Origin of the sequence: Pseudomonas koreensis, assembly GCF_024169245.1 — a bacterium.
Lineage (GTDB): Bacteria > Pseudomonadota > Gammaproteobacteria > Pseudomonadales > Pseudomonadaceae > Aquipseudomonas > Aquipseudomonas koreensis_F.
The window spans coordinates 1944043-2059385 of record NZ_JALJWP010000001.1 but is presented as its reverse complement, the minus strand read 5'-3'; the positions used below and the strand labels follow the sequence as shown (position 1 = coordinate 2059385).

Annotated in this window: 94 protein-coding genes (2 of these 94 only partly in view); 55 read left to right on the top strand and 39 right to left on the bottom strand. The window is 61.2% G+C overall.

Features of this window, described 5'->3' with window-relative positions; genetic code table 11:
• The 8 genes in view from cpaB to J2Y90_RS09215 are tightly spaced (at most 23 nt apart) and all read left to right on the top strand, a layout consistent with a single transcriptional unit that may run on beyond the window.
• A protein-coding gene (cpaB, locus tag J2Y90_RS09250) for a Flp pilus assembly protein CpaB (protein ID WP_253498772.1) crosses the window boundary here: on the top strand, positions 1–822 show its 3' portion. The gene continues 120 nt to the left of window position 1, outside the view; the window shows 822 of its 942 coding nt (coding positions 121–942); its start codon lies off the left edge, out of view; the stop codon is at positions 820–822.
• Positions 823–842: 20 nt separating this feature from the next.
• Entirely contained in the window at positions 843–2060 is a 1218-nt protein-coding gene (locus J2Y90_RS09245) for a type II and III secretion system protein family protein (RefSeq protein WP_253498770.1), read from the top strand.
• Entirely contained in the window at positions 2057–3247 is a 1191-nt protein-coding gene (locus J2Y90_RS09240; RefSeq protein ID WP_253498768.1) for a pilus assembly protein, read from the top strand. Before J2Y90_RS09245 ends, J2Y90_RS09240 begins: the two co-directional genes overlap by 4 nt.
• A complete protein-coding gene (locus J2Y90_RS09235; protein ID WP_253498766.1) occupies positions 3244–4512 on the top strand; it encodes a CpaF family protein in 1269 nt (422 codons plus the stop codon). Before J2Y90_RS09240 ends, J2Y90_RS09235 begins: the two co-directional genes overlap by 4 nt.
• 17 nt (positions 4513–4529) lie before the next feature.
• A complete protein-coding gene (locus J2Y90_RS09230; RefSeq protein WP_253498764.1) occupies positions 4530–5414 on the top strand; it encodes a type II secretion system F family protein in 885 nt (294 codons plus the stop codon).
• Position 5415: 1 nt separating this feature from the next.
• A complete protein-coding gene (locus J2Y90_RS09225; RefSeq protein WP_253498762.1) occupies positions 5416–6300 on the top strand; it encodes a type II secretion system F family protein in 885 nt (294 codons plus the stop codon).
• Positions 6301–6323: 23 nt separating this feature from the next.
• Positions 6324–7046 carry a tetratricopeptide repeat protein gene (locus tag J2Y90_RS09220; protein ID WP_253498760.1) on the top strand — a complete coding sequence of 241 codons (723 nt, stop codon included), beginning with the start codon at positions 6324–6326 and terminating at the stop codon, positions 7044–7046.
• A gap of 10 nt (positions 7047–7056) precedes the next feature.
• A complete protein-coding gene (locus J2Y90_RS09215; RefSeq protein ID WP_253498758.1) occupies positions 7057–7329 on the top strand; it encodes a DUF3613 domain-containing protein in 273 nt (90 codons plus the stop codon).
• A gap of 105 nt (positions 7330–7434) precedes the next feature.
• Here J2Y90_RS09215 and J2Y90_RS09210 read toward each other — a convergent pair whose 3' ends face one another.
• From J2Y90_RS09210 to J2Y90_RS09200, 3 genes are all read right to left on the bottom strand, one after another.
• Positions 7435–7797: a DUF6124 family protein gene (locus tag J2Y90_RS09210; RefSeq protein ID WP_076565574.1), complete on the bottom strand. Its 363-nt coding sequence runs from the start codon at positions 7795–7797 to the stop codon at positions 7435–7437.
• 891 nt (positions 7798–8688) lie between these two features.
• Entirely contained in the window at positions 8689–9468 is a 780-nt protein-coding gene (locus tag J2Y90_RS09205) for a response regulator transcription factor (protein WP_301291757.1), read from the bottom strand.
• Between the two features lie 106 nt (positions 9469–9574).
• On the bottom strand, positions 9575–10045 hold the full coding sequence (locus J2Y90_RS09200) for an A24 family peptidase (protein ID WP_253498755.1): 471 nt from the start codon (positions 10043–10045) through the stop codon (positions 9575–9577).
• A gap of 75 nt (positions 10046–10120) precedes the next feature.
• Here J2Y90_RS09200 and J2Y90_RS09195 point away from each other — a divergent pair, with 75 nt between their 5' ends.
• Both J2Y90_RS09195 and J2Y90_RS09190 read left to right on the top strand, forming a co-directional pair.
• Positions 10121–10567 carry a TadE/TadG family type IV pilus assembly protein gene (locus J2Y90_RS09195; RefSeq protein WP_253498753.1) on the top strand — a complete coding sequence of 149 codons (447 nt, stop codon included), beginning with the start codon at positions 10121–10123 and terminating at the stop codon, positions 10565–10567.
• On the top strand, positions 10564–13326 hold the full coding sequence (locus J2Y90_RS09190) for a PAS domain-containing sensor histidine kinase (protein ID WP_253498751.1): 2763 nt from the start codon (positions 10564–10566) through the stop codon (positions 13324–13326). Before J2Y90_RS09195 ends, J2Y90_RS09190 begins: the two co-directional genes overlap by 4 nt.
• Here J2Y90_RS09190 and J2Y90_RS09185 read toward each other — a convergent pair.
• From J2Y90_RS09185 to J2Y90_RS09165, 5 genes are all read right to left on the bottom strand, one after another.
• The gene (locus J2Y90_RS09185; protein WP_253498749.1) at positions 13311–15314 is read right to left on the bottom strand and encodes a pilus assembly protein TadG-related protein; all 2004 of its coding nucleotides are present in this window, start codon (positions 15312–15314) and stop codon (positions 13311–13313) included. The genes J2Y90_RS09190 and J2Y90_RS09185 overlap by 16 nt on opposite strands.
• A gap of 212 nt (positions 15315–15526) precedes the next feature.
• Positions 15527–16084, bottom strand: coding sequence for a DUF4136 domain-containing protein (locus J2Y90_RS09180; RefSeq protein ID WP_042608892.1), 558 nt, complete (start codon positions 16082–16084; stop codon positions 15527–15529).
• 41 nt (positions 16085–16125) lie between these two features.
• The gene (locus J2Y90_RS09175) at positions 16126–16737 is read right to left on the bottom strand and encodes a DUF4136 domain-containing protein (protein ID WP_253498746.1); all 612 of its coding nucleotides are present in this window, start codon (positions 16735–16737) and stop codon (positions 16126–16128) included.
• Between the two features lie 12 nt (positions 16738–16749).
• Positions 16750–17499: a methyltransferase gene (locus tag J2Y90_RS09170; RefSeq protein ID WP_253498743.1), complete on the bottom strand. Its 750-nt coding sequence runs from the start codon at positions 17497–17499 to the stop codon at positions 16750–16752.
• On the bottom strand, positions 17499–17801 hold the full coding sequence (locus J2Y90_RS09165) for a MazG-like family protein (RefSeq protein ID WP_016771852.1): 303 nt from the start codon (positions 17799–17801) through the stop codon (positions 17499–17501). Before J2Y90_RS09165 ends, J2Y90_RS09170 begins: the two co-directional genes overlap by 1 nt.
• 245 nt (positions 17802–18046) lie before the next feature.
• Between J2Y90_RS09165 and J2Y90_RS09160 the strand changes: the two genes are divergently transcribed.
• Entirely contained in the window at positions 18047–18340 is a 294-nt protein-coding gene (locus J2Y90_RS09160; RefSeq protein ID WP_253498740.1) for a hypothetical protein, read from the top strand.
• A 148-nt stretch (positions 18341–18488) separates the two neighbouring features.
• Complete coding sequence (locus tag J2Y90_RS09155) at positions 18489–19838, top strand: MATE family efflux transporter (RefSeq protein ID WP_253498737.1); 1350 nt, start codon at positions 18489–18491, stop codon at positions 19836–19838.
• A 9-nt stretch (positions 19839–19847) separates the two neighbouring features.
• Here the strand turns inward: J2Y90_RS09155 and J2Y90_RS09150 are convergent, their stop codons facing one another.
• The 10 genes from J2Y90_RS09150 to J2Y90_RS09105 form a co-directional block, all read right to left on the bottom strand.
• Positions 19848–20639: a DUF4123 domain-containing protein gene (locus J2Y90_RS09150; RefSeq protein WP_253498734.1), complete on the bottom strand. Its 792-nt coding sequence runs from the start codon at positions 20637–20639 to the stop codon at positions 19848–19850.
• Positions 20636–21982 (bottom strand): type VI secretion system Vgr family protein, encoded by a 1347-nt coding sequence (locus J2Y90_RS09145; RefSeq protein WP_253498731.1) that lies wholly within the window; start codon positions 21980–21982, stop codon positions 20636–20638. Before J2Y90_RS09145 ends, J2Y90_RS09150 begins: the two co-directional genes overlap by 4 nt.
• 234 nt (positions 21983–22216) lie before the next feature.
• Positions 22217–24130: an arginine decarboxylase gene (gene speA / locus J2Y90_RS09140; protein WP_016771856.1), complete on the bottom strand. Its 1914-nt coding sequence runs from the start codon at positions 24128–24130 to the stop codon at positions 22217–22219.
• Between the two features lie 220 nt (positions 24131–24350).
• Positions 24351–24722, bottom strand: coding sequence for a translation initiation factor Sui1 (locus J2Y90_RS09135; RefSeq protein WP_007914613.1), 372 nt, complete (start codon positions 24720–24722; stop codon positions 24351–24353).
• A 315-nt stretch (positions 24723–25037) separates the two neighbouring features.
• Positions 25038–25595, bottom strand: a complete 558-nt coding sequence (locus J2Y90_RS09130; RefSeq protein ID WP_253498728.1) for an NUDIX hydrolase — start codon at positions 25593–25595, stop codon at positions 25038–25040.
• Positions 25596–25598: 3 nt separating this feature from the next.
• Complete coding sequence (locus J2Y90_RS09125) at positions 25599–26666, bottom strand: DUF2333 family protein (protein WP_253498726.1); 1068 nt, start codon at positions 26664–26666, stop codon at positions 25599–25601.
• A gap of 138 nt (positions 26667–26804) precedes the next feature.
• A complete protein-coding gene (locus J2Y90_RS09120; protein WP_253498722.1) occupies positions 26805–27224 on the bottom strand; it encodes a hypothetical protein in 420 nt (139 codons plus the stop codon).
• A gap of 53 nt (positions 27225–27277) precedes the next feature.
• Positions 27278–27784 carry an Hcp family type VI secretion system effector gene (locus J2Y90_RS09115; RefSeq protein ID WP_150638191.1) on the bottom strand — a complete coding sequence of 169 codons (507 nt, stop codon included), beginning with the start codon at positions 27782–27784 and terminating at the stop codon, positions 27278–27280.
• Complete coding sequence (locus J2Y90_RS09110; protein ID WP_253498719.1) at positions 27763–28485, bottom strand: hypothetical protein; 723 nt, start codon at positions 28483–28485, stop codon at positions 27763–27765. Before J2Y90_RS09110 ends, J2Y90_RS09115 begins: the two co-directional genes overlap by 22 nt.
• The gene (locus J2Y90_RS09105; RefSeq protein WP_253498717.1) at positions 28485–29633 is read right to left on the bottom strand and encodes a DUF2515 family protein; all 1149 of its coding nucleotides are present in this window, start codon (positions 29631–29633) and stop codon (positions 28485–28487) included. The genes J2Y90_RS09110 and J2Y90_RS09105 overlap by 1 nt, the downstream gene beginning before the upstream one ends.
• A 324-nt stretch (positions 29634–29957) precedes the next feature.
• On the opposite strand from J2Y90_RS09105, the gene gcbA reads away from it, so the two are divergent.
• From gcbA to accC, 5 genes are all read left to right on the top strand, one after another.
• On the top strand, positions 29958–31628 hold the full coding sequence (gcbA, locus tag J2Y90_RS09100; protein WP_253498714.1) for a diguanylate cyclase GcbA: 1671 nt from the start codon (positions 29958–29960) through the stop codon (positions 31626–31628).
• A 51-nt stretch (positions 31629–31679) separates the two neighbouring features.
• On the top strand, positions 31680–33626 hold the full coding sequence (locus J2Y90_RS09095) for a methyl-accepting chemotaxis protein (protein WP_253498711.1): 1947 nt from the start codon (positions 31680–31682) through the stop codon (positions 33624–33626).
• A 242-nt stretch (positions 33627–33868) separates the two neighbouring features.
• Positions 33869–34324 carry a type II 3-dehydroquinate dehydratase gene (gene aroQ, locus J2Y90_RS09090; protein WP_042608903.1) on the top strand — a complete coding sequence of 152 codons (456 nt, stop codon included), beginning with the start codon at positions 33869–33871 and terminating at the stop codon, positions 34322–34324.
• A 24-nt stretch (positions 34325–34348) separates the two neighbouring features.
• Positions 34349–34807: an acetyl-CoA carboxylase biotin carboxyl carrier protein gene (gene accB / locus J2Y90_RS09085; RefSeq protein WP_016771862.1), complete on the top strand. Its 459-nt coding sequence runs from the start codon at positions 34349–34351 to the stop codon at positions 34805–34807.
• 17 nt (positions 34808–34824) lie between these two features.
• Positions 34825–36180 carry an acetyl-CoA carboxylase biotin carboxylase subunit gene (gene accC / locus J2Y90_RS09080; protein ID WP_253498708.1) on the top strand — a complete coding sequence of 452 codons (1356 nt, stop codon included), beginning with the start codon at positions 34825–34827 and terminating at the stop codon, positions 36178–36180.
• Between the two features lie 69 nt (positions 36181–36249).
• Here the strand turns inward: accC and J2Y90_RS09075 are convergent, their stop codons facing one another.
• The gene (locus tag J2Y90_RS09075; protein ID WP_253498705.1) at positions 36250–40209 is read right to left on the bottom strand and encodes a type III effector 1; all 3960 of its coding nucleotides are present in this window, start codon (positions 40207–40209) and stop codon (positions 36250–36252) included.
• Between the two features lie 194 nt (positions 40210–40403).
• Between J2Y90_RS09075 and prmA the strand changes: the two genes are divergently transcribed.
• The 7 genes from prmA to J2Y90_RS09040 all read left to right on the top strand — a co-directional run bounded on the left by prmA (position 40404) and on the right by J2Y90_RS09040 (position 50118).
• Positions 40404–41282 carry a 50S ribosomal protein L11 methyltransferase gene (prmA, locus tag J2Y90_RS09070; protein WP_253498702.1) on the top strand — a complete coding sequence of 293 codons (879 nt, stop codon included), beginning with the start codon at positions 40404–40406 and terminating at the stop codon, positions 41280–41282.
• A 30-nt stretch (positions 41283–41312) separates the two neighbouring features.
• Positions 41313–42572 (top strand): DUF3426 domain-containing protein, encoded by a 1260-nt coding sequence (locus J2Y90_RS09065; RefSeq protein ID WP_253498699.1) that lies wholly within the window; start codon positions 41313–41315, stop codon positions 42570–42572.
• A 185-nt stretch (positions 42573–42757) separates the two neighbouring features.
• The gene (gene dusB, locus J2Y90_RS09060) at positions 42758–43768 is read left to right on the top strand and encodes a tRNA dihydrouridine synthase DusB (RefSeq protein ID WP_253498696.1); all 1011 of its coding nucleotides are present in this window, start codon (positions 42758–42760) and stop codon (positions 43766–43768) included.
• Positions 43765–44085, top strand: a complete 321-nt coding sequence (fis, locus tag J2Y90_RS09055; protein ID WP_002555375.1) for a DNA-binding transcriptional regulator Fis — start codon at positions 43765–43767, stop codon at positions 44083–44085. The genes dusB and fis overlap by 4 nt, the downstream gene beginning before the upstream one ends.
• 83 nt (positions 44086–44168) lie before the next feature.
• Complete coding sequence (gene purH / locus J2Y90_RS09050) at positions 44169–45776, top strand: bifunctional phosphoribosylaminoimidazolecarboxamide formyltransferase/IMP cyclohydrolase (protein ID WP_253498693.1); 1608 nt, start codon at positions 44169–44171, stop codon at positions 45774–45776.
• 172 nt (positions 45777–45948) lie between these two features.
• Complete coding sequence (purD, locus tag J2Y90_RS09045) at positions 45949–47244, top strand: phosphoribosylamine--glycine ligase (protein ID WP_253498690.1); 1296 nt, start codon at positions 45949–45951, stop codon at positions 47242–47244.
• 99 nt (positions 47245–47343) lie between these two features.
• Entirely contained in the window at positions 47344–50118 is a 2775-nt protein-coding gene (locus tag J2Y90_RS09040) for a hybrid sensor histidine kinase/response regulator (protein ID WP_253498687.1), read from the top strand.
• 23 nt (positions 50119–50141) lie between these two features.
• Here the strand turns inward: J2Y90_RS09040 and J2Y90_RS09035 are convergent, their stop codons facing one another.
• Genes J2Y90_RS09035 through J2Y90_RS09025 form a run of 3 tightly spaced genes read right to left on the bottom strand, consistent with a single transcriptional unit; the run spans position 50142 to position 52339 of the window.
• Positions 50142–50783, bottom strand: a complete 642-nt coding sequence (locus J2Y90_RS09035) for a hypothetical protein (protein ID WP_253498684.1) — start codon at positions 50781–50783, stop codon at positions 50142–50144.
• Entirely contained in the window at positions 50780–51481 is a 702-nt protein-coding gene (locus J2Y90_RS09030) for a hypothetical protein (protein WP_253498681.1), read from the bottom strand. The genes J2Y90_RS09035 and J2Y90_RS09030 overlap by 4 nt, the downstream gene beginning before the upstream one ends.
• Before the next feature lie 57 nt (positions 51482–51538).
• Positions 51539–52339, bottom strand: a complete 801-nt coding sequence (locus J2Y90_RS09025) for a hypothetical protein (protein ID WP_253498678.1) — start codon at positions 52337–52339, stop codon at positions 51539–51541.
• 233 nt (positions 52340–52572) lie between these two features.
• Here J2Y90_RS09025 and J2Y90_RS09020 point away from each other — a divergent pair, with 233 nt between their 5' ends.
• Positions 52573–53169 carry a MarC family protein gene (locus J2Y90_RS09020; RefSeq protein ID WP_253498676.1) on the top strand — a complete coding sequence of 199 codons (597 nt, stop codon included), beginning with the start codon at positions 52573–52575 and terminating at the stop codon, positions 53167–53169.
• A 76-nt stretch (positions 53170–53245) separates the two neighbouring features.
• Here the strand turns inward: J2Y90_RS09020 and J2Y90_RS09015 are convergent, their stop codons facing one another.
• The 6 genes from J2Y90_RS09015 to cobG form a co-directional block, all read right to left on the bottom strand.
• Positions 53246–60313, bottom strand: coding sequence for a TcdA/TcdB pore-forming domain-containing protein (locus J2Y90_RS09015; protein WP_429460197.1), 7068 nt, complete (start codon positions 60311–60313; stop codon positions 53246–53248).
• Positions 60314–60587: 274 nt separating this feature from the next.
• Complete coding sequence (locus J2Y90_RS09010) at positions 60588–67685, bottom strand: TcdA/TcdB pore-forming domain-containing protein (protein WP_253498670.1); 7098 nt, start codon at positions 67683–67685, stop codon at positions 60588–60590.
• A 303-nt stretch (positions 67686–67988) separates the two neighbouring features.
• Positions 67989–69689: a precorrin-3B C(17)-methyltransferase gene (gene cobJ / locus J2Y90_RS09005; RefSeq protein WP_253498667.1), complete on the bottom strand. Its 1701-nt coding sequence runs from the start codon at positions 69687–69689 to the stop codon at positions 67989–67991.
• On the bottom strand, positions 69689–70423 hold the full coding sequence (locus J2Y90_RS09000; protein WP_429460201.1) for a precorrin-2 C(20)-methyltransferase: 735 nt from the start codon (positions 70421–70423) through the stop codon (positions 69689–69691). Before J2Y90_RS09000 ends, cobJ begins: the two co-directional genes overlap by 1 nt.
• Positions 70420–71046, bottom strand: coding sequence for a precorrin-8X methylmutase (locus J2Y90_RS08995; protein ID WP_253498664.1), 627 nt, complete (start codon positions 71044–71046; stop codon positions 70420–70422). Before J2Y90_RS08995 ends, J2Y90_RS09000 begins: the two co-directional genes overlap by 4 nt.
• A complete protein-coding gene (gene cobG / locus J2Y90_RS08990) occupies positions 71039–72337 on the bottom strand; it encodes a precorrin-3B synthase (protein ID WP_301291631.1) in 1299 nt (432 codons plus the stop codon). Before cobG ends, J2Y90_RS08995 begins: the two co-directional genes overlap by 8 nt.
• A gap of 132 nt (positions 72338–72469) precedes the next feature.
• On the opposite strand from cobG, the gene cbiE reads away from it, so the two are divergent.
• From cbiE to J2Y90_RS08950, 8 genes are all read left to right on the top strand, one after another.
• Positions 72470–73681 carry a precorrin-6y C5,15-methyltransferase (decarboxylating) subunit CbiE gene (gene cbiE / locus J2Y90_RS08985; protein ID WP_253498658.1) on the top strand — a complete coding sequence of 404 codons (1212 nt, stop codon included), beginning with the start codon at positions 72470–72472 and terminating at the stop codon, positions 73679–73681.
• Positions 73674–74771 carry a cobalt-precorrin-5B (C(1))-methyltransferase gene (locus J2Y90_RS08980; RefSeq protein ID WP_253498655.1) on the top strand — a complete coding sequence of 366 codons (1098 nt, stop codon included), beginning with the start codon at positions 73674–73676 and terminating at the stop codon, positions 74769–74771. Before cbiE ends, J2Y90_RS08980 begins: the two co-directional genes overlap by 8 nt.
• Entirely contained in the window at positions 74768–75484 is a 717-nt protein-coding gene (locus J2Y90_RS08975) for a cobalt-precorrin-6A reductase (RefSeq protein WP_253498652.1), read from the top strand. Before J2Y90_RS08980 ends, J2Y90_RS08975 begins: the two co-directional genes overlap by 4 nt.
• A 317-nt stretch (positions 75485–75801) precedes the next feature.
• On the top strand, positions 75802–76200 hold the full coding sequence (locus tag J2Y90_RS08970) for a DUF2946 domain-containing protein (protein ID WP_253498649.1): 399 nt from the start codon (positions 75802–75804) through the stop codon (positions 76198–76200).
• A 47-nt stretch (positions 76201–76247) separates the two neighbouring features.
• The gene (locus J2Y90_RS08965) at positions 76248–76727 is read left to right on the top strand and encodes a copper chaperone PCu(A)C (RefSeq protein ID WP_253498646.1); all 480 of its coding nucleotides are present in this window, start codon (positions 76248–76250) and stop codon (positions 76725–76727) included.
• Positions 76728–76748: 21 nt separating this feature from the next.
• Positions 76749–77195 (top strand): DUF2946 domain-containing protein, encoded by a 447-nt coding sequence (locus J2Y90_RS08960; protein WP_253498643.1) that lies wholly within the window; start codon positions 76749–76751, stop codon positions 77193–77195.
• 84 nt (positions 77196–77279) lie between these two features.
• Complete coding sequence (locus J2Y90_RS08955; RefSeq protein WP_253498638.1) at positions 77280–79400, top strand: TonB-dependent copper receptor; 2121 nt, start codon at positions 77280–77282, stop codon at positions 79398–79400.
• Between the two features lie 151 nt (positions 79401–79551).
• A complete protein-coding gene (locus J2Y90_RS08950; RefSeq protein ID WP_253498635.1) occupies positions 79552–80925 on the top strand; it encodes a PepSY-associated TM helix domain-containing protein in 1374 nt (457 codons plus the stop codon).
• Between the two features lie 49 nt (positions 80926–80974).
• On the opposite strand, the gene J2Y90_RS08945 is transcribed toward J2Y90_RS08950, so the two are convergent.
• The gene (locus J2Y90_RS08945) at positions 80975–85807 is read right to left on the bottom strand and encodes a DUF4329 domain-containing protein (protein ID WP_253498633.1); all 4833 of its coding nucleotides are present in this window, start codon (positions 85805–85807) and stop codon (positions 80975–80977) included.
• A 309-nt stretch (positions 85808–86116) separates the two neighbouring features.
• Here J2Y90_RS08945 and urtA point away from each other — a divergent pair, with 309 nt between their 5' ends.
• The 11 genes from urtA to ureC all read left to right on the top strand — a co-directional run bounded on the left by urtA (position 86117) and on the right by ureC (position 96494).
• Positions 86117–87382, top strand: coding sequence for an urea ABC transporter substrate-binding protein (urtA, locus tag J2Y90_RS08940; protein WP_056787644.1), 1266 nt, complete (start codon positions 86117–86119; stop codon positions 87380–87382).
• A 161-nt stretch (positions 87383–87543) separates the two neighbouring features.
• Positions 87544–89046: an urea ABC transporter permease subunit UrtB gene (urtB, locus tag J2Y90_RS08935; RefSeq protein WP_253498630.1), complete on the top strand. Its 1503-nt coding sequence runs from the start codon at positions 87544–87546 to the stop codon at positions 89044–89046.
• On the top strand, positions 89046–90125 hold the full coding sequence (urtC, locus tag J2Y90_RS08930) for an urea ABC transporter permease subunit UrtC (RefSeq protein ID WP_064363024.1): 1080 nt from the start codon (positions 89046–89048) through the stop codon (positions 90123–90125). The genes urtB and urtC overlap by 1 nt, the downstream gene beginning before the upstream one ends.
• Positions 90122–90991 (top strand): urea ABC transporter ATP-binding protein UrtD, encoded by an 870-nt coding sequence (urtD, locus tag J2Y90_RS08925; protein WP_370695112.1) that lies wholly within the window; start codon positions 90122–90124, stop codon positions 90989–90991. Before urtC ends, urtD begins: the two co-directional genes overlap by 4 nt.
• Positions 90992–91131: 140 nt before the next feature.
• Positions 91132–91830 (top strand): urea ABC transporter ATP-binding subunit UrtE, encoded by a 699-nt coding sequence (gene urtE / locus J2Y90_RS08920; protein WP_253498626.1) that lies wholly within the window; start codon positions 91132–91134, stop codon positions 91828–91830.
• A gap of 43 nt (positions 91831–91873) precedes the next feature.
• The gene (locus tag J2Y90_RS08915) at positions 91874–92713 is read left to right on the top strand and encodes an urease accessory protein UreD (protein WP_253498623.1); all 840 of its coding nucleotides are present in this window, start codon (positions 91874–91876) and stop codon (positions 92711–92713) included.
• A 228-nt stretch (positions 92714–92941) separates the two neighbouring features.
• Complete coding sequence (gene ureA / locus J2Y90_RS08910; RefSeq protein ID WP_042608931.1) at positions 92942–93244, top strand: urease subunit gamma; 303 nt, start codon at positions 92942–92944, stop codon at positions 93242–93244.
• A 9-nt stretch (positions 93245–93253) separates the two neighbouring features.
• Positions 93254–93787 carry a GNAT family N-acetyltransferase gene (locus tag J2Y90_RS08905; RefSeq protein WP_253498620.1) on the top strand — a complete coding sequence of 178 codons (534 nt, stop codon included), beginning with the start codon at positions 93254–93256 and terminating at the stop codon, positions 93785–93787.
• Between the two features lie 5 nt (positions 93788–93792).
• Complete coding sequence (locus J2Y90_RS08900; protein ID WP_253498617.1) at positions 93793–94329, top strand: GNAT family N-acetyltransferase; 537 nt, start codon at positions 93793–93795, stop codon at positions 94327–94329.
• Complete coding sequence (locus J2Y90_RS08895) at positions 94326–94634, top strand: urease subunit beta (protein WP_016771893.1); 309 nt, start codon at positions 94326–94328, stop codon at positions 94632–94634. The genes J2Y90_RS08900 and J2Y90_RS08895 overlap by 4 nt, the downstream gene beginning before the upstream one ends.
• 159 nt (positions 94635–94793) lie before the next feature.
• Positions 94794–96494 (top strand): urease subunit alpha, encoded by a 1701-nt coding sequence (ureC, locus tag J2Y90_RS08890; protein ID WP_071174262.1) that lies wholly within the window; start codon positions 94794–94796, stop codon positions 96492–96494.
• A 160-nt stretch (positions 96495–96654) separates the two neighbouring features.
• Here the strand turns inward: ureC and J2Y90_RS08885 are convergent, their stop codons facing one another.
• Both J2Y90_RS08885 and J2Y90_RS08880 read right to left on the bottom strand, forming a co-directional pair.
• Positions 96655–96960 (bottom strand): chaperone modulator CbpM, encoded by a 306-nt coding sequence (locus J2Y90_RS08885; RefSeq protein WP_016771896.1) that lies wholly within the window; start codon positions 96958–96960, stop codon positions 96655–96657.
• 23 nt (positions 96961–96983) lie between these two features.
• Complete coding sequence (locus J2Y90_RS08880) at positions 96984–97928, bottom strand: DnaJ C-terminal domain-containing protein (RefSeq protein ID WP_253498615.1); 945 nt, start codon at positions 97926–97928, stop codon at positions 96984–96986.
• Positions 97929–98219: 291 nt separating this feature from the next.
• On the opposite strand from J2Y90_RS08880, the gene J2Y90_RS08875 reads away from it, so the two are divergent.
• Entirely contained in the window at positions 98220–99494 is a 1275-nt protein-coding gene (locus J2Y90_RS08875; RefSeq protein ID WP_253498613.1) for an Hsp70 family protein, read from the top strand.
• A gap of 135 nt (positions 99495–99629) precedes the next feature.
• On the opposite strand, the gene J2Y90_RS08870 is transcribed toward J2Y90_RS08875, so the two are convergent.
• The 3 genes from J2Y90_RS08870 to J2Y90_RS08860 all read right to left on the bottom strand — a co-directional run bounded on the left by J2Y90_RS08870 (position 99630) and on the right by J2Y90_RS08860 (position 102011).
• Positions 99630–100643 carry an AI-2E family transporter gene (locus J2Y90_RS08870; RefSeq protein WP_101158351.1) on the bottom strand — a complete coding sequence of 338 codons (1014 nt, stop codon included), beginning with the start codon at positions 100641–100643 and terminating at the stop codon, positions 99630–99632.
• A 204-nt stretch (positions 100644–100847) separates the two neighbouring features.
• A complete protein-coding gene (locus J2Y90_RS08865; protein WP_253498611.1) occupies positions 100848–101153 on the bottom strand; it encodes a PsiF family protein in 306 nt (101 codons plus the stop codon).
• Positions 101154–101216: 63 nt separating this feature from the next.
• Complete coding sequence (locus J2Y90_RS08860; RefSeq protein WP_253498609.1) at positions 101217–102011, bottom strand: AraC family transcriptional regulator; 795 nt, start codon at positions 102009–102011, stop codon at positions 101217–101219.
• Positions 102012–102108: 97 nt separating this feature from the next.
• On the opposite strand from J2Y90_RS08860, the gene J2Y90_RS08855 reads away from it, so the two are divergent.
• Positions 102109–102996 carry a DMT family transporter gene (locus tag J2Y90_RS08855; protein WP_253498607.1) on the top strand — a complete coding sequence of 296 codons (888 nt, stop codon included), beginning with the start codon at positions 102109–102111 and terminating at the stop codon, positions 102994–102996.
• An 88-nt stretch (positions 102997–103084) separates the two neighbouring features.
• Here the strand turns inward: J2Y90_RS08855 and J2Y90_RS08850 are convergent, their stop codons facing one another.
• The 3 genes from J2Y90_RS08850 to J2Y90_RS08840 all read right to left on the bottom strand — a co-directional run bounded on the left by J2Y90_RS08850 (position 103085) and on the right by J2Y90_RS08840 (position 104997).
• Entirely contained in the window at positions 103085–103963 is an 879-nt protein-coding gene (locus J2Y90_RS08850; RefSeq protein WP_253498605.1) for an esterase/lipase family protein, read from the bottom strand.
• A gap of 89 nt (positions 103964–104052) precedes the next feature.
• Positions 104053–104358 carry a DMT family transporter gene (locus J2Y90_RS08845; protein ID WP_253498602.1) on the bottom strand — a complete coding sequence of 102 codons (306 nt, stop codon included), beginning with the start codon at positions 104356–104358 and terminating at the stop codon, positions 104053–104055.
• Positions 104359–104997: an FMN-dependent NADH-azoreductase gene (locus J2Y90_RS08840; protein WP_253498599.1), complete on the bottom strand. Its 639-nt coding sequence runs from the start codon at positions 104995–104997 to the stop codon at positions 104359–104361.
• A gap of 108 nt (positions 104998–105105) precedes the next feature.
• On the opposite strand from J2Y90_RS08840, the gene J2Y90_RS08835 reads away from it, so the two are divergent.
• Together J2Y90_RS08835 and J2Y90_RS08830 are read left to right on the top strand one after the other, a co-directional pair.
• Positions 105106–106056 (top strand): LysR substrate-binding domain-containing protein, encoded by a 951-nt coding sequence (locus J2Y90_RS08835; RefSeq protein WP_253498596.1) that lies wholly within the window; start codon positions 105106–105108, stop codon positions 106054–106056.
• Positions 106057–106155: 99 nt separating this feature from the next.
• Positions 106156–106686, top strand: a complete 531-nt coding sequence (locus tag J2Y90_RS08830) for a ferritin-like domain-containing protein (RefSeq protein WP_042608942.1) — start codon at positions 106156–106158, stop codon at positions 106684–106686.
• Between the two features lie 101 nt (positions 106687–106787).
• Here J2Y90_RS08830 and J2Y90_RS08825 read toward each other — a convergent pair whose 3' ends face one another.
• Complete coding sequence (locus J2Y90_RS08825) at positions 106788–108863, bottom strand: AsmA family protein (RefSeq protein WP_253498593.1); 2076 nt, start codon at positions 108861–108863, stop codon at positions 106788–106790.
• Between the two features lie 383 nt (positions 108864–109246).
• Between J2Y90_RS08825 and J2Y90_RS08820 the strand changes: the two genes are divergently transcribed.
• From J2Y90_RS08820 to J2Y90_RS08790, 7 genes are all read left to right on the top strand, one after another.
• Complete coding sequence (locus J2Y90_RS08820; RefSeq protein ID WP_253498590.1) at positions 109247–109753, top strand: hypothetical protein; 507 nt, start codon at positions 109247–109249, stop codon at positions 109751–109753.
• A gap of 154 nt (positions 109754–109907) precedes the next feature.
• Positions 109908–110540 (top strand): TetR family transcriptional regulator, encoded by a 633-nt coding sequence (locus J2Y90_RS08815; protein ID WP_039756961.1) that lies wholly within the window; start codon positions 109908–109910, stop codon positions 110538–110540.
• Positions 110541–110841: 301 nt separating this feature from the next.
• A complete protein-coding gene (ureE, locus tag J2Y90_RS08810) occupies positions 110842–111342 on the top strand; it encodes an urease accessory protein UreE (RefSeq protein ID WP_253498587.1) in 501 nt (166 codons plus the stop codon).
• Positions 111339–112013 (top strand): urease accessory protein UreF, encoded by a 675-nt coding sequence (locus J2Y90_RS08805; RefSeq protein WP_253498585.1) that lies wholly within the window; start codon positions 111339–111341, stop codon positions 112011–112013. Before ureE ends, J2Y90_RS08805 begins: the two co-directional genes overlap by 4 nt.
• A 23-nt stretch (positions 112014–112036) precedes the next feature.
• A complete protein-coding gene (gene ureG / locus J2Y90_RS08800) occupies positions 112037–112651 on the top strand; it encodes an urease accessory protein UreG (protein WP_064363057.1) in 615 nt (204 codons plus the stop codon).
• A gap of 27 nt (positions 112652–112678) precedes the next feature.
• On the top strand, positions 112679–113251 hold the full coding sequence (locus J2Y90_RS08795; protein WP_123443929.1) for a HupE/UreJ family protein: 573 nt from the start codon (positions 112679–112681) through the stop codon (positions 113249–113251).
• Positions 113252–113435: 184 nt separating this feature from the next.
• Positions 113436–114569: an AGE family epimerase/isomerase gene (locus tag J2Y90_RS08790; protein ID WP_253498582.1), complete on the top strand. Its 1134-nt coding sequence runs from the start codon at positions 113436–113438 to the stop codon at positions 114567–114569.
• A gap of 96 nt (positions 114570–114665) precedes the next feature.
• Here J2Y90_RS08790 and J2Y90_RS08785 read toward each other — a convergent pair whose 3' ends face one another.
• Positions 114666–115343, bottom strand: the 3' portion of a protein-coding gene (locus J2Y90_RS08785; protein ID WP_253498579.1) for a cation diffusion facilitator family transporter. It continues 228 nt past the right edge of the window; 678 of the gene's 906 nt are visible here — the last part of the coding sequence; its start codon lies beyond the right edge, outside the window — the gene reads right to left on this strand; its stop codon occupies positions 114666–114668.

Genomic DNA, 115343 nt, shown 5'->3' with positions numbered 1-115343 from the left:
CCAACGGTCAGTGTTGAACAGACTGTCGCGATTGCCGAAGACCAGACCCGCCAACCGGTGGTGGTGCTGCTTCACGATGTGCCGCCGTTCACGCCGTTGACCGCCGCCGATGTCACCGTGGAAAAGTTGCGCAGCGCACCGGCCGGCAGCCTCAGCAGCGTCGAACAAGTTGTGGGCCGTACGCCATGGCGACACCTCGGCGCCGGCACCTGGCTCAACGACGAAAGCTTCCAGGCCGGCGGCGCGCTGGCGCGGATGATTCGGCGCGACGAACGCGCACTGACCGTAGCCGTCGATGAAGTGATCGGTGGCGCCGGACAATTGCTGCCGGGGGATTACGTCGATGTGCTGCTGTACCTGCGTGAGGACGCGAGCAACCTGCAGCAGTCGGCGCAGATCGCCGTCCCGGCCTTGCGCGTGCTCGGGATCGGCGATCACTACGGCCTGACCAACGACGGCCAACCGGCATCGCCCAACCTCAGCGCCGAAGAAAAAATCAAGCAGGATCAACGCCGGCTGGCCGCACGCACCGTGGTGCTGGCGGTGCCGGAACAACTGCTCAGTCGCCTGATGCTCGCCACTCAAGTCGGCACTTTGCGTCTCGCGGTGCGCAGCAGCGAAGAACAACGGCTGGCGAAATACTGGGCCGGCGAAACGCAATCGCCCGCGCATCTGGATCGCGCCAACAGCCAGCTTTTCCAGTTCACCCAACTCGCCCTGGGCAGCGCCCAACGAGCACCTGCCAGCGCCAGTGCCGGCGCGGCGCCCAGGCCTGCGGTGGAAATCATTCGCGGCAACCAGATCAGCCAACAAACCCCATGACTGCGCAAGGATTCAGGTGCATGCAGAGTCGACTCAGACCGACATTGAAACCGGCGCTCCGGGCCTTGCTGTTGTTGGGATTGTCGATGGACAGCGCCCTCGCGGCGGTCGGCAATTGTTCGGCACTGCCACGCCTGCCCTCGGTGATCGAGATCGGTGAAGGCTTCCAGCAGGACATGCAGTCACCGGTGGCGATCACGCGGCTGGCGGTCGGCGATCCGAAAATTGCCGACGTGCATGCCAATGGCGGTTCGTCCTTTCTGCTCACTGGCGTCGGCCCCGGCGCGACCAGCCTTATGGTCTGGACCGCCTGCTCGGCGCAGCCACAGCAAGCCATGGTCTTCGTCCAGGGCGCGGCGACCACGGCGCTGACCAGCAGCGTGCCGTCCGACGATCCGACTTTGCCGTCGCAGGTGCAGACCGACATTCGTTTCGTCGAAGTCAGCCGCACCAAACTCAAGGAAGCCACCGCCTCGCTGATCGGCACCCGCGGCAATTTCCTGTTCGGCTCGCCCGGCACGCTGCCACCGATCGATGGCGTGCCGCAGCCTCGGCTGCCGGTGGATAACTCGCTGTTCAATTTTTCCTGGGTCGGCGGCAAGACCATGGCGATCATCAACGCCCTGGAAACCAGCGGTTTCGCCTACACCCTGGCGCGACCAAGTCTGGTGGCGTTGAACGGGCAGAGTGCGAGCTTCCTTGCCGGTGGTGAAATCCCGATCCCGGTACCCAGTTCCGGCAGTGACAGCGTGTCGATCGAGTACAAGGAGTTCGGCATCCGCCTGACCCTGACACCGACCATCATCGGCCGCGACCGCATCGCTTTGAAGGTCGCCCCGGAGGTCAGCGAACTGGATTTTGCCAACGCGGTGAACATCGCCGGCACCACTGTTCCGGCGCTGACCATTCGCCGTACCGACACCAGTGTGTCGCTGGGCGATGGTGAAAGTTTTGTCATCAGCGGTTTGATCAGCACCAGCAACAGTTCGCAGGTAAACAAGTTTCCCGGCCTTGGCGACATCCCCATATTGGGCGCATTTTTCAAAGGCTCGCAGATCAAACGCGAAGAGCGCGAGCTGCTGATGATCGTCACCCCGCATCTGGTCCAGCCACTGGCGGCGGACGCGCGCCTGCCGTCGTTGCCGGGCGAGAAACTGCGCAACTACGACCCCAACTTCTATCGCATGTTCTTCCTCGAGAACGGTAACTTCGACAAGCGCAGCGGGTTGTCGCAATGAACCAGAACCTCAGTCAGACCTTCCTCGCCATCACCCGCAACAGCACCGATCTGGAATGGCTGCAAAGCGCCCTCGCGCCATTGGGCCAGGTGGTCAGCGCCGGTGCCGGCAGCCTCGACGAACTGCTCGCGCTGGTCGATGTGACGTTCGCCAATCTGGTGTTCGTCGGCCTCGATCGCGAGCACGTCGTGGCGCAAAGTGCGCTGATCGAAGGTGCGCTGGAAGCCAAGCCGATGCTGGCGATCGTCGCCCTCGGCGACGGCATGGACAATCAACTGGTGCTCAATGCGATGCGCGCCGGCGCGCGGGATTTCGTCGCCTATGGCTCACGCTCCAGCGAAGTCGCCGGTCTGGTACGGCGCCTGAGCAAACGCCTGCCGGCCGTCGCGCCCAACACGCAGCTCGGCGGGCTTACCGTGATGTATGGCGTGCAGAGCAGTTCCGACGGTGCCTTGCTCGCCAATCACATGGCCATGGTGGTGCAGAAGAGCGGCCAGCAAACCCTGCTGCTCGACCTCGGCCTGCCCCGTGGCGACAGCCTCGCATTATTGGGGCTGGAGAGTTCGTTTCACTTCGGCGATGCCCTGCGCCACCTACGCCGCCTCGACGCCACGCTGATCGACAGCGCCTTCACCAGCGCCGACCACGGCCTGCGCATTCTTGCCTATGCCAGCACTGACGAACCGCTGGAAACCACCAGCGCTGCCGAGCTGTACATGCTGCTCAGCGCTTTGCGTCAGCACTTCCAGCACATCGTCGTCAATCTCACCGGACAGGCCGACAGTGAGGCGTTGCGCACCTTCGTCAGCCATTGCGACAAGCTGCTGTGGTACACCGACCAGAACGTGCTCAATTGCCGACGCAACCTCGCCGTGCTCAACCAGTGGCGCGAGAAAGGCATGAAGCTCGAGCACGGGCGCTTGCTGATTGATCGTTACCTGAGCAATGTCGCACCCGACTCCGAGACCTTGGGCAAGACCTTCAATCTGCAAGTCATCGCCGTGCTGGCGTTCAGTCCCGACGTGCGCCTGAACGCGAAAAACCAGGGCGTGAGTCTGTTCGAACTGGCGCCGCGGGAGAAACTTACCCAGAGCCTGCGCGCCCTCGGCGAACGTCTGGCCAAGCGTTCCGAAGGCCTGAGCAAACCGAAAGTCACCTGGTTCGATCGTCTGCGAGGTAACTCATGAGCGCAGAAAAACTCTTTGGCGCTACGCCACGCGGAGCGATCGGCAACAGCGATCACGAAGGCCTGAAACTGGTCCTGCACCGCTACATCATCGACGCCATCGAGGAGTCGGGGAAAAACCTGCTGGAAGGTTCGCGCCAGCAACTGGCGCAGTTCGTCACCGACAAGGTCGCCGAATACATCGCCCGTTTGCATCTGGCAATCTCGCGCTACGAGATGGAGCGCCTCGGCGAAGAAATCGTCGACGAGCTCACCGGTTTCGGCCCGCTGGAAGTCCTGCTGCGCGACCCGTCGGTGACGGAAATCCTGGTCAACGGCCCGCACCGGGTGTTCATCGAGCGCGACGGCGTTTTGCATCAGAGCGATCTGCGTTTTATCGATGCGCATCACGTCGAGCGGGTCATGCAACGCATCCTTGCGCCGCTCGGCCGCCGCCTCGATGAGTCCTCACCGATGGTCGATGCACGCCTGCCGGATGGCAGCCGGGTCAATGCGATCATTCCGCCGATTGCCCTCGACGGCCCGTGCCTGTCGATCCGCAAGTTTCGCAAGGACATGCTCAACAGCACCGACCTGATGGCGATGCAGACCATCGATCTGGCGATTTTCGAATTCCTGCAGAACGCCGTGGGCAAGCGCTGCAACATCCTCATCAGCGGCGGCACCGGCACTGGCAAGACCACGCTGCTGAACATTCTCAGCCAACTGATCAACCCGCACGAACGGCTGGTGACCATCGAAGACGTCGCCGAACTGCAACTCGGCCATCCGCACGTGGTACGTCTGGAAACCCGCCCGCCCAATGCCGAGGGCCACGGCGAGGTCAAGGCCAGCGACCTGATTCGCAACGCCCTGCGCATGCGGCCCGACCGGATCATTCTCGGTGAGATCCGCGGCGTCGAAGTGGTCGACGTGCTCACCGCAATGAACACCGGCCACGACGGTTCGATGAGCACCGTGCACGCCAACAATGCCCAGGACGCGCTGCTGCGACTGGAGACGCTGGTCGGACTGACCGGGCGTTCGATTGCCGAACGCACATTGCGCCAGATGATCTGCGCCGCTCTTGACGTAATCATTCAACTGACACGCATGCCCGATGGCCGACGCTGCGTCAGCGAAGTGGTGGAAGTGGTCGGCATTCGGGAGGACGTCTACGTCACCAACACCCTGTTCCGCCTGGACCGCCGTACCGGTTTCGGATTCCTGCGCGAAGCGGTCAACCCGGCCGGCGACAAGCTGCGCCACGACGCTCACCTGGGCTGACGGCGAGGAGCACGCAGATGCTGGGACCGATCATTCTTATCGCCATCTGCCTGACGCTGCTCGGGCTGTCGATCTATCTGTTCCTGCAAGGACTGCGCAAGACCGCGACGGAAAAAGTCCTCAACCGCCTCGCCGCCGGGCAACCGCAACAGACCGTCGAACACACCAGGTGGGTGGGGCTGGAACGCATGTTTCTGCGTGCCGGACTGGGTCGGCCGAGCGAGCGTCTCGGCCTCTGGCTGAGCCTGTGGGGGGCGGCGTTGGGTTTGGGATTTCTGCTCGCCAGTTGGGTCGGTTTGCTGATCATGTTGATCGTGCCACCGGTGGCGTTGCGGCTGTACATCGCGATTCGCTACCGGCGGCGCATCCGCCGCATGATCGAGCAATTGCCGCAATTGCTCGACCATACGGTGCGCAGCCTGAAGTCCGGGCGCACCCTCAGCGATGCGGTGCTGGGCGGTATCGAAGCCAGCGAGGATCCGCTGAAAACCGCCATGGGCCGGGTGCAGCGCAACGTGAAATTGGGGGTGAATCTGCCTGATGCAGTCAGCGATTTTGCCGAACTCTACGAGCAGGACGAATTGCGCATGTTCGCCCTCGGCCTGAAGGTCAATCATCGCTACGGCGGCAACGCCAGTGAGCTGCTGGAGAACCTGATCAAACTGATCCGCGAGCGTGACCAGGGCGCTCGGCAGTTGCGCGCGCTCACAGGGGAAACACGTATGACCGCCTGGGTTTTGGGTTTGCTGCCGCTGATTCTGGTGAGCTATTTCATGCTGGCCAACCCCGGCTACATGCTCGGCATGTGGCACGACGAAAGCGGCCAGACCATGCTGCTCAGCGCCGCCGCGTTGCAGGTGCTGGGCAGTCTGGCGCTGTGGCGCATGTTGCGGAGCGTTTGAGATGGTCTGGCTCGCCGCGTTGCTGTTGCTGCTCGGTTCGCTGTTATTGGTGGGCAATCACCTGCTCACCGAGCGCCGCCGCGTGCGTCAGGTGCATCAGCGCTTGCAGGGCCAATTGGTCCGGGAGAACCGCTTCGGCCACTGGCTGCGCGCACTGGGCAACAGCCGTTTCGGCCGGCGTTCGGTGAGCATCGACAGCGAAACCCAGACCCTGCTCGGCCGCCTCGGCTGGCGTCGTGCCAATGAACGCGCGCTCTTCGCCGCTTGCCAGATCGGCACGCCGCTGCTCGCTCTGGGGCTGGCGATCTTTCTGCAGGAAGTGTTTTTCCCGCAGACCAGCCACCGCTGGATGGCGCCGATGTTCGCTGCTGGCGGCGGCTATCTATTGCCCAAACGCCTGCTCGCCTACGCCGCCGCGCGCCGGCAGAAAACCATCGCCGTGGAAATCTCTACGTTCATTCCGCTGCTGCGCATCCTCTTCGAATCCGGCATGGCGGTGGAACAAGCCCTGCGCGTGCTCAGCGTCGAGGCGCAAAAACTGCTGCCGGAGCTGACCAGCGAACTGCGCCAGATCCTCAGCCGCGTCGACTCCGGTCTGGAGCTGGGTCAGGAGCTGAACAAGACCGCGGTGATGCTCGCGGTGGACGAATTCACCGACACCTGCGTGATCCTTCAGCAACTGATCCACCAGGGCGGCGGCGCGATGAAATCGCTGCTGGCGCTCAAGCAATTACTGGATGACCGACGCCTGACCCGGCTGCAGGAATACATCTCGAAAATGTCCGCGAAGATGTCGGTGGTGATGATGCTGTTTCTCTTTCCGGCCCTGCTCATCGTACTGGCCGGCCCGGGCTTCACCGCCATTGCCCGCGCCTTCGCAAACTGACCTTGGCTCATGGAGAGCGTTTGATGAAAGTACTGATAGTCATGGCAAGCCTGTTGCTGCTCAGCGGTTGCGCCACGGACGGCCAGGCGCCATGGACCTCGCTGCTGTCGCCGTCCAGCTGCAGCAAACTTACGTCGGAGCAGGAACTGTCACTGAACCTCGCCGATGATCTGGCCAGCGACGGCAAGCTCCACGCCAGCCTGGCCAACCTGCAAAGCCTGCCGGACAACCTCAGCGAAGTGCGCCTGCGCAAGGCCAAGGTCTATCGCCTGCTCGGTCGCAGCGAGGCAGAACCGCTCTACCGCAGCCTGCTCGGCGGCTGCCTCACCGCCCAGGCCGAACACGGCCTCGGCCAGGTCTACGCCGCCCGTGGCGACAACGGCCAGGCCCAGGCCCACCTGCAACGCGCTGCGCGTCTGGCACCCACCGACGAAAAAATCCGCAATGACCTTGGCGTGGTCTACCTCAACCAACTGCGTCTCAACGAAGCTAAATTCGAATTCCTCACCGCGATCGAACTGAGCCAGAACAATCAACTGGCGACCCTGAACATGGTCACCCTGCTGCTCTACCAGAACGACTGGCCACAAGCCGCCGAAATTGTAAGCCGCTCGAAACTGACCCCGGAGCAATTCACCGAAGCGCAGCAACGCGCGGAAAAACTCAAAGCGCCAACCCACGCCAAAGCCACACCCGGCGACCGCGTCGCCGCCGTCATCGACCCGCTACCGCCGACGCTCAAGTAAGGAGACAGCCATGAACATCCGCAAAGGCCTGTGCTACCTGACCCTGCTCACCCTGCCCCTCAGCGCCCACGCCATCGACGCAGGCCCCGCTTCAGCGCAGCAGCAGGAAACCGAAGGCTGGCTGGTCCTGCAAAGCCGCAACAAAGCCGCCTCGGCAAAACCCCAAAGCGCCACCGCCACCGAACGCGAACTGGCGATGCAGCGCTGGCTGAAGAAATACCAGTACGAGATTCCGGATTTCTATGATCCGGATGCGGGCGGGAAGATCGAGAGCAAGAATTAGTTTGGTGGTGACCTTGAGGGCCCCTTCGCGAGCAGGCTCGCTCCCACAGTCGACCGTGTGCTTGCTGTGGGAGCGAGCCTGCTCGCGAAGAACGATAACGCGGTTTCAAGTCTGCGGATCAACCCGATCCAGCGCCCGATTCACGGCCAGCTCGGCCAGCATGACAATCTGCTGAATCGCCAACGCCGTGCTGCGCTGGAATCCGCTCAACTCGCCAGCGAAATTACTGGCCATGGCACTCGCTGACGCCAGCGACTCACAGGCATGCGCCAACAGGCTTTCGGTATCGACATTGGGCACCACCATGAACAGCGTGCTGGGCGGGTGCGGCTTTGCGGGTTCGGGGCAGAGATAGAAATCCAGCGCGCGTTTTATCGCTTCGCGGTTTTTCACAAGATCGTCGGCGCGCATGGCGTCTTCGAGCGGGGTGGTGGGGGATGGGGGTGGGTCTGGGATCAGTTTGTCCATGAGAACTCCTACTTGGCTGTGACGCCCTCTTCTGTCGTTTCCACACGACAAAAGGTGGCAGCTGTACGCAGGGTGGAAAACCGATAAGTAGGCAACCGGCCAGACCGAAGTCTGCCCACGCACAGCCGCCGCGACACAGTTTGCAGACGAACGAACACGCCGACAATGTTTACGGTAGCGATGCAAAGCAACTACTTGAATTTCAGGTTTCCACACCTGGCCGCTGAGTTGTCAGCGACAGCCAGAGACTAGTGACCCGACGTCCGACGGACAACCTGAAAACCTTGTGGGAAGGTTCTGGCAAATCAGACACAGATTTACACAATCAAAATCAAAAGCACCCTCACCCTAGCCCTCTCCCAGAGGGAGAGGGGACTGACCGGGTTGTTTGGATGAGGTATGCCAACCTGAGATACCGAGTCGAATGCAGATTTTGAACAACCCGCAAATCGGCTCCCTCTCCCTCGGGAGAGGGCTGGGGTGAGGGGAAAATCCACCACAAAACCAAAGCCAGACACCGCATGCTTTTCACCACTCAAAACAATGAGCGCAAGCTCGAGTAGCTTTTGATCTTGATCTGGGAGCCCGTCGGCAGGCTGAGCGGAGGGATTGATCCGGGCGTGGGAGCGCAGCGACCGTCTGGCGCAGCCAGACACAGCGGAAGGAGGTGCAGCGAAGCAAACCGGAGCCGCTGCGCCAGGATCGATCCCGCAGCGAAGGAACCCCGAGCCCCAGCGAGGGGCCGAACGTCAGGGCGAAGACCTTTTGGTTACTTTTGGGGCGTTTGCCAAAAGTGACCCGCCGTAAGGGCGGAACCGCCAGCCGCAACACCCAAAAAAACGGATATTCACCCCAACCACCCAAAGCATGGTCGGCCCAAAGGCCGCCAAGTCAATGCGCCGTAACCCGCTGCCGCCCCGCCGAACTACCAGGAGAAAGCGCCAAAGCCAACTGCGTCCGATTATGCATATGCGTCAACCGCAAAACCTGCGACACATACAACTTCACCGTGTTCTCGGTAATCCCCAACTCACAGGCAATCTGATAATTGGTCTGCCCCTTGCCCACCAACCGCGCCACATCCAACTGCCGCGGCGACAACTGACTGAACACCGCCGGCATCTCGGCAGACTCAGGCTCACCCTCACTCACCACCGGCGCGGGCGAGCGCCGCACCTTGTCCAGATCCTGATAAAGGTCATCAATCGACTCGGACAAAAACTGCAACTTCTGATTCAGATGCCCCAGATGCAGATTCTTCTGCCGCTCCTGCAAAGCCAGGTCCTGACGCTGTACGCCTTCGAGCAACTCAGCCAGATCAATCGGCTTCTGATAGTAATCGGCAATCCCCGCACGCAACGCCTTGATCACATCCTGCTTGTCGGCGCGCCCGGTGAGCATGATCGCCTCGAACACCCGCTGCTTGCCGGCCAGCCGCTGCAACGCCTGGATCAACTCGATGCCATCCATGTCCGGCATGTGCAAATCGCTCAGCACCAGACCGATGTCCGGGTCCGCCCTGAACAGCTCGATGGCTTCCAGACTCGAGTCGCACGGCACGCAGCGGTAGCCACTGCTCTCCAGAAACTCACACAGCTCTTCGACGATCAGCGGCTGATCATCGACCACGAGGATTTTTACCGCATTAGGCTTGTTCACGAACCACTCCATTGCTCGGGCCAACGCTGACGATTCCTGCACTTTGGTGGCGTATTCGCCTGAATTGAAAGTAGACCCACTTTCCGACTATGTACATAGGACTAGTGGCACCGCGCGACTAGCCAATCCAGTACAGCGAAAACACCACACCGATCAGCACGAACGGTGCAAATGGCAGCTTTTTTGACTTGTCAGGGGCCAGATGGCGCAAAGGCTCCGTAAGCCCTTGACCCATATGAGGCCAGACTTTTGGCGCGAGCAGCAGCCACAACACGCTGGCCACGCCCGCGCCGATAAACGCGCCGAGAACAAAGATGCCGTTCGTCGCAAGACCCAGGGCTGTCATTAATTTCACATCGCCGGCGCCCATGCGGCCGAGGAAATAACCGGGTAATGTCAGCAGCAAAGCGATCAGACACGCCCATCCACCCTGCCCCGCGTCAGCGCCCAGCCAGGTGCTGCCGGTCGCCAGCAACCAGACCAGCGCCAGCGCGCCCACGCCTAACGTCAATGCGTTGGAAATGCGCCGCTGCCGGGCATCTTGCGCAGCACAGATCGCCAGCCAGATCAGAACAAGAGAAATCTGCATCCGCTAAAAGCCGTCCGTTTTGGCTGAATGATTCTATGCTGATACTACGCAGTGACTGTCAGGGTAGACGCACGCATGAAAAACGGCTTCCGCAGGTCGCAAAAAGGTGCGGTGGCGATCGAATTCGCCTTGGTGTTCATCATCTTTTTCGCGGTGTTTTACGGGCTGGTCAGCTACGGCCTGCCCTTCGTGATGATGCAATCGTTCAACCAGGCCACCGCCGAAGCGGTACGTCGCAGTGTCGCGGTGGACCCGACCACGCCGAACTATTCGACGGTGGTGGTCAACACTGCCAATGCCGCGCTGAGCCAACAACTGCAATGGCTGCCCTCGGCCCTGAATCTGGTGGTCGGGGTCGACACCAGCTCAGCATACGACACGGGTACCGGCACCCTGACCGTCAGCGTCAATTACCCGGTGAGCAAGCTCAATCAGATCATGCCGTTTCTGGTGCTGCCGGGCATTGGCACAGTGCCCAATCTGCCCACGCACCTGACTGCCCGCTCGAGCCTGCAATTTTGACCGCCGGCGATAAGCTCTTCGGGCGTTTGCTCAAGCGTGCGCCCAGCGCGGTCCTGGAGCTGCCGGACCGCCTCGGCGCGCCGCCCACCGGACTGCATCTGTATCTGAATGGCGACGGCGAGGTGTTGCAGATCGCCGGCCCGCTGCGGCATTTGCTCGCCCAGCACAAACTCAACGACCAACCGTTGCCGCTCAGCGCCTATCTGCTGCCCCATAGCCTGCTGACCATCGAAGGTCAGCCGCGGGACTGGCACGGGCAATTGCTCGATCTCGACTTCCCCGGCCTGAATGATCAGCCGCTGCACTTGCGCGGGTGGGTGCAACCACTGGGTGACGGCTGGCTGCTGCAGCTGCTCGACATCGCCGACCTGCTGCTTGAACGTCAGCAATCGCGTGATCGCGACGCCTGCCAGACCCTCGCCGCGCAGGTCAGCGATCATCTGCGCACATGCAGTCTGACGCGTCTGCCGACGGTGCTCGGCGAACAATTGCAGGCCATCGCCCAGCGCTGGCATATCCCCTGCCTGGCCGTGGCGCTGCTCGATGAACAGGCACAGGGCTGGCAGATTCATCAACAGTTTCGTGGCCATGACGCTCCACAATTGTGGGAGGACGGTCAGCCATTGGGCACGCCGCTGGACAGCCTCAACGGGAGCGCGCCGCAACGCCTCGCCGGCCAGCAGGGCCGTTATGAACACTCGCGATTGCAGGCCACGTTCGGCAATGCCAACGGTTTCGCCGTGCCTTACAGCAATGATCAAGGCGTGGTTGCGTGGCTGCTCTGTGGGTTTTACACGGTCGACAACGTGGCGCCATGGCTGACCGATCGCGACTGGCTGACCCTGGCCGGCGCACTGGCCGGGCCGTTGCTCAGCCGCTTGCGCGAGCAGCGCCATGTGCAATCGATGGAGCGTCTCGATTCCCTGCAACACCTGCTCGGTACCGGCTGGTGGGAAATCAGTGCCGACGGGCAGATTGCACTGGCGCCGTCACTGGCCTCGGCACTGGACCTCAGCGACCGCACGCTGGCGGTGGAGGACTGGCTGATGCTGTTCCATCCCGCCGACCGCGACGAGTTGCGCAGCCGTTTGCGGGCCCTGCAACTGCAAGGAGAAGCGCTGACCCTGAGCGTACGCCTGCACCGTGCGGATGTCGGCGCAACCGCGACGTGGTACCGGATTCAGGGCCAGGTCAGCGGCACGGGTGAGCATCGGCGTCTGGTCGGGTTCATGCTCGACATCAGCGATATCCAGAATCAACAACAACGGGCCGCCGCTGCTCATGCGCGGCTGGACAATCTGATCGCCAGTTCGCCGGCGGTGATCTACGTGCAGCGTTATCAGGAAGGCGCGCTGATCCCGGCGTTTTTCAGCGCCAGCCTGCAACCCCTGCTCGGCTGGACGCTGGAAGACTGCGACGCGGCAGCGCTGGTCGAGCGCGTGCATCCCGACGACCGCGAACTGTATTTCCAGCGCAACCGCGAGTTGCTGCGCGAGGGTTCGGTGCGTACGCGTTATCGCTTGCGTGACAGCCGTGGCGACTATCACTGGCTGCTCGATGAAGCAAAATTGCTGCGCAACGATCTCGGTCTGCCGGTGGAGGCAGTGGGCCTATGGCTGGATGTTACCGACGCCACCCTCGCCGCCGAGCAGGTCCGCCAGAGCGAAGAGCGCTACCGGATTCTGGTCGAGGACTCGCCAGCGATGATCTGCCGCTATCGCCCGGACCTGACGCTGATCTTTGGCAACCGACCCTTGGCGACTTATCTGGAATGCTGCCCGGAACAACTGCCCGGGGTAGATCTGGGCGGCTGGATGTCCGAGGAACAGCGCGGCGCTTTTGTGCAGCGCCTGAGCCAACTGACCCCGGAACAACCGGTGAGCACTGCGGAAATCAACCTGCAACTGCCCGGACGCGAACACGCCTGGTGGGTGTGGTCGGATCGCGGCGTGTTCGATGAGCGCGGCCAGTTGATCGAGGTGCAAGCCGTGGGCCGCGACAACACCGAAGTGCGCCGCTCGCAACAGCAACTTACGCAAAGCGCGAAAATGGCCACCCTCGGCGAAATGGCCACCGGCCTCGCCCACGAGATCAATCAGCCTTTGAATGTGATGCGCATGGCCATCGTCAACGTGCTCAAGCGCCTGGGCAACGGTGATGTGCAGGTCGATTATCTGACCGACAAACTCAAGCGCATCGATGCCCAGGTGCAACGCGCAGCGAAAGTGGTCGACCACATGCGCGTCTTCGGTCGGCGCTCGGAAATCGAACAACAACTGTTCAACCCGGCCCAGGCTATCGAAGGCACTTTGTCGCTGCTGGCCGAGGGCATGCGCGGTAAAGGTGTCGACCTGCGCATCAGCGAGACCGGTTTCGAGGCGCAAGTGCGCGGCTACGTCGATCAGCTGGAACAGGTGCTGATCAACCTGATGGTCAACGCCCGCGACGCGCTGCTCGGCAAACGCGACAGCGACTCAGCGTTCAAGCCATGGATTTCGATCTACGCCGAGCGTGACGAAGAAAGCGTGCGCTTGTGGGTCGAGGACAACGGCGGCGGCATCGATCCGCGTTTGCTCGAGCGGATCTTCGAGCCGTTTTTCACCACCAAACCGATCGGCGTTGGCACCGGCCTGGGCTTGTCGGTGAGCTACGGCATCATCGCCAACATGGGCGGCCAGTTGAGCGTGCGCAACTCGGCAGAAGGCGCGCGGTTCTGCATCGAACTGCCGATCGCCAGCGACGATCAGATCACCAGATAAGCCTTGCCGGTCTGCCCGCAGGTCATGTTGGCGCCCACCTCGGTGTTCATCAGATTGATGCCCAGGCCTTGGAGCAGATTGTTCAGCAGCGGGTCGAGCAAGGGGCTGATCAACCCGGTGACCACCGGCAACAGCCGGTTGGTGACATCGCTGATCAAAGAGGCGACGCCCGTGACGATGGCGCCCAGCGGATTGCTGCCGACGGGTTTGTAAACGATCAGGTTGATGCCGGACAGGGTGTTCGCCAGACTGCCGACGATGTTGCTGGTCGGCGCGGCGGGCAGCAGACTCGGCGGCAGTTTTAGATTGGCCGGGGTGGCGAAGGGCGTGGTACTGGAGAACAGCAGGTTCTGCGTGGTTTGCGCGACGCTGGTGTCGAGTTTTAGGGCGATGCCGCCAGCGCCGTACTGGACGCGGGAGGCGGCATCGCAACTGCCGATGCCGATGCCGAGGATCCTGTGGCAGGTGATGATGCCGAGATCGACCAGCGGCAACGGCGCCACCGTTGGTTCGGCGACTGAAGAGAACGCCGCGACGGGATCGATCCTGCCGAGTTTGAGATCAGCCAGAGAAGTCGTGGTGGCGGCAGTCAGGCTTTTGCTGTCGGTATCGCCGGTCGGGCAGCGGTAATCGGTGACATAGCTTTTCGCCCCGCCGGCATCCAGGGCGATATCGATTTGCGGCGACGGCAGCAGTTTCGGATCGAGCTGTTCGCAACCGGCACCCAACAGGCAGAGCACTGAGTTGAGCGTGTCCACCAGGTTCAGGCTCAGCAATGCATTGAGTGTCGGCGTCAACGTACCGACCAGGCCGAGGACTGCATTGGTCAACCCGGTCACCCCGTTCAGCACCGGCAAATTCACCGACAACAGCGTGCGCACCTGCGCAGTGCGTACATAAATCCGATCGGATCCCAATGGATCGGCCTTGGCCCGCGCCGGGTCGCCAATCGCCGAGAACTGCGGCGGCTCGATCACCTTCACCCGCACCGTGACACCGGCCAGCCCCAGCACATTGACCGGCAGGGTCGCCGCCACCGCGCTCTTGCTGTTGGCCAGTTGCACCACGCCTTGCACCAGTTGCAGCAATTGCAGATTGGCATCCAGTCCCGCCGCCGTTGTGCCGGTTTGCAATTGCAGGATCTCGCCCAGTCTGACCGGCGCCGCGTTGATCGCGGCGACCTGCAACTGCCCCAGCGCGGTGATCACTTGCGCGGTCGCGCCGTTGAGTTGCACCACCGTCGCCGCTGCCTGAATCAGTTGCGTCACTGTTGCCTGGGTGTTGAGCAACTGCGTGTAGTTGCCGGCGCCGACGTTGAGGTTGATCGCCAGTTGATCGAGGTATCTGAGCAGGTTGATGTCGGTATGCAGCAAACCGTCCCAGCCCAACGCCGTGAGGTTGACGTTGCCGCCGAGCAGCCCGGAAAACAGCGGATTGAGGATGTTCGACTGCGCCGTGTCGATGCTGGCGAGGGTGCTGCGAATATTCAGTTGGGCGACGGTCGGCTGCGGTTTGGCGGCAACTGCCGAAGCATTGAGTGTGGTGTTGAGGCTGACCGGCGTGGCGCTGAACAGCGCCTGCACACCGCCGGCAAAACTGGTGGTGACCGTGCGGCTGGCGGTGACTTTCACCGCAGCCGCTTGTGTGGCATCGACGGTGAAACTGCGCAAACCGCTGGCAGCGGTGGCCAGCGTGCCGCAGGTGGTCGCGAGTGTATTGGCGGCGTCCACCACGTAACCATTGCGCAGCGCACTTTGCCCGGCATAACTGGCGGCGGTCAGCCCGGGCAGGCAATTGCCGCCGCGACTGACCGCTTCGAGGGCGGCGGTATCAACCACCCGCTGCAATTTGCGCTGTTCCATGTACAGGCGACCGCTGTCGACCACCAGCAACATCATCACCAGCGCCAGACTCAGAGTGGCAGCCGCCATCAAGCCGATCGCCCCGCGTTGCCGGGCCGGGCCGTTGCATTGCGATCCTCGCGACATGGCGCACTCCTGTGCCGGCGCAGTGCCGAGCTACCTGCGTTGGTGACAGTGAGTGTAGACGCGGCTGCTGGCAATGCGCTCCTGCATGGCAAATCACCGTAGGAGCTGCCGAAGGCTGCGATCTTTTGATTTTCAGAGGCAAGATCAAAGGATCGCGGCCTTCGGCAGCTCCTACAGGGAATTTGCGTCTGGGCGGGAAAAGGGCCGTTCATTCAACGCGGTGGATAGTTCGCCAGAATCCGCGCCACGGTCTCGCGAATGGCATTGCTGCGATCCGCCGGATTCGGGCGGCTGCTGAGCATCTGTTCATCGCTGCCGCGCCAGACCAGTTTGCCGTCCTTGCCGTCGAGCAGGTCGATCTGAATGGTCGCGACCTTGTAGGTGATGTTGCGCGTTTCGTTGTACATCGGCGCGCCCCAGTAGCCGTTCCACGGTCCGCCCCAACCGCCGCCGTAATTGGTCGTCACCTGCTGCTGCCGATCCTCGACGATCAGGTAGGTCTGCACATTCAGATCACCCTTGCCGCCGCCAGCCGCCGGGCGCAAACCGCGCTGATCGAGTTGATCGGACACCGCCTGGCGGATGCGCTGTTCGGTCAGGTCACTCTTGATGCGCGGATCATCGGGGCGGTATTGCAGGGCCGGATCTTTCCAGCTCCAGCTGCGATAAGCGGCAAAGTCGCGGCTGGCGTCGAAGTCGTGATTGACCTGGTTGGCAGCGCAGGCACTGAGCAGCGCGGCAAAAGCGAGTAGAGCGAGACGGCGGAACATGGTTTTTCTCCGGGTGAAGACATGAACCTGCTGACACCAAGTCAGCTGGGAGGATACGCCGCCATGGCTTTTTCCACAGCCTCGCGAATCGCATCGGCGCGTTCGCTCTGATTGCCCTGGGTGCCGGTTTCGGCGCTGGCGCTCCACACCGGCTGACCGTTGCCGGCATCGAACAGATCGACCCGCACCACCACGACCTGCTCCTGATAAGTGCGCACGATCGGAACGGAGTTGTACATGCCGTAACCGCGACCATAACGATCATAGCCGCCGTATCCGCCGTAGTAGCCGTAATCGTCGCGGACCTGGCGCAAGCGGGTTTCCAGATGCAGATCGGCGCTGACCAGCAGGTCGGCCGGGCGGTTGTCGCGCATCGGCCGCAAGCCGCGCTGGTCGAGGGCGTTGCTGACCGCCTCGGCCACTTGCGCCGAATCGGCCCACGCCGTGCCCGGCGGCAACTGCCCGTTGCGCCAGGCCCAGTTGCGGTAGCGCCCGTAATCACGCGGCGGCGCCGGGTAGGCGCTGCGGTCGAAGGTGGTGGCAGCTTGCGGCGGTGCCGGCGGCAAGGGCCGCGACTGCGCCACGTAGGGGTTGCTGCCCTGACAGGCGGCCAACCCCAGACACATCAGCAATAACCCGCATTGAGCTTTCATGTCGCGCTCCGCTCAGATCGGCCGGCAGATCCAGTGCAAGTAACGCCCAAGCCCGGCGAAGCCTGGGTGACGACGGTGCGCGAGTTCCATTTCCAGCAAGTCCGCCAGTTCGGCGCGGGCCTGGAATTCCACCGGCATGTAATCGTGAAATACCCGTACGCCGCTCTGACTTTCGACCTGCCACATTCCGGCGAGTTGCGTCGCCAATTCCCGTGGATCGAGAGGCTGTTGCGGAGTCAGGCTCTGCTTTTCGCCAGCCATGACGTTCTTGCGCATTTTCTTGAAATGGCCTTTGAGCAGATTGCGATAAATCAGCGCATCACGGTTGTAGAACGCCAGCGACAGCCAGCCGCCGGGCGCGGTCAACTGATGCAGCACCGGCAGGATCGCGTGGGGCTCGGCGAGCCATTCCAGCACGGCGTGGCAGATCACCAGATCGTAGGGCTCGGTGAGCTGACCGGGCAGTTCCTGCCATGGCGCCTGAATGAACGTCGCGCTTTGTCCGGCCTCGGCAAAACGCTGACGCGCACCTTCGAGCATCGGCTCGGCGGGCTCGGTGAAGGTGACGTCATGACCGCGCTCGGCCAGCCACAGAGACATGTGCCCCAGGCCCCCGCCGATATCCAGCACGCGCAGCGGCCGATCCGGCAAGGCCTCGGTCAGATCGGCCTGTAATACCGCGAGGCGAATCGCGCCTTTGGCGCCGCCGTAGATTTTTTCGGCGAAGCGCGTGGCCAACTGGTCGAAATGACGGTCGCTCATCAGCTGAACCGCCGTTCGCTGTCGGCGAGCTTGGCGCGCACCACTTCATTCATGTCCAGACCCAACTCGCTGCACAGCAGCAACAGATACAGGACGATATCGCCGACTTCCTGCCCGGCATGGGCGAGTTTGTCCGCCGGCAACTGGCGCGACTGGTCTTCCGTCAGCCACTGGAAGATTTCCACCAGCTCGGCCATTTCCACGCTGGCGGCCATGGCGAGGTTTTTCGGGCTGTGAAATTGCCGCCAGTCATTGCGGTCGCGAATGGCGTGCAGGCGTTCGGTCAGTTCAACAAGGTTCATCGGGCTCTCCTGAAGACGCATAGCTTCGGGGGGATGGGTGCTGAAGGCAAGCAGCGCAGATGATCAATTGTGGGAGCGAGCCTGCTCGCGAAGGCGGTGGATCATCCAGACCGGATTTGCCTGACACGCCCCCTTCGCGAGCAGGCTCGCTCCCACACATGATCCGGGCAAACCTTCTATCATGCAGGGAACTCGGACGCCCTCCTCGTGGCCCAAGGCTCAGCTCTTTCATCAGGGATGCACACATGCGTGTAGAAAGCTTTTTCGAATGGCTCGGCCAGGCACTCGGTTCGGTCATCCGCTTCATCGTCGATGGCCTCAGCGGTCTGTTCAGCATGCTCAGCAACGCTGGCGGCAATTTTGTCGACGGCCTGGCGCAGACGCTGGGGATGGACACCTCGATCATCAGCATCATCGCGCTGATCGTTGGCCTGATGCTGTTGTGGTCGGCGATCCGGGCGTTCATGAATGCGTCGATCATTGCCGGGATCATCTGGTTGCTGCTGGGGTTGTGGTTGTTGAGCTGGATCATCCATTAACCCACCGCCCCCTGTAGGAGTGAGCCTGCTCGCGATCGCGGTATGTCATTCGAAGCTTGTGTGACTGAACGGGCGCTATCGCGAGCAGGCTCACTCCTACAGTAAATTGCGTTAATCGCTACAATCCCCGCTCCCCCAAGGAGCCTGCATGTCCTCTCTGCTTACCGACTGGCGCGACCGCCCGACTCACCGCAAGGTATGGGCGCTTGCCGCGCCGATGATCCTGTCCAATATTTCCGTGCCGCTGGTGGCGCTGGTCGACAGCACCGTCATCGGTCACCTGCCGCACGCCCATCAACTCGGCGCGGTAGCGGTCGGCGCCAGTCTGTACACGTTCCTGGCCTGGGCGATGGGTTTTCTGCGCATGGGCACCACCGGTTTTGCCGCGCAAGCTGCCGGGCGCAGCGATGGCGCGGCGTTGCGCCAGATTCTGTTGCAGGGCCTGTTGCTGGCGATGGGGCTGGCGGTCGTGCTCGGCTGTCTCGGTGTGCCGCTCAGCGGTGTGGCGCTGCACTTCATGCAGCCGTCAGCGGAACTGGAGCAACTGACCCGGGAGTTTTTCCACACGCGCCTGTTCGGCCTGCCCGCAGCGCTGGCGACGTACGCGCTGGTCGGCTGGTTCCTCGGCACGCAGAACGCGCGGGCGCCGCTGGCGATTCTGCTGAGCACCAACCTGATCAACATCGTCCTCAATCTGTGGTTTGTCATCGGCCTGGACTGGGGCGTGGTCGGCTCCGCCCGCGCTTCGGTGATCGCCGAATGGAGCGGCGCCCTGCTCGGCCTGTGGCTGACGCGCACGGCGTTGCGCGCCTATCCGGGGCAGATCATCTGGTCGGCGCTGAAAGTCTGGCAGAGCTGGCGCCCGCTGCTGGCGGTCAACCGTGACATCTTCATCCGCAGCCTCGCCCTGCAATCGGTATTTTTCCTGATCACCGTGCAAGGTGCCCGGCTGGGCGATGCGACCGTGGCGGCCAACGCGCTGCTGCTTAACGGCCTGCTACTGACGGCCCACGCACTCGATGGACTGGCCCACGCTGTTGAAGCCTTGTGCGGGCATGCCATCGGCGCGGGGGATCGCCTGGCACTGCGTCGGTCACTGGTGGTGGCCGGCGGCTGGTCGCTGATTGCCAGCCTCGGCTTCGCCGTGCTGTTTCTGCTGGCCGGACACTTGTTCATCGAGATGCAGACCGACATCCAGAGTGTGCGCGACACGGCGTTCGTCTACCTGCCTTATCTCGCCGTGCTGCCGCTGATTGCGGTGTGGAGTTACCTGCTCGACGGCCTGTTCATCGGCGCCACCCGCGCCCGGGAAATGCGCAACGGCATGCTGCTGACGGTGCTGCTGTTGCTGCCGTTCGCCTGGCTATTGCAGGACCTGGGCAATCACGGCCTGTGGATATCTTTCCTGCTGTTCATGGTCTTGCGCAGCGTGACCCTTGGCGCGCAAGCCCTGTGGCTGAAACGCAACGATGGCTGGTTCAGCGGCAAGGCTCACTGACGGAAACGGTCAGTCCGCCGCGCCCCACTGCCGACGTAGATGGTCGAGCCGTTCCTGCTGGGTCAGACCGGCCGGCGGCGCAACCAGCACGGCGCGCGGGTGCAGCAGGCGCAGCCACAGCCAGCCATCGAGCACAACGCGATCGCTGAAACCCAGCGCCAGACCTTGTTGCACATGCACAGAGATCGTCTGGTAATCGGTGCTCAGAGACTGGCACCAGCGCCAGATGTGTTGCTCCAGCAGGCAGCTTTGCAGGCGTTCGCGCTGGCGTCGGGTCAGGCTTTCTTCAACGCCCAGCGGCTCGACGAGCAAGCCGGGATTACGCAGTTGTTGCCAGCCCTGACTGCCAATGGCGCGGTCGGCCCAGGTGCCGCCAAACCAGCGCAACTGGCGAATCGGCCCGAGCCAGCGACTCAGTTGCTCGGCGTCGCAAGCGTCGAAGAAGTAGCTGGCGGTCTGGCGGTTGTAATAGCTGAGCAAGGCTCGGTGATTCAAACCGAAGGAGACGGTGAGCATGCGCTGCAAGTGGCTGATCAACTGCTGCGCCGGTATCTCGCAGCTCAGCAACAGGCCGCGCCAGGTGTCCGGGTCGCGCAGGCACAAGGCGGTCAATGCCGGACTTTCGCGCAAGTCAACGAGGACCGGGCCGTGCTCGCTGACCGGTTGAAATTCGGTGCCGTCGAACAACCGGTGACGCTGCACATCGGCGAACCCCTGGCGCAAGGTCTGCAGGGCGCGTGCCGCGTCCGGGGTATCGAGCAACAGCCATTGCGCCATGGGTTCAAGCGCCGCGCCGCTCATCGTGCGCTGCTCTGATCGAGCGCGGTGAGCAGCCGGCAACTGCACACGGACTCGGCGCAATGATTGAAGCTGCCTCCGCCCGGCATCAGGCACAGCAACAGCAGCGGCTCACCCGACTGCAACAGTTGCTGCAACCCGTCACTGACCAGCAGCTCCGGCAGCGCTGACGGCGCATCGTCCCCGACCGCATCCTCTGGCAACACCGAGGGCTGGAGAACGCCACTGACCACCGGTTGATCAGGATCGCCTTCAAGAAAACTCACCACGACCTCCACGCCTTCGGCCAGCGCCGCCGAAGGCAAATCGCTCAGGGTTGGCGCGAGCGGCAGCCAGCAATGGCTCGGCGCTGCGCCCTCGCCCTGATAGAGCCAGTCGAATTGCACCGCGACCGGCCGCGAGCAATCAGGTTGCGCTTCATCGACAGAGACCACCCAGGCACGCTGCAGGCTGTGCATGCGTTGCTTGGGTTGCGTAGCGGCGGGTGCACAGACTGGCACCCGCGCGGCCGCGAACAACCGATTGCCATAGGGCGGTTCGAGAGACTGATCGGCACGGTGTTCGATGCGGGTCAGCAACCATGGGCGGTTGCACTCGATGAACGGATGGCCGTCCAGCGGCAACCACTGACCGCTGCGCAGCGCTGGCAAATCGCTGTGCCCTTCGGCATTCGGTCCGCGCTGGCTGGCCTGTGAGTCTTCGTGCAGCTGCCATTGGCGCACGGCTGGAGCGACGCAATGGTGCTCATGCTCGCCCTGATAGTGCGCGACGTCTGCACGGGGCATCCGCGTCGGATCGTCGCCGAATACCAGGCAATGCCGGTCACGGTGATGCTCGAAGTAATAGTGAATGCGCGCCTCTGCGCACAGGCGCTGGAGCAGTTGCAGATCGGATTCGTGATACTGCGTGCAGAAGGTACGGGCCGGGTAGTCGCGGTGCAGGTCGAAGCGTCGTTGCAGGCCGACGACGCCGTGCTCGCGCAGGACCTGCTCGATGATCTGCGGAACAGAGCGGCCGCTGAAAATGCGCTGACTGACGCGCAATTCGAGGCAGCCAAGCTTCGGCCCGAGACGCACTCGGCTCAAGCGCAGACCATGGCCGTGTTCATGCTGGACAAGGCTGTGCAATTGCCCGTGCACACCCTGCCCGGGCGGGCCGAAGCACAGGAACGCGGAACGATGCAGCAGACCGGCGAGATCAAGGTGCGGATCGTCGATCACCACATCGATCTCGAAGACAAAGGGTTCGCTGAGCGCCTCCCTTCCGGTAAAGGCCAGAACTTCGAAGGGGTCGGACAGGCCCGCTACATCGAGACGAAACGACGGCTCGTTGACTGGATCGAACATGGGCGGATCTCTACAGGAGGGGCGGCCGGGGATTCTCGCCGAGAGGCATGGCCGAGTAGAGAGGCGAAGTACAACTTAGGAAATGACCTACGCGAAAAGCAGACCAGATGAGTTTGCTGACTTTGATAGCAAAGGTTTTCGTGAAAAAATCAGGAGATGTCCCACCGGGTCGTCCGAATTTTCCACAGCTTGCGGAAAAAAAATCGGACAACCCGAGCGGAACGCTATCAGGTCTCAGGAAGACAGATAGGAAGAGCGGGTCAGGCCCAGACGCAAGGCATCGAGGAACTGCGTGCGCTCGCTGGCACTGATGCGGGCACTGGCGCACTTGTCGCGGTAGTGGGTCATCAGTTCTTCCGGCGACAAGTGCACGTAACGCAGCATGTCTTCGATGGTGTCATGGGTTTCGATACCGGCGTGGTACACGCTGCCGTCGGCGTTCTGGTAGATGTTCACCGAGTCGGTGTCACCGAACAGGTTGTGCATGTCGCCGAGAATTTCCTGATAGGCGCCGACCAGGAACACGCCCAGCAGGTAGTCCTCGCCTTCGTTCAACGCGTGCACCGGCAGGCTGGTTTCGATGCTCTGCTCGTCGACGTACTGGTTGATCTTGCCGTCGGAGTCGCAGGTCAGATCCTGCAGCACCGCGCGGCGCAGCGGCTCTTCGTCGAGGCGGTGCAGCGGGATGATCGGCAACACCTGATCGATCGCCCAGGTGTCCGGCAGGCTCTGGAATACCGAGAAGTTGCAGATGTACTTGTCGGCCAGCTTGTCGTTGAGTTCGTCGAGCACCTGGCGGTGCGAACGCTGGCGGGCTTTCAGCGAGTTGTGCAGGCGCCGGCATACGGCGAAATAGCATTGTTCCGCCAGGGCCTTTTCCGCCAGGGTCAGCTTGCCATCGGCATATTGCGCCGCGACGTCACTCATGTAGTGAGTGGCACGCCAGTAGGTTTCGGTGACCATTTCAATGTCGGTCGGGCCGAGCAGGTCCACCAGCCATTGCACGGTTTCAGGCAGGCTCTCTTTGTTTTCGATCAGCGGGATTTCGTCGTTGTGTTTCTCGACGTCGGTGACCTGCACCACCAGCATCGCGTGGTGCGCGGTCAGCGAACGGCCGCTTTCGGAGAAAATGTGCGGATGCGGCAGGCTCTGCGCATCGCAGAACTCCTTGAGCATGCCGACCACGACACCGGCGTAATCGTCCATGTCGTAGTTGATCGAACTGGCGTTGCGCGAGTGGGTACCGTCGTAGTCGACACCGAGGCCGCCGCCGACGTCGATGTGATCCACCGGCAGACCGAGGTTGCGCAATTCGCCGTAGTAACGGATCGCTTCCTTGAAGCCGTGCTGGTAGTCAGCGAGGTTGGCGATCTGCGAACCCATGTGGAAGTGCAGCAGGCGAATGCCCTGATCCAGACCGGCGCCACGGAAGCGCTCGACCACCGACAGCAGTTGCGCCGCCGACAGACCGAATTTGGATTTCTCGCCACCGGTGTCCGCCCATTTCGACGAGGCCAGTGACGACAGGCGCACGCGCAGCCCCACCTGCGGCTTGACCTTCAGCGAGGCGGCTTCTTCGATCACCAGGCCGACTTCGGATTCTTTCTCGATGACGATGAACACGTTGTGGCCGAGCTTCTGGCCCATCAGCGCCAGACGGATGAATTCGCGGTCCTTGTAACCGTTGCAGACGATGGTGCCGCCCTTCGGCGCCAGCGCCAGCACGGCCAGCAGCTCAGGCTTGGAGCCGGCTTCCAGACCGATGGAGACGTTCTGGGTGGCGATGATGTTCTCGATCACCGCTTCTTGCTGGTTGACCTTGATCGGGTACAGCGCAGTGTATTTGCTCTGGTATTCCAGGCGTTCGATGTTCGAATCGAAGGCCCCGGTCAATTGACGGACACGGTCTTGCAGGATGTCGGGGAAACGTACCAGCAACGGCAAGGACAAACCGCTCTTGCGCAGTTGGTCGACTTGCTCGAACAGGTCGATGGGCGAGCTGCTCGGGCCGTTCGGACGTACTTCGACGCGACCGGCTTCATTGATCGCGAAATACCCGGCCCCCCAATGGCGAATCCCGTAAACGCTGCGGCTGTCCGCAACTGTCCATTGGCTGCCATCGTCTTTACGTGTGCGTCGTACGGACATCGAAGTCCCCTATAAAGAAGTCAGAGTGCGTCGCCTGACGTTCAGGCCGGCGCAGTCTAAAGAATGAAAATGACGGTTCGTCAGTGCGGCGGTAGACCGCACTGACTGCGTGGAGTTTAGAAACCGGTCATGAACAGGCTCTGTGAAAACCATGGCGACGACGCCGGATCCGAGAACACTCGAAGCCGGATCAAGCCGCCGGAGGGTTTCACAGAGGCTGCTAGCCGCCGGATTTCTTCGCTTTGAAACCGTGCTTGATCAGCTCTGCCAAGAGTAGCTCGACGTGATCGCCCTGGATTTCGATGATGCCGTCCTTCAACGCCCCGCCGGTGCCACAACGTTTTTTCAACGTCGTCGCCAGCTCCTTGAGCGCGTCTTCGGCCAGAGGCACGCCGGTGATGGTGGTCACCGTCTTGCCGCCACGCCCTTTGCTTTCGCGACGCACGCGGGCAATGCCGTCACCGGCCGGGATCACGGTTTGTTTGCAGATACAGGCGTCCACCGGCTTGCTGCATTCCGGGCAATGACGACCTGCGTCGGTAGAAAATACCAGGCCGCCCAAGGCGGCGAAGGATGCGGCTTTCTTGGCCACCGGCAATCCTCTCGGGAGGACAAAGACTGATCGCAACCTTGGGCAAGGTCAGCGACCGCGAAGCCCCACTCAGGCAGGGGCAGCGCTACTGCATCGGAAAACTTTGAACGCTGGACTGAATCTGTAGGAGCTGACGAGTGCAACGAGGCTGCGATCTTTTGATCCTGATCTTTAAAAGCAAGATCAAAAGATCGCAGCCTTCGGCAGCTCCTACAATAAATCTGCAGGCCAACCTCAAACTATCCGGTGCAGCTTGAAAAGGTCGCGCAGTGTAACGGCAAAAATCGCGATTGCTAAGTGCCAATCGGCGCCAATTCATGTGTTCTTTGCGACGTCGCTTTGCTGCGCCTTGAGATAGCGCTTCAACGCGGCCAGAGAGTCCGGGCAATAAGGCTTTTCGCTGATTTCCCGCATGACCTGTTCGACGGGGATGAATCGCGCTTCGAGGACTTCTTCCGGCTGCAGTTTCAGCGGACCGTCCCATACAGCGGAAAACGCCGAGCACCACAGACGGTTGCCGGTGTCTTCGAAGTAGAAGTGATCGTGCGCGGTGAGCTCGACGCCGCTGACGCCCAGCTCTTCCTCCAGCTCACGGGCCGCCGACTCGGCGTAGCTTTCGTCAGCCTGAACCATGCCCCCCGCAGCAACATCCCAGTAACCGGGATAAATCGCCTTGCTCAACGTGCGCCGGTGCACGCACAGCTCACCGGCAGAATTGAACAGCATGATGTAGGTGCCACGGCCGATCAGCCCGCGTTCACGCAAATCGGAACGCACCAGGGCGCCGAGCAGGTTGTCCTGTTCGTCGACCCAGGCGATCTGTTCGGCGTCCGAGGCGGCGCGATGGGCCGCCTCTCTGGTTGATTGACTCACGTATCAGCCCTGATTGAGCAGTTGGCGCAAATCGATCACTGCGGCATTGGCCCGGGAAATATAGTTGGCCATGACCAGCGAGTGGTTGGCCAACACACCGAAACCGCTGCCGTTGAGAATCATCGGGCTCCACACCGGCTCTTGCGAAGCCTCCAGTTCGCGGATGATCTGACGCACGCTGACGGTGGCATTCTTCTTCGCCAGCACATCGGCGAAATCGACTTCGATGGCGCGCAGCAGATGCGACAGTGCCCAGGCCTGGCCCCGTGCTTCGTAGAACACGTTATCGATCTGCATCCATGGGGTTTCCACGACTTCTTCGTCAACCTGCGGTACTTCGCCGACCGCCGGGATTTCGGTCTTCAGCGCAGTGTTGAGCTTGACCCGACCAACACTGGCCGACAGGCGTTGCGACAGCGAACCGAGACGGGTACCGACATCGCCCAGCCAGTTGTTGAGGTTGTCGGCGCGGGCATAGAACAGCGCGTTTTTTTGATTCGGATCGGACAGGCGCGCCTGATAACGGCTCAGGGAGTTGATGCCTTCCTGATACTCCGACTCACTGGACGGCAGTACCCAGCTCTTGTTGTCGAAGTTGAAACGCGGTTCGGCCTTGGCCAGATCGGCGTCTTCGGCCGACTGCGATTGCGAACGGGCGAAATCCTTGCGCAGGGCACGGGTCAGGTCACGCACCTGCACCAGCACGCCGTATTCCCAGCTCGGCGTATTGTCCATCCACAGACCCGGCGGGAAACGATCGTTGGAAATGTAACCGCCCGGCTTGTTGAGCAAGGTGCCGGCGACGGTTTTCAGGGTTTCGACCGTGGTGTAGCCGACCACCATTTGCTTGCCTTCTTTCTCGGCAGCGACCTGGGCATTTTGCGCCACTGGAAACAGCTCCGGTTCCTGGCTCCAGTACCAGCCCAGCGCGATGGTCACCAGCAAGTAGAGACCAATCACTGTGGCCAGCGCCCGGCTGAAAAATAGCCCGCCGACATAACTGCGGGTGGCCGACTTGGGCTCGGCGGCACGTTCAGGCGCGCTGCCCGCGCGGTTTTTCCAGTCCAGCATGGCGATATCCTTTCAATCACTTGGGTTCAACGGTTCGACCACAACCATACAACAACGTGCCAAGGCCGGGCACCCGCTATCGCGGTACTGGCGCAAAACAAGCGAAGGGTGTCGCGAACGAAAGGATAGACGCAGGTTTCAGACGTTGAAGATGCGCAGCGAAAGCTGCCGAACTTGATCGTCGGTAAACAGGTGTGCAATGCCTTGGGCGTCGGTTCGACGCTGATTGGGTATTCCATCGATCGTGGCGATGTAGGCCTGCACAGGCAAAGGCTCACCGGTCACACTGTCGACCAGACGAAAGATTCGCGCGGTGCGGGTGGGCTGCTCGGGAGGGTTGTTCATCAGCTCGAGCACGGCCTGTTGGAACACCGCTTCGGCGCCCTGCCAGTAGCCATAGTCGGCTTCGGCTTTGATCAGGCACCATTCACCCTGTTGGATCTGCGCCAAAACTTCGCTGTCCAGATTGATCATCAAGCCCGCGCGTAGCTGGTCCAGCCCTTCGAGCGATTGCCGCATGTCCAAAAGATTTGCTACCTGCTCCAGCGCCTCGTCCACGGGACAGACATGCTTGCGCTCGTTACCCGTCAGGCTCAATTCACGGACCAGCCTCATCGAAGTCCCTCGCCTTGCCACTCGTCCGAGCCCATCGTCCGGCTGATTTCGTGGCGCCAATAGATGCGGCGGTAGCTGAAGTGGACTTTCTCCAGTTGCGTAAGATGCGACGTGCCACTGTCGAGACAGTGCGGCATCAATAGTTCGCTGCCGACGACCAACGCATCCTCCAGTTCCACCGTGTAGAAGTGCTCCTGCACGCCGCTGGCCGAAGTGCGATAAAACTCAACCCGGCATTCGCTCAGCAACTCTCCGCTGGACAGCGCCATATTCAGCAAGGGCGAAGCCTTGTCGAGGGTTTTGGTGATGATCAATGGCCTGTGCATCCGCCGCCCGGCGCCCTGATCCTTGGGGATGTACATGCCATGGCTGAGGGCCTGCACCATGATCTTGTCTTCGCGCCCGCTCTGGTAGGTATTGCCCACCGAGGCTTCAGTGAAAGCGCCGGCGGTGATCAGTCCCTGGCGGCTGCCGTGGATGGTCATGAAGGCGGGGATGGGCATGGGATGGCTCCTTTTTCGGGTAGGGGTGGGAGGAAGTGATGGGATTCGAGGCGGCGATCTTCGATTTCGTCGAAAGGAATCCAGGGTTTCGCCACGGCGAGAGTGATGAGGTAGCGCTCCTGATCGAGATGTCTGGAATCTCTGAAGCGTCCTAGAATCAGCATTGCCTGGTATTTGTCGCCGGCCTGCCAAAATGACCGCCCAGAAAGCACTCCTTGTCTGACGTATGCGCGCCATTCGGGGGTGTCCGTAATTGTCGGGTCGCCCTGCGTACCCATAGGTTTCCAGCCTTTTGCGCACCATTGGCTCTGCAGATCGGTAACAACCTTCATGGCGTCGTCGATCAGCAGAGGTTCGATTTGCGGAGACATGCGGATGCTCACGGTCAGATTATTGACGAACGTCACGGTGAAAAACCGAGCCAGCGGCGTCTCGAACCCGTACTGCGGATCAACGAAGCGCAAACGCGCATCCGTCTTCGGAATGCCACCGGAAACAGTCTTGCTACCGCGACCCCACACACTGAACGGAGCGGTCGAATGCGCCTCCATGTACTCGTAGGTTTCGCCGATCCTCAAAGTAATGACCGGATCGCTCCATAGCGGCTGCATCAGTTGCCGTAAAGCGGGCAGTGCAACAGCCACACAAACAATCATCCACACCCAGCGACGTCGACTGATTTGCCGAAGGCGCAAGCTCATCAGCCCTCCTCCCTGAGCGCAATCTCGCGGATTGACTGCGCCAACAACGCCTTGTTGCTGTCGTTGAGCAACAGATCAAAACGACTCGCCGCCCGCAGCACAAACTTCATTCGCTGGTCGATATCGGACAAATCCGCCAGCGGGCTGCTATCAAAATCAATGGTGCGGCCATCATCGACACGCTGGCATTGGCTGGTCAGCGTCAGCTCGATGGCCTGAGCGACGCCGGAAGGGAAGTTGGTGACATAAGAAAAATGATTGCCGCGCAAAAGCGCAACCAGGTGGCTGTTTTCGTAAATGGTCGGCTGGAGAATATTTTGCTGCTCGTGCCACGCCAAATGCTTCACGCTTTCGGCGATTTTCCCGGCCTCTATTGCTTCAAAGGCCACCTCTATCTCGGGATATACATCCCCGAACCTGAGGGTGTCTTGCCCGACCGGCCAAAGCACCGGCCACTTCGCATGCCCTTGAATCTTCTCCCGGTCGCGAAGACATTTCTTAAGCTCCGCCAATCCCCGCACCGCATAAAACTGATGCAACGGATAAACATCCAGAAACAGCGTGGTATTGCCCATCGCCATCATCTCGTATACATGCCGGAACTGTTGCTCGGCCACCGACAGCTCTTCGCCCGGCACCCGGGCATCCACGACAGACAGCGGATTACGCGCCTGAGCCTGTTGATATTCACGCAGGTTTTCGGCCTGCCCCGGCATTTTTTCCGGCGTGAGCAATCCGGATTCGCGTCGGCTGTCTCGCAGCCGCTGCCGCGCTTCGTATTCCTCGCGGATGCGTTCGATACTCTGTGCCGCATGCAGCAAGCCACAGCCGACCTGCTTGGAGGCAAACGCCGCCAGGCCCGCCCATTGAAAACGTGAGTCGTGCAACCACAACCGGGCATAGGCCGCATTGATCGCCCGATTGCGCGCGACCGGATCGGCAATCAGCACGCCGTTCGGGGCGACGATTGCTTCGGCGGCGCGCTGATAGCGCCGCCAGAGGCATTGGCAGGTCAGCACCGGCACCTCTGTCACCTGCACCCGCTCGCCATACAACAACTCTTCGCCGCAAGCGCAGTCGTCGACGGGCGTGATGTTGTGATTGAGGCGCTGGGCATCACTGGCGAGTTCGGTGAAACATTGGCTCATGGCGGATCGACGGCAGCTAGGGGAATCCCTGAACCGTAACAGCCAACCGGGCCGGTGAAAGCACGTAGAAGAAAAATCAGAAAGTGCTGTCAGACGCCGCCTATCAAGGCCGATGAAATGTCGACAGCGCTGGCAGGATTGTTCGCAAAACCCCAGCATGCGGGCACTTGATCAAAATCAGAGGTAAAAACAAAACCACCCGGTCAGAAACTGAATCGTGTCGTCCAGCAGATTATTGACGTACGACACTCGTCTAAGGGAAAAGAGGTGCTAGCATAGAGCCACCAGTCGATCTCAGCATGCACCCTAACTAGTAGTCAGGATATGACCGAGCCAGAAGACCCCAGCCGTGAGCGTCTCAAGCACCACTTTGCCCAGCGGGTAATTCATCAGGCACGTCAGATTCTTGAGATATGGCAGCGCCTGCAACGCAGTGAGTGGTCCACTGTCGACCTCGCCGAACTGAGCGAGGCAAATCTGCGCCTGCTGCGTTTTGCCGAGCGTTTCGAACAGCCGGAACACACTCAGTTGGCCCATCACATCAGCCAGTCGCTGCAAGCGGTGGATGCCAACCGTGGCCGTCTCAGCAGCGGCCTGATCACCGATCTCAATCGCTTGATGCAGCGCCTGTCGCGCACCGGCCTGCGCCATGGCGACCAGCTCGACCAGACCTTTCTGCCGCCGCTGCGCAAGCCGATCTATGTGATGTTGCAGGACCACGACCGCGCCGAGCGGCTGGCCAAGCAGCTGGAGTTTTTCGGTTTGAGCGCGCAGGCGCTGGACAGCGTGGCGGCGTTTCGTTCGTCGATGGTCGAGCGTTTGCCCGCGGCGATTGTCATGGACGTCGATTTCAGTGGCCCCGGCATCGGCCTGAAACTCGCCGCCGAAGCGCAGGTCGGCCTCGAAGAACAGCTGCCGTTGCTGTTTTTCAGCCTGCACGAAACCGATACCCCGACCCGTCTCGCCGCCGTGCGCGCCGGCGGGCAGGAATTTCTCACCGGCACCCTCGAAGCCTCGAGCCTGCTGGAAAAAATCGAAGTGCTGACCTGCACCGCCCAGTACGAACCTTATAAAGTGCTGATCATCGACGACTCGCGCGCGCAGGCCCTGCACACCGAGCGCCTGCTCAACAGCGCGGGGATTGTCACCCGCACCTTGATCGAGCCGATTCAGGCGATGGCTGAACTGGCGGATTTCCAGCCGGACCTGATCATCCTCGACATGTACATGCCAGCCTGCACCGGCACCGAACTGGCCAAAGTGATCCGCCACAACGACCGCTACGTCAGCGTGCCGATCATTTACCTGTCGGCCGAGGACGATCTGGACAAGCAGCTCGACGCCATGAGCGAGGGCGGCGATGACTTTCTGACCAAGCCGATCAAGCCGCGGCACCTGATCACCACGGTGCGCAACCGCGCCGCCCGCGCGCGCAATCTCAAAGCGCGGATGGTCCGCGACAGCCTTACCGGTCTGTACAACCACACCCACATCCTGCAATTGCTCGAAGACTGCTCGTTCCGCGCCCGCCGCGAGAACAAGCCGCTGAGCTTTGCCATGCTCGACATCGATCACTTCAAACGGGTCAACGACAGCCACGGCCACCCGATGGGCGACCGTGTGATCAAGAGCCTGGCGCTGTTCCTCAAGCAGCGTTTGCGCAAGACCGATTTCATCGGCCGTTACGGCGGTGAAGAGTTCGCCATCGTCATGCCTGACACCGATATCGACGCGGCGCATAGAGTCCTCGACGAGATTCGTCAGCGTTTCGCCGAGATCCATTACCCGGCGCAGCCGCAGGACTTGTGGTGCACCTTCAGCGCCGGCGTGGTGGAAATGTGCGATGACTCCGACAGCCTGATGATGGCCAGCCAGGCCGACGAGGCGCTGTACCGCGCCAAAGGCGCCGGGCGCAATCGAGTGCAAACCGCAAGGCAGTCAAAGCAAAGTGCCACTTTTTCATCGGAATCCACTGATTCGGTCATAACCCTGTAATGGAATCGCAATAAATTCAGGCGCTTACCATTTCTGCCGTTGGTAGCCGTCATGCGCCTGAAGTTGCTCACCAATCTCAACACTCTGCTGTTGGTCGCCGTCTGCGTGGCCCTTGGCGCCACGCTGTGGTGGTCGCAAAAAGCCCTTGAACGCCCCTATTTGTTGATGGAGCGCTACCTGGGGCTGTCGCAACAATTTCAGAATGAAGTGGCGCGCAACGTCGAAGACTATCTCGCCAGCGGTGACGCGCTGCGCTTGAGCGCTGCTGCTCAGGCCATCGACAGCGTACAGAAGCAACTGAGCGAACTGCCCCCGGCGCTGGCCGACACCGTGCGGCCAAGTCTGTCGGGCCTTGATGAGTTCAGCAAAACCGACCTGCTCGCCGCCGGCAAACTGGCCGGCGATCCGCAAGCCTTGCTGTTGCAGGCCGAGCGCGAACTCAGCGCCAGCCTCGACCAGCTCAACACCTACGCCAATGGCAATGCCGCCTACTTCGCTCCACTGCTCGCCGCGTCGCAGCATCTGGGCAAGTTGTCGCTGGCGCGAGACAAACTGGTCAGCAGCGGGCGCAGTGAACTGGCCGCCGATGTCGAGCGCGAAGTGAGCAACATGCGCGCCCAGGCCGAGGCAATCGATGCCCTGCCCTTGCTCGGTGTGGTCGCCAGCAACGAATCGAGCAGTGACGATTTCGCCGCGCTGATGGGCATCGAGAACACTGATAAAGCCGCCGCCGAAGATGCCGGTGTCGCCCTCAAACGCGAACTGAACAGTTTGCTCGGCCGCTACCCGGCGGAACTGACGCGCACCCGCGAGCAGATTCAGAAACGCGCAGCCCTCAGCGCTGCCACCAACGAAAAAATTGCCAGCGTGCAAAACGCCATCGCCGGCCTCGAACCGGTGGTGCGCGCACAACACGGGCAGATCCAGGGCGAAGTGCGGCTGATGCAAGGCGTGATGATCGGCCTGATTCTGCTGATCGCCCTGCTGATCGATACGTTGCAGCGGCGCCTCGCCCGCACCCTGACCAACCTTGCCCCAGCGCTATCGACCTGGGCCGAAGGCGATTTCAGTCGCGACATTCAACTGGGCAAGACCAACCGCGAACTGCATGACATCGAAGCCTCGCTCAACCGCTTGCGCGCCTATCTGGTGGATCTGGTCGGCACGATTCGCGGCAACGCCGAGCAAGTCGCGGGCAGCAGCCGCACCCTCGCCGAACTGAGCAATGACCTGCACAGCGGCGCCGAGCATCAGGCCGGCGATACCGCGCTGATCCGCGATTCGCTGGGCGAACTTGAGGCGACCATTCAGCAAGTGGCCGGCGATGCTCGTCAGGCCGCCGATGCCAGCCGTCATGCCGGTCTGGCCGTCGAGCATGGCCAGACTGTGATCGGCCAGAGCCTGACCGGACTGCATGCGCTGGTCGGTGAAGTTCAGAGCAACGCACAGATGATCGAACACCTGGCGGAGGAGTCGGCAACCATCGGCGGCGTGCTGACGGTGATTCGTTCGATTGCGGATCAGACCAACCTGCTCGCGCTGAACGCCGCGATCGAAGCGGCCCGCGCCGGGGAAATGGGCCGTGGTTTTGCCGTGGTCGCCGAAGAAGTGCGCTCGCTGGCACAACGCACCGCCGGAGCGACGGCGGAAATCCAGACACTGATCGCCGGCCTGCAGACCGCCGCGCGGCAATCGGTCGAAGGCATGCGCGCGCAGGTCGAGCACGCCGAAGCCACCGCCAGTCAGGCGCAAGCGGCGGACGGTGCATTGGACAAAATCGTCGGCGCGATACAGACCATCGCCGACACCGCTGTGCGCATCGCCGATGTCACCGCACAGCAAAGTGGCGCGGTCAGCGAGATCCGCGATCACAGCGAGCGCATTCATCAATTGGGTGGGGATAATCTGCTGCGCATCGGTCAAGGGCGCGAACAGGGCGAGAATCTGCTGGTGCTGGGTGGGCGATTGCATACGGCCGTTCAGGCCTTCCGCGTCTGACCGCAACCCCCTGTAGGAGCTGCCGAAGGCTGCGATCTTTTGATTTTGCCTCTCAAGATCAAAAGATCGCAGCCTTCGGCAGCTCCTACAAGGACAGTGACTGAATCCGGTGACGCAGTCACAAATTTCGCGCAAACATCGCCCATCGTGCCGCCTATTGCATGGAACTGGACAGTCACAAAGGCTTTGCGGCATAGTCGCCGGGTTCTGACGACTGCTCATTGATAACAAGGACAACGCAGATGGCGACGCTACTGGTGCTGCACGGCCCCAACCTGAACCTGCTCGGCACCCGGGAACCGGGGACCTATGGGTCGACGACCCTGGCGCAGATCAATCAGGATCTGGAGCGGCGCGCCCGTGAAGCCGGCCATCATCTGCTGCATCTGCAAAGCAACGCCGAGTACGAATTGATCGATCGCATCCACGCTGCGCGCGATGAAGGCGTGGATTTCATTCTGATCAATCCGGCGGCTTTTACGCACACAAGTGTCGCATTACGTGACGCGCTGCTGGGAGTGAGCATCCCATTCATCGAAGTGCACTTGTCCAACGTGCACAAGCGCGAACCTTTCCGCCATCACTCCTACTTCTCCGATGTAGCGGTAGGAGTGATCTGCGGCCTTGGCGCCAGCGGTTACCGACTGGCCCTGGAGGCCGCACTAGAGCAGCTTGAACACCAAGCTATACGCCCCTGACCGACCCTTGGGAGTTGATGATTCATGGATATCCGTAAAGTTAAGAAACTGATCGAATTGCTGGAAGAGTCCGGCATCGACGAGCTCGAGATCAAGGAAGGCGAAGAGTCCGTACGCATCAGCCGTCACAGCAAGACCCCGGCGCAGCAGTACTACGCGCCGGCCCCGATGCAGGCTCCGGCTGCTGCCCCTGCTGCCGCGCCAGTCGCTGCCGCTGCTCCGGCCGCCGCTGCTGCACCCGCGCTGAACGGCACCGTGGCCCGTTCGCCGATGGTCGGCACCTTCTACCGTAAATCTTCGCCAACCTCGCCTGCCTTCGTTGAAGTCGGCCAGACCGTGAAGAAAGGCGACACCCTGTGCATCGTCGAAGCCATGAAGATGATGAACCACATCGAAGCTGAAACCAGCGGTGTGATCGAATCCATCCTCGTCGAAGACGGCCAGCCGGTTGAGTACGACCAACCGCTGTTCACCATCGTTTGAACCGCGGAGAGCCTTTGATGACTGCGAAGTTGGAAAAAGTTCTGATCGCTAACCGCGGTGAGATCGCCCTGCGGATTCTGCGTGCCTGCAAAGAGATGGGCATCAAGACCGTCGCCGTTTACTCCAAGGCCGACAAAGAGCTGATGCACCTGGGTCTGGCAGACGAATCCGTCTGCATCGGTCCGGCGTCCGCCGCTCAGTCTTACCTGCACATTCCGGCCATCATCGCTGCCGCTGAAGTGACCGGCGCTACCGCCATTCACCCAGGCTACGGTTTCCTCGCGGAAAATGCCGATTTTGCCGAGCAGGTCGAGAACTCCGGCTTCGCCTTCATCGGCCCGAAAGCCGACACCATCCGCCTGATGGGCGACAAGGTATCGGCCAAGCACGCGATGATCGAAGCAGGCGTACCCACTGTTCCAGGTTCCGACGGCCCACTGCCGGAAGACGAAGAAACGGCGCTGCGCATCGGTCGTGAAGTCGGCTACCCGGTGATCATCAAGGCCGCCGGTGGCGGTGGTGGTCGCGGCATGCGTGTGGTGCACAAGGAAGAAGACCTGATCGCCTCGGCAAAACTGACCCGCTCCGAAGCAGGCGCGGCGTTCGGCAACCCGATGGTGTATCTGGAAAAATTCCTCACCAATCCACGTCACGTCGAAGTGCAGGTGTTGTCCGACGGCCAGGGCCACGCCATCCATCTGGGCGACCGCGACTGCTCGCTGCAGCGTCGTCACCAGAAGGTTCTCGAAGAAGCGCCGGCACCGGGCATCGACGAGAAGGCGCGCCAGGAAGTCCTGGCTCGCTGCGTCAAGGCGTGCATCGACATCGGCTACCGTGGCGCCGGCACCTTCGAGTTCCTCTACGAGAACGGTCGTTTCTACTTCATCGAAATGAACACCCGTGTTCAGGTGGAGCACCCGGTTTCGGAGATGGTCACCGGTATCGACATCGTCAAGGAGATGCTCAGCATCGCCGCTGGCAACAAGCTGTCGTTCACTCAGGAGGACGTGGTCATCCGCGGTCACTCGCTGGAGTGCCGGATCAACGCTGAAGATCCGAAGACCTTCATGCCGAGCCCGGGCACGGTCAAGCATTTCCACGCCCCAGGCGGCAACGGCGTTCGCGTCGATTCGCACCTGTACAGCGGTTATGCCGTGCCACCGAACTACGACTCGCTGATCGGCAAACTGATCACTTACGGCGCAACCCGCGACGAAGCCATGGCCCGCATGCGCAATGCCCTGGACGAAATCGTGGTCGACGGGATCAAGACCAACATCCCGCTGCACCGTGATCTGGTTCGTGACGAAGGCTTCTGCAAAGGCGGTGTGAACATTCACTACCTCGAGCACAAGCTGGCCAAACAGTCGTAAGGCTGAAGCGGTGTGAACAAGAAACCCGATCCCTGCGGATCGGGTTTTTTTATGCGTGCAACAAACGTATCAGTTGATCAACACCATCGAAAAGGCCTGCTCTTGAACCATCTCGGTGGTGGCCCGACGGCCAGTCTGGTCAACCACAATGCCTGCTGAATTTTCATACAACGGTTTGCTGCGCACACGCTGCATGAAGCTTGAAGCGCGCTTCGATACCGCGTCGGTGGCATGACTCGCTCGCTGCAATACCGGTGTGTACAAGCGTTCGACTTGACTGGAGGAGGTCTTGAACACCGTCGAAACACCATTCTTGAGATTCAACGTCACGGCGTAGTTATTTCCCAGACAGGAAGAATACGACCAGTAATCCCATGTCGGCCGCAGGCCCTGCTGGCGCAACACACTCCTGACCGGCCCGCCGATATCGGCCCCCGTCAGCCAGTCACCCCCCACCAAAGTGGCACGAATTTCCTTGGCAGAGCCGCCCAGGCGCGCGATCACATCCTTGACTGTGCGCTCGACCAACGAACGGATGTTGTGATCGAAATGGATGATTGCGCCGACCTTCGTCAGCGGGTTGTACATCGACGCAATCACGCAGGTCTGCGCGTTCAGCGAAAAAAGATAATTGTCCCTCGACCCGGCAACAAACTTTGCCACCACCGCTTCGCCCTGCATCGCGCCACGGTTGAGCACCGGCTCGACACGACCGGGAAACGCGCTGCGCAGATTGCTCACCTGACCAAGATTGCGCACCTGGTCATTTCCACCTCGCAATCCAACGCGGTCATGCGTCCACTTGCCGCTCGCGGTCAACCGTATGGGCCGCTGATAAATGGCCGCCGGGCGCCGAGCGTCAATCAGACAAAGCCCACCGAAATGCAGACTTTCCCTGACCTGGTAATACCTGCCCTTGCTGCGGATGAAATAGGCCGGTTGAGGCTGCACAGCACTGGCCGGACTGCGCCATGTGCCAAAAAAGACGCCCTCTTCGGTTACTTTCTGCAAATTCTCCGGCGTCTTGCCAACTGCCTGCCTCGCGTGAAAACGCACTTCGCGAATCGCCGGCAGCGTTTCCTTGCGCATCGGCGCCACGGTTTTGAGGGGTTCAGCCAACAATGAAACCGGCCTGGTCGTGTGCTTCAGACTTCTGATCGTGCTCCCGAGCAATTTGAGCGTACTTCGAGCGCCGACCACGGCAAACAGCGCGCCCCATGCGGCCTCCAGCCAGTGGCCGAGCGCGCCATCGACATCGCCTTCCAGGTGCGCCTCGATAGCCTGGCCGGCGCTGACGGCGATGAACACGACATCCAGCAGTAAGGCAAAGGGCGGAAACACCATACAAAACGGCGCAGCCCCGAACGTCAGCCCCTTGACCACCTGGCGCTCGATCATCTCCGCGCGGCTGGTGGTGATGTCCTCCACATCCGTGACAGTGCGTTCGATGTAGGCGTTGAACTCGCTGCGCGCGTCGCTCACTCGCTGCGCTTCGTACAGCGTATCGACGCGTTGATTCCTTGCCGCTATCGCATGCAAGGAGCGCGAAACGGTTTTGCGCGCAGCAACTGCGGTCCGTGCCATAAGGTAGTCATGCAGCGTGCCGGCGATCTCGCCGAACAGTGTCTGATACGGGCGCAATGTCAGGTTGTCGGGAGCATCCGGCGTGTACAGCCACCAAGAGAGCTCGGGGTCAGAACAAACAAATACGTACACCCCGAGCACGACATGACCACGCACGGTTAACCTGAACACGCCATCGCTGGCAACAACACTGGCCCCCGGCAAACGCGCGCCCGGCATTGGCAATTGGCTCAACAGCGAAACCTGCCGGACCAGGGAAAAATACACCGGGTCACTTAACCGCGCCTGACTTCTGGCAACGCGCAAATCACGATCCATTTTCGATAACAGTACGTTTCGATAGGCGAATCGACGCGGCTCGTAGGCAGGGTCGCGGGAATCGAGATACCTGCCGCGGATCTCGCTGGCATACTTTTCGCCCAGCCATGCCCGGCGCAGATACAGGGCCAGATCGGCACTGCGCACCTGGCTCAAATCCTGGCCAACTGACGAGCGCACGCCTTTTTCCGGATGGTCGATTCCGGCGCTGTCGTCGTAGCCGTAGATCGCCAGGTCAAGCAGGCTGGCTACCGACTGTTGCTTGCGATCGGCAATGCCTGGGTTGTAGTCGATCAGCACGGTGGCAGGATCTACCGCCTCCTGCACATTCTTGCTGCGCATATAGGGTGCGATCGCTGCGGCAACTGTGCGTCTGGCGAAGTCAACGAAGACTTCGAACCCGCCCAACAGCTCATTCAAGACCTGCTGATGCACCAACAGCTCCTGATTCAGACTGCTGACGCGCCGGCGTTCATCCGGGGCCAGCGTTGCGTACCAGCGCAGCGAGTTATCCTCCTCCAGCTGCTGCAGATGTTTCGCCAGGCCCATTTTTACAGCCGCGGCGACGCATTCATCGAAGGGCTTGGCAGCACGCCGAAGGTCACTGTCCATGCCCCAGAGGGCGGGGCTGGCGGCCACGGCGAAAAGGTATTCCCGCGCTGTGCGATGGGCGCTCGGCGCAAGTTGCTGCAAAAGATATTCGCGACCCGATTCGCTCTGCGTCCAGCCCCACACCTCTCCGGTCAACGCGGCCAGCGAAGGCAATCGCACCCACTCCTGGCCGTCTGGCTTATTGGGCGCGTACAGGACGAGGTCATCCACCGCTTGCGAAGTTCTCTCACGGTAAAACACCATGAGATCCGCGCACTGCATGCCATTGGGCAGCGCCAGCGCAGCGACCCGCAAGGTGTTCTCAAGAAGATCTCCCCCCCACGTCCGTTCGAGACGATTATGGTCATCCACCGCTAAATGCCCCGCGCAACGCGCAACAAATGCACTTTGCCTGAGCCGCACGATGAACCAGTCGATCGACGCCTTCTGCACCTCATCGCGCTGATACAGCCTGCCGAGGACTTGCAGGTAATCGGCCGGATAGTCCTGCTGCGCCAGCATGTCGGCAATGAATGCCGGCTCCAGAGGCTGGTTACGCAGCGAAGGACCACTGGTGACTTCCAGCACGACAGCAAAATCCTGACCGATCGGCCCTGCCGCCAGCAATTCGCTCAGACTGCGGTTCTGCGTCGGCTCGCCCACCGCCGAATGCCATCTCAAGCGTACGTCGATCCGGTCCGGCTCTACCTCCATGTCGAGCTTGAGCTGGATGTATTCGATGGCTTGTTGACGGACATAGGCGCGCAACGAACCGTAGCCTTGCAGCAGATCATCGAGCGCCGCCTGGGCCAGTGACGTCTGTTGCTGATAATCGCGCAGCATCGCGCGATCGCTCTGGTCAAGCACCCGCAGCCAATGCGGCAATCGTGCGAATGACTGCGCCTGGAGAATTTTCTTTTCCGTGCCGGTTGCCAGCGCGGTCAACCGATAACGGCGAGCGCCTCGGTCCTGGATCTTTTCGATTTGCCCGCGCAATCGATCCAGCGTCAGCCCCGCGAGCCGGTCCGCCTGGAACAGCGCGTCGATGTCGTCGATGTAGCGCTGCAGCTTGCGCACGACCAAACGATCGAACGCAGCCTCCTCGCCCTTTGTGGACCAATGCTCGCGCAGATACTTCTTGTACTGATCAAGGAAGTGCGCTGAAACGGTATCCACCGTCTGGATCACAGCTTCGCGGCGGCTGACCGGCACCCCCGGATCGCCGCCCCCCGGCCAGCGGTATGGAGCGTCCTGAATGGCCAGATACATGAGCGCCTTGCCATCGATGAGCTTCTGCAAAATGGCATTGAGCAAGGCCAGCACAAACCCCGGATCGATATTGCCGACAGGGTAATGACTGCGCAGCTCGGTCAACGCGAAGTCTTCCATGGCCTCCAGCAAAGACATCTGGCTGCTCAGGCGTTTGTCGATCAACACCTGCCAACGCGTGATCCGCAGCAGAATGGCCTGCGTCGTGCCTGTAGAGTCAGCGGCTACCGGTGGTATTTCTTCTACAATCCCTTGTTGATCCGCCATATCGTCCAGCCCGTTGTCGCATAGAAATGAGCTTTCACTCTATTTGTCGTCAAACGCACGCTGGCCATACATATATATCTCGCAGGTGCGAATGTGTAACAGCAACCCGGCTTGTCCACTTTGTCGGCGACCTGGCGTAAACTGCGCGCTTTTGCAGCTTCGGGCTGCTCCACAGATTTTCAAAGGTGCCCGCCATGCCCTGGCTGCAAGTCCGTCTCGCCATCACCCCGGAACAAGCCGAAACCTACGAGGACGCATTCCTCGAAGTCGGCGCTGTGTCGGTGACTTTCATGGACGCCGAAGACCAGCCGATCTTCGAACCGGAGCTCAACACCACGCCTTTGTGGTCGCACACCCATTTGCTGGCGCTGTTCGAGGGCGGTACCGAACCGGAACCGGTGCTGGCCCATCTGGAACTGCTGACCGGTAGCCCGCTGCCTGAGCACCACAGCGAAGTCATCGAAGACCAGGACTGGGAACGCAGCTGGATGGATGGCTTCGAGCCGATGCGGTTTGGCCAGCGCCTGTGGATCGTGCCGAGCTGGCACGCCGCGCCTGAGCCTGACGCGGTCAATCTGCTGCTGGACCCGGGCCTGGCGTTCGGCACCGGCACCCACCCGACCACCGCCCTGTGTCTGGAATGGCTCGACGGTCAGGATCTGAAAGACTGCAACGTGCTCGACTTCGGCTGTGGCTCGGGGATTCTGGCGATTGCCGCTCTGTTGCTCGGCGCCAGGGAAGCCGTGGGCACCGACATCGACGTGCAGGCGCTGGAAGCCTCGCGCGACAACGCCGGGCGCAACAACATTGCCGATGCGCTGTTCCCCCTGTACCTGCCGGAGGATCTGCCGCAGGTTCAGGCCGACGTGCTGGTGGCCAACATTCTCGCCGGCCCACTGGTATCTCTGGCGCCGCAACTGTCCAGCCTGGTCAAGACCGGCGGGCGCCTGGCACTGTCGGGCATCCTCGCCGAACAGGGCGAGGAAGTCGCCGCCGCTTATGCGCAGGACTTCAAGCTCGACCCGATCGCCAATCGCGATGGTTGGGTGCGCATCACCGGGCTTCGGCGCTAAAATGACCGCTTGCCTGAACCGGATCGCCGCATGACCGACAGTTTCGTCACCCAGTGCCCGCATTGCCAGACCAGCTTCCGCGTCAACCATGCGCAATTGAGCGTGGCGCGCGGCGTGGTTCGTTGCGGCTCCTGCCTGCAAGTGTTCAACGCCGCCAAGCAGCTGCTCGAACAACATGCCGGCAAGGACACGGTGACGCCGCTCGCGGCGCCGACGCCTGACGCGCCAATGCCCGTCAGCGTTGCACCGGCCGTCACGGAAACGCCCGCACCACGCGCCATCAGCCAAAAGCAGTGGAACGCGTCGGAGCTGGATCTGGACAGCCTCGATCTGGACGAAGAACTCGCCCGCCTCGAACAGCGCGAAATCCAGCCGGTTGCCGAGTTCGGCCGGGGCCGCGAAGAATCCTTGAGCGCACGACGCGACAGCCCGGAACCTGACGAGGGCACATGGCCCGACAGCCTGTTCAGCGAACCCGCCGATAAGCGCAGCGCCGCGCCGGATGTCGAGCCGGATATCGACGACATTGAAACCCTCGAGCCCGAGCGCACCGAACCGTCGTTGTCACTGGAACCGGTGGATCTGGACGACGAGCCGCCGATCCCGCAACTGCGTCTGCATGATCCGATCGATCCCAGCGCCCGTCGTGAACGCTTGTCGGCCAGTGATGACAGCGATGACGACGATCTGCCGCTGATCACCTCGCCGCGCAAAAAACGCGAACGGGCCGAGCCCGGCGTGCGCGCCGAAGTCCTGCAGGACCTGACCGACGACCCGCTGCAACTGGACTGGCAGCAACGCCGCTCGCCGTGGGGCCGGCGCCTGCTCTGGCTGCTGCTGGTGATGTTGGCGGCCGGCGGTCTGGCCGCCCAGTACATCGCCTATCACTTCGAGGAACTGGCGCGGCAGGACCAATACCGGCCGTGGTTTCAGCAAGTTTGCCCGCAGATCGGCTGCACCGTCCCGTCGAAAGTCGATATCGGCAAAATCAAGAGCAGCAACCTGGTGGTGCGTAGCCATCCGGAATTCAGCGGAGCGCTGGTGGTCGACGCGATCATTTACAATCGCGCGACGTTTTCCCAGCCGTTTCCGCTGCTCGAGTTGCGTTTTGCCGACCTCAATGGTCACCTGATCGCCAGTCGTCGCTTCAAACCCGGCGAGTACCTGAGCGGCGATCTCGAAGGTCTCGCGGAAATGCCGCCGCAAACCCCGATCCACATCGCCCTGGATATTCTCGACCCGGGGCCGAAAGCGGTGAATTACAGCCTCAACTTCCATTCGCCGGAATGAACCGCTTCAGCGTTTCCCGATTGACGGCATTTTTCTGACTGGATCGCAGCCAACCAAACCGTTGGCGATAACAGAATAACTGTTCAGATTTTGTTCAATTCAGCCTTTAACCAGTCATCGAGAGCGGGTATCATGCCCACCCTTTTTCGAACTCTCATGATCCGGCCCCACTTCAGGGAAGTCCTATGTCGGCGGTACGCATCGGCCCATATACATTGCAGAACGGTTTGATTCTCGCCCCGATGGCGGGCGTCACCGACCAGCCCTTTCGTCAGCTGTGCAAGCGTCTGGGCGCAGGGCTTGTAGTCTCGGAAATGGTCACCAGTGACATGAGCCTGTGGAATACCCGCAAGTCGCGCATGCGCATGATCCACGAAGGCGATCCCGAGCCGCGCTCGGTGCAGATCGCCGGTGGCGATGCGCAGATGCTGGCCGATGCGGCACGGGCCAACGTCGAACTGGGCGCGCAGATTATCGATATCAACATGGGTTGTCCGGCGAAGAAGGTCTGCAACAAGGCCGCCGGCTCCGCGTTGCTGAAAGACGAAGCACTGGTGACCGAGATCCTGCAGGCCGTAGTGGCTGCGGTTGATGTGCCGGTCACCCTGAAGATCCGCACCGGCTGGGATCGCGAAAACAAGAATGGCCTGAACGTGGCGAAGATCGCCGAACAGGCCGGGATCACCGCGCTGGCCGTGCATGGCCGCACCCGCGCCGATCTTTACACAGGGGAAGCCGAGTACGACACGATTGCCGCGATCAAGCAGGCCGTGTCGATCCCGGTGTTTGCCAATGGCGATATCGATTCGCCGGAAAAGGCCCGATACGTGCTTGACGCGACCGGTGCCGATGGCCTGCTGATAGGCCGCGCCGCCCAAGGGCGGCCATGGATTTTTCGCGAGATCGACCACTTCCTGCGCACCGGCGAGAAATTGCCCGCGCCGGAACTGGGCGAAGTGGAACGCATCCTGCTGGAGCATCTGGCTGCCCTTCACGCCTTCTATGGCGACGTGATGGGCGTGCGCATTGCCCGCAAGCATGTGGGCTGGTATCTCGCAACCTTGCCGGGCGCCAGGGAGTTTCGCGCCCGTTTCAATCGTTTGGATGGTACGGAAACACAATGCGCCGACGTTCGGGAGTTCTTCGCCGAGCGTTACAAGAGCCTGACAGGGGACGAAGAAGGGGTGGCCGCATGACGATGATGACCGAGACTTTAGTGAGTGGAACAACACCCGTGAGCGACAACGTGAATTTGAAACAGCACCTCAACACGCCGAGCGAAGAAGGCCAGACCCTTCGCGGGAGTGTCGAGAAGGCGCTGCACAATTATTTCGCCCACCTTGAGGGCGCGTCCGTCACGGATGTGTACAACCTGGTGCTGTCCGAAGTCGAGGCGCCCCTGCTCGAAAGCGTGATGAACTACGTCAAGGGCAACCAGACCAAGGCCAGTGAGCTGCTGGGACTGAACCGCGGCACGCTGCGCAAGAAACTCAAGCAGTACGATCTGCTGTAAGCATTCAATCAAACCAGAAAGGCGCCCGCGTAAAAAACGGTCGCCTTTTTTGCTGACTTCCTTTGCTTTTGATGGAAATTGAGATGACCGACCAGACTACCCGCCTGCCGATCCGCCGCGCCTTGATCAGCGTTTCCGACAAGACCGGGATCCTCGAATTCGCCAAGGAGCTTGAAGCTCTGGGCGTCGAGATCCTCTCCACCGGCGGAACGTTCAAGCTGCTGCGTGACAACGGTGTTGCCGCAGTGGAAGTCGCGGATTACACCGGTTTCGCCGAGATGATGGACGGTCGGGTGAAAACCCTGCACCCGAAAATCCACGGCGGCATCCTCGGTCGTCGCGGTACTGACGATGCGATCATGAACGAGCACGGCATCAAGCCGATCGATCTGGTCGCGGTCAACCTGTACCCGTTCGAAGCCACCATCAACAAGCCAGGCTGCGACCTGCCGACCGCCATCGAGAACATCGACATCGGCGGGCCTACCATGGTCCGTTCGGCAGCGAAAAATCATAAAGACGTGGCGATCGTGGTGAATGCCAGCGATTACGCCAACGTTCTGGAAAATCTCAAGGCCGGCGGCCTGACCTACGCACAGCGTTTCGACCTGATGCTCAAGGCCTTCGAACACACCGCCGCCTATGACGGCATGATCGCCAACTACATGGGCACCGTGAACCAGGCCGCTGAAACTTTGAGCACTGAAGGTCGCAGCGAATTCCCGCGCACCTTCAACAGCCAGTTCATCAAGGCGCAGGAAATGCGCTACGGCGAGAACCCGCACCAGAGCGCGGCGTTCTACGTTGAAGCCAGGCCTGCCGAAGTCGGCATCGCCACCGCGACCCAGTTGCAGGGCAAAGAGCTGTCGTACAACAACGTGGCCGACACCGACGCCGCGCTGGAATGCGTGAAGAGCTTCGTCAAGCCAGCCTGCGTGATCGTCAAGCACGCCAACCCGTGCGGCGTGGCAGTCAGCCCGGACGCTGAAGGCGGCATCCGTCAGGCTTACGAATTGGCGTACGCCACCGACACCGAATCGGCGTTCGGCGGCATCATCGCTTTCAACCGTGAACTGGATGCCGAGACCGCCAAGGCGATCGTCGAGCGTCAGTTCGTTGAAGTGATCATCGCGCCGTCGGTTAGCGAAGAAGCCCGTGCCATCGTTGCCGCCAAAGCCAACGTACGTCTGCTGGCCTGTGGCGAGTGGTCGGCTGAGCGCGCCGCTGCCTGGGATTACAAGCGCGTCAACGGTGGCCTGCTGGTGCAGAGCCGCGATATCGGCATGATCAGCGCCGATGACCTGAAAGTGGTGACCAAGCGCGCGCCGACCGAACAGGAAATCCACGACCTGATCTTCGCCTGGAAAGTCGCCAAATACGTCAAGTCCAACGCCATCGTCTACGCCAAGAACCGCCAGACCATCGGCGTCGGCGCCGGCCAGATGAGCCGCGTCAACTCGGCACGTATCGCCGCGATCAAGGCTGAACACGCCGGTTTGCAGGTCGCCGGTTCGGTCATGGCATCGGACGCGTTCTTCCCGTTCCGCGACGGCCTCGACAACGCGGCCAAGGTTGGTATCACTGCGGTGATCCAGCCGGGCGGCTCGATGCGTGATGCTGAAGTGATTGCCGCTGCCGATGAGGCAGGTATCGCCATGGTATTCACCGGCATGCGCCACTTCCGTCACTGATTCCGCGCCCTCTGGATGCAGGCTCTGTGTAGGAGCTGACGAGTGAAACGAGGCTGCGATCTTTTGATCCTGTTTTTATATAGCAAGATCAAAAGATCGCAGCCTTCGGCAGCTCCTACAGGGTCCGAGCACAGAGGTTTGGCAGCGCCCCACAGAATTTGAGGTTTTTGAAATGAATGTTTTGATCATTGGCAGCGGTGGCCGTGAACACGCCTTGGCCTGGAAAGTGGCTCAGGATCCGCGTGTGCAGAAGGTTTTCGTTGCACCGGGCAATGCTGGCACCGCCATTGAAGCCAAGTGCGAAAACGTCGCCATCGACGTCTTGGCCCTCGAGCAACTGGCCGACTTCGCCGAGAAAAACGTTGCCCTGACCATCGTCGGCCCGGAAGTGCCGCTGGTGGCTGGCGTGGTCGATCTGTTCCGCTCCCGTGGCCTGGACTGCTTTGGTCCGACCGCCGGTGCTGCGCAACTGGAAGGTTCGAAAGCCTTCACCAAGGATTTCCTCGCCCGCCACAAGATTCCGACCGCCGATTACCAGAATTTCACCGAGATCGAGCCGGCCCTGGCTTATCTGCGTGAAAAAGGTGCGCCGATCGTGATCAAGGCCGATGGCCTCGCTGCCGGCAAAGGCGTGATCGTCGCCATGACCCTGGCCGAAGCCGAAGACGCGGTGCGTGACATGCTCGCCGGTAACTCGTTTGGCGACGCCGGTTCGCGCGTGGTGATCGAAGAGTTCCTCGACGGCGAAGAAGCCTCGTTCATCGTCATGGTCGACGGCAAGAACGTCCTGCCGATGGCCACCAGCCAGGACCACAAACGCGTCGGCGACGGCGACAGCGGCCCGAACACCGGCGGCATGGGTGCCTACTCCCCTGCCCCGGTGGTCACCGCCGACGTGCATCAGCGCGTGATGGACCAGGTGATCTGGCCGACCGTGCGCGGCATGGCCGACGAAGGTAACGTCTACACTGGTTTCCTCTATGCCGGTCTGATGATCGACAAGGCCGGTAATCCGAAGGTCATCGAGTTTAACTGCCGCTTCGGCGATCCGGAAACCCAACCGGTGATGCTGCGCTTGCAATCGAGCCTGGTGCTGCTGGTCGAAGCCGCGCTGGCGCAAGCGCTGGACAAGGTTGAAGCGCAGTGGGATCCGCGCCCGAGCGTCGGCATCGTGCTGGCCGCTGGCGGTTACCCGGGCGACTACGCCAAGGGCGCAGCGATCAACGGTCTGGACGCCGCAGCAGGTCTGGAAGGCAAAGTCTTCCACGCCGGCACCGCGCTGAAGGACGGTCAGGTGGTCACCGCCGGTGGTCGCGTGCTCTGCGCCACGGCCATGGGCGCAACCGTAGGTGAAGCTCAGCAGCAAGCCTACCAGCTTGCTGCGGCCATCGACTGGGAAGGCTGCTTCTACCGCAAGGACATTGGCTACCGCGCCATTGCCCGTGAACGCGGCGAAACCCAGGAGTAAGCGATCCATCAGGGCCGGCGCGGGATGTGATTCCTCGCCGGGCTGTTCGGTCGTCGCGCATCGTTATATTCTGGCATCAACCTACGAAGGGATTTCGCCGTGCGCTGGCTCAGGATTGCCATAAGCTTCACCGTCACGCTGCTGACCGTGCTCTGCATGCTCCCGGCCCAGGCCACGCAAGGCAGTGGCTGGTCGGTATTGCTTGACGATCAGGGCATCCTGCAGCTGAGCGACATCCGCTCCGCTCGCTTTACCAACCAATTCAGCCCCATCGAACTTGACCGCCTGACCGCAGCCGAGCGCGAGGGTGCCTTGTGGCTGCGCTTCAAACTGGCGCCGGGCAAGCACGAACAAGTGCTGCGCATCTTTGCCCCCGATCTGTCCCAGCTCAATCTCTACGTGCTCGACGGCGACCGGCTGATCGAGCAACGCAATAGCGGCAACGAACGGCCCCAGGCCGAGCGACCACTGCCGAGCAGCGATTTCATGCTGCCGCTGCCCCAGGCCGACAGGCCGCTCGACGTCTACGTGCGCATGGTGTCCGACCATCAGTTACGCCCGCATATCACCCTGGAAGCGGCGGTGGAAGGCGCAGCCAGTCAGACCCAGACGCTGGTTTTCGGCCTGCTGTTCGGCTGCCTCGGCATGCTGTTGCTGCACAATCTGGTGCGCTATGCCTACTCGCGCTCGCGCAGCAGTCTGTGGCTGGCGATCTGTGAAGGCCTGCTGGGACTGAGCCTGCTGTTGCTGCTCAATCTTGCCGGCCCCTGGTTGCCGAACTGGCATGCAGTCCAGACGCCCGGCGCCTATCTGGCTTTGCTGCTGACCGCCCCCGCCGGATTGATGTTCGCCCTGCGCTTCTTCGCGCCACTGGGTCAGCATGCGCTGAACAAACTGCTGTGGGCCGACATTTGGCTGATCGTGAGCTGCAGCCTGTTACTGCTGTTCGTCGACACCTTGCCGCTGAACATCATCACCTATGCGCTGGTGGCACTGGCCGGCCTGAGCATGTTGCTGGTGGGCTTCTATCACTGGCAGAAGGGCTATCGCCCGGCGCGCCTGTTCGTTGCTGCCATGGTGGTATTCAACATTGGCACGCTGATCATTCTGCCGGCGCTGCTGGGGCTGACGCTGGTTGCACCGCAAGGGCTGATCATGACGCTGATGATGTTCATCTGCATCAGTGGCCTGCTGATGAGCATTGCGCTGGGCGAGCGCCAGCGCAGCATCACCGAAAGCCGTTTCAGCATCAGCCGTGATCTGGCGGCGAGTAATGCCGAGATCAACGCCAAGGCTGAATTCCTCGCCAAGATCAGCCACGAGATTCGCACGCCAATGAACGGCGTACTGGGCATGACCGAGTTGCTGCTGGGCACACCGCTGTCGGTCAAGCAGCGCGATTACGTGCAGACCATCCACAGCGCCGGCAACGAGCTGCTGACCCTGATCAACGAAATCCTCGACATCTCCAAACTCGAATCCGGGCAGATCGAACTCGATGATGTGCAGTTCGACCTCAATGCGCTGATCGACGATTGCCTGAGCATCTACCGGGCCAAGGCCGAGCAACAGAATGTCGAACTGATCAGCTTCATCCAGCCGCAAGTGCCACGGGTGATCAGCGGCGACCCGACGCGCCTGCGCCAGACCTTGCTGAGCCTGCTGGAAAATGCCCTGAAGAAAACCGAGGAAGGCGAAGTACTGGTCGTCGTCGCCCTCGACGAGCGTAGCAGCAAGCCGCGCCTGCGCATCGCCGTGCAGGACAGCGGGGTGCCGATGGATCCGGATGAGCGCGAAGCGCTGATGCATGCCGAGCTGCACAGCAAACATTTCCTGTCTGCCAATCGCCTGGGCGGCAATCTCGGGCTGGTGATCGCACGGCAACTGATCCGTCTGATGCAGGGCGAATTCGGCATCAAGAGCGGCGCCACCCAGGGCAGTACCTTGTGGCTCACCCTGCCGCTGGACCCCGATCGCCTCGAGCATCCGACCTCCGATCTGGATGGTCCGCTGCAAGGCGCGCGGGTGCTGGTGGTTGACGACAATGACACCTGCCGCAAAGTGCTGGTGCAGCAATGCAGCGCCTGGGGCCTGAATGTCAGTGCGGTGCCATCGGGCAAGGAAGCGCTGGCGCTGCTGCGCACCAAGGCGCACCTGCGTGATTACTTCGACGTGGTGCTGCTCGATCAGAACATGCCCGGCATGACCGGCATGCAGTTGGCGGCCAAGATCAAGGAAGACCCGAGCCTGAACCACGACATTCTGCTGATCATGCTCACCGGTATCAGTAACGCGCCGAGCAAGATCATTGCGCGTAATTCAGGCATCAAACGGATTCTGGCCAAACCGGTGGCCGGTTATACGCTCAAGACCACGCTGGCGGACGAACTCAATCAACGCAACAAGGGCCAGGTTGTTTTCCAGCCGCAGGTCGTGACTGCCGCCACCGCCGCCAAGGTGCCGAGCGATTTCCGCATCCTCGTCGCCGAAGACAACACCATTTCGACCAAAGTGATTCGCGGCATGCTCGGCAAGCTCAACCTGCAACCCGACACCGCGAGCAATGGCGAAGAAGCACTGCAAGCCATGAAGGCCCAGCGTTACGACCTGGTATTGATGGACTGTGAAATGCCGATCCTCGATGGCTTCTCCGCCACCCAGCAGCTGCGCGCCTGGGAAGTCAGTAACCAGCGTATCCGCACGCCGATCGTGGCGTTGACGGCGCACATTCTTGCCGAACACAAGGAGCGTGCGCGTCAGGCCGGGATGGACGGGCACATGTCCAAGCCAGTCGAGCTGTCACAGTTGCGCGAACTGATCGAACACTGGGTCGCCCAGCGGGACCAGCAGAACCGGACGGCGTCGACGTTCTGAGATCTCCCGGGTCGCCGATTCGATCAAATTTCCAGACTGCTCAAGTACTTGAGTGAGCCCGTGATTACCGAATTCTTGACCTTTTCTCGAAACTGCGTGTAATGAAGGGTATTGAAGGTGATGGCGGCGAACTGCTCAACGCTGTTGTGGATCAGCGTTTCATCTTCGCTGAACAGAAATCCCCGCACCGCTCGCTCGACCTGAAACTGGCGATGATAGACGCCCATTTCCACCTTGTTCGGGCCGTTCAAGACGCAGGGAATCATCTGGAAAAAACCGACGTTAGCGCGCAGGCTCGCGGACTCGAACAGGTTGAGCGCCAGTGCGTTTCGCTCCATCGCTACCAGAGCACGGCGTATTGGCTCGCTGAATGCTTCGCCGAGGTTGCTAGAGATACGCTGTGTGGCCTGCGTGGCCATCCGGCGGTTATTCAATGGCGCCAGTGTTTGCGGTTTCGGCATATCCCAGCCGACAAACCTGAGCACGTTGCAGTAATACTCGAACCAGTCACCCGACAGTCCGTCATTGAATGCAGCGCGCGTCGCCCGTTGTGCATAGGCGGTGCTCATATAGATGTCTTCACGATGTGACGCCGGCAGACCACCCGCAAATGCCACAATACTGCCGCCCACGACCGCTGCCTGCGGTGTATTCAGATCTGTCACGATTCGATCTCCTCTGGCAGAGTCAATCTTGCGACACTGCTGGCACGCCGGTCCCTGACTTTCAAGGCAATTGCCTTGCGCGCAGAACGATAGAGGGTTTCGGAAAGAGTGGCCCGTGCGTGATTCGCCTGGACCACGCCTCGCACATCATCGGGTTGATACACCTGTTGCAACGGATTGGACGTCAGCGCTTCGCGGGTCTTGAACTGGACATGCGAGGTTGTGATCGAGGACGGAGAATTCGCGCAGGTGACCAGCAAGCGCACATCCATCGACGATGCCGGTGCTGTGATCGCTTGCCCCGTCTCGGCGATTGTCATGCAATTGCGCAACAACTGGATCGCAGGCTCTTCGCCCGCCATCTTTGCCATTCGAGCAAGCACGTTGGTCATTGTGCGGGTATGCCCCAAGGCGCCTCGGGTTAGCGCAGTGGTAAAAAAATCAAGGGAAGTTTCCTCCGTTTCATTGCTGACCGTCCAGGTCTGACTGGACTTTTGCTGGCGCAACCAGAAGTCATCAAGAACCCCTACATAGGCGTCGTACCAGTTCAGGCCCGGAGACTTTTCGACTTTTTTGTTGGCCACCAGTTGCGCCAATAAAGTTGAGTCAACCAGATCATCATAAACTTCCAACTCGTCCGTTTCAGGCAAAACCAGAATGGAAGCTCCGACGACCAATATCAACCAATTATCAGCCATATTATTTTCTCCCATACAAAAAAGGGCGGCCGACTTTCGGCCACCCTTCAAATTCAATTAAATATCATATTCTTCGATTTTCGAAACAGCATTCAGACCCAGTCGGCTTCGGATAGTAGCGCGAGTGGCCTCTGCGACTTCTGTGTTCTTGGCAAACATCGACTCACCGCGGTACATCTTCACATTGCGGACATCCACATCTACAAACATGACTTTGGTTGAAGTGTTCCGGCGCAGAAAACGTACCGCGCCGACCGCCATGATGGCTTCACCGTGAACTTCGGTGCAGGCGGCAGCCGTAACACCACCAACGCCCTGGTTCAGCAGATTGCGCTCGTAAAGCGTCAAGGCGGTTTCACGTGTCTTCAGCGCAGCAATGGCGTCTCCCGCAACCTTCAGCATCAACGCGGCGGTGGGGCCAGGGACGGTGACACCAGCAACGACCGAGCTGAGAATTTCCAGCACCAGTTTATCCATCCGGACACTGGTGCCAGCGACTTCCAGGTCACTGTAGAATTTGCTGATCGGTGCCCAGCCCGCGTTGGTCATGACCTCGCGGAACAACAGATACCATTCCTGGCCTTGATGTTCCAGCGGATACTTTTTGTTTGCTACCAGACTTGCGAAAAGAAAGGCGTTTTGCGCATCGGATCGATTCTGATCGCTGAGCCCACCCGAGAAGGACAGGATACCTTCACCAACAACAGCGGCTTTATCGGGAGCCTCGATCACGTCGCCCGAGTTGATACCCAGAGCAAAACTGCGACTTTTAATAGCGGCAGGCTGATCAATTTGATATTCCTGCAAACTGCCAATGCAGTTGGAAATATAGGCTTTTTGAATGTACTGGTTATTCATCATGGATTCCTTATCCTTATTAAAACAAGCCCTCATGAACTTGTGAAAACAACCATAACCAAACCATTAACCAACAACAAACCAAAACATGTAACATCAATTACCAACCAAACTAAAAGCCAACTAACAACCTATAACGCAACAACATCAAAAGACTTTGAATTCATGACACCCACAAGTCATTGACCGACTGATAGACTCCTTCCCACACTTTCCTGCTGCGAGCCGAAACCATGCTCCACGTGTTATTCAGCGTTTACCTGAAGATGCTGGTGCTCTACAGCCCGTTCTTCGTGTTGTCCTGCTTCATCAGCCTGACCCGTGGTTATTCGCGCAAGGAACAACGGCGCCTGGCCTGGAAAGTGGCGATCGCCACGCTGATCTCCAGCGTCTTGCTGTACCTGTTCGGGCGGGTGATTTTCGATGTGTTCGGCATCACCGTGGATGCCTTCCGGATCGGCGCCGGCAGTGTGCTGTTCATCTCGGCGTTGGGCATGGCACAAGGCAAGTCCGTGGTGCAAAGCGACAATGTGCAGCAAGACGTGACCATCGTGCCGCTAACCATTCCGCTGACCGTCGGCCCCGGCACCATCGGCGCCTTGTTGGTGATGGGCGTCAGTCAGCCGCATTGGGACGACAAGCTCACCGCGATCATGAGTATCGCGCTGGCCAGTTTCACCGTCGGCGTGGTGCTGTATCTGTCGAACCGCATCGAGCGGATTCTCGGCGATCAGGGTTTGCAGATCGTCAGCCGTTTGATGGGGCTGTTTGTTTGCGCTCTGGCAGCGCAGATCATCTTCACCGGGGTCAAGGGCTATCTGGTGCCATGAATCAGGGCCGGAAACCGTAGTCGACAGAAAAACGCCGCGAACAGCATGGTTCGCGGCGTTTTGCCTTGAGGCGAGCTTAGCCGGCGATGGCCGCCTCAGCGGTCATCGCCCCGAATGTCACGCTGCCAGCGCGCCCTTTCATGGCCTGCAGTTGCCGCACCAACGCAGAGACCGGCAGGGATTGCCGGGCTTTGAAGGCGAGGAACACTTCCCCGCGCAACAACGGATCGGATGAGCACACATCACGCAATATCAGCGTGTGCTCATTGGCTGGATCCACGATGAGCAGATGCTCCTGAACGATCTCGAACAGCAGGTTGTCCGGCGTGTCGAAGTCCCAGATCAACTTGCCCGGGATCGGAGTTGCCTGCCCCGGCGCATGGCGACAGTCAACGATGACCGAGTCCAGTCGCGACCAGGCGGCCTTCGACAGATAACAGGTAATCCCCCCCTGCCCCAATCGCACGACGAGCGTGCTGACGTCATCGGCAATAAGCGGTAGCAGATCATTTATTTTGTCGTGGCCTTCAAGGGTCATGACCTGTGCATCGCGCTGAAGGTAGTCGAACGGTCCGAAGATGTGCATGTCCGGATACACCTGCACCGTGCCCTTCCCGCGCTCGTGCAGCAAGACACTGGTCTGATTGCGGGTGCCCAGCATGACCACGTCCCCGGGCATGTCGTCGATGGCAACGCTCACCAGACGAGCGCTGTGCACGTCGTACCACTGCAAATGGCCAGGCGCGGCTTCCACTGACACAAAAGCCTCGTGGTCGACCCTGGCCAACAATGCTTGCATGTGCTCGATCAGACGCTCGCCCTGTGCCGCCACCCAACGACGGTCGACAGCGGTAACCCGGGCTGTCTGCTGATGGCCCAGTTGCAGCGATACGCCGTCGGCGGTGGTACCGCGCAAGCCGGAGCCTTCGACCCTGACGTCGGTAAACCGCCAGTCGCGCCACGCCCGCACAGGAATTGGCAGAACGTCACTGTGCAACAGTCGCAGCCCCTCACCAAACGCCCGCACAAGCTGCTGTGGTTCAACGAACCCCTGGGTCCAGATTTCACCCGTGGACATATTGAACAGCCAGGCCGCCCGATTATCGGAGGCCATGCCCAGCAAGCGCACTGCAACGTCGCGACCCGGATCGCACAGGAGCAGGCGGCCGTTCACACACCAGGCACTCAGGTTGCCGTCACCGGCCAGATTGCGTAAACCAACGATCGCAAAACTGTCCACCGGATAGCGTTTGGCGAGTAGCTCCAGCGTCAGCCACCAGTGCTTGTGATTTTTCAGCCACTGCTCGCCGACGGCATAGAGAGGCCACTCGCCTTGCGCAGTCAGATTAAAGAGTCGTCCCTCGTCATCGAGTATCAGATAGCCGCTCTCGACTGCCATGACTTGTTTGAGCCCTGGCGGCTGCACCCAGCGATCCGACCACTGCTCGACGCCCTGCGCGACAACCCGCTGTCGGCGACATAGGGTCTGGTCCAGACGGTTGTAAATGAAAAAGACATGTTCTTGCTCTGTCATTGGCAGCAACACCAGATCCGTCAGATTCTTGATCGAATCCGGCCAGCCACGGGCGTGATGGGCCGAGGGCAGCGGATGAATCAACAAGCGGTCGGAACTGCGGATCCAGACGATATCGCGCTTGTCCGTGGCGAATGTCCAGCTGACGGAAACGTACGTCGCCGGTTGCCAGTCGACGGTCGTTTCACCGTCCCGCTCAGCAACGTGACGAAGCGCTGCGTACTTGCCCAGCACCGATGACCAGTCGGCCAGGATCGCGCTGGCGAACAGGGTCGCCTGCAGCTCAGGCGCCGTCTCGTGGGTGACGGAACTCAACAGCAATTGCTGCCGATGGATCAGATAATTGAACCGACGGGGTCTGCCATGGGCATCGATGACAGTCTGCACGACATGAATCACGCCATGGGCATCCATCTCGACAGGACCAATCACGCTTTCGCCCTCAGCCAGGATCAACCGATAGCGATACCTGAGCAATCCGCTGACGGCATCGACCTGCCAGATGTCATAGCTGTCCGCCAGATAGAAATACGCATACCCATCAGCCACCAGGGCCAGTTGCGCATCTTCGGTATCGGCGATTTCTTCGTTGCGAATATAGAGGAAGCGGTCTTCCCGAGCGTCATACCAGGCCGTGGTGGAGCGCGGCGCCTGCGGCGATTCGAACGGAATCATCCAGTCATGCACCGGCGTATACGGCAGCACCAGACGATGCTCCTGGGCCAGCGCTCGGAAATGCGTCAGCAACGCTTGCTCATCCAGCCCCTCCGGTGCGCTTTGCTGGATGACATCCAACTGACGCTTGCCACGGTCAACGCTGAACGTTTGTTGATCGCCCGTGCGAATCAGCAGCGAGTGACGTCCATGGCCAGTTACTTTCACGTGCACATTACCGATGTACAGATCGCCCAGGCGTTCAATCCGGATATCACCTTCGCGTGCCCAGGCGGCCTCCAGCATCCATCTGGAAAAGTGCTGGCTCGACGACACGAGTTCGATGTGAGCGTCTGGATTGAGCGCCAACGTGCAATGTGCGCCACTGCCGAAAATTTTGTACGACACGTGATTTTTCCAGGCACGCGGTAGCGACGGGACCACCAGAGTGCGTTCAGCCGGGTCCAGAACAACCTCGATAACGGTGTCGCGATACTGGGGAAGCAGACGGTTGACGATGTAGTGCGAAGGAAATGAGTAGAACGAAAACAGAAACAGCCAGTCGCCGTTGGCTTGCCTTTTTTCCAGGCGGCGGGCGATGTCGAAACCACGGTCGTGCCGCGAAGAAGCAAACGGCAACGCCTTGTATTCATAGCCATAACAAGTCTCTGGGGTGCACGGCAGGACGATGGCTTGCCCCTTGGCCGGTGCAAACGAGAGCTGACCGGGCAAGTCCAGGTGCTGGCGCACATTGATCGCCCGAGAGTAATCGGCGGCGAAATCCGGCACACCGAAGTGGTCGCGTAACGGGTAAAGCCTGGGGCTGTCGAGTATCAGCGCAGTGGCGAGCAGATCAATTCTTTTGACCACCAGCGCCGGCGCCACCACCCACGCTCGCAGGTCGTCATCGAAGCGATAACCGACGCCGTGATGAGCTTCTTGCAGGTCCGCGAAAAACGCCCCGACTTCCTGGGCGTTGCGTGCGATGGCGGCAAACCCTTGCGCGAGCGCCGCCACTCCCACAGCCAACCCGCCCAGGATCACCCCGGCGCCACCCAGCACCGCGGCGGCAGTCGACGCGCCAGCCACCGCCGCTCCGACCCCACCGGCCGTCAATGCCAGGCTGGCGGAGTCGAACGCCAGCTGCGTACCGTATTGCGCTTTTTCAACATCATTTGCGGCGGTCACCAACTGATAGATGTCAAAACCGACATTGGCCAGTCCCAGCACAGCCCCGACCCCTTCATTGGCGGCATGCCCCAATGCTTCCGAGACAACCGATGCACAAGTGCGGGCAATGATCTTTTCTTCGCCCAGCGCGGTTTTGACCAGCTGCACCAGCCCGACCACATCCACGACGTTGCCATGCAGCAACTGCGCGTAGTTGAGGTAAGCGTGCAGACGTACAGCGGTGGTCAGCGTGCGTCCCTCGCCTTCACGTCCGCGCAAGGCGTTCATCAGTGCCTGGATCGCGAAACCGGCATTGAGGGTATGGACACTGCCGACCTCCGTCGGATCGAGCACCGCACCGGTTGCGGGCGGTTTGCGCGCCAGCGTTGAAAACTGCTCGGACAACCAGTTTTTGATCCGTAGCAGTCGGTGGTCGTCGCTGACAACCTGCACTACCCGTTCCGGCTGCGCCGGGTCGATCAGACTCACTCGATACTGGCCCTCGGGGGTGACCTCCAGGGTTTCGAACAACGGCACCAATGGGGTGACCGAAGCATGAAGGTCTTGCAGCGTCGCCGTCGCGCTGGCGATCTGCTCGCCCCACCAATGACTGTCCAACCCGAGCAGGCTGGCGCCCAGGCGGGAATTGTCGACCAGTGATCGACCATGGGCGCTGTTCATACGCTGGCGCAGCTTGCCCGCTGGCTGCCCGGGCAATGGCTCGCCCTTGAGCATCTTCGCCACCTCGAAACCGGCGGACAATGACAACGCCGCCACTTGCTCGCCCTGCAACTCGATCAAGTCAAACGTCGGCCGGATTTCACCACCATAGGCCGCGTAATATTTGGCCATGCCCATCTTCAGGAAAAAGTGCTCAAGCGCTCGCTTGAGCATGGCAGCACTCTCGAACTCGAACACCCCGAAATTGGGGTCGTAAAAATGATAGAGAACCTTTTCACCCACCACGGTTTTCGCCAACAGCATCGAGTGATTGTCCGAGTTGAGCATCAGCGTCCGGGTGCCCGCATGACGCTCCAGTGCGGCGGTGACCTGGCTCAGATCGGCACGCGACAGCGTCTTGCCCACCTCACTCAACTGGGTCCCGCGCAGTTCCTCCAGCGCTTGCACAAAAACAATCGAATCATTCTGCTGCGGCTCAAGGACGGCCAGATAAAAACGTTGGCGCAGGTGATGGAAAGCCGTTCCGCCCGTCGCAAAAGCCGCGGCCATCATCAAGGCCAGAGGGTAACAACGCCCGCCGATGGACTCGCCAACGCCATCAAGCAACAGATCCTGCGGCACCGGTTGCACGCCGCTGACGTCGAGTTGACTGAAGACCTCATCCATCTGCCGGGCAATCTGCAAACGATGTTCCAGCACGGCCACTTGTTGGATCTGCGCCACGTAACGCCCCCACTGTTGCAGGGTCTGCGCTTTCATCAGCGCCGCTTTTTTCAGGTCCAGCGCGCTGACCGACGCTGCCGGTTCCACGATATCGCTGACCAGCCCGTTCAGGAACGCTGCGTCTTTGCGGGTATACAGGTGTCGTTCAATGACGGCGTAGCGACTCGAAGTACCCAGATCACGGACACTGTTGGCCAGGTTATCGAGTTCACCGCTGTGGGCTTCGAAGCGTTGGCCGTGCAGCGAATCGATTCCCAGCAACATGCCCAGCGCCAGGCGTTGCAGTGGCGATGTCTTGGCCAGTGTCAACTCACCATGGGCCATCGCGCTCAGCACTTCATCCAGTCCCAGACTCAGGAATCGGCGGTCATGCGGAAAAGCCCCCGGTCGCGCACCGACCGGCTGATTCCTGATGCGCTGGCGATCGGCAAAACTCAGGGGCAGCGGATCATCGAACGTAATCGTCACGTCGAGGCCCTGACGCATGGCCTCGACGAAGCGATCATCCAAGCCGTCGACCAGGCGTTGCAAGATATCGGTCAGCACCACCGCCCGCCCTTCAATCATTGGCCAGCCCTGTTCGAATTCAATGGTCGAACCCGTGAGCAATTGACCAACATCGCCTTTGTAGCGAGTGGGATAAAGGCCTTGCTTCCAGCGCGTCTGCTCATCCTCGACCCATTTCACCGGATCGGTCGCGTTGTCCTTCCAGGAGTGATCCAGTTCTTCCTCGGTGGCGCGATTGACCGAGGCATAGCGCGCAATGGCCGCCTCGGTGCGGATCGCCTCGGCCTGCGCCGGGGTGAAATGCAATCTGGCGTAATCGGCCATGGCGTCGCGTATCGCGCCCGGGCCGGTCAGGTAGATGGTGCCTTCGCTCTGGCGCCGGATGCCATCACTGAAATAGCTCGCAGCCGCATTGGCGAGATAACCTGCGAGGATTTCTTCCTGGTTCGGCAGTTCGGGGAGCGGACCGTAGGTCTGCTCCAGAGTCGTCTGTGCCAGCGGCAATACACCTTCAAAGTCAGTCAGTGCGACACCGCGCTGCGCAGCCAGACGCAGGGTGTCATCGACCAGCTGATAGTTGAAGCGGATACGGTCGATCACCGCTTGCAGTGTCGCCGATCCGGCATGGGCCATCAGGAATGCATTGGTCATCGAACTGCCTTCGGCGACCGCTCGCAACATGAAGGGGCGAGCCAGCAGATCGGTCGGTGCCTGGAAAACCTGGCTCAATACCGGACGGCTCTTGGCGAAAGCCTCAAACGCCGCATAGTGCTCTGCCGGAATGCTCTTGGCATAGCTGTTGGAGGGCTGACGGCCCGGCATCCAATCGGGATTGTGGTTGAGCAGCAATTGCACAATACCCAGGCGAGCGTCGACGTGCAGAACCTCAAGATCCACCCCCGCCATCTTCGCTACCAGAGGCGGCAAGTTATCGACGTCGGCATAGCAGCCGCTCTCGCGATACAGCACTTCGACCCGCACGATATCCGACGCTGCCGCCAGATTGCCGCGCAAACGCATTTCCTGCTCATAGTGGCTCTGAAGCTGCAAGGGCGCAGGCGCAGCGTCGAGGTCGCGCAACTGCAGATCGCCTCCGGCCATGCCTTGCAGGGTGCGACGGTTCTGCTCGCGCAGTGCCTGCAACGACGCCGCGTCCTGGCCATAGGCGCGAACCAGAAGGTCGATCCGTGCGTCATCGGCCGATAGCCCTTTGGCTACAGCCTCATTGAGGTGTGCCTGCATCTGCCGCTTGAGAACAATGGCCCGCTCTTCGTAAAGGTCAGCCAGCGTATTTTCATCGACCGGTTTATCGCCGACCCCGGCCAGGGCATCGGCCTTGGCAGCCTCGACCATCAATTTGTTGGTCTGGTAGGCCAGCAGCGCATCGCTGTCGTACCAGAGGTTGAGCGTGTAACCCTGCCCGGCGAGTACTTGTTTCCAGACATTGAGGTAATCACGCTGGATATCGCCAAGTCCGCCCCCGAGCCAGACGAAGTGCAGCGTTTTTGCAACTTCTGTCGGCATGGTTTTCAGCAGTTCGATTCCTGCATGAACACGCGACTCGAAGGTTTCGACCCGCTCATAAATGCGTGTCAGATCCGGGCCGGTCCTTTGATCGGTGGCACCCGCAGATTCCATCTCGCGCCTCACCCGGCCCGGCCCCTGCAATGGCTCCAGCGTCTGACGTAACAGCCGCAAGGGCTCAAGCAACTGTTTCGAATCCTTGGCAGCAACACAAGCAGCGTAATATCGCAGCAGCGCATCGTAGTGCCTGGTGTTTTTGTGCAGCAATAACGCTTGTTCAAAATCACTACGCGTAAAGAGCTCTGCAAAGTTGACAAAGGTTTTATCAGCTGACACTTCAATATTTCGCATAACGCCCTCGGAGTCCTTCGATTGAATTGTACCGAGCGCCACGCTAATCATTAAAATGGCCAAACACAAAAAAGAAACAACTCAATTATTTTCAGAAATCATGCGCAACTTAAAACCCTGCCTTAAACCAGATCATTCGCTTTCCATATATTTCAGCGAGCCACTCAATATCTTTAGCATGCAAATAATTGCAATCAAACAAACCCATTAAATAAAAAATGGTCGCAAACTTCCGCTCACGACCATTTTCAACTTTTCAGTTTCGACTTATATCTCAGGAAAGTTGCTTGATGAGTCTCTCAAGTGTTGCCACCTCTTGATCGGGATGTACTTGTGACAGCGCGTCGAGCCACTCTTCGACACCTCGCTGGTAATCCACCCCGCCAAGCCTGACGTTTATCTGCATCGGCCGGCCCGACTCGTCGTTGCCGGGTGTGACGTTACGCACGATCAGACTGTGGGCCGTGTCCGGATCCGAGAACACCAGTTGCCCGTCGACCAGCGACACCAACAAATGCTCGGCAGCAACCATGTCCAGCACCAGAGTGCAGACACGCATGTCGGCAGCGCCTTGCGGGACCTGGCGATCAACCACGATGCAGTCCAGCCGTTGCCAGGCTTGTTCCGAAATCCGATAGCTCAATGCCTTGGCACCAAAAGTGAGAATCAGTTTTTCGACTCCGTCAGGCAGCATTGCCATAAGATCGGTGACCTCACCACTCACATCGAGCGCCAGGATCTCGCCTTCGCGCCGGGCGTAACTGTCTTTTACCCAGATACCGTTCACCGCTCCGCGACTGTAGATCAGACTGTCAATCGGGTCGAACAGCATCGCCACCGACGTATTGCGCGCGCCAAGAAACTCCGACCACTGACCATCGGCCCGGCCCGAAACATCGAAGAGTCGATCCAGTTCCGGCACGAAGTACTTGTAGCGACCCATAGAGTCTTCGACCTGCAAAACCGCTGCATGGGCTTGTCCGCTCAATAACGCCTTCAAGCGGGCCTGTAATTGCTCGGCGGTCTGCCCGGCGATAAACGACCACTGTTTTTCGACGCCGACGATCCGGGCCGGCTGTTGATCGAGCAGCTCCAGGTTCACGCCCTGGCGGGTGCGGCCGAGCAATCCTTGTCCCTGCGTCACCACCTCGGCGAATGACCATTGCCCCCAGACTTTTTCCGCCATTGGCAATAACGTGCGGTCCAGTAACCGCTGCCCGTTGGCAAACGCTGCGCGCAGCGCCTGGATCTGCACCAGCGTCTGGCGATAGAGCTGCCCGGCCGAGACATCCAGCAACCAGGCGGCCTGGTTGTCCGGTGTCAGCCCGAGCAATGCCAGCTCTTTACCTTCACCGACATCGGCGAGCAGCACTTTTGCGCCGATACACCACGCCGCCACTGAGTGCAGGCCGGAAACATTGCTCAGTCCGATGATCGCAAACGGCGCATCTCGATGGGCATCGGCCAGCGCCGGTAACGCAGCGAGCCAGTCGGTATTGCTGCGCAACCAGTGCAGGCCGACGCCAACAAATTGCAGCTCGCCTCGCTTGTCGACCTCAAACAGCCGACCGTCTTTCCGGGTGGCGATATAACGTTCAGCGAATGAGCTGACATCGATGACATCTTCGGCGATGACTTGCCCATCCGCCGATTCAGCCCCACGGCGCAGCAATCGGGCCTGTATGCTGTAGAACAGCGGTTGATCACCCAAACCGTCATTCCAGCTCAGCAGAACCGTGTCCAGCTTCAGCCCGGTGCTGTGGGCCAACTGGAAATACAGCTGGTCAGCCAGGCGGATCCAGCCCAGATCCCGCAGCGTTTGCTGCTCATGGCTGCGGATCTGCACGAACCCGGCGCAGCCCCATGCGCTCAGACTCGACGCCATGCCAGACGTGCCATCGGCATAGGCCCGCGGCGTCTTGAAGCGATCCACCAGGGAACGCCAGTAAGCCGCCGTACGCCTCGGTGTGTAATCGCTCCAGGCGGCTGAGGTATGGATGCCGGTAAGGACTACAGAATATTCAGACAGCTGGTACTCGAACGTGGTCTCTACCCCACCGTTGACCTCAAGCATCTTTTGCCGGACGCGCAGGCCGTCGGCCGTCTGCTCACAACCGATGATTCTTGCACCACTGGCAGGGTTCATCAGTCGGTAGCGATGGTTGACCGTGCCGGTGATCGCATCGACCCGCCAGACCGTCGCATGCTCGGGATGGTAAAACCATGCCTGCCCCGCGTTGGCCGCAGCCAATGCAACGCCGTCACTGACATTTTCGGGCAGGTTGCGCGCATACAGCAGCCGCGCATGCGCCACGTCATAAAAGGCGGTGACCAGCAGGGAGCGAGGGGCGAAGCTCATCGGCACGCGAAATTTGTATAACGGCACGTAAGCCGCCGAAACGCGTCGCTCGGCCACCCGCTTTCCAATCCGTGCCAACAGCGCAGCCTGCGAATCCTGTTGCTCCTGGGTGACCGACACCAGCAGCAGCCGCTGTTCTTTCCAGTCGAGATTGAACATCTCGCCATTGTTCAGCTGGATGAAGTCCACCTGACCTTCAATCCGTATTCCATCGACACTGAGGAACGATTCTGCAAATCGCACTCTGTTTTCGCTGACCCACGGCGCATGAAGCACCCACTGGGTCGCCGCATAATTACGCAGGGAAACGGCCACCAGGCCGGGGGTCAACCAGAGCTGGCGAGCCCCCGGGGAGCGGGTGAAGATCTCGTAGGAAATGCAGCCTTTCCACTCCGCCGGCAAGGTTGGCACCAGCAACTGGCGCACCTGCTCGTCCAGCGTCACGACAATTCGGGTGGGTTTATTGAACGGGTATAGCTTGTAGAGAATGTGCGGGATCGGCGTGTTGGCGAAGAAATAGAAACGCTGGTTGCCATGCTCGTCGTATTCCAGTTTGTTGACGGTGCGGTTGCGCAGGCTCGGATACCAGGTTTGCATGAATGGCTCGCTGAGCTCGTCAGCCAACCCGCCAAATGGCAAAAAGGCGTTGAGCAGACCCGATGAGGCCTTTTCGCTTGCTTGCCGGGGCTCACGCTCCAACTCGCCAGGCTGTGGCTCATAGGCATAACCGGACGTGCCGACCTGGTACTCATAACCGAAGTAACACTGCGGTGTGCACGGTAGCACCACCGTCTGTACATCACCGGGCGCCGGCCGGATCAGACTGACCACTTGCGGCAATCCGAGCGTCTGGCGGATATCGATCGCCTGGTGCAGTCGCGTCGGGTGATTGTTGAACTGCGGCAGCTCAAGCCCGCCGCGATCCATGGGGTAGAACTTCTGACTGTCGAAGCGGATCCGGTTGTTTTGCAAGTCCAGTTCGGTGATGACCGCTTCGGGCTCAAAACTCAGCGCACCGTCCTTGCGTGTGTAAACACCGGGGCCGTAGGCGTCCTGGATCTTGCGCAAGTGTGCGCCCACGCCTTTGGCCTTGTCGCTTATCTGTCCCAGGTTGCTGGCGATCGCCGCCACGCCGATGCCGACGCCGAGCAGCGGTACCGACAGAATCGCTGCGGCACCGCCTACCGCTCCGCCAACCGCCAATGCGGTGATGTCCAGCGCCAGGGCCGCGACATTGAACACCAGTTGCGTGGCCAACCGTGAACGCTGTTCCTGATTGGTTGCCACTGCCAGGCCGTAGAGGTCAAAACCTATGTTGACGACGGAGAAGACAATCCCGGCCGCGACCGAGGCCCGGCCCAGCAACCGCCCGGCCAGCGATGACTGGCGCAGCGCCAGGGCCTGCTCACTGGCAGCCACCTGACGGACGAGACTGACGATCTGTACCGCATCGTTCAGTACGCCATAACCTAACTGGGCGTAACTGACATAGACCTGCACCTGCAGCGCAATCGACAACGCCGGCACCTGCTCTGCCCCAGCCTGGTATTCACGATGGCGCATCTCGGTAATCAGCGTCTGGATCGCGAAGGCAAAGCTCAACCGACTGCCGCCGTCGGCCTCGCCCGCTGTCGCAGGTTTGCCGGCAAGGGTCTTCACCAGACGCTGGATATGCTGTTGGATTTTGCCAAAGCGCGCGTCGGTGGTGGTGACGACCCGGGCGTTTTGCGGATCGCGCGCATCCACCAGCGTCACGCTATAACCCGCGTCAGGATTCTTCTGCAGCGTTTCCAGCAGCGGCAGATACTCAGCGCCCAACTTGTTTTCGGCACGTAGCTGACCGGTAGCCTGTTCGAACGTCTGAGCCCAGTAACGTGCATCCTGTTGCGCGAGGCTGGCGCCCATCCGGGCGTTTTCACTCAGCGATCGCTGGCGTGCAACGGCTTGTTTTTCCCAGACCGAAGCACCCCGGGGATCGACAATCGGCGCGTTGTGCAAAAAGCTGTCCAGCCGCGTATTCGTCAACAGCGTTTTGTCCGCGATCACTGTGGTATCGAGCTCGACCACATTGAACCGCGCACGGTCGCCCTCCGCGAGACCATATAACCGCGCCATTGCTCCCTCATCTCTGCTCAGGTAACGCTGCATGCCCTCTTTAAGCTGCTCTACCCGTGCAAATCCGTAGATCGCGAAATTCGGCTCGTAAAACCGGTAGACCGTCTGGCTGCCTGCCACTATTTTTGCCATCAGCAGCGCGTGATTGCCGGTGTCGAGCAGCATGACGGTCGAAGCGCTTTTCGCCTCGAGCGCTTGTACGATGGTGTCCAGGCTCTGATGGCCCTGGAGCTTGCCGACAGCTGTCAGCGGCACCGTCTGCAATTCGTCCAGCGCCGCCAGCAAAGCCCGCGAGTCGGCGTCCTCTGCAGCGTGACTGACATTCGCCACCCGGCCGATCAGGGCTCGCTCGGCCGCTTCCCCACCGACCAGCGCCGCCGCCATCATCAGTGCCAGCGGATAGCAGCGACGACCTGGATCGCCCGGCGTGGTCATGAGCAGATCCTGCGGCACCTTCCTCGCGGAAATGGCGCCAGCGTCAAACAGTTCGGTACGAACCGCCTCACCGCTGCGCAGAATCTGCCCGTGATATTCACGGCGCGCCGTACTGTTGATCCGGGCGATACGCTCGCCCCACTGACGCACCGTCAATGGATCGCTCAAGGCGCGCACCTTGAGTTCGCGGGCCGTGTACGTGGTGGACGGTTCAGCGCTTGCCAGGCCAGCCTTGAAGGCCGGTGACGCGGACTGGCGCAAGGCATTTTCGATAGCGTTGTAGCGGGCAAACAGCCCATCGTCGGCGGTTCGCGCGGCGAGGTTCGACAGCTTTTTCCATGCACCGGCAAAGCCATCGATATCCAGACTCGCCGCGCCGAACATCCCGCCCAGCATTACGCGCAGCAACGGGCTGAGTTGTTCGACAACAAGCGAGCCGCGGGCCACCCGCACCAACAGTTCGTTCAGGTTACTGGTGGACTCGGCACCGAGAGACGGCGGCAATTCAAAAGCAGGCTGGGCCAGAATCTGCTGGCGGGTATCGAAACCGATGGAAAACGCTTCGGTAAAAGTGATGTCGCCGCTCAACTTGTCTTTCATTGCGCGAATGAACGGTTCGCCCAAGTCATCCATCAGCTGTTGCAGCACCGAGGTCAACAGCACTGGTTTGCCTTCGATCACCGGCCAGCCTTGTTTGAAGGTCAGCGTCTGCGGCCTCAGCAGATCCGCCAACTGCCCGACGTAACGTGACTTGAGTTTGCCGCTGCGCCATTTTTCCTGCTCGTTCTCAAGCCACTTGTTTTCATCGCCACCCACTGTCCAGCCGGAGATCCGCTCCTCCTCTGTATAAACGTTATAGCCCTCAAGCAATTTCAGGCGATCACGAACCTTATCAATCTGATCGGCTGGCACACGCTGTTCGATGTATCTGACATGTCCTGCCGCCCCAGCACCCGGCCCGGTAAGCGTAATGGTGCCCACGGCATTGACTCGAATACCGTCCCGATAATAAGTGCAGATCGCCTCGGTCAACTTCCCTGAAGCATAGTAAATACTGGATTTCGGAAACTTGCCCGCCGACGCCGCTTCATTGACCACATTTTGAATGACTGGCAACGCCCGTGCCTGGTCCGCGATATCGATGCCGGCCGCGAGCAAGCGGCGCTCCGCCTCTAGAAGGCAGTCATAATTGACCCGGATCATCTGCATGTAAGCCAGGGTCATCGCGCTGCCCGGATGAGCGATGAAATGCGCATTCATTTCTCCGCGATCGGCACGGCCCTCGGCGGTTCCCAGGCGAAGGGCATCGTGCGGCACAAGGTTGTCCTGTGGTGCGACGAAAATCTGATGAATCCCGGGTTTACCGCGCGCAAAAGTAGTGAGCGCCTCTTCATGCCGAGCGGGAACTTTCCCGGTAATCGCCGTATAACGGTTCCGATCCCGCCCGGGCATCAGCGCTTGATCGTGATCCAGCAACAGTTTCAAGAGCCAAAGTCGCTGCTTGTCATCAAAACCGCTGATATCCACGCCGCCCAACGTCTTGGCCAGCGGCGGCAAGTAATCCATGTCGCTGTAACGCCCTCCCTCCAGATACTCGGCCTGCAGCCGTACGACATCGCTCGCGGCGGCAAAATTGCCGCGCAGGGACACTTCGCGTTGATAGACATCCTGTAAAAAGTGCCCGGCGAACTCGTGGCGAACGTCACGCAGCTGCAAGTCCGTGCCGGCCATGGCCTGATGCGTTTCCAGGCACCGCTGCCGGAACGCCTCAAGCGTCGCGTGATCCTTGCCGTAAGCGCGAACCATCAGCTCGATACGCGCCTCGTCCGCCCGACCAGCCCATTGCGGCTGGTTCAGGAAGTCGAACATCTGATGTTTCAATGCCCGCGCGCGGTCTTCAATCATCTGTGACAACTGGTCGGGCGAGGTGACCTGGTCGCCTCCCGTCGCCATCGCATCCGTTCTTGCGCTGTCGAGAATCACCCTGTTCATCTCAAAAGCAAGCAGTGCATCACTGTCGTACCAGAGATTGAACCGATACCCCTGCGGCTCCAGCACCTGGCGCCAGATGTTCATGTAATCGCGCTGATTGGCGCCGACCTCACTGCCGCCGACCCAAACGAAATGCATGATGTTTGGCACGGGCCGGGCGACGCCGTTGAGCATGTCCACCGTTGCTGCCAATCTCGCCACATAGCGATTCAACCGGGTTCGTATTCCGTGGATGCCCACGGGCAGCGGCGTAGACTTGCGATCCAGCAAGGTTTCGAGTCGCTCCTGAAACAGTTTCACCGGCAACAGTTTTTCAACCACCGCGGCGGTGTTGCTGGCAACTTCATGAGACTGGGCCAGCGCCGCATATTCGCCTGACCCGGCAAACTCGCTCAATACATCCTTGAGGGTTGAATATTCTGCAGCCGAGGTGAATGTAAGTTCGTCGGTTTGGTTTCCCGTAGTACTCATCCGCATTCTTCCTTGATTCAATAGTCCTGAGTCGCAACAAACTAGTGAGGAAGTACGGAGCACTCAAACTTGAAGAAGCTCAAATAATGTCGAATGAAACATCGATCAACATTCCAATGCGACAGCCGCATGATTCAGCAACAACTTCGCCCGTTTTTTCCTCTGCCATAAATGACAAAAAGCCACGCCCCCGTAAAGAGCATGGCCTTGTATTAAAGTAGAGGCTCAACTTCGCAAGTGTTGACCTGATGTCACGACGAGAGAAGTTATTTACAACTTCCCTCTGCTACAACACCGGCAATGTCAGGACATCGGCTTTTCACCGTACCAACGTGGCGTGTACACCCAATGCCCACCACTCGCGCGGGTGAACGTGCACGTGGTCGAAGAGCCGATCAATACCATCGTGCGCATGTCCACCTGATCTGCGGTCAATGCGCCCAACGTCGTGGTGCGCAATGTCTGCCCCGGTCGCCCGATGTCACGCCCCAGGACAACCGGGGTTTGCGGCGTGCGGTGCCGGGCAACAATTTCCAGTGCCCGACCCAGTTGCCACGGACGGGCGCGGGAGATCGGGTTGTAGAACGCCAGCGCCAGATCCGCTTCGGCGGCCAGATCCAGACGTTTCTCGATGATCGCCCACGGCTTGAGGTTGTCCGACAGCGACATCACGCAGAAGTCATGCCCCAGCGGCGCACCGGCCTGAGCGGCGGTGGCCAGTGACGCGGAGACACCCGGCAGGATTTCCAGATCGACGCTGTGCCACGCCGGGTCATCCGATTCGTGCAGAGCTTCGAGCACCGCAGCGGCCATGGCGAATACGCCCGGGTCGCCGGAAGACACTACGATCACCGAACGTCCTTCGGCGGCGAGGCGGAAGGCGTGGCGGGCGCGCTGCATTTCTTCGCGGTTGTCGGTGCAGTGCTGCACCTGATCGTCGCGGAAGGGGCCGGCCATGCGCACGTAGGTTTCATAGCCGAGCACATCGGTGGCGCGGGCCAGTTCGGCCTTTACCGCGGGCACCATCAAATCGGCGGCGCCGGGGCCCAGGCCGATGACCGCGAGACGACCGCGCGGGCGGCCGATCTGCGACACGTCCAGCGGTTGCTCGGCAATCGCGACCGCGAGATTTTCAACGCTGATCACATCCGCCGCTGGCACTGCAACGCGGGCCAAGGTTTGCAGATCGCTTTGCGCGGCGACGAAGCGCAGGGGCACGCCCAATTCGAGCGCAGCTTCACGCAGATTCGTCGAAGCCATGTCAGTGTCGGCTGCCACCAGACAGGCCAACGCCGGCACGGCGACGGTGGCTGCATGCAGCGCATTGCGCACGACATTGGCCAGATCCGCCACGTCAGCACTCACCGCCACCGCCACACTGCGCGGGTAAATCAGCAATTCATCGGCGCTGGCCACACGCTGCGCACTGCTCACATGAATCGACCGCTGCGCCTGCGGATCCTGCGGCAACTGCGCCTGATCCAGCCACGGCGCCGCGCCTTCGATACGCACGCTGTGCCCGGCCAGCAGGTCGGAAACGAAACGTTTGCCCGACTCCAGATCCGCCAGCGCATAACCACTGGGCGGATTGAGCAGGCAAGTGCCAAAGCGCAATTCACCGCTGGTGGTGATTGCCGGCGCCACTTGCAGCGCCGCCGCGATCTCCCGGGCCATGACGTTTACCCCGCCGAGGCCGCCGAGCAATGGCACTACCGCGCTGCCATCTTCGGCCACCGCCAGCACCGCCGGCTCGGCGCCTTTCTCCAGCAACAACGGCGCCAAGGTGCGGATGACAATCCCGGCTGCACACAGCGCAATGATTGGCGTGTCCTGTTGATACAACGCGCGCAGTGTCGCACCAAATTCCTGATACACGCAGTCGGCGCCTACGACGCGTCCGGCAAGGCCATGGATCTGCGCCGCCGGGTAGATCTGCTGAATCCGCCGCGCCGTCGCGAGGCTGCCTTGGCCGAGAATGACGATGGCGGGAGTCGATTGGCTCATCAACCTTGCCACCGTTCGCCCGGGACGATGATCAGCGAGAAGTACGGCGAGGACATCGGCTCGACCTGATCCATCGGCACGATCTTCTGATTGGCCATGGTCGCACGCTCGACATACAACGCACGGTCGGCGAGGCCAAGTTCTTCAAGCACCTGACGCACCTTGGGAAAATTGCGCCCCAGTTTCATGATCACCGCCGCATCGGCATCGGCCAGACGTCGTTTCAATTCGTCATGGGGCAGCACACCGGAAAGTACCGACAGGCTCTGATTTCGATACACCAGCGGCGCGCCGAGCACCGAAGCGCCGCCAAGCATCGAGCACACGCCGGGCACCACTTCGGCTTCATAGAGACTGGCGAGGCGGTCATGCAAATACATGTAGGAGCCGTAGAAGAACGGGTCACCTTCGCAGATCACCGCCACGTCGCGGCCGGCGTCCAGATGCTCGGCCACCGCCACGGCGGCTTCGTCGTAGAAATCGCTGATGACCTGCTCATACAACAGCGGCGCCGGCAACGCCTCGGTGGTCACCGGGTACACCAGCGGCAGCAGATTCTGCGCCTCGACCAAGTGCGCCTCGATGATCCCGAACGCATTGCCCTTCTTGCCCTTGGCCACGAAGTACGCGACCACCGGTGATTCGCGCAGCAGGCGCAAGGCTTTGACGGTAATCAGTTCCGGATCACCGGGGCCGACACCGAGGCCGATCAGACGTCCTTTGGCCTGCATCATTCGATCTCCGTGGCGAGAGCATTGACGGCGGCGGCGGCCATGGCGCTGCCGCCGAGGCGGCCCTGCATGATCACGAACGGCACGCCACGACTGTCGGCGGCCAGTGCGGCTTTCGATTCGGCAGCGCCGACGAAGCCCACCGGGAAACCGAGAATCAGCGCCGGTTTCGGCGCGCCGGCATCGAGCATTTCCAGCAGATAGAACAGCGCGGTCGGCGCATTTCCGATCACCACCACACTGCCTGCAAGGTGCGGGCGCCACAGCTCCAGCGCGGCAGCCGAGCGGGTGTTGCCCAGCTCGCGAGCAAGCTCCGGCACGCTGTCGTCGCGCAAGGTGCAGATCACTTGATTGTTGGCCGGCAGACGGGGGCGGGTCACGCCTTCGGAGACCATCCGCGCGTCGCAGAGAATCGGCGCGCCGGCCGCCAGCGCATCGCGCCCGGCCTTGCCCGCGCCTTCGGAAAACTGCAGACCGTCGACGGCCTCGACCATGCCGCACGCGTGGATCACCCGCACTGCGAGTTTTTCCAGATCGGCGGGGATGCGCGCCAGATTGGCCTCGCGGCGAATGATCGCGAAGGAGTTGCGATAGATCTCCTGACCGTCGCGGATGTAATCAAGCATCAAGGGGGCTCCGGGAGCGGGCGTCGAGCAGGGTCGCGGCCGCTTCAATAGTAAGGTTGCAGGCGTGCAGCGAGCCGAAACCGGGCTGTGCTGCATCGCGAAAGTAGAGGTCGTAATGACCGGGGGCAACGGCCAGCAGCGTGGCCGGGGCGCAGTGAGCGGCGGCGCAGGAGCGCGAACAACCCGACAGGTGCACGCTGAGTCCCGGCGGCAGCAGAGGTGCCAGTTGCCGGGCGTCCTGTTTGGTGTCGGCCAGGCCTTTGCCGCAGCCATCGGCACCGGTGCAGGCGATCAGGCGGGTCAGCGGTTCGGCTGCGGTCGCCAACAGGCCCAACGCCCGAAACTGCTCAAGCACTGCGTCGGTATCAGTGGCCTTCACGTTCGGCAGCAGCAGGCTTTGCCACGGGGTGAAACGCAGGCTGCCATCGCCAAATTGGCGCGCCAGTTGCGCCGCGCCGCGCAGCATCGGCGGATCGAGTCGACCCAGCGGCGGCACCGCGCCGATGTAAAAACGATCCGTCGTGTTTTGCTGCCGGGCGCCAATGTGCAGCGCGTCTGCCGACGTCGGGCGCTGCCAATTGCTGATCGCCTTGACCAATACACGCTCGCGCAACGATTCAAGGAAGGCGAGCCTTGGCAACTCGTCGAGCAGATGGCGCATCCGTGTTTGCTCTGGCCGGGCCAGGTCGAGAAACAACTCCAGCACCGCGACCACCAGCGCGTGGGCGTTGTCCAGGGTCACAGCGCCGAGCGGCCGATCGGTCGGGCAACCGGCCAGACCGAATGCCCAGAGGATGTCGCCATCACGCTCGAACGCCGACAGCCAGAGGTCATGGGGATGCTCGAGCATCGCCAGCGCTTCACCGCCATCGAGCTGCACTGCGAACTTGGCGCTCAGCTCGTGGAAGCGCGGATGGCTTTGCAAGGTGTCGAGGATCTGTTCGGCGAGCGGACGCGTGTCAATCAGCATCTGCCAATCGATTCCGGCGGTCGGACTGAGCATCAGATTACGCACATCGTCGCCGGCGGCGGTTTTTGGCCCAAGGCCAACGGCGAGCAAGCGCTCGATCAGCGCCGCCGATTGCGCACCGATCCCGCGAATCTGCAGATTGCCGCGATTGGTTGCCTCGATCGCGCCACTGGCGAACTGCTCGGCGGCAGTGGCCACCGCATCGGCCTGATCAGCGCTGATCGAACCGCCGTCGAGCTTGATCCGACAGATACCGCCGTCCAGTGCCTGGACGATACGCAGCAACCCCGGGCAGGCCGAGGGGCGTAAGGCGGTGGACATCGGGCGTTCGTTCAAGGGGCTGACCGGTTGCGTGGCAGAAGCGCTTCGCGGGCGAAGGCGCGGTATTATGCCTGCTTTGTCCGGCGGCATGAAAAGTCTGCCCGTCGGAACGGCACGTTTAGAGGAATATAGATGTCACCCTGGCTGACGATCGTGGGAATTGGTGAGGACGGCTTCAAGGGCCTGGGCAAGAACGCCCGGCGTGCCCTGATGAGCGCTTCGCGGATCGTCGGCGGCCAGCGGCAACTGGATTTGCTGCCGCCGTGCATTGGCGGCGAGCGGCAATTGTGGCCGAGCCCGTTTTCTCTCGCGCCGGTGCTCGAATCGCGTGGCGAGCCGGTTTGCGTGCTGGCCAGCGGCGATCCGATGTTCTACGGCGTCGGAGCCAGTCTGGCGCGTCAGGTACCAAGCGCCGAGATGTCGATCATTCCCGCGCCTTCGTCGTGTGCATTGGCGGCGGCGCGGCTGGGCTGGCCGTTGCAGGAGGTGACGATTGTGTCGCTGGTGGCGCGCCCGCTGGCGGCGCTTAATGCGCAGTTGTTCAGCGGTGTGCGTCTGTTGCTGCTGAGCAATGACGGCAGCAGCCCGGCAGCCGTTGCGCAGCTGCTGTGCGAGCGTGGTTTCGGCGCAAGTCGCATGACTGTTCTGGAGCATCTGGGTGGCGACGCCGAGCGGCGCATTGACCGCGCCGCCAATGAATGGGACGACGCGCCCGTTGCTGACCTTAACGTCATCGCTATCGAATGTCTGGCCGAACCGGGAGTCGTCGGCCAGTCGCGCCTCGCCGGTTTGCCCGATTCGGCATTCCGTCACGACGGTCAGTTGACCAAGCGCGACGTGCGCGCGATTACCCTCGCTCGCCTGGCGCCGACGCCCGGAGAGCTGCTCTGGGATGTCGGCGCCGGCAGCGGCTCGATCGGCATCGAGTGGATGCGCGCCCATCCGAGTTGCCGCGCCATTGCGGTTGAGGCCGACGAGGGTCGTCAGCAATTGATCGAACACAACCGCGATGCGCTGGGCGTGCCCGGCCTGCAACTGATTCGCGGCAAGGCGCCGCACGCGCTGCCTGGCCTCGAACGTCCAGACGCTGTTTTTATCGGCGGCGGTGTCACCCGCGAGGGCGTCTTCGAGACTTGCTGGGAACAGCTCAAACCCGGCGGCCGTCTGGTCGCCAACGCGGTGACTTTGCAAAGCGAAGTCACCCTGCTGCACTGGCGTGAACAATACGGCGGTGAACTGACGCGCATTCATGTCGCCCAGGCGCAGCCGCTCGGCGAGTTCGACACTTGGCGCCAGGCATTGCCGATCACCTTGCTCGAACTGGTCAAACCCCTCGATGCGTGACGAAACCGCCGAGCAACCCGCGCCCCTGCGCAGCGGCCTGACCACCGGCAGCTGCGCCACCGCCACCAGCCTCGCCGCGGCGCGCCTGTTGCTCACCGGCGTCGGCGCTGACGCGGTGTACATCACGCTGCCCAAGGGCAAACAGGTGCAGATGCGCCTGGAGTTCTGTCGCCTGAGCGAGGGCGGCGCCGAGGCCGGCACGATCAAGGATGCCGGCGATGATCCTGACGTCACCCATGGCGCACTGCTTTATTCACAGGTGCGACTGTCCGCCGAACCGGGGATTCGCTTCAACGCCGGTGTCGGCGTCGGCACGGTGACCCGCCCAGGGCTGGTACTGGCCGTCGGCGAACCGGCGATCAATCCGGTGCCGCGCAAAATGATCAGCGATCACCTGACCCTGCTCGCCGCCGAAACCGGCTATGGCGGCGGCTTCGAGGTCACAGTCAATGTAGAAGGCGGCGAGGCGCTGGCGCTGAAAACCATGAATCCACGGCTGGGCATTCTTGGCGGCCTGTCGATCCTCGGCACCAGCGGCATCGTCCGGCCATTTTCCTGCGCCGCCTACATCGCCTCGATTCATCAGGGCATCGACGTGGCGAAAACCAACGGTTATCTGCACATCGCCGCGTGCACCGGCAATGCCAGCGAAGACACCATGCGCCGGGTCTACAACCTGCCGGAAATCGCCTTGATCGAAATGGGCGACTTCGTCGGCGCGGTGCTCAAGCATCTGCGCAAGGTACCCGTGGATAAACTCAGCCTGTGTGGCGGCTTCGGCAAAATCAGCAAACTCGCTGCCGGACATATGGATCTGCACTCACGGCATTCGAGCATCGACTTGCCGCAACTGGCTGAGTGGGCAGCAGCGATTGGCGCGGACGCGGCATTGCAACAAGGCATTCGTGCGGCCAACACCAGTCAACAAGCCTTGGCCATGGCCAGTGCGGCGGGGATCGCTTTGGGTGATGAGGTGTGTCGCCATGCATTGATTTTCGCCCGCAGCGTGGTACCGGCACTGGTGCAGGTCGAGGTGTTTGCCATTGATCGTCAGGGCGGGATTGTCGGCCACGCCGGAGGTTTTGCATGAAACGGATCCTGCTGCTCGGCGGAGTCACTGAAGCGCTGGCGATTGCACGCACATTGGGGCCGCACCATATTTACAGCCTCGCCGGCGTTGGCCGGGTGCCGAGCGACTTGAGCTGTCAGGTTCGCGTCGGCGGTTATGGCGGCGCTGAGGGCCTGGCGCAGTTCATCGCTGATGAAGGCGTCGATCTGCTGCTCGACGCTACGCACCCGTATGCGGCGCAAATCAGCGCCAACGCCGCCCGCGCGGCACAGCTCGCCGGCATTCCCTGCTGGGCCTTGCGCCGCCCTGCTTGGCAGCCGCAAGCAGGCGATGACTGGCGCGAGGTCAGTGACTGGGCCGAACTGATCACCGCGCTGGAACCGTTCCACCGCCCGCTGTTCACCCTCGGCCGCGAACCGCTGCAACACCTCGACGAAATCCCCGCCCACCAGTTCTGGACCCTGCGCGCCCTCGACGTCTATCCCGGCAACCCGCGCTGCGAAGTGATCGGCGCACGCGGGCCGTTTCTCCTCGACGACGAGCGAGCCCTGTTCGAGCGCCGGCAGATCGATGTGCTGATCAGCAAAAACAGCGGCAGCAGCGCGACTGAGCCGAAGCTCGAAGTGGCGCGAGAGCGGGGAGTGCCGGTGCTGGTGTTGAAGCGCCCGGGGTTGCCGGGGGTTGATCGGGAGTTTGAATCAGTCGCTGAAGTCCTCGCTGCCCTTTCCCACTGAATCGGCACGGCCCTTTGTGGGAGCGAGCCTGCTCGCGAAGACTTCCGCACCGGCAGCCCATCAGAGCCTGACAAATCGCTTTCGCGAGCAGGCTCGCTCCCACGGGAACCGTGAATGTTGCTGATATCTGTACACACTCACAAAACATGTGGGAGCGGGCTTGCCCGCGAAGGCGTCCGGTCTGGCACTGCCAATCCAAGTGGCTACACTCTTTTCAACAGCGCACTGCGACACCAGACCGCACGACGCTTTTTTACTTATCGGCCCTGATCAGGCTAAATAGCCGCGCCTGATCGCCCACCCAACGGACCCGTCCCATGAACCGACGCCGGTTAGCATTTGCCTGGATCGCCTGCTTTGCAGTGCTGTTCAACATGCTCGCCATGCCGCTGAGCGGGGCGATGGCGCAGGCGGGCGGCGCACCGGCCGAGCAGATCCTCTGGAGCAGTTTCTGCACCGGCAGCGGCATGAAAATGGTGGCGATCGACATCGGCGCCACGGATCAAAAGGCCCCGCAGAACGACAGCCATTCAAACATGCAGCACTGCTGGTGTTGCTCAGGCGGAGCGCCATTGCTGGCGCTGCCGGGGCATACGCCGCAGCTGTATTTCGCGCAATTTGAAAGCAACCGCAGCGTTGCGCCCGTCTCCCTGCAAACCCCGACGCCGCGCCAGCAATGGCCGAGCCTCAATCCCCGTGCATCCCCTCTGGTCTGATTTGTTCGCGCAATAACCCGCGTTTCAAATCGTTCTGGAGACCTGCCATGTTGAAGAAACTTTTCGTCCTCGCTGCGCTGTTGTTGCCGGCGTGCTTTGCCCATGCCCACGAATACAAGGTCGGTGCGCTGGAAATCGCCCACCCGTGGTCACAGGAACTGCCGCCGAATGCGCCGACCGTTGCCGCCTATTTCATCATTCACAACACCGGCAAAAGCGCCGATCGCCTGCTCAGCGTCGACTCGCCCATCGCGCCTGAAGCGCAACTGCACGAACACGTGATGCAGGGCGATCTGATGAAAATGCAGCAAGTGCCAAGCGTGGAAATCCCCGCCGGCGGTACCGTGACGTTTGCGCCGATGGCTTACCACGTGATGCTGCTCAACCCGAGTGATCGCCGCCTGCTCAGCGATGGCAAGCGTTTCCCGATGACCCTGCATTTCGAAAAGGCAGGTGACGTCAGCGTTGAAGTTGCCGTGCAGAAGAAAGCGCCGGAATCCGCCCAGGCCCACGTGCACGCTCAGTAACCGACCCGGCTGACTCCGCCCATGCGCCCGTTGCGCGCCAGGCCCGTCCCGCATCACCGTCAGGCTCAAACGCTGACGCGTGGCAGCTGGATCGCCCTGTTTGCCATGTTGATGATCTTCATCGGCCCACTGATTTCTCAGTCGATGCCGATGGATCAGCACGCCTCGAAATCGATGCCAATGAGCATGGACATGTCGATGGACATGCCCGGCATGGACCACGGCAGCCATGAAGCCCAGCCCGCAGCCGAGCACTGCCCGCCGCAATCCTCACATCACGTGCTGTGGGAAAAGTGCGGTTATTGCAGCCTGCTGTTCAATTGCCCGGCACTGACCGGTGGCGGCGATTTCGTCGCTTTCAACTTCCCGCCACCCAACACCTTCACCCCACCCTCCCCGCGTTTGGGCCATGCCCGCCAACCCTTCTTCCCCGGCGCCCGCACCCGCGCCCCGCCCATCGCCACGTAAACACGCACCTCTGATTGCACACGGTTGAGAAGACAGCTTCAGGCTGCCGACCGTGGTGTTTACGACTGTTCGATGGAAATTGTCATGTCCAGGTTTACTGCTGTCCCCTGCGCGGAATCTGCCCGCGCGCCTTTCACCCTGAACCGCTCGCGGATGCGGTTCGGGCATGCCAGCGCAGTCCTCTGCGGCGTATTGCTGACACCGCTGGCACAGGCCGATGAGCATACCGGCCACCCGCAAGAACTGAGCCCGACGGTGATCACTGCCATCGCCCCCAGTTCACCACTGACGATCGTCACCGACCCCAAGGACCCGCGCCAACCGGTGCCGGCCAGTGACGGCGGTGACTATCTGAAGACCATTCCCGGCTTCGCTCTGGTGCGCAATGGCGGCACCAACGGCGATCCGGTGCTGCGCGGGATGTTTGGTTCGCGGCTGAACATCCTCACCAACGGCAGCATGATGCTCGGCGCTTGCCCGGGCCGGATGGATGCACCAACTTCCTACATCTCGCCAGAGACGTACGACAAATTGACCGTGATCAAAGGCCCGCAAACCGCGCTCTGGGGCCCCGGCGCATCGGCCGGCACGGTGCTGTTCGAGCGCGAGCCGGAGAGTTTCGGCGAACTCGGCACCCGAGTGAACGCCAGTGTGCTGGCCGGCTCCCACGGTCGTTTCGACAAGGTCATCGACGCCGCTGCCGGCGGTGCGTTGGGCTACGTGCGGGTGATCGGTAACACCGCGCATTCCGACGATTACCGCGACGGCAACAACGACATCGTCGCCTCGCGCTACGACAAGTGGAACGGCGATGTCGCACTGGGCTGGACGCCGGATGCCGACACCCTGATCGAGCTCACCGCCGGCAAGGGCGACGGCGAGGCGCGTTATGCCGGGCGTGGCATGGACGGCTCGCAGTTCCTGCGCGAAAGCCTCGGCCTGCGCTTTGAGAAAACCGATATCACCGATGTGCTGGAAAAACTCGAGGCGCAGGTCTACTACAACTACGCCGACCATGTGATGGACAACTACACCCTGCGCACACCGTCCGGCACCGGCATGATGGCCGGGCCCATGGCCTCCAACGTCGACCGCCGCACCCTTGGAGCGCGGATCAAGGCGACCTGGCGCTGGGCGGATATTCAGCTGATCACCGGGCTGGATGCGCAGACCAACGAGCATCGCCAGCGCAGTGCGATGGGCATCGATACGTACAAGGATCTGCCGTACAGCAAGGACGCCGATTTTCATAACTACGGCGTGTTCAGTGAAATGACCTGGTACGCCGCCGAGCGTGATCGCTTGATCACTGGCGCCCGGGTTGATCGCGCTTCGGCCAGGGATTACCGCCAGAGCACCGGGTCGGGAATGATGTCGCGGCCCAACCCGACCGCTGACGACACCCGCGCCGATACCTTGCCCAGTGGCTTCGTGCGCTATGAGCACGATCTGGCCGACAGCCCGACCACCCTCTACGCCGGGCTCGGCCACGCGCAGCGCTTCCCGGATTATTGGGAACTGTTTTCGCCCAGCGCCGGGCCGGCAGGTTCGGTCAATGCTTTCGACACGATCAAACCGGAAAAAACCACCCAGCTCGATTTCGGCGTCAACTACAAAAGCGCCGACCTCGAAGCCTGGGCATCGGGCTATGTCGGCGTGGTGCGCGATTACATCCTCTTCGACTACACCCCGGGAATGATGGGTATGAGCACTTCGCGGGCCGAGAACATCGATGCGCGGATCATGGGTGGCGAACTCGGTGCTGCCTACAACCTGAGCGATAACTGGAAGGCCGATGCGACCCTGGCCTACGCCTGGGGCAAGAACAGCAGCGATGGCTCAGCCCTGCCGCAGATGCCACCGCTGGACGCGCGTTTCGGCATGACTTACAGCCAAAACAACTGGAGCGCTGGAGCACTGTGGCGAGTGGTCGCCGCGCAGCACCGCATCGACGCGAACAAGGGCAACGTGGTCGGCAAGGACTACAACCAGAGCTCGGGCTTCGGTGTGTTCTCGCTCAACGGCGCGTACAGGATCAACCAGCACTGGAAGGTCAGCAGCGGCGTCGACAACCTGTTCGGCAAAGCTTACGCCGAACACTTGAACCTGGCCGGCAACGCCGGGTTCGGCTATCCGGCCAACGACCCGCAGCCAATTAATGAACCGGGGCGCACGCTCTGGACCAAAGTCGATATGAGCTTCTGACAGTCAACACCTACCCATGTGGGAGCGAGCTTGCTCGCGAAGACGGCGCCACGGTCGGCATCGATATCGACTGAAGAACCGCTTCGCGAGCAGGCTCGCTCCCACAGGTAAACAGACAACGAAAAGAACCAAGCCCAGCGGAGCAAACGTGATGCAAAAGCCTCAACCCAATTTCTACAACCTGGCCTGGCGCTGGCATTTCTATGCCGGGCTGTTCGTCGCGCCGTTCATGGTGATGCTGGCCCTGACCGGGATCATTTACCTGTTCAAACCGCAGCTCGACGCGCTGATGTACAGCAGCCTGCTCGAAGTCCCGGCCGGACATCACACGGTGCCTGCCGATGACTTGCTGCAACGGGTGAAAAACGCTTACCCGCAAGGTCAGGTGACACAGTACCTGCCGGCGCCAAACGCTGAGCGCAGCGCGCAGTTTGTGGTGAAAAATGCCGGGCACGAACTCAACGTGTTCGTCGATCCGTACCACGGTGACATCCTCGGCGAGCAGGATGCCAAGCAGAATCTGCAAGCCATCGCCCGGGCGATTCACGGTGAATTGATGATCGGCACGGTCGGTGACCGGCTGATCGAAATGGCCGCTGGCTGGGGCGTGGTGCTGGTGGTGTCGGGTCTGTTTCTGTGGTGGCCGCGCGGTCAGGCGGCGGGCATTCTGTGGCCGCGCCTGAGCAGTCGTGGCCGCGTGTTGTGGCGCGATCTGCATGCGGTTACCGGATTCTGGGGCGCGACATTGCTGCTGGTGATGCTGCTCAGCGGCATGACCTGGACCGGTTTCTGGGGCAAGCAGTACGCCCAGGTCTGGAATGTGTTTCCAGCAGCGATGTGGAACAACGTGCCGACCTCCGACATTGAGGCACGCAGCCTCAACAGCGCCACCCGCCAGACCGTGCCATGGGCGATGGAAAACACGCCGATGCCAATGTCCGGCGACCACGCCGAACACATGGCCCACGGCAACGCCCACGCCGGCCCCGCCGCACCCAACGTCAGCCTGCAAGACGTGCAGAACATCGCCAGCGCACGCAAGGTCGAACCCGGCTACAGCATCACCTTGCCGACCACTGCCACCGGCGTATTCACCATCGCCGTGTTCGCCGACGACCCGCGCAATGACGCCACCCTGCATATCGATCAGTACACCGGCAAGGTCCTCGCCGATGTGCGCTTCGAGCACTACGGCACGGTTGCGCGAGCCACGGAAATCGGCGTGATGCTGCATGAAGGCAAGATGTTCGGCACCTTCAATCAGATCGTCGTCCTGCTGATCTGCCTGATGATTCTGCTCAGCGCCGTCAGCGGCGTGGTGATCTGGTGGAAACGTCGCCCCGAAGGCAAGTTTGGTGTACCGCCACTACGCCATGACCTGCCGAGGTGGAAGACCGGCGTAGTGATCATGCTCGCCCTGGCGGTAGTGTTTCCGCTGGTGGGCGCTTCGCTGGTGGTGGTGTGGTTGCTGGACCGGTTTCTGCTGGCACGGCTCGGCCAGCAAACGGCAAACCTGCCCGGTTGAGCCGTGACGCGGGGTGCCGCTCACCCTGCGTCACACCCTCGATCAGCGCCTACAATTCATCCCTGCGGCGAGCAAAGCCCGGGCTGGGCATTTGCTGGCGGGAACTCGACCAGCTACCGCCCTGGCGCCCGGTCTGGCGCCAGTAGTGACCGGCGACCAGTACGGATAATTCGCCCAGCGCCCCGAGCCTGGAAATAAACTCGCCGGGGCTCAGCCGTGTGACCCACCTGCCGTTTTCATATGCCACCAGCCGGGTCGACAGCAGATCCCGTTCAGCGGGTGTATAGACCGGGACGTACTTGAGCAAAACGCCGTAGGGGGTTGAATAGTAGAAGGCCTGGATCGCGAAACCCTGATCCTTGAGCTGATGGGTACGCGCCAAAACCTGAGCGGGCGAAGCGAAGTTGGCTTGCACATGCTGCGCATCGGTGCCCAGCGTGGTGTTCCCGGAAAGGTGCATCTGATGACTGGCAACCAGGGTGTAGCCCTCAGGGTAACGCGGCGCAGGGTTGCGCCAACTGATCGACGGATCGGTGGGCGCGCGGAATATCCTTGCCAGCGGCTTGCTCTCGTATGAAGAAACGGCAACCGGTTCGAGCGGGACAAAACGCGGGCTCGTTCCGTGCGCCAGTATCGCCGCTTCGTACCCTCGATCGAGGACCGGTTCGCCGGCTCGACTGCCGGCATGCCGGGCGGCATCGTCGACGTGGTGAAACAGTGGCCCCAACGCGGGTTCCGGATGGGTCCGCCATCTTTCGTCGTCGGCAGTCTCGCCCTCGACAGTTTCCTTATCCTCGCGATTCCAGCCCTGGTGCGACCAATACTCGCTGGTTTTCAACACATCGAGCCTGCCAGCCCGGGCCATTCGACGAACGAAGTCAGCCAACACAAAAGTGCCTTTGGCGATGTCACGTTCATCGTTCGCCGCCTGTGCGGGCGAATCGAACGTGTTGGGCCGTAGTTCGATCTGCCCATGCCTGTCGTAAAACTCGCCCGGTTCGAAGGGATGCAGTTTCAACCTCAACAGTGCGCCGTCGGCGCAGGAAAAGTAGATGGGCAAATAGCCTTGGGTCATGTTGGCCCGTCGGCACGCCTGCAAGACATCGGTCGGCGAAAGAAAAACACTGCGAACGTCATTGTGTCCTGCACCCAATGGCGGCAAGGGTGCTCGCAAGTAAATCGCGTCCAGAACATGACCGTAAGGCAATCGCCCTTGCTCGAAGACCCGGTCCAGCGCCAACCGCGAACGCTGCGCCTCGATCGGCAGGCTGGCGATGAATGCACCGTCGCCGCAACGCAGGATAAAACCGAAGGTCAGGGTATCGCGGCTGACGACGGCCTCGTGGACATAGGTGGCTGCAGCATCGGTCTGAATGAACACGGGGCTGCAGGCCGCAGCACGGGTGGCTTTATGGTAATCGGCCATGGGAAGCAAATTTCCGGCGTAAGGCACCCAACGGGTCACCTGCCGCGGCGCACCCCAGATCTCGCTGCCGATGACCACGTACAAATAACCGGCCCGGGCCAGGGAGTCGACCCATTGTCCGGGCTTCAAATCGCCGCTCCGGATACGTTCTCTGATCGTTACGGCATCAAGGGAAGGAGGTACGTGACCGGTACCGGTCAAGGCGCGGGAAAGATCGGCGAGGAAGTGCTCCCAGGCGCCTGCCTGATAGCGAATCAACGAGCCGTCAGGCCCGAACAGGTATTCATCCCACCTCTTCGGTGTCGTGCGGATGAATGCCGAGTAGACGGTGTCGACCGATAGCATATTCAGATAGAGCTGCTTATCCGCTCCGGTGAACATCACCGACAGTTCTCGCATGGCTCTTGAGCGATAACGTGCGGCGATGGAACAGCCAGCGGGAAACAGTCCGGCGCTGTAACTTTCGTCCGGGAACACCTCGGTGAGATCGAAGTTTTCCCGCGACACCTTGATCGGCACCGTAGCAACGAACAGGCCTTCAGGGGTTTTCAGAATCACTCCGCCATAAACGGCGTCCGCAACCCTCGGCACTTGCAGACGGGCATGCACCGCCGCATCGTCCGCGTTCTGGAACAGCGGACCAAGCCGGCGACGCTCCAGGTTCGCATAGGGTTTCCAGGCGCCGTCGACCCTGCCGACCCGGTCCCAACACAGACTCCTGCGCATGACAGACAGCTCCCCACTGTCGGCCACCTCGTGAATGAAGTCCGCTGGCTTCCATTTGCCTGAGGCCAGGTCCTGCTTGATGGTTTCAAGTCTGCGGCTGGAGAGATCGTCATGGAACAGTTTGCTCGCACTGTTTCTCACGTATTTGAGCAACGCACCGTCCTGAGTACTGACGTACAGCGCCACGGGCAGACCGGATGGGCGCACCGGACGACGGGGCGAGTAGTACATCGCCACAGTCAGGTTATCCGGCGAAATGAAATGCTGTGCCAGCCAGGCATCGGTATCGCTGGAAGGGCGTTTCACGTCATGGTGCAGGTAAAAGTTTGCGTACAGGCTGAAACCGTCCGGATACTGATACCAGGGCTCGGAAAGCTGTGAGCCGAACAACGCCTGCAGTTGAAACAGATTGTCGCCCCGCGCGTTGACGGGCACCACTTCAGTGGCGACGTACTCTTCCCGCTCGCGATGTTTGAGGATAAATCCGAACAACGCTCGCGGCTCGTCCTGCAACTGCGCAGCACGCGCGGCTTGATTCTGCGCCGCCTCGTCCGCCGTAGGAAAAACCGCTCCGCAGGCAACGCTGTCAGGGCGCTTCCAGGCAAAGGGTGATGTCGATAGAAATTCGCCACGAGAGAAAATGGGCGATTTGTCCAGTGGCCTGTTGGGGAACAGCGCGGGAGGGGCCGGCAATTGATCAGGCAACGCAGACTCCGGCGTGGTCGTCCCGAATTGACCTGTCAGAGGCACAGCCATCATGGCCCAGTCTGGCGGTACATCACCGCGATGTCCCCACAGCGGGTTGTCGAGCAGCACGGTCAAGCGCCCGCCCGCAGCCTGCAGGCGGACAAAGTCCTGCGGCCGCAGTTCGCCACCGGCAAGCTTCAACGCCAGAGCCCCCGGATTTTCACGGCTCCCCAAACGGGCGGCAAGCTCTCGGGCATTGCCCCCCTCGGACAGTTCATACCTGAGCAGACTGTTCGCAGCCCCCGAGACATAAAGCGCGGTTTTGTCCAGCCAGGTCTGCCTGATCTCTTCGACACTCGGCATCTGCAGACTCAGGACCGCTTCTTCGTGCGTCCACTTGAAATCTTCAATGACCACCCGCTCCAGCTGCGACAGCGCCACGTGCGACACATATCGCCCGCGCAGTGCATGGTCCTCGGGAAAAATCGTCTGTCCATGAATGTCCCGAGGATACAGACGTCCCGAGCCAAGCACGGCAATGTCTCCCTCGATGGGCTCGGTGACCACGAAGCGATCGTCGACGCTGCGCTGAAAGACGTAACCGACAAAAGCGCGATCACGGCGGTTACCGACTTGTTCGTGAGCATACCGAACGGCATCCTCGGCCGAGAGGAAGCCGTCACTCAGGCCTGGCCAGGGGAAATTTGCAAAGGGTTGCCATTGCAGGTCAACGCGCCCCAGTCGCGCCCACAGCGCACTGCCGCGCAAGACGTCCAGCCGACCACTGATCACCAGCATCGAAACGAACTCACGGGGGCGCAGAGTCCCGGTCAGCAGCCTCGATTGCAGCCCCGGATCGGTGACGCTGCCGTCGGGGTGATCGATGCTCAGTGCGGCTTCGATCGGGTCGCCGCTGAAGGTGTACTTCAGCATTGCGGCATCACGGGTCTGCACGTACAACGACAACGGCGAATCGGACGCCGCCAGATGTCGGGCGCGACCATGACTTGCTATGGCCAGTGCCATTTCCTGCGGTGTGAAGAAATTCTCGTACAGCCACGGCTGCGAGGGCGATGTCCGCGCAGGATCCGGCCAGGAGGCGTAGTAAAACCCCTCGAGCGCATAGCCGGTTGGGAGCTCGAGTTTGCCACCGGGGCCCGCAGGAAAGGTTTTCTGCGCATCCCATGCAGACAGCCCGGCCGGGCGCGCATGGGTCGCTACATACTGTTCGGCACCGCGTTTTTTCAGGAGCAGCCCCGACGACTGTGCGCCCCTGGACTTCAACGCGGCGAGCACTGCCCGTTCGGCATTGGGCGCGAGCCGGGCCATCAGTGGCTGCTCACTGACCACGCCCCTGGAAAATGGCTGCCCGGCCTTCCAGTCCGCCGGCACCACGCCGACGGAATGCCCCCAGTCGGCGTTAGAGACAATGACCTTCAGCTCACCCACTGCGGCAACCTTGTTGATGATGCTCATGACGTCATAGGTGCCCACCGGATTACCGCTCGGCGAACCCGCTTTGCGCCACAGGTAGTAACTGAATTCCTCGGGCGATCCGCTGGGCGAATACTTGAGCAGCGTTCCGTCAGGGCCCGACAGATAAGCACTGGGGAAAAAGTTTCGCGCGGCCACATCAGCGACAAAATCCAGATCCGAAAAAAAACTGATGAACAGCCTGATCAACAGCTCGTCCCAACGCGGATTGGCGGCACGGACGTGATCATGCAGAGGCGCATGGCAATGCACGTTGGCCACACATCGGTAGCCACTGGGGTGCACGTAATTGCCAGAGGCATCGACCTCGATGAGGGTGCCGAAATCGAAACGTGTCACTTGCCCGGGAATCGGTGAGGTGGCGACGTAACGCCCATCGGGGCGCCGCAGAATAACGCTGCCGTATTCCCGGTCCGGTTTGAGCGGAATCCGCGTATGCGCCCAGAACGCGGCATCTTCCTCCTTGAGAAATCCCGGACTGAGCGGCGGCAGCCTGGTTTTGCCGGAGGGTTTTGCGGCGCGCTCGGTGCGTCCTGACACATCGTTCATGATAAAAATCCTGCTGAAAACATTCGGGATGACTACCGATCGAGTGTGTCGCTTCGCTGCCTGGACCGAGCGGTGCAGGGTTATCGTTTCTGTGTCGAATTCTGTAGCGACCCGACCGCCCCAATCTGGCGCATGCAGGCGCACCAGAGCCCGCAGAGTGTCCGTTACTGGTGCGCGAGCGGTACCGCACGAGCGCTCTGCGACGGCATTTTCATATCGGATCGCGACCGGGCACAGCCCTTGCAAACCTTCCCTTCAGTCGTCCGCATCTGCCAATCACAAAAAACGCAATGTCATGGAGATCGCACAATGAAGCGTCGCAGTTTGATCAAGGCTTTCACACTCACGGCATCCATTGCCGCGATGGGCATGACCTGGACCGTCCAGGCCGCCGAGACCATCAAGGTCGGAATTCTGCATTCGTTGTCCGGGACCATGGCGATCTCCGAAACATCGCTCAAGGACATGGCCCTGATGACCATCGACGAGATCAACGCCAAGGGCGGTGTGAACGGCAAGATGCTCGAGCCGGTGGTGGTCGACCCCGCTTCCAACTGGCCGCTGTTTGCCGAGAAGGGCCGCCAGTTGCTGACCCAGGACAAGGTCGCGGTGGTGTTCGGCTGCTGGACCTCGGTGTCGCGCAAATCGGTGTTGCCGGTGTTCGAAGAGCTCAACGGCCTGCTGTTCTACCCGGTGCAGTACGAGGGCGAAGAGATGTCGCCAAACGTTTTCTACACCGGTGCCGCGCCGAACCAGCAAGCGATCCCGGCGGTGGAATACCTGATGAGCGAAGAAGGCGGCAGCGCCAAGCGCTACTTCCTGCTCGGCACCGATTACGTCTACCCGCGCACCACCAACAAGATCCTGCGCGCGTTCCTGCATTCCAAAGGCGTGGCCGACAAGGACATCGAAGAGGTCTACACGCCGTTCGGTCACAGCGATTACCAGACCATCGTCGCCAACATCAAAAAATTCTCGGCCGGTGGCAAGACTGCCGTCATTTCCACCGTCAACGGCGACTCGAACGTGCCGTTCTACAAAGAGCTGGCCAACCAGGGCCTGAAAGCCACCGACGTACCGGTGGTGGCGTTCTCGGTCGGCGAAGAAGAACTGCGCGGCATCGACACCAAACCGCTGGTGGGCAACCTGGCGGCGTGGAACTACTTCGAGTCGGTGGAAAATCCTGCGAACAAGAAATTTGTCGCTGACTGGAAAGCCTACGCGAAGAAACACAATTTGCCGGGCGCTGACAAAGCGGTGACCAACGACCCGATGGAAGCCACTTACGTCGGCATCCACATGTGGGCGCAGGCGGTCGAGAAAGCCAAATCCACCGACGTCGACAAGGTGCGCGAAGCACTGGCCGGGCAGACCTTTGCCGCGCCGTCGGGCTACACCCTGACCATGGACAAGACCAACCACCACCTGCACAAGCCAGTGATGATCGGCGAGATCCAGAGCGACGGTCAGTTCAACGTCGTGTGGCAGACCGAAGGGCCGATCCGCGCGCAACCGTGGAGCCCGTTCATTCAGGGCAACGACAAGAAGCCGGATTATGCGGTGAAGAGCAACTGAGTCACCGGATGTCAGTCTCGCGCCTGGCGTGAGGCTGATGCAATTCCCTGTGGGAGCGAGCCTGCTCGCGAAGACGTCGGCACATCCAACATCCATGTGACTGACAGACCGCTTTCGCGAGCAGGCTCGCTCCCACAATGTCCGCGTCAAGGCGACTGACTATGCCCACTGCCCTTTTCCGATTCATCTGTGCCATCGCACTGTTGCTGCCGATGCTGGCCCACGCCGGCGATGCCGAAGACTTCGTCGCGGCCAATCCCGTGCAGCAAGCCAAACTGCTGGAAACCTGGGCCGCGCAGCCCGATCCGGCCCGTATCGAACTGATCAACGCCCTGCAACAAGGCGAACTGACGATCGACGGCCAGGCCAAAACCCTGCGCCTGAACAACCGCCTGCGGGGTCTGATCGACACCGCCATGGCCAGCCATCAACTGCTCGCCGCTGACGGCAAAATCCGTCTGGCTGCCGCGCAGCAATTGCAGAAAAGCGCGAAACCCGCGCAGCTGAAATTCCTCGACCAGCAACTCGCTGGGGAAAAAAACCAAAGCGTGCACGCTGCCCTGAGCCTTGCGCTGGCCAATCTGCAACTGGTCGATACGGATCCGGCGGTGCGCCTCGCTGCCGTGCGCCTGCTCGGTGAGACCGGCGACCCGCTGGCACGCACACGCCTCGAAGGCTTGCTCGAACCCGGCGTGGAAAGCGATGCCGGCGTACGTACCGCCGCCGAAACCAGCCTCGCTCAGGTCAAACGCAAATTGCTGATCGGCGAAATGCTCGGCCAGGCGTTCAGCGGCATGTCGCTGGGCTCGATTCTGCTGCTCGCCGCCCTCGGTCTGGCCATCACCTTCGGCCTGCTTGGGGTGATCAACATGGCCCACGGCGAGATGCTCATGCTCGGCGCCTACTCGACCTATGTGGTGCAACTGATGTTCCAGCGCTACGCGCCGCAGGCCATCGAGTTCTATCCGCTGATTGCGCTGCCAGTGGCGTTCTTCGTCACCGCCGCCATCGGCATGGCGCTGGAGCGCACGGTCATCCGCCACCTCTACGGTCGGCCGTTGGAAACCCTGCTCGCGACCTGGGGCATCAGCCTGATGCTGATTCAACTGGTGCGCCTGGTGTTCGGCGCGCAGAACGTTGAAGTAGCGAACCCGGCATGGCTGTCAGGCGGCATTCAAGTGCTGCCCAATCTGGTGCTGCCGTACAACCGCATCGTGATCATTGCTTTCGCATTGTTCGTGGTGGTGCTGACCTGGCTGCTGCTGAACAGGACCCGCCTCGGCCTCAACGTCCGCGCCGTCACGCAGAACCGCAACATGGCCGCCTGCTGCGGTGTGCCAACCGGGCGCGTCGACATGCTCGCCTTCGGCCTCGGCTCGGGCATCGCCGGATTGGGCGGCGTGGCGCTGAGCCAGATCGGCAACGTCGGTCCGGATCTGGGCCAGAGCTACATCATCGACTCGTTCCTGGTGGTGGTGCTTGGCGGCGTCGGCCAGTTGGCCGGCAGCGTACTCGCCGCGTTTGGTTTAGGCATCGCCAACAAGATTCTCGAACCGCAGATCGGTGCGGTGCTCGGCAAGATCCTCATCCTCGCGCTGATCATTCTGTTTATCCAGAAACGTCCGCAAGGCCTCTTCGCACTGAAAGGACGGGTGATCGACTGATGAACCAGCCTCTGTTAGTCACGGCTACACAAAAGGCCGGGCCGAAAGCCACGCTCGCGGTCGGTGGTGTGATCCTTGCGCTGCTGATCGTTCTGCCGCTGCTGTCACTGCTCGCGCCGGACAACGCCCTGCACGTCTCGGCCTACACCCTGACTCTGGTCGGCAAAATCCTCTGCTACGCCATCGTCGCTCTGGCGCTGGATCTGGTCTGGGGTTATGCCGGCCTGCTGTCGCTGGGCCACGGTCTGTTCTTCGCCCTCGGCGGTTATGCGATGGGCATGTACCTGATGCGTCAGGCCGCTGGCGATGGCTTGCCAGCGTTCATGACTTTCCTGTCGTGGAGCGAATTGCCGTGGTACTGGACCGGCACCAGCAGCTTCCTCTGGGCCATGTGTCTGGTGGTTCTGGCGCCGGGTTTGCTGGCGCTGGTGTTCGGTTTCTTCGCCTTCCGCTCGCGGATCAAAGGCGTGTATTTCTCGATCATGACCCAGGCCCTGACTTTCGCCGGCATGCTCCTGTTTTTCCGCAACGAGACCGGGTTTGGCGGCAACAACGGCTTTACCAATTTCCGCACGATCCTCGGCTTCGGCATCACTGAACCGGGCACCCGTGCGGTGTTGTTTCTCGCTACGGTGCTGTTGCTGGTGGCGAGCCTGTTCATTGGCTGGCGCCTGGCGCAAAGCAAGTTCGGACGGGTATTGACCGCCCTGCGCGATGCGGAAAACCGCCTGATGTTCTGTGGCTACGACCCGCGTGGTTTCAAGTTGTTTGTCTGGGTGCTGAGTGCGGTGTTGTGTGGACTGGCCGGCGCGCTGTACGTGCCGCAAGTGGGCATCATCAATCCGAGCGAAATGTCGCCGACCAACTCCATCGAAGCGGCCGTATGGGTGGCCCTCGGCGGACGCGGCACGCTGATCGGGCCGCTGCTCGGCGCCGGCGTGGTCAATGGCATGAAGAGCTGGTTCACCGTGGCCTTCCCCGAATACTGGCTGTTCTTCCTTGGCGCGCTGTTCATCGTCGTGACGCTGTACCTGCCCAAAGGCGTGATCGGTCTGCTGAAGAAACGAGGTGAACAATGAGAGTCACAGCGAGTGCTGAATTCATGCTCGAACCGGCCTTTTTCCCCGTGGAACCGAACAAGGACGAAGGCACCAGTCGCGACTCGATCGGCCTCGGCCAGCGCGTCGGCCCCGGCCTCGATACGCGCCATGGCACGATCCTGACCCTGGAAGACATCAGCGTCAGCTTCGACGGCTTCCGTGCGCTGAACAATCTCAACCTGTATATCGGCGTCGGCGAACTGCGCTGCATCATTGGTCCCAACGGCGCAGGTAAAACCACGCTGATGGACGTGATTACCGGCAAGACCCGGCCCAGCCACGGCAAGGCCTGGTTCGGCGAAACCCTGGACCTGACGCAGATGAGCGAAGTGCAGATCGCCCAGTCCGGCATCGGCCGCAAGTTCCAGAAACCGACGGTGTTCGAAGCTTTGAGCGTGTTTGAAAACCTTGAGTTGGCGCAGAAGACCGACAAGTCGGTGTGGGCCAGTTTGCGTGCGCGTTTGAGCGGCGAGCAGAAGGACCGCATCAGCGAAGTGCTGGAGACGATTCGCCTGACCACCTCGGTCAATCGCCAGGCCGGGCTGCTGTCCCACGGGCAAAAGCAGTTTCTGGAGATTGGCATGCTGCTGATGCAGGACCCGCAACTGCTCCTCCTCGACGAGCCGGTGGCGGGCATGACCGACGCCGAAACCGAGTTCACCGCCGAGCTGTTCAAGTCGCTGGCGGGCAAGCATTCGTTGATGGTGGTCGAGCACGACATGGGCTTTGTCGGCTCGATCGCCGACCACGTCACGGTGCTGCATCAGGGCAGCGTTCTGGCCGAGGGCTCGCTGGAACAGGTACAGGACAACGAGCGGGTGATCGAGGTCTACCTCGGCCGCTAAGGTTTGCGAATACAAAACCTGTGGGAGCGAGCCTGCTCGCGAAAGCGGTGCATCAGGCGATGAAGATGTTGAATGTCAGTCTGCATTCGCGAGCAGGCTCGCTCCCACAGGGTTCTGTGTGCAACAGAAGGAATTCGAACATGCTGCAAGTCGACAAGCTGCACCAGTACTACGGCGGTAGCCACATCCTGCGCGGCCTCTCGTTTGACGTGAAAGTCGGCGAAGTCACCTGCCTGCTCGGGCGTAACGGCGTGGGCAAGACCACCTTGCTCAAATGCCTGATGGGCCTGCTGCCGGCCAAGGAAGGTGCGGTCAATTGGGAAGGCAAAGCGATTACCACGTTCAAGCCGCACCAGCGTGTGCATGCCGGTATCGCTTATGTGCCGCAAGGCCGGGAAATCTTCGGACGGCTGACCGTGGAAGAGAATCTGCTGATGGGCCTGTCGCGCTTCCCCGGCAGCGAAGCCAAAGAAGTCCCGGGTTTCATCTATGAACTGTTTCCAGTGCTGCTACAAATGAAGCAGCGCCGTGGCGGTGATCTGTCCGGCGGTCAGCAACAGCAACTGGCAATCGGCCGAGCGCTGGCCAGCCGTCCACGCCTGCTGATTCTTGATGAGCCCACGGAAGGCATTCAACCGTCGGTGATCAAGGAAATCGGCGCAGTGATCAAGCAGCTCGCGGCGCGCGGTGATATGGCGATTCTGCTGGTCGAGCAGTTCTACGACTTTGCTGCGGAACTGGCCGATCAATACCTGGTGATGTCGCGCGGCGAGATCGTCCAGCAGGGTCGCGGTGAAAATATGGAGGCCGAGGGTGTACGCGGGCTGGTCACGATCTAACGCGGCGGTCTAATCTGTAGCTTCCTAACGATAATCACAAATCATGAATTCGATTGTTGCACCTGCCCTGTTTACCCCGAGCTGGCACGCCGAGCTGGAACTGGCTTACGCGCGTTTCGGCAATTGCACGCGTCCGGTCATGCGCCGCCACCTCGGCCCGCTGCGCGTGCAAAAGCATCTGTACGCCGAAGGCCCTGAGGTCTGCCAGCACATCATCGTCCATCCGCCGGGCGGGATCGCTGGCGGCGATCGGCTGGATATCAGCGCCCGCGTCGAACCCAACGCCTGGGCACAAATCACCAGCCCCGGTGCCGCCAAGTGGTACCGCGCGGCAGGCCCGGCGTATCAGCAGCTCGACTTGAAAATCGCTGCCGGCGCGACGCTGGAATGGCTGCCGCAGGAAACCATCGTCTACAGCGCCGCGCAGGCCGAGTTGAGCACAACGATCGAACTCGAAGGCGATGCGCAACTGTTCTACTGGGACGTGGTGGCGCTGGGTCGTCCGGCCAGTGGCGAGCGTTTTGACCTTGGGCATTTCCAGGCGCATCTGGATATCCGCCGTGATGGGCGGTTGCTCTGGCACGAACGGCAGCACATTGTCGGTAACGATGGTTTGCTGGATTCGCCGATCGGGCTGGATGGGCAACCGGTGTTCGCGACGATGCTGGTGACCGGTGAGATTGACGCCGAGCTGCTGGAGCGTTGCCGATCACTGGGGCACGAAGTACGTGGTGATTTGACCCAGTTGCCGGGGTTGCTGGTGGCGCGGTGTCTGGCTTCTGAAGCCTTACTCGCCCGCGCCTGGCTCATGGATTTGTGGCGACTGCTCAGACCTGCGCTGCTGGGGCGCGAAGCTATCGCGCCGAGAATATGGAGCACCTGAAACCCCGACCCTCACCCCCCGCCCTCTCCCGGAGGGAGAGGGCGGGGGGTGAGGGTCGTCTGAAATGAATTTATCTGCCTGAACGAATATTGCTGACTGAATTGGCCATTGAAAACAACCAAGATCAGTCCCCTCTCCCTCGGGAGAGGGCTAGGGTGAGGGGCTGCTCCAACTGGCACCCCACACTTCTCGAGAACCACCCGAATCTGCCCTGATGGAACCCGAACCATGGACCTGACCCCACGCGAAAAAGACAAGCTGCTGATCTTCACCGCCGGCCTCGTCGCCGAGCGGCGGCTGGCCCGGGGCGTGAAACTCAACTACCCGGAAGCCATGGCCTACATCTCCGCCGCGCTGCTTGAGGGCGCCCGAGACGGCCAGACCGTGGCCGAGCTGATGCATTACGGCACGACCCTGCTCAGCCGCGAACAAGTGATGGAAGGCATCGCGGAAATGATCCCGGAAATCCAGGTCGAGGCGACGTTCCCTGACGGCACCAAACTGGTCACCGTTCACCAGCCGATCGTCTGAGGCCGCGCCATGACTTATGCGATTCGCGATGCAACCCGGGCCGACCTGCCGGCGATCCGCGACATCTACAACGACGCCGTGCTCAACACCACGGCGATCTGGAACGAACAAGCCGTCGACCTCGGCAACCGCGAGGCATGGTTCGACGCGCGTCAGCTGCAGGCGTATCCGATCCTGGTGATCGTCGACCGCGCAGACAGCGTCCTCGGCTACGCTTCGTTCGGTGACTGGCGGCCGTTCGACGGTTTTCGTCACACCGTCGAACACTCGGTTTATGTGCGCAGCGACCAGCGCGGCAATGGCCTCGGCCCGCAACTGATGGCTGCGTTGATCGAACGCGCCCGCAGCTGCGGCAAACACGTCATGGTTGCCGCCATCGAGAGTGGCAACGCCGCTTCGATCCGCCTGCACGAGCGCGCCGGTTTCAGCATCACCGGACAGATGCCGCAAGTCGGCACCAAGTTCGGTCGCTGGCTCGATCTGACCTTCATGCAGTTGACCCTCAATCCCGGCGCACTACCGCCGGATGCTCACAAGGAGTGATGTCGATGAACGCCGCCCAGTTGCGCCGCGTCAACGCTGAGAGTTTTGCCCACTATCGCCAGGGTCTGATCGATCTGCTGCTCGACGCCGTCGGTTACGGCGCCAGCGTCGGCTTCATGGCCGACCTCGATGCCGCGCAGGCGCGCGCTTATTTCGATGAGGTGCAGGACAACGTCAACAAGGGCAACACGCTGCTGTGGGTGGTGGTCAAGGACGAGCAGGTGCTGGCCAGCGTGCAGTTGGGCCTGTGCCAGAAGGCCAACGGTCTGAACCGCGCGGAGGTGCAGAAACTGCTGGTGCGCGAACACGCGCGGCGCCGCGGTCTCGGTCAGCAACTGATGCAGGCGCTGGAACTCGAAGCGCCCAAGCACAAGCGCGGCATGCTCTATCTCGACACCGAGGCCGGCTCGCCGGCGGAAGATTTCTACAGGGCGCTGGGCTACGTGCGCGCCGGCGAAATCCCCGATTACGCCTGCGACCCCAACGGCACGTATCGCCCGACCGCGCTCTACTACAAAGTCCTGCAAGGAGCCCAGCGATGATTCCTGGCCAATACCAGATCCAGCCCGGCGACATTGAACTAAACGTCGGCCGCCGCACCGTCAGCCTGAAAGTCGCCAACAGTGGTGACCGGCCGATCCAGGTCGGTTCGCACTTTCACTTTTTCGAAACCAACGACGCGCTGACCTTTGATCGTGCGGCCAGCCGTGGCATGCGCCTGAACATCCCCGCCGGCACCGCCGTGCGCTTCGAGCCCGGCCAGAGCCGTGAAGTCGAGCTGGTCGATTACGCCGGGCATCGCCGGGTGTTCGGCTTTGCTGGACGCATCATGGGTGACCTCGACTGATATCGGCGAGCCCCGAAAAGATCGCAGCCTTCGGCAGCTCCTACCAATGTCACCCGGTCTCAAGCCGATCACTGACTGTAGGAGCTGTCGAGCGCAGCGAGGCTGCGATAGCGAGCTATGCGAGCGATCTCAAAAACAATTGAATCCCAAGGCAAGCACATGAAGATTTCTAGAAGCGCCTACGCCGACATGTTCGGCCCCACCGTCGGCGACAAGGTGCGCCTGGCCGATACCGAGCTGTGGATCGAAGTCGAAAAGGACTTCACCACCTACGGCGAGGAAGTGAAATTCGGTGGCGGCAAAGTCATCCGTGATGGCCAGGGCCAGAGTCAGTTGCTCGCCGCCGAAGTGGTCGACACGCTGATCACCAACGCGCTGATCATCGACCACTGGGGCATCGTCAAGGCCGATGTCGGCCTCAAGGACGGGCGCATCGCCGCGATCGGCAAGGCCGGTAATCCCGACGTGCAACCCAACGTGACCATCGCCATCGGCGCCGGCACCGAAGTGATTGCCGGCGAAGGCATGATCCTCACCGCTGGCGGCATCGACACGCACATCCACTTCATCTGCCCGCAGCAGATCGAAGAAGCGTTGATGAGCGGCGTCACCACCATGATCGGCGGTGGCACAGGACCTGCCACGGGCACCAACGCCACCACTTGTACGTCCGGTCCGTGGCATCTGGCGCGCATGCTTCAGGCCGCCGATGCCTTCCCGATGAACATCGGCCTGACCGGCAAGGGCAACGCCAGCCTGCCGGAGCCGTTGATCGAACAGGTCAAGGCCGGCGCCATCGGCCTCAAGCTGCACGAAGACTGGGGCACCACTCCGGCGAGTATCGACAACTGCCTCAACGTCGCCGACCAGTACGATGTGCAGGTGGCGATCCACACCGACACCCTCAACGAGTCCGGCTTCGTCGAAACCACCCTCGGCGCGTTCAAGGGCCGCACCATCCACACCTATCACACCGAAGGTGCCGGTGGCGGCCACGCGCCGGACATCATCAAGGCCTGCGGTTTCCCTAACGTGCTGCCGAGCTCGACCAACCCGACCCGGCCGTTCACCCGCAACACCATCGACGAACACCTCGACATGCTGATGGTCTGCCACCACCTCGACCCGAGCATTGCCGAAGATGTCGCCTTCGCCGAAAGCCGCATCCGCCGTGAAACGATCGCCGCTGAAGACATCCTCCACGACCTTGGCGCGTTCTCGATGATCAGCTCCGACAGCCAGGCCATGGGCCGCGTCGGCGAAGTGATCACGCGGACCTGGCAGACCGCCGACAAGATGAAAAAACAGCGCGGCCCGCTGCCGCAGGATGGCGAAGGCAACGACAACTTCCGCGCCAAACGCTACATCGCCAAATACACGATCAACCCGGCGATCACTCACGGCATCAGCCATGAAGTCGGCTCGATTGAAGTCGGCAAGTGGGCCGATCTGGTGCTGTGGCGCCCGGCGTTCTTTGGTGTGAAGCCGACGCTGATCCTCAAGGGCGGTGCGATTGCCGCCAGCCTGATGGGCGATGCCAACGCCTCGATTCCGACACCGCAACCGGTGCACTACCGCCCGATGTTCGCCAGCTACGGCGGCTCGCTGCACGCCACCAGCCTGACCTTTATCAGCCAGGCTGCGCAGGAGGCCGGATTGCCCGAAGCCCTGGGGTTGAAGAAGCAGATCGCTGTGGTGAAGGGCTGCCGCGACGTGCAGAAAACCGACCTGATCCACAACGACTATCTGCCGAACATCGATGTCGATCCGCAGACCTACCAGGTCAAGGCCGATGGAGTTTTGCTGTGGTGTGAGCCCGCGGAAACGCTGCCGATGGCGCAGCGCTACTTTTTGTTCTGACAGTAAAAAAGGCCCTTCGGGGCCTTTTCAATGTTGAGTCAGAAACTCCGCGTTATCGTTCCTCGCGAGCAGGCTCGCTCCCACATGAGTACGCATTCCAATGTGGGAGCGAGCCTGCTCGCGAAGAGGCCGGGCCAGTCACCGATAGACATCAGACTGACTACTCCACCACCAACCGCCCCAAGCGCTGGCGCAACATGCGGTTCTCGGCCCGCAGCTGCTTCACCTCATCCAGCAGATCCAGCGCCAGCGCCACACCTTCCCACTCCAGTTCCAGATCACGGCGCAGCTTGGCGGCGCGTTTGGCCAGAGCCAGTTCGTAATCGGTGAAGCGCCATTCCCGGGGCTGCGCGCCCTGAGGTTCGAGGATGCCGTGCTCGACGATTTCGATCACGTAGACGTCCGATAAATCGGCCGCCTCACAGAATTCTGCCAGGTCCAGTTGAACGATCAGGGGGCTGCTCATGATGGGCTACTCCGTCGTCGGGTTCAGAAGTTCTCTCGCGGATTGAACGCGGCTTTCTTCGCCAGTTCCTGCCACAGCGCCTTGACCTCATCGTCGGAGGCTTTCGGCATCACGGCCTTGAGCTGGACGAACAGATACCCGCGCTCGCCGGCCTTGTTCAGCAGGCCATGGCCCTTGGCGCGCATGCGCTGGCCATTCTGGCTGCCTGCCGGCACCTTGAGGTTGATCTTGCCGGTGAGGGTCGGCACGGCCACTTCGGTGCCCAACGCCAGCTCCCACGGCGCCAACGGCAAGGTGATGATCAGGTTTTCGCCTTCGACATCGAACTTCGGGTGCGGCGCAAAACGAATGGTCAGGTACAGATCGCCATTCGCCCCGCCACCGATGCCCGGTGCGCCCTGGCCTTTCAGGCGGATACGCTCGCCGTCGGTGACGCCGGCCGGAATTTTCACGTTCAGGCTCTTGCTGGTATTGCTGACGTGCTGGCCGTGCGCGTTGTATTGCGGCACCTGGAAGGTGACTTTCTTCGATTCGTTCGACAGGGTTTCTTCGAGGAAGACCGGCAGTTCCATTTCCACGTCTTGCCCTCGGCGTCCGCGTGATTGCTGGCTCTGCGCGCCACCGAAACCGGGGCCGCGATTGCCGAAGATCGAACTGAAGAAGTCCGAGAAGTCGCCGGTGTCGCCACCGCCGCCGCCAAAGCCGCCACGGCTCTGCCAGCCCGGTGGCCCCTGGAACGGCTGACCGTGCTGACCATAACGGCGCAGTTCGTCGTACTCGGCGCGCTTGTCGGCGCTTTTCAGCGCTTCATAGGCTTCCGAGGCGTCCTTGAATTTGGCCTCGGCGTCTTTTTCCTTGCTGACATCGGGGTGGTATTTGCGCGCCAGCTTGCGATAGGCCGCCTTGATGGCCTTGTCGTCGGCTGTCGGCTCCACGCCGAGTATCTTGTAATAGTCTTTGAAGTCCATTGAAGGATCACCATCCGTTATCGATTTCGCGCCGAGACCAGCGTGCGCCCGATTGACGCGTGCCGGGTTGACCGATCTCAAGGTTGTGACCGGGTGGCGCCGCAGAAGTTTATCGGCAGTGGACGACGGTTCTTGCGACCGCCGGTGTGTCTGCCGGCCCATGCCAGCAAGTTTGGGGCGAAGCGGCGGTTTTCAATATGCCCTGTTGCGAAATAGCGGATGACCGGCCTTCGAATCTGCCGCGCACTGACATACACTGCGCGGCCGTTTTTTCACCGGAATCCGAAAGACATGAAAGACGCCTCTCCAGCCCGTGCCTGCGGCATCGACTTCGGCACGTCCAACTCCACCGTCGGCTGGCTGCGCCCCGGCATGGACACCATGATTGCGCTGGAAGACGACAAGATCACCCTGCCGTCGGTGGTCTTCTTCAATATCGAGGAACGTCGCCCGGTGTACGGTCGTCTGGCCCTGCACGAGTATCTGGAAGGCTACGAAGGCCGGCTGATGCGCTCGCTCAAGAGTCTGCTCGGCTCCAAGCTGATCAAACACGACACCAGCGTCCTCGGCACGGCGATGCCGTTCAAGGACCTGCTCGGGCTGTTCATCGGCCAACTGAAGAGCCGCGCCGAAGCCGCCGCCGGTCGGGAATTCGAGCAAGTGGTACTGGGTCGTCCGGTGTTCTTCGTCGATGACGATCCGCTGGCTGACCAGGAAGCCGAAGACACGCTGGTCGAGGTGGCGCGCAAGATCGGTTTCAAAGAGGTTTCGTTCCAGTACGAACCGATCGCGGCGGCATTCGACTACGAGTCGACCATCGAAAAAGAAGAACTGGTGCTGATCGTCGACATCGGCGGTGGTACTTCCGATTTCTCGCTGGTGCGCCTGTCGCCCGAGCGCCGCGCTGTGGATAACCGTCACGATGACATCCTCGCCACCGGCGGCGTGCACATCGGCGGTACCGACTTCGACAAACAGCTGAGCCTGCAGGGCCTGATGCCGCTGTTCGGCTACGGTAGCCGCATGAAGAGTGGCGCCTACATGCCGACCAGCCACCACATGAACCTGGCGACCTGGCACACGATCAACTCGGTGTACTCGCAGAAGTCCACGCTGGCGCTGGGCAGCATGCGCTACGACATCGAAGACACCGGCGGCATCGATCGCCTGTTCAAGCTGATCGAACAGCGCGCCGGCCACTGGCTGGCGATGGAAGTTGAAGAGACCAAGATCCAGCTGACCCACGCCGACAGCCGTCACGTGCCGCTGGACCGTATCGAAGCCGGCCTGAGCGTCGAGCTGACGCGTGCGCTGTTCGAGTCTGCGATTGATGCGCTGCTGGAGCGGGTTCGCGGCAGTGTTACGCAGCTGTTGAATGACGCCGGCGTGGCGGTCGATCAGGTCGACACGGTGTTCTTCACCGGTGGTTCCAGCGGCATCCCGGCCCTGCGCAACAGCGTTTCGGCGATGCTGCCGAAGGCGCGGCATGTCGAAGGGAATATCTTTGGCAGCATCGGCAGCGGTTTGGCGATTGAAGCGATGAAGCGCTACGGCACCATGGACTGACCTGAAATCGGCGCCGCGCCTTTCGCGAGCAAGCTTGCTCCTACATTTGACCGCATTCCTTCAGTTGAAATGCAATCTCATGTGGGAGCGAGCCTGCTCGCGAAGGCGCCAGATCAGGCACCACGGATCCAGCGGTTAGACCATCCCGCCCAGCTTCAACTCACTCTTCAGATACGCGTAATAAATCGGCCCCGCCACCACTCCCGGCAAACCGAACGCGGCTTCGAACACCAGCATCGCCAACAGCAACTCCCACGACTTGGCACTGATCTGCCCGCCGACGATGCGCGCGTTGAGGAAGTATTCGAGCTTGTGGATAACGATCAGGTAGCCCAGCGCGGCGATCGCCACCCAGATCGACAGCGACAGCCCGACGATAGTGATCAGCGTGTTCGACATCAGGTTGCCGATCACCGGCAGCAGGCCGAGCAGGAAGGTCAGCACGATCAGGGTTTTGGTCAGCGGCAGCTTGATGCCGAACATCGGCAGGATCACCGCGAGGAAGATCCCGGTGAACACGGTGTTGAGCAGGGAAATCTTGATCTGCGCGAAGACGATATTGCGGAACGCCTGCACCAGCAGATGCAAACGGTCGAACAGGGCGGCGGCCAGCGGTTTGCGCTTGGTCACATCGGGGATGCGCTGCAGGGCGATGATCGCGCCGAGCACCATGCCGATCAGCAGGGTGACGAACATGTGCGCAGCATCCTTGCCCACCAGTTGCAGATCCGCCAGATGCTTGCTCGCCCACTCGCCGATCGCCACACGAAATTCCGCTGCGCTGGCCGGCAGATAAGCATCGATGAACGGCGGCAACTGCCCGCGCGCGCGATCGACCACGCCCATGAACTTATCCAGCGAGGCGCCCGGATTTTCCGCTTCATGCAGGAGGAAACTGATTGCCCCGGCGAAGATCAGCGCCAGCACACTCACTACCAGCGTGCCGAGCAGCGCCACCGCCAACCAGCGCGCACGCCGCCCTTCGATCAGCCGTTGCAGTTGCGGGGTGAGCATGTTGACCAGCTCGAACACCAGCAAGCCGGCGAGCAGGCTCGGCAGCAAGCGCAGCGGCAGCACCAGCAGCAAACCGCCAAAAATGATGATGCAACTGACCCAGAACACAACATGACGCTGAGAAAACGTTGGCATACAGCCTCAAAACGAACGGCGTGAAAGGATGGGCAGTCTGCCAGCGATCCGGGGTTAGCACTAGGGATATGCGGGGCGTGGGATTGGCGGTGCACTCACAGGCGCTTTCGCGAGCAGGCTCGCTCCCACAGTAGTACGCGTGTCAAATGTGGGAGCGAGCCTGCTCGCGAAGAGGCCGGCACACTCACCACATTATTTACCGTTTCACTTTTTCTTCAGACACTCACTCATGAACGTCTTGCGCGCATCACCGGTCAGCGCCTTGGTTTTCGCATCGGCATTGCAGGTGGACATCTTCTGCTGTTGCGGGGTCAGCACCTTGCCATCGTTGGCCGCTGGCGCCGCTTTCAGGCAGGTGCTCATGAACGCCTTGCGCTCATCGCCCTTCAAGCTCTTGGCCGTCGCATCGGCATTGCAGGTGGTCATCTTGTTCTGTTGCGCCGTGGCGGCGAAACCCTGGGAACACACAAGCAGCCCGATAATCAACAACGGCACACGCAAGATCTTCATGGAGTTTTCTCCTTGTTGCCGCACCGATGGATGCGGCCTCTGTCGCAGTGTAGTCAAAGCTTGTTACACCTTCCTGCCCTCGAAGTGACTGCGCCGATATTGCTCCGGTGTACAACCCGCCTGGCGGGCAAACATGGCGATGAAGGCCGAGCCGCTGCTGTAGCCGAGGTCGAAAGCGATTTCCTGCACCGAGCGCGAGGTTTCCAGCGCTTCGATCGCCGCCAGATATCGCAAGCGTTGGCGCCACTCGCCGAAGCTCATCCCCAGTTCCCGAACAAATTGCCGAGCCAACGTGCGCTCGCTGACATGCACCTGCGCGGCCCAATGCGCCAGCGGCAGATTGCTGCCGGGTTCGGCCTGCAAGGCTTCGAGAATCGCCAACAAGCCAGGACTGCTCGCATACGGCAGGTAACATTCCTGCACCGGCGCCTGTTGCAGTTGATCGACCAATACCTGGGCCAGACGCTGATCGGCTTCGTGCTCGGGGATCTTCACATCGCGGGCGGCGAAGTCCTTGAGAATCGCCTTGAGAATGTCGCTGATTGCCAACGTGCAGGCCCGCGCTGGCAAGCGCGCGCAGACGCCAGGATCCAGGCACACCGCACGATAGTTGACCGGTTGATGACTGTAGAAACTGTGCTCGACCTCGGGCGGCACCCACACCGCGTATTGCGGCGGCGACATGAAGCGACTGCCGTCGACATCCATGTGCAGCACGCCGTGGGCCGCGTATTCCAGCGTGCCCCAGGGATGCCGATGCGGCGCGGCATATTCGTGGGCGTTGAAATCGGCGTAGCGAAAGTACACCGCTGACGGCAGTTCGCTGAAATCGAGCAGATCGATGTGTTTGCTGTTCATGCTGTCCGGATGCAGAGGCAGGTTGTCCGGTTCGCAGTATAGGCCGGTATCCAGACAGGCGATAATTGCGCTTCATCAACGTACTGGTTTTTGTCCCATGCAATACGCGTTTCCCCTGCTGGCGATTTTCATCTGGGCCGGCAATACCGTGATCAACAAACTGGCGGTCGGCGCGATCTTCCCGGCCGAGATCGGCTTCTACCGCTGGCTGCTGGCCGGCGTGCTGTTCACGCCGTTCATGCTGAGGAAAGTCTTCGCCCACTGGCCGCAGATTCGGCCGAATCTCGGGCGGATTTTCATTCTCGGCGTGCTCGGCATGGCGGTGTATCAGAGCCTCGCCTACTTCGCTGCAACCCTGACCACGGCGACCAACATGGGCATCATCCTCTCGCTGATGCCGCTGATGTCGCTGGCCATGGCGATCGTCAGCCTCGGCCAACGTTTGACTGCTGGCGCCCTGGTCGGCGCAGTCCTATCGTTCGCTGGCGTACTGGTGGTGGTGTCGGCCGGCAGCCTCGGTGCGCTGCTGCAACACGGGGTCAATCTGGGCGACGCGATGATGCTGATCGCCACGCTGGCCTATGCGGTTTACAGCACCCTGCTGAAAAAATGGCAACTGCGTTTGCCGCCGCTGGTGCTGCTGTACTTGCAGGTGCTGGTGGCAATTGTCGTGTTGTTTCCGTTGTTCGCGGTGTCGCCGAAAACCGGGCTGAATCTGCATAACGTGCCGCTGGTGCTGTATGCGTGCCTGCTGGCCTCGATGGTCGCGCCGCTGGCGTGGATGCAGGCGGTGCAGCGGCTGGGGCCGAGCCGGACAACCTTGTTCTTCAATCTGCTGCCGCTGATTACCGCGTTGATTGCGGCGGTGGTGCTCAAGGAGCAGTTGGCGATGTACCACCTGGTGGGTGGATTGCTGACGTTGGGTGGGGTGATTTTGTCGGAGCGCTGGACCACGGTGTTGGGCCGCAAAATCAGCGTCGCCTGATTGAAAAGATCGCAGCCTCCGGCAGCTCCTACAGGGAGCGCATTTCAAGGTAGGAGCTGCCGAAGGCTGCGATCTTCTGATCTTGCTTCTATAACCCGGCCGCTTCCAGCCGCGCCGCATGCTCGACAAACAGCCGCACCGGATCCGCCCCTTTGCCCACCAGACCCAGCGACTGATTGACGATGTCGAAATGATCCAGCGGATAGTCATCACCGATCACCGTGCCCAGATGCGAGCTGTAGCGACCGACCATGCCATCGCACTGCCCCGGTTCGCGGACGAAAGTCTTGGCGAACAATCGGCAACTGCGATTGGTACCGTCAAAGAGATTGCCGCCTCGATCGGTCTTGCCCGGTTGCAGCGTCCCTGACCAGGAGTAATAGCGCACACCGTTGACCTCTTCCGGCCCCTGCCCGCCCCAGGTTTGCGGCAAACCTTGTGGATAACGTTGATTGAACAGGGCGACGCCCGACGTGGTCAGCGATTGATGGGAAGCGTGGATATCCACCGGCAGTTTCGGCCCGTGGTAGCCGGTATCGAGCAATGCCATGATCCAGCCGATCAGGCGCAGCAAAGCCTCGAGCAAGCGCCCTTTGGCACTGTTGCCGGGATAGTGTTTTTCCAGATAATCGGCCAGCTCCGAACCGTGATTCGGCCCGGCCACCGACGTCACTGACGCCACCAGATCCGGACGCTTCGCCGCCGCATATCGCGCCGTCAACGCGCCCTGGCTGTGCCCGAACACGTTGACCTTTTGCGCCCCTGTCTCGCGGAGGATTTCCTCAATCCGCGCCAGCAACTGCTCGCCCCGCATCTCAGTGGAATTGAGTGGCGAGACCTGCACCGCGACCACCGTCGCACCACCTCGGCGCAAGGCCTTGATGATGCCGAACCAATACGGGTAAAGCACCAGCCGGACAAAGCCGAGCATGCCCGGCACCAGCACCAGTGGATAACGTGTCGACATGGTTACATCCTTGTGCGCGATGAGTGGATGCCAGACGTGCAAGACGCCCGCCAAGCATCCACCGTGACGATGACAACTCAACGGTGAGCCTACTTCAGCCCCGCCACTCCCGCCACAATCAGCCCCACCGAAACCAGTTTCACCAGTGTCAGGCTTTCGCCGAGCAGCGCGAAACCCAGAAACACCGTGCCGAGTGAACCGATCGCGGTCCAGATCGGATAGGCGATGCTCACCGGCAAGTCACGCATGGCCAGGGTCAGAAACCCGATGCCGCCGACTGCCGCAATCACAGTGATCAATGATGGCCACAAGCGAGTGAAGCCCTCGGCGTACTTCATGCCCATGGCAAAGGTCACTTCGAAGCCGGCGGCGATCAGCAGAAACAGCCAGGCCATTCAGAACTCCCGGGCCAGCTCGAGCAGCCGCTGCTCGGCCTCGGCCACCGACACCGCGAAGGTGCGCTCAGCGGATTCCTCGCCCTCGGCCGCGACCACGCTGACGTCATTGATACCGATGAAGCCCAGCGCGGTGCGCAGCCACGGATCGGCATGGTTGAGCGCCGCCAGTTCACCACCCGGGCCGAAACCGAAACCGCCGCGACTGGTGACGATCAAGGCTTTCTTGCCCTGCAACAGCGGCGTGTATTGCGCAACACCGTTGTCCAGCGTGTGATCGAATGTCAGCCCCAGCCGCACGATCTGATCGACCCAGGCCTTGAGGCCGCTGGGCACGCTGAAGTTGTACATCGGCGTGGAAATCAGCAGCAGATCGTGCGCGAACAACTCGTCGACCAATTGATCGCTGAGCGCCAGATCCGCCTGCATCGCTAATGGCCGCGCCTGCGGTTGTGGATAAAACGCCGCCGCGACAAAAGCCTCATTGACCGCAGGAACCGGCACCCGCCCAACCTCACGACGGGTCACCTGCCCTTCAGGATGACGCCCCTGCCAGGCACCCAAAAATCCCTCCGCCAAACGCCGCGAAGTCGACCGATCACCACGCGGACTGCCATGCACCACAAGAATCCTGCTCATGTATAAATTCTCCGACTACAATCAGTTCACTTGTGACTCGCAGCTTGAAGCCCACAGCTGCGCCCATTCAAATGAGCAAAAATCAGTCGGGATGAATCCATTTCATCCATGGAGTTTTCAATGTTTGCTTCGTTGCCGCTGACTGCCCTGCGCGCTTTCGAATCCGCTTCGCGCCTGCTGAGCTTCAAGGCTGCGGCAGAAGAACTGGCGGTGACGCCGACGGCAATCTCTCATCAGATTCGTTCGCTGGAGGACTGGCTCGGTGTGGCCCTGTTCGAACGCTTGCCGCGCCAGGTGCGCCTGACCGAGGCTGGCGAGCGTCTGTTTCACAGCGTGCACGGCGCGCTGCTGGAGGTGGCGCAAAGCGTCGACACCCTGCGCCCGCAACGCAATGCCAGCACCCTGACACTGTCGACCACGGCGGCGTTTGCCGCGTTGTGGCTGGTGCCGCGCCTCGGGCGCTTCTATGCGCAGCATCCGACGATCAATGTGCGCCTCGATACCCATTGCGAGGTCATCGATTTGCATCAGGACGCCAGCGTCGATCTGGTCTTGCGCTACAGCCTCGACGATTACCCGAACCTGTATGGACTGTGTCTGTTCGACGAGTCCTTCGGCGTTTACGGCTCGCCCGAGCAAGTGGCGCTGGCCGCGCGGCGCACGCCGACGCTGATCAGCGTGCACTGGCACAATTCCAAGCTCTACGCCCATGGCTGGCAGGCGTGGTGTGCCAGGGCGGGTGAGCAATGGCTGGAGCAAAATCCGGTCAATCGCGCATACGACGAGGAACATTACGCGCTGCAAGCGGCGATCGCCGGTCAGGGTCTGGTGCTGGCGAGCAACATTCTGGTGTCGGAAAGCGTCGCCAGCGGCTTGCTGGTGCCCTACCGGGGTGAGGTGCAGGTCGACGGCGCCGGTTACAGCGCGCTGTGCGTGCCCGGCCGCGAGCGCCATCCGCCGGTGCGGGCATTTTTTCGCTGGTTGCAGGAGGAAGCGCGGTTGTCCGGACTGACGCCGAGATCACAGTCTTCAGCAGTTCCTGCACGGAGTCCGGCGTAAATCGCATAAAACTTTTCGCTTCGCTCGAGACTCACAACCTGGGTAGCGACCACGTCTTCAGAACGTGGCGCCTATCGGATTAGCCTCCAGGAGAATGAAATGAGTGACCTGCATTTGTCTGATGTTCAAACCCTGCGCGAACGCGCACGGCAACACGTGGAAAACGGCGCGGTCACCGAGACCTACAGTGCCAACCGTGAGGAGGTGCTGCGCTTGCTGAACGAGTCGCTGGCCACCGAACTGGTCTGCGTATTGCGCTACAAGCGCCACTACTTCATGGCCAACGGCCTGAAAGCCAACGTCGCCGCCGACGAATTCCTCGAGCACGCCAACCAGGAAGCCGAGCACGCCGATCGCCTCGCTGAACGCATTGTGCAACTGGGCGGCGAGCCGGAGTTCAACCCCGACCTGCTGAGCAAGCTGTCCCACGCGCAGTACGTGGCGGGCAACTCGCTCAAGGAGATGGTTTACGAGGATCTGGTGGCCGAGCGTATCGCCATCGACAGCTATCGCGAAATCATCCAGTACATCGGCGACAAGGACCCGACCACTCGGCGCATCTTCGAAGACATCCTCGCCCAGGAAGAAGAGCACGCCGACGACATGGCGGACATCCTCAACGATCTGTAATCCTTAACAGCAAAAGATCGCAGCCTTCGGCAGCTCCTACAGGGGGAACGCATTCCAAATGTAGGAGCTGCCGAAGGCTGCGATCTTTTGATCTGCCCTGCTTACTTGGTCGGTTTGACTGTCACCGGCGCCTTGCCCTGCTTCATCTGCTCAAGCAACGGCGCGCATTGATTCGGCTCGCCACCGCTCGGCGCCACCAGCGCCAGCAATCCCGCCGCTGGTGCGGCGATCACGCCCAACGCGACCATCCCCGCCCCACGCAGCATCAGCGGCACTGCTTTGACGCCGGCATCCGGTTTGATGAACTTGCCGCGTACATACAACGGCGAGCGCAGTGAGATCAGGCGCCAGCCCTTGGATTCCGGTGTCACCGTCAGGTCCAATTGCTCGGTGGCCATGTTTGCCGTGCCATCAATGTAGATGATCGCGTTCTCGGTATCGAAGACAAATAGCCGCGTGGTCGCCAGGCCGGTCTTGATATCGAAGTCCGCCGCCGCGCAGTTGATCTTCACTTCCTTGTCGCCAAAGATCTTGCCGACCACGTAGTTGCCGACGTTGAGCCCGGCCAATTCCATCAGCTCACGGCTGATCGCCCCGTCGTTGATCAGCATCTTCAGATTGCCGTTGGCGCCGCCGAGCAGCTTCGCTACGGAGTTGCCACGGCCGCTGATGTCGGCATCACCGTTGAGCTCGCCGAAACTGGTTTTCATCGGTTCGAAAGTCGGGAACAGCTCTTTCAGTTTGAACTTGCGTGCGGTCAAACGCGCCCGGCCTTCCAGCGGTTCGGTGCGGCCATTGAGGCGAATCTGCGCGTCCAGGGTGCCGCCGGCCACGCCAAAGCGCAGCGGCTCGAGACTGAGCTCGCCGTCGTTGAGTTTCAGATGGGTATAAAGGTCTTCGAACGGCAGCTTCTCGCTATGGACGATGCGCTTGCCGGTGAACTCGACGTCGGCATCCATGGCGCGCCAACGATCGGTCTTGAACTCTTCTACCGGCAGGACCTTGTCCGCGGGTTGCTTGCTCGCGCCGCCACGGGCCTTTTGCTCAGTGTTGGAATCGGCACCGATCAGCGGCGCAAGGTCGGCAAACAGCAATTGATTGGAAACCAGTGCGCCACTGAGTTTCGGCCGTGGCTGACTGGCCACATAGGTCAGGTCACCGTGGATGTCGCTGTCGCCGATCTTGCCGTTGAATTTCTCATAAGTGAATCTCGCCCCGGCCTCGTCATGCAGCTTGGCGATCAGGTGGCCGTCGGTGGAATACGGTGGCGTGTCCGGCAGGGTCACGCCGGTCAGCGGATAGAGATTGCCCAGGCTATCGCCCGCGAGTTTCAGGCGCAGGTCGAGCGCACCGAGATTCAGCGGGTCAGTCAGGGTGCCAGCCAGCTCGATACGGGTGTCGCCAATCTTCGCCTGGGCCTGCAAAGGAAACGGTTTGCTTGCGTCCTGCAACGCCAACAGTCCGCCGATCTTGCCCTGCCCGGTGAGATTCTGCCCGTGGTACTGGCCTTTGACCTTGAGGGCAAAGGCATAGTCCTGCGGTGCGCCGCCCTTGTCCTCGGCGGTTTTCGCCGCTTTGTCGCCGACGATTTCGCTGAATGGAATCGGCTTGCCGAGCGGGTCGATCAGCACATCGAGATTGGTCTTCAGCGTCTGATCGTCGAGGGTCACGTGGCCCTTGTCGAAACCGATCGCGCCGATATCGACCACCCAACTCGAAGGCTCAGCGTTCGGGTCCTTGGGATCGAATTTGAAGGTCCAGTTGGCGCGGCCATCGGCCAGACGTTGCAGCTCGGCATTCGGCTCGGTCAGGTCAATGCGTGGAATCACCACGCGCTGGGCCAGCAGGGCCAGCGGTGAAATGCGCAGCTCGACGCGTTTGAGCGTGACCATCTGCGGCTGCTTCGACCAGTCCGGGTTGCCCAGGCTCAAGTCCTCGGCGACCACGTGCGGCCACGGCACCCAGGCACGCCAGCCGCCTTCTTCCGGCTCGCGCTGCCAGATCACCGCGAGGTTGCCATTGATGGCAAACGCCCGGTGCAATTCTTCCGAGACTTTGGCGTTGATGGTGGGTTTGATCCGGTTCCAGTCGAAAAACACGATGATCAGAATCAAGGCTGCCATTAGCAGCACGAGGATGGCGAAGGTCCAGCTGAAGATTTTTCCAGTGCGCGTCATGCACAAAGCTCCTGATCACGACTGCACGCCGATTACCCGACGCACAGCTGAAACGGCAGACCGAAGCGGCCCCTATGCAGTCTGTGACTGGCGAAAGGCCCGCAGGTTTAATCGAAAGGCAGTTTAAGCCATAAAAAGCGCAGCAAAACTGACCGATCGGTCGAGCAGTGTTACCGCGACGCGCACTTTTGCGAGGCGCGAGTGAGTCGAAAATACCCACGACGGTGCAAAACCGTCGCCCGCAAACGCCCGAGCTAGAGCCTTCGCGTGGAACAATCAATTCTGTTGATTATTACCATTGCGTTTATGAACTTTTATATCGACTTATCGAGAGTAGCATTGCCCTCGTACCCACTTTATCGCCCTCCCGAGGAGCCACTATCATGAAACGCCAATTACTGCTCAGCCTTACCCTGTCGATGCTAGCCAGCACTGCTTTCGCCCTGCCCGCTGCCGATCAGGCTACCCCGCAAATCAAAGCCAACCACTCGGTGTTCAGCCAGACCGTAGCTTCCGACGGTTCCGAGCGCACCCCACAAGGTCAGACCCTGGCTGAAAACGGCCGTAACCGCCTCGAAGAAAAAGGCCTGGTTCAAGACGGCTCGGATCGCACCCCACAAGGCCAGGCCCTGGCTGAAAACGGTCGCAATCGCCTCGAAGAAAAAGGTCTGGTGCAAGACGGTTCGGATCGCACACCACAAGGTCAGATCCTCGCCTCCGACGGCACCGAGCGCACCCCACAAGGCCAGACCCTGGCTTCCGATGGTTCCGAGCGCACTCCACAGGGCCAGACCCTGGCTGATGACGGCTTCGATAAAACCCCACTGGGTCAAGCCCTCGCTGAAGGCGGTGGTGACCGTGTGATCGAACGCAACAGCAAACTGAGCTGAGCCCATGACGGCCCGGCAAAAAAGCCCAATCAGCGGATTGGGCTTTTGACTTTTCAGCGTCTGTAAACTCCTCGCTGCACGACTCCCCGTTCGACGCCGACAAAGCCGATTTGCTAGAGTGCGGCGCTTGTCCTGCCAAAGAACATACCCTGCGATGCTGCCCCGCGCCGAACAGAAACAACAGACCCGCAACGCCCTGATGGACGCTGCCCGCCACCTGATGGAAAGCGGCCGAGGATTCGGCAGCCTGAGCCTGCGCGAAGTGAGCAAGACCGCCGGCATCGTGCCCACCGGTTTCTATCGTCACTTTGCCGACATGGACGAGTTGGGGCTGGTGCTGGTCAGCGAAGTCGGCCAGACCTTCCGCGAGACCATCCGCCTGGTGCGGCACAATGAATTCGTCATGGGCGGCATCATCGACGCGTCGGTGCGCATCTTCCTTGATGTGGTCAACGCCAATCGCTCGCAATTCCTGTTTCTCGCCCGCGAGCAATACGGCGGCTCGCTGCCGGTCCGGCAGGCAATCGGACGCTTGCGCGAGAACATCAGCGCCGACCTCGCGGCGGACCTGGCGCTGATGCCCAAGCTGCAACATCTGGACATTGCCGGTCTGAGCGTGATGGCCGACCTGATCGTCAAATCAGTATTCGCCACCCTACCCGACATCATCGACCCACCGGCCGAAGCCTTGCCGGAGCATCTGACCCCACAGGCGAAGATCACCCAACAACTGCGCTTCATCTTTATCGGCCTCAAGCACTGGCAAGGGCTGGGCAGTACCGAGTAATCCCCCTTTATTCATCCCCGACCTAATTCCCATGTGGGAGCGAGCTTGCTCGCGAAGGCGTCGTGTCAGCCTGCATCCATGACGCTGACGCACCGAATTCGCGAGCAAGCTCGCTCCCACATTTGGTTCGTGGCAACAGCCTCTCTTTGGTGCATGACAAATTCTTCATGCACCAAAACCTTCCAGAATCCCCGCGCCTGTTGAAAGATCAGGCAGGCGCCGACAGCTATTTCCTACATCTCGTGCGATTGGCGCGGCCCTTGCTCTAGCCCAATCAACGTCCATTGCTGGAAGCTTTCCGATGCTGGTGATTCATCGCAGAATCGACCCTCAACCCGTCTGGGCCGCCGAGTTGCACCTGACCTTCGAAGCGCGCAGCAAAAGCCGTTTGCGCTGTTTCAGTGCCGAAGGCGAAGACGTCGGGTTGTTTTTGGAGCGCGGCCAGCCACCGCTGTATGACGGCGAATGCCTGCGGGCCGAAGACGGCCGCGTCGTGCGCGTCTGCGCCCGTCCCGAACAACTGCTCCATGTCACCTGCGCCAATGCGTTCGAACTGACCCGCGCGGCCTATCACCTCGGCAACCGCCATGTCGCCCTGCAGGTCGGCGATGGCTGGCTGCGCCTGCTCGACGATTACGTGCTCAAGGCCATGCTCGAACAGCTCGGCGCGCAGGTCGAAGCCATCGAAGCGCCGTTCCAGCCAGAACACGGCGCCTACGGCGGCGGTCATCATCACTCCCGCCACGGTGACGAAGACTTTAACTACGCGCCGAAACTCCATCAGTTCGGCGTGCGCCTGTGAATCCGGCCTGGGCGCTGCTGCGTCTGGCCAGTCCGCAATTACCGATTGGCGGCTACAGCTATTCCCAAGGCCTGGAAATGGCGGTGGATAACGGCCGCGTGAACAACCCGGACAGCGCACGACGCTGGATCAGTGATCAATTGCTGCTGAATCTCGCACGCTTCGAAGCGCCGCTGCTGTTGGCGCATTGCCAGGCGGCGGCGGACGAAAACTGGGCCGACCTGCAGCTACTTTGCGAAAACCATCGTGCCAGCCGCGAGACCCGCGAACTGCATCTGGAGAGCCGGCAGATGGGCTACTCCTTGCAGCAGTTGTTAAACGGTTTGCCGGAACTCGACGCGTCCGCCCGCGATTTTCTTGAACAGATCACAGAACCCCATCTGGCCCTGTGCTGGGCCCTGGCCGCACGCGCCTGGGGCATCAGCCCCCAGGACGCCCTCGCCGCGTGGCTGTGGAGCTGGCTGGAAAACCAGCTCGCCGTATTGATGAAGACCCTGCCGCTGGGCCAGCAAGCCGCGCAGCGCCTGACCAGCGAACTGCTGCCGCTGCTGCAACAGGCGCAGCACGACGCAAGCCAAATCAACCCCGAACACATCGGCAGCGCCGCTTTCGGTCTGTCCCTGGCCTGCATGGCCCATGAACGCCAGTACAGCCGTCTCTTCCGCTCTTAGGCCTGTTTATTTTGGAGAATGAAATGCAAACACAACCTCTGCGCGTCGGCATCGGCGGCCCGGTCGGTTCCGGCAAAACTGCGCTGACTTTGGCCCTGTGCCTGGCCCTGCGCGAGCGCTACAACCTGGCCGTGGTCACCAATGATATCTACACCCGCGAAGACGCCGACTTTCTGGTGCGCAACGAGGCCCTCGCGCCAGAGCGGATCATCGGCGTGGAAACCGGCGGTTGCCCGCACACGGCGATCCGCGAAGACGCTTCGATCAACCTTGAAGCGGTCGACCAACTGAACCGACGCTTTCCGGGGCTGGATCTGATTCTGGTCGAGTCCGGCGGCGATAACCTCTCGGCGACCTTCAGCCCCGAGCTGTCCGACCTGACCATCTACGTGATCGACGTTTCCGCCGGCGACAAGCTGCCGCGCAAGGGCGGCCCGGGTATCTGCAAGTCCGACCTGCTGGTGATCAACAAGATCGACCTGGCGCCGCTGGTGGGCGCCTCGCTGGAAATGATGGACAGCGATACCAAACGCATGCGCAACGGCAAGCCGTTCGTGTTCAGCAACCAGAAAACCGGTCAGGGCCTTGAAGAAATCATCGCCTTCATCGAGCGCCAAGGCTTGCTGACCGCCGCCTGACTCACTTATCAACAAGGAAGCTTATCCATGACACTCAAACGCATTCTTGGCGCTCTAGCGCTACTGCTGACGCCAGCGCTGGCCTTTGCTCACCCAGGCCATGGCGACAGTGGCCTCGTCGCCGGTATCAGCCACCCGATCGGCGGTCTCGACCATTTGCTGGCAATGCTCGCCGTCGGCTTATGGGCGGCGCAGCAACAAGGCGCGGCGCGCTGGGCGCTGCCGTGCACCTTTGTCGGCACCATGTTGCTGGGCGGTCTGCTCGGATTTGAAGGGCTTGAATTGCCGGCGCTGGAAAGCGGGATTGCCGCGTCGGTATTGGCACTGGGCCTGGCCGTGGCACTGGCGGTACGTCCGCCGCTGGTGATGGCGGTGGCAGCGACGGCTCTGTTTGCGCTGTTCCATGGCGTGGCGCATGGGCTGGAGTTGCCGGAAATGAGCAGCCCGTGGGCGTATGCGGCCGGGTTTGTCGCGGCGACAGCGGTTTTGCATGCGCTCGGTTATGGCGTGGTGCGAGTTCTTCCGCAGGCAGCGGCACCGCTTGTGCGACTGGCGGGTGCGGCTTCGGCGGCGACTGGGGTTTGGTTGTTGGCAGGATGATTGTTTAGCGACTGCACTGGTCTCTTCACGAGCAAGCTCGCTCCCACAGGTTTTATGTACGCTGCAAAATCCACTGTGGGAGCGAGCCTGCTCGCGAAGACGGCCTGACAGACACCGCATCTCTCAAGCAGTGCTCTCTGCTACCATGTCGCGCAATCGCCCCAGCCCGTGACGACATCCGCCCATGCCCCACGCTTCCCGCTCCACCGCCCTGCCCGAATTGACCGCCCTGTTTGCCGAGGTGCAGAAGCATTTTCTGCATGTCATCGTGCCGCTGTGGCAAGGCCCGGGCTGGAACGCCGACATGGCGTTGCCCTATGAGGCGCTGGACGCTACACACCAGCCGTTGCCAGTGCAGCGCTATCGGGCGATGGCCTGCGCACGGCAGCTGTATCTGTTTTCCAGTCTGATCGGGGTTGTGGATAACGCCGACGTCCGTGCGGCGGCGCTGTTTCGTTCCCTGCAACGGCATTTCCATGATGCCGAGCATGGCGGCTGGTTTTACAGCATCGATGCACAGGGCAAGCCGCTGGATCAGCGCAAGGATCTCTACACTCACGCCTTCATCCTGTTTGCCTGCGCGCATTACTGGAACAAGTCCGGCGATTCCCTGGCGGAGTCGACCTTGAACGCCGCGCTGGAAATCATCGGCCGCCGTTTCGCCACCGGTGACGGCTTGTACGAAGCCTGCCTTGAACGTGACTGGATCACCTTGCAGACCGGCCCGTTGCAAAACCCGCTGATGCATTTGGCTGAAGCCTTTCTGGCCACCCTTGCGGTGCGCGAAGATCCGCAGACACAGCAAGCCCTGCTTGAGTTATGCACAGCCATGCACAAGCAATTCGTCGATCCGCAGCATGGTGTGTTGATGGAGAAGCCACTGGGTGCTGTGGATAACTGGTACGAGCCCGGGCATCAGTTCGAATGGTATTTCCTGCTCGAATCGTCGCCGCTGTTGCGCGATTCGAAACTGCATCGGGCATTGGATCGGGCGTTTGTCTTTACCGAACAATATGGCGTGCTGGAATCATGCGGCGCGGTACGGGCGATGCTTGATCTGGAAAGCAATGGCCGACCAAGGGATTCGACCCAGCGCATCTGGGCTCAGGCTGAATATCTGCGTGCCCTGACGCTGCGGGCGGACAGCGAAGCGGTGGTGCTGCGCCAGTTGCAAGCGCTGCAGCAGCGGTTTCTGCACGCCGGGGGCTGGCATGAATGCCGGGATGGAAACGGTGAAGTCAGTCGCAAGGACATGCCTTCGACCACGCCTTATCATTTGGCGACTTGCTATAGCGGACTGGCTGAATACCTTCGTTGATACACAAACAGCTATCGCGAGCAGGCTCACTCCTACAGGGGAACGCATTTCAAATTGTGGGAGCGAGCCTGCTCGCGAATAGCCGTTACGCGGTGATCAGGCAATCCACTTCTTGTCCCCGGTGAAGCTGATGGTCAGCCACCGCGCCGCATCCGGCTCGCCCAATTGCGCGGAAATCTGCTCACGCAACGCATCCAGCTGTGCGACATTGCGCAGCGGATAATCCGCCGGCAACACCACATGAATTTCGATGAACCGCGCCCGACCGTGCTTTTGCACGTAGGTCACGTAATCGTCGAAACCATGTTCGACCTTCGCCACCTCCATCACCTGCCGTACCTGCTCATCCAGCGTGTCCGGGGCAATACCCAGCACATCGCGCAATGCCGGGCCGAGGATCTTGAACGCCGGCGGCAGCATGGTCAGCGCCAGCACGATGAGGATCAGCGGGTCGACATACACCGCCCACTCGCCATAGCCCTGAGACTTGAGCAGCAGCGCGGCGAGGAAACTGATCAACAAGCCCACCGAGAGCATCGCGTCGACCAGCCAACTGATGTTGTCGAACTGGATCAGGCTGGATCTGAGCTTGCGATTACGCCGGCGCACGTAGAAGAAATAAGCGAACTCGACGACGGTGAACACCGCCGCGTAGACGATCACCAGACCCAACTCGATATCTCGACCACCGTTGATGATGCCGAACACGCCGTTGAGAAACGCGTAGATCGCAATCAGCAGCAGGAAGCTGCCTTCGATGAGCAACACCATCGG

Excerpts from the sequence above, each read along its gene's own strand:
- J2Y90_RS08960 (WP_253498643.1), top strand. The coding sequence starts at position 76,749 with ATGCGCCCGTTGCGCGCCAGGCCCGTCCCGCATCACCGTCAGGCTCAA.
- accC (WP_253498708.1), top strand. The coding sequence starts at position 34,825 with ATGACTGCGAAGTTGGAAAAAGTTCTGATCGCTAACCGCGGTGAGATC.
- J2Y90_RS09195 (WP_253498753.1), top strand. The coding sequence starts at position 10,121 with ATGAAAAACGGCTTCCGCAGGTCGCAAAAAGGTGCGGTGGCGATCGAA.
- J2Y90_RS09155 (WP_253498737.1), top strand. The coding sequence starts at position 18,489 with ATGTCCTCTCTGCTTACCGACTGGCGCGACCGCCCGACTCACCGCAAG.
- ureA (WP_042608931.1), top strand. The coding sequence starts at position 92,942 with ATGGACCTGACCCCACGCGAAAAAGACAAGCTGCTGATCTTCACCGCC.
- J2Y90_RS09235 (WP_253498766.1), top strand. The coding sequence starts at position 3,244 with ATGAGCGCAGAAAAACTCTTTGGCGCTACGCCACGCGGAGCGATCGGC.
- J2Y90_RS09065 (WP_253498699.1), top strand. The coding sequence starts at position 41,313 with ATGACCGACAGTTTCGTCACCCAGTGCCCGCATTGCCAGACCAGCTTC.
- J2Y90_RS09220 (WP_253498760.1), top strand. The coding sequence starts at position 6,324 with ATGAAAGTACTGATAGTCATGGCAAGCCTGTTGCTGCTCAGCGGTTGC.
- J2Y90_RS09075 (WP_253498705.1), bottom strand. The coding sequence starts at position 40,209 with ATGGCGGATCAACAAGGGATTGTAGAAGAAATACCACCGGTAGCCGCT.
- J2Y90_RS09160 (WP_253498740.1), top strand. The coding sequence starts at position 18,047 with ATGCGTGTAGAAAGCTTTTTCGAATGGCTCGGCCAGGCACTCGGTTCG.
- urtA (WP_056787644.1), top strand. The coding sequence starts at position 86,117 with ATGAAGCGTCGCAGTTTGATCAAGGCTTTCACACTCACGGCATCCATT.
- J2Y90_RS08850 (WP_253498605.1), bottom strand. The coding sequence starts at position 103,963 with ATGTCGACACGTTATCCACTGGTGCTGGTGCCGGGCATGCTCGGCTTT.
- gcbA (WP_253498714.1), top strand. The coding sequence starts at position 29,958 with ATGACCGAGCCAGAAGACCCCAGCCGTGAGCGTCTCAAGCACCACTTT.
- J2Y90_RS08975 (WP_253498652.1), top strand. The coding sequence starts at position 74,768 with ATGAAACGGATCCTGCTGCTCGGCGGAGTCACTGAAGCGCTGGCGATT.
- J2Y90_RS08795 (WP_123443929.1), top strand. The coding sequence starts at position 112,679 with ATGACACTCAAACGCATTCTTGGCGCTCTAGCGCTACTGCTGACGCCA.
- J2Y90_RS08835 (WP_253498596.1), top strand. The coding sequence starts at position 105,106 with ATGGAGTTTTCAATGTTTGCTTCGTTGCCGCTGACTGCCCTGCGCGCT.
- J2Y90_RS08860 (WP_253498609.1), bottom strand. The coding sequence starts at position 102,011 with ATGAACAGCAAACACATCGATCTGCTCGATTTCAGCGAACTGCCGTCA.
- urtC (WP_064363024.1), top strand. The coding sequence starts at position 89,046 with ATGAACCAGCCTCTGTTAGTCACGGCTACACAAAAGGCCGGGCCGAAA.
- J2Y90_RS09225 (WP_253498762.1), top strand. The coding sequence starts at position 5,416 with ATGGTCTGGCTCGCCGCGTTGCTGTTGCTGCTCGGTTCGCTGTTATTG.
- J2Y90_RS09010 (WP_253498670.1), bottom strand. The coding sequence starts at position 67,685 with ATGAGTACTACGGGAAACCAAACCGACGAACTTACATTCACCTCGGCT.
- J2Y90_RS08875 (WP_253498613.1), top strand. The coding sequence starts at position 98,220 with ATGAAAGACGCCTCTCCAGCCCGTGCCTGCGGCATCGACTTCGGCACG.
- J2Y90_RS09170 (WP_253498743.1), bottom strand. The coding sequence starts at position 17,499 with ATGAGCGACCGTCATTTCGACCAGTTGGCCACGCGCTTCGCCGAAAAA.
- J2Y90_RS08980 (WP_253498655.1), top strand. The coding sequence starts at position 73,674 with ATGCGTGACGAAACCGCCGAGCAACCCGCGCCCCTGCGCAGCGGCCTG.
- J2Y90_RS09030 (WP_253498681.1), bottom strand. The coding sequence starts at position 51,481 with ATGGCTGATAATTGGTTGATATTGGTCGTCGGAGCTTCCATTCTGGTT.
- J2Y90_RS09020 (WP_253498676.1), top strand. The coding sequence starts at position 52,573 with ATGCTCCACGTGTTATTCAGCGTTTACCTGAAGATGCTGGTGCTCTAC.
- J2Y90_RS08955 (WP_253498638.1), top strand. The coding sequence starts at position 77,280 with ATGTCCAGGTTTACTGCTGTCCCCTGCGCGGAATCTGCCCGCGCGCCT.
- J2Y90_RS09025 (WP_253498678.1), bottom strand. The coding sequence starts at position 52,339 with ATGAATAACCAGTACATTCAAAAAGCCTATATTTCCAACTGCATTGGC.
- J2Y90_RS08855 (WP_253498607.1), top strand. The coding sequence starts at position 102,109 with ATGCAATACGCGTTTCCCCTGCTGGCGATTTTCATCTGGGCCGGCAAT.
- J2Y90_RS08945 (WP_253498633.1), bottom strand. The coding sequence starts at position 85,807 with ATGAACGATGTGTCAGGACGCACCGAGCGCGCCGCAAAACCCTCCGGC.
- ureG (WP_064363057.1), top strand. The coding sequence starts at position 112,037 with ATGCAAACACAACCTCTGCGCGTCGGCATCGGCGGCCCGGTCGGTTCC.
- aroQ (WP_042608903.1), top strand. The coding sequence starts at position 33,869 with ATGGCGACGCTACTGGTGCTGCACGGCCCCAACCTGAACCTGCTCGGC.
- J2Y90_RS09110 (WP_253498719.1), bottom strand. The coding sequence starts at position 28,485 with ATGAGCTTGCGCCTTCGGCAAATCAGTCGACGTCGCTGGGTGTGGATG.
- J2Y90_RS08970 (WP_253498649.1), top strand. The coding sequence starts at position 75,802 with ATGAACCGACGCCGGTTAGCATTTGCCTGGATCGCCTGCTTTGCAGTG.
- accB (WP_016771862.1), top strand. The coding sequence starts at position 34,349 with ATGGATATCCGTAAAGTTAAGAAACTGATCGAATTGCTGGAAGAGTCC.
- J2Y90_RS09105 (WP_253498717.1), bottom strand. The coding sequence starts at position 29,633 with ATGAGCCAATGTTTCACCGAACTCGCCAGTGATGCCCAGCGCCTCAAT.
- J2Y90_RS09015 (WP_429460197.1), bottom strand. The coding sequence starts at position 60,313 with ATGCGAAATATTGAAGTGTCAGCTGATAAAACCTTTGTCAACTTTGCA.
- J2Y90_RS08895 (WP_016771893.1), top strand. The coding sequence starts at position 94,326 with ATGATTCCTGGCCAATACCAGATCCAGCCCGGCGACATTGAACTAAAC.
- J2Y90_RS09125 (WP_253498726.1), bottom strand. The coding sequence starts at position 26,666 with ATGCTGGACTGGAAAAACCGCGCGGGCAGCGCGCCTGAACGTGCCGCC.
- J2Y90_RS08845 (WP_253498602.1), bottom strand. The coding sequence starts at position 104,358 with ATGGCCTGGCTGTTTCTGCTGATCGCCGCCGGCTTCGAAGTGACCTTT.
- J2Y90_RS08965 (WP_253498646.1), top strand. The coding sequence starts at position 76,248 with ATGTTGAAGAAACTTTTCGTCCTCGCTGCGCTGTTGTTGCCGGCGTGC.
- J2Y90_RS08820 (WP_253498590.1), top strand. The coding sequence starts at position 109,247 with ATGAAACGCCAATTACTGCTCAGCCTTACCCTGTCGATGCTAGCCAGC.
- J2Y90_RS08905 (WP_253498620.1), top strand. The coding sequence starts at position 93,254 with ATGACTTATGCGATTCGCGATGCAACCCGGGCCGACCTGCCGGCGATC.
- J2Y90_RS09175 (WP_253498746.1), bottom strand. The coding sequence starts at position 16,737 with ATGAAAGCTCAATGCGGGTTATTGCTGATGTGTCTGGGGTTGGCCGCC.
- J2Y90_RS09165 (WP_016771852.1), bottom strand. The coding sequence starts at position 17,801 with ATGAACCTTGTTGAACTGACCGAACGCCTGCACGCCATTCGCGACCGC.
- J2Y90_RS08900 (WP_253498617.1), top strand. The coding sequence starts at position 93,793 with ATGAACGCCGCCCAGTTGCGCCGCGTCAACGCTGAGAGTTTTGCCCAC.
- J2Y90_RS09215 (WP_253498758.1), top strand. The coding sequence starts at position 7,057 with ATGAACATCCGCAAAGGCCTGTGCTACCTGACCCTGCTCACCCTGCCC.
- J2Y90_RS08865 (WP_253498611.1), bottom strand. The coding sequence starts at position 101,153 with ATGAAGATCTTGCGTGTGCCGTTGTTGATTATCGGGCTGCTTGTGTGT.
- J2Y90_RS09115 (WP_150638191.1), bottom strand. The coding sequence starts at position 27,784 with ATGCCCATCCCCGCCTTCATGACCATCCACGGCAGCCGCCAGGGACTG.
- J2Y90_RS09180 (WP_042608892.1), bottom strand. The coding sequence starts at position 16,084 with ATGTTCCGCCGTCTCGCTCTACTCGCTTTTGCCGCGCTGCTCAGTGCC.
- speA (WP_016771856.1), bottom strand. The coding sequence starts at position 24,130 with ATGTCCGTACGACGCACACGTAAAGACGATGGCAGCCAATGGACAGTT.
- J2Y90_RS08840 (WP_253498599.1), bottom strand. The coding sequence starts at position 104,997 with ATGAGCAGGATTCTTGTGGTGCATGGCAGTCCGCGTGGTGATCGGTCG.
- J2Y90_RS09205 (WP_301291757.1), bottom strand. The coding sequence starts at position 9,468 with ATGGAGTGGTTCGTGAACAAGCCTAATGCGGTAAAAATCCTCGTGGTC.
- ureE (WP_253498587.1), top strand. The coding sequence starts at position 110,842 with ATGCTGGTGATTCATCGCAGAATCGACCCTCAACCCGTCTGGGCCGCC.
- J2Y90_RS08880 (WP_253498615.1), bottom strand. The coding sequence starts at position 97,928 with ATGGACTTCAAAGACTATTACAAGATACTCGGCGTGGAGCCGACAGCC.
- dusB (WP_253498696.1), top strand. The coding sequence starts at position 42,758 with ATGTCGGCGGTACGCATCGGCCCATATACATTGCAGAACGGTTTGATT.
- purD (WP_253498690.1), top strand. The coding sequence starts at position 45,949 with ATGAATGTTTTGATCATTGGCAGCGGTGGCCGTGAACACGCCTTGGCC.
- J2Y90_RS08825 (WP_253498593.1), bottom strand. The coding sequence starts at position 108,863 with ATGACGCGCACTGGAAAAATCTTCAGCTGGACCTTCGCCATCCTCGTG.
- J2Y90_RS09185 (WP_253498749.1), bottom strand. The coding sequence starts at position 15,314 with ATGTCGCGAGGATCGCAATGCAACGGCCCGGCCCGGCAACGCGGGGCG.
- urtE (WP_253498626.1), top strand. The coding sequence starts at position 91,132 with ATGCTGCAAGTCGACAAGCTGCACCAGTACTACGGCGGTAGCCACATC.
- J2Y90_RS09200 (WP_253498755.1), bottom strand. The coding sequence starts at position 10,045 with ATGCAGATTTCTCTTGTTCTGATCTGGCTGGCGATCTGTGCTGCGCAA.
- J2Y90_RS09145 (WP_253498731.1), bottom strand. The coding sequence starts at position 21,982 with ATGTTCGATCCAGTCAACGAGCCGTCGTTTCGTCTCGATGTAGCGGGC.
- cbiE (WP_253498658.1), top strand. The coding sequence starts at position 72,470 with ATGTCACCCTGGCTGACGATCGTGGGAATTGGTGAGGACGGCTTCAAG.
- fis (WP_002555375.1), top strand. The coding sequence starts at position 43,765 with ATGACGATGATGACCGAGACTTTAGTGAGTGGAACAACACCCGTGAGC.
- J2Y90_RS08815 (WP_039756961.1), top strand. The coding sequence starts at position 109,908 with ATGCTGCCCCGCGCCGAACAGAAACAACAGACCCGCAACGCCCTGATG.
- J2Y90_RS09230 (WP_253498764.1), top strand. The coding sequence starts at position 4,530 with ATGCTGGGACCGATCATTCTTATCGCCATCTGCCTGACGCTGCTCGGG.
- J2Y90_RS08950 (WP_253498635.1), top strand. The coding sequence starts at position 79,552 with ATGCAAAAGCCTCAACCCAATTTCTACAACCTGGCCTGGCGCTGGCAT.
- J2Y90_RS08790 (WP_253498582.1), top strand. The coding sequence starts at position 113,436 with ATGCCCCACGCTTCCCGCTCCACCGCCCTGCCCGAATTGACCGCCCTG.
- J2Y90_RS09245 (WP_253498770.1), top strand. The coding sequence starts at position 843 with ATGCAGAGTCGACTCAGACCGACATTGAAACCGGCGCTCCGGGCCTTG.
- cobJ (WP_253498667.1), bottom strand. The coding sequence starts at position 69,689 with ATGAGCCAATCGACTCCCGCCATCGTCATTCTCGGCCAAGGCAGCCTC.
- J2Y90_RS08885 (WP_016771896.1), bottom strand. The coding sequence starts at position 96,960 with ATGAGCAGCCCCCTGATCGTTCAACTGGACCTGGCAGAATTCTGTGAG.
- purH (WP_253498693.1), top strand. The coding sequence starts at position 44,169 with ATGACCGACCAGACTACCCGCCTGCCGATCCGCCGCGCCTTGATCAGC.
- J2Y90_RS09210 (WP_076565574.1), bottom strand. The coding sequence starts at position 7,797 with ATGGACAAACTGATCCCAGACCCACCCCCATCCCCCACCACCCCGCTC.
- J2Y90_RS09150 (WP_253498734.1), bottom strand. The coding sequence starts at position 20,639 with ATGAGCGGCGCGGCGCTTGAACCCATGGCGCAATGGCTGTTGCTCGAT.
- J2Y90_RS09095 (WP_253498711.1), top strand. The coding sequence starts at position 31,680 with ATGCGCCTGAAGTTGCTCACCAATCTCAACACTCTGCTGTTGGTCGCC.
- J2Y90_RS09240 (WP_253498768.1), top strand. The coding sequence starts at position 2,057 with ATGAACCAGAACCTCAGTCAGACCTTCCTCGCCATCACCCGCAACAGC.
- J2Y90_RS08995 (WP_253498664.1), bottom strand. The coding sequence starts at position 71,046 with ATGCTTGATTACATCCGCGACGGTCAGGAGATCTATCGCAACTCCTTC.
- urtB (WP_253498630.1), top strand. The coding sequence starts at position 87,544 with ATGCCCACTGCCCTTTTCCGATTCATCTGTGCCATCGCACTGTTGCTG.
- J2Y90_RS08830 (WP_042608942.1), top strand. The coding sequence starts at position 106,156 with ATGAGTGACCTGCATTTGTCTGATGTTCAAACCCTGCGCGAACGCGCA.
- ureC (WP_071174262.1), top strand. The coding sequence starts at position 94,794 with ATGAAGATTTCTAGAAGCGCCTACGCCGACATGTTCGGCCCCACCGTC.
- J2Y90_RS08870 (WP_101158351.1), bottom strand. The coding sequence starts at position 100,643 with ATGCCAACGTTTTCTCAGCGTCATGTTGTGTTCTGGGTCAGTTGCATC.
- prmA (WP_253498702.1), top strand. The coding sequence starts at position 40,404 with ATGCCCTGGCTGCAAGTCCGTCTCGCCATCACCCCGGAACAAGCCGAA.
- J2Y90_RS09000 (WP_429460201.1), bottom strand. The coding sequence starts at position 70,423 with ATGATGCAGGCCAAAGGACGTCTGATCGGCCTCGGTGTCGGCCCCGGT.
- cobG (WP_301291631.1), bottom strand. The coding sequence starts at position 72,337 with ATGTCCACCGCCTTACGCCCCTCGGCCTGCCCGGGGTTGCTGCGTATC.
- urtD (WP_370695112.1), top strand. The coding sequence starts at position 90,122 with ATGAGAGTCACAGCGAGTGCTGAATTCATGCTCGAACCGGCCTTTTTC.
- J2Y90_RS08915 (WP_253498623.1), top strand. The coding sequence starts at position 91,874 with ATGAATTCGATTGTTGCACCTGCCCTGTTTACCCCGAGCTGGCACGCC.